The sequence below is a fragment of the Rhizobium sophorae genome (genome assembly GCF_013087515.1).
Lineage (GTDB): Bacteria > Pseudomonadota > Alphaproteobacteria > Rhizobiales > Rhizobiaceae > Rhizobium > Rhizobium sophorae.
In genome coordinates this window covers 1-113572 of sequence record NZ_JABFCN010000046.1, presented here as the reverse complement: position 1 = coordinate 113572, position 113572 = coordinate 1, and the positions used below count along the sequence as shown (strand labels likewise).

Genomic DNA, 113572 nt, shown 5'->3' with positions numbered 1-113572 from the left:
AAGGTCGAAAATCCCGACGGCGGCGACGATACGCGACAATGGGGGCCACCCTTCGTCGAGGGCGCCGACGGCGAAAATCTCTCGGCCGCCTATTACCACGCCGCCAATCGCGGCAAACGCTCCGTCACCGCCGACCTGAAGAGCGCCGAAGGCCAGGATCTCGTCCGCCGCCTCGTCTCCACCGCCGATGTGGTGATCGAGAATTTCAAGCTCGGCGGCCTCGTCAAATACGGGCTCGATTATGACAGCCTGCGCAAGATCAACCCGAAGCTCGTCTATTGCTCGATCACCGGCTTCGGCCAGAACGGCCCTTATGCCAGCCTCGCCGGCTACGATTACATCGTCCAGGGCATGTCCGGCTTCATGTCGATTACCGGTGAGCCGGACGGCCAGCCGATGAAGGCAGGCGTCGCCATCGCCGATATCTTTACCGGCATCTATGCCGTCTCGGCGATCGAAGCCGCTCTGATCCATGCCCTGAAGTCAGGCGAAGGCCAGTTGGTCGACATGGCCCTGCTCGATGTGCAATCGGCCGTGCTCGCCAATCAGAACATGAATTACCTGGTCTCCGGCGCCGCACCGACCCGCCTCGGCAATGCCCATCCCAATATCTCGCCCTATGAGGTCGTGCCGACGGCGGATGGTTACCTCATTCTCGCCGTTGGAAACGACGGCCAGTTCCGCCGCCTCTGCACCATCCTCGGCCTGGAGGCCATCGCCGGCGACGAGCGTTTCGCCACCAACAAGGCCCGCGTCGCAAATCGCGACGAAGTTCGCCGCCTCGTCTCCACCGAAACGCTGAAATGGCAGAAGGCGGATCTGCTGAAGGCCTGTGAAGAGAACGCGGTTCCATCAGGCGCAATCAACACGATCGAGGAAATGTTCGCCCATCCGCAGGTGCAGGCCCGCGGTCTGCGCATCGATCTTGCGGATGCCGCCGGAACGGTAATCCCCGGTGTCAGGACGCCTGTGGTGCTGTCGGAGACGCCGCTGCACTATATCAGGCCGAGCCCGCGTCTCGGCGAACACCAGGCAGAAATTCTGGCGGAACTCGCCGAGCGCGAGAGGAAGGCATCGTCATGAAGAAGGCATTGTCATGAAGAAGACGGGCGGAGAACTGATCGTTGAGGCGCTGAAGGCGAACGGCGTCAAGCGTCTCTCCTGCGTGCCCGGCGAGAGCTTCCTCGCAGTCCTCGACGCGTTGCGCGACAGCGATATCGACGTCCTCGTCTGCCGCCAGGAGGGCGGAGCGGCGATGATGGCGGATTGCTGGGGCCGGCTGACCGGCGAACCCGGCATTTGCATGGTGACCCGTGGCCCCGGCGCCACCAACGCCTCCGCCGGCCTGCATATCGCCAAGCAGGACTCGATCCCGATGATCCTGTTCATCGGCCAGGTGCAGCGCGAAGCACGCGAGCGCGAAGCCTTCCAGGAGGTCGAGTTCCGCCGCGCCTTCACCGAATTCGCCAAGTGGGTGGGCGAGATCGACGATGCCGCCCGTATTCCCGAGTTCGTCACCCGCGCCTTTGCGGTCGCAACCTCCGGCCGGCCCGGTCCTGTCGTGCTGACACTGCCGGAGGACATGCTGCGCGACGAGGTCGAGGCCCCCCGCGCCCGGCACTATGCCAACGTCGAGGCCCATCCCGGCCGCCGTCAGATCGACGATTTTTATCTCCGTCTGCTGAAAGCCGAGCGACCGATTGTGATCCTTGGCGGCACGCGCTGGGATACCGATGCCGTCGCCGATTTTCAGAGCTTCGCCGAGCGTTTCCAGTTGCCCGTCGGCTGCTCCTTCCGCCGGCAGATGCTGTTCGATCATCTCCATCCCTGCTATGCCGGCGATGTCGGTATCGGCATCAATCCGGTGCTGGCAAAGGAGATCAAGGAGAGCGACCTGCTGATCCTCCTCGGCAGCCGCATGTCGGAAATGCCGTCCTCGTCCTATACGCTGATCGACATCCCCTACCCCCAGCAGTCGCTGGTGCATATCTATCCCGACCCTTCCGAGCTCGGCCGCATCTACCGTCCGGATCTTGCCATCTGCGCAGCACCTGCCGATTTCGTGGCCGCCCTCGCCGATCTGGAAGCGCCGGCCGAACCGCATTGGACCGAGCGCACCGTCCGCCTGCACCAGGCCTATCTCGCCTGGTCGACGCCACCATCGACAGGTCCGGGCGCCGTCCATATGGGGCCGATCATGGGGTGGCTGGAGGCCAATACCGGGCAGGACGCGATCTTTACCAATGGCGCCGGCAACTACGCCACCTGGGTGCACCGCTTCCATCGTTTCCGCCGCTTCAACACCCAAGCCGCCCCCACCTCAGGCTCAATGGGTTACGGCCTGCCGGCGGCGGTGGCTGCCAAGCGGCTCTTTCCCGAGCGCGAAGTCATCTGCTTTGCCGGTGACGGCTGTTTCCTGATGCACGGCCAGGAATTCGCCACTGCCATTCGCTACGGCCTGCCGATCATCGCAGTCGTCGTCAACAACGGCATCTACGGCACGATCCGCATGCATCAGGAGCGCGAGTATCCCGGCCGTGTCAGCAGCACCGATCTGACCAATCCCGACTTCGCAGCCCTTGCCCGCGCCTATGGCGGCCACGGCGAGACGGTGGAAACGACAGCGGATTTCGCCCTCGCCTTCGAGCGAGCACGCGCCAGCGGCAAACCCGCAATCATCGAAGTCAAACTCGATCCCGAAGCGATCACGCCGACACGCACGCTCTCGGAAATCGCGCAAACAAAAAGCCGGTGAGAAAACTCACCGGCCCTGAAGGATAGGGACGCCGCGACTTCAGTCGAGTGCAGCCGTGACGATGAATTCGACCTTGTATTTCGGCGCAGCGAGCTTGGCTTCGCTGGTGGCGCGCGCCGGCGGATTGGCCGGATCGATCCAGCCTTCCCAGACGGCGTTCATCTCGGCGAAATCGGCGATGTCGGACAGGTAGATGATCGTCTGCAGGATCTTCGACTTGCTGCTGCCTGATGCAGCCAGCAGACGGTCGACTTCGGCAAGCGATGACTTGCACTGATCGGTGACGCTTTCGCCTTCGCCGACTTGGCCTGCGAGATAGACCGTGTTGCCGTGAATGACGGCGCCGCTCATGCGCGAGCCGACGTCGATACGCTTGATGCTCATTATAGTCTCCTGAGTGAATGAAAGGTGACGGCGCTGAGGTTCAACGCCGGAAAATCGCCCGGAACGGCCTCAATTACGGATATGGTGGGTCTTCTGGTAAATCGCCGTCGAGCGTGCGCCGGAACGGCAATAGCCGAGCATCGGCCGCGGGAATTCATCGAGCGCGTCGACCATGCCCTGCACGGCTTCCTCGGTCACCCCCATCGGTCCAACCGGCACATGGGCGATCTCGAGACCGAGCTCCTTGGCGCGCGCCTCGATAACGGAGAACGACGTCTGGTCGGGACTTTCATGGTCGGGGCGGTGGCAGACGATCGATTTGAACCCCAGCGCCTTGATCTCGTCGAGCTCCTCCAGCGTGATCTGGCCTGAAACCGAATATTCATCGTCGATCTGGCGAATATCCATCGTCTTGTCTCCTCAAAAATCGTGGGCTGAAGGTCTACGACGGAGGTCTGCCAGCGTCAACAACACTTCGTTCACAGGAAGGTAAAGGTCAGCGCAGAGCTGCGGCTTTCGCCGGGCACCAGCATATTGAACTCACCGGCAGCCTCAAGCTCGTCGCGCGATATCCAGCGATGCGACACCGGCTCGATGCCGATGATATGGGCCGGCGCCTTCTGGTTCCGCCAGACCTGCAGATGGGGCAGCGTGTCGGCACGGAAGCGCACACGCAGCGTCCTGCCGCCGATTGCGGCGATCGGTCCGAGGCGGACCTCCGCGAAACCCTCCTCCGTCGCCGACGCCGCGACGCAGAAGATGCCGCCCAGCTCCTCGCCAAACGCCCAGGGGAAACCGCCATTTTCCAGCATCCGGCCTTCGAGCCGCGTGCCGTCGTCCAGCCATTTGCCGCCGATGTTCATGTGGTACATCAGGAAGGTCGGCACCGTCCGATCGCTGGTATTGACCACCCGATCCTCGAGCCGCACCTCGCCGGTCGCACCATCGATCCGCCACAGCCGCTCGATGCGCTGCGGCAGTCCCTCGACGGTGGTGATGTCGATATCGGCCCGGCATTCCGCATTGCCGTTCTCGAACTTCGTCCACAGCACCTTTGCCGCATGGCCGGAGGCCGATCCGTGCAGCGGATAGACCTTACCGTCGTTCCGGCCGGCGATCGGCTGGCGGTGGCGGATATGGTCCGGCCCGCAGGTGAACAGGAAGCCCTCGAGCGAGTGATCGATTCGCGGGTCGCCGTCATCGGGAATGGCGCGTTTCGGAGCGATGTCGACGCCTTCGACGATGCATCCGCCGATATCCAGCACCGATGTTTCGTCCAGCATCAGGCGCGGCCCGCTTGCGGCGGCAAATTCGATCATCACAGTCTCCTCGGGGAATGGTCGGCCCCTTAGAGCGCCGTGTGTCCTTTCGGACGCACAAAGAACGCTCTAACACCTTGAATCAACGCATCATGCTTTCCGAAAATCGATTCCGCTTTTCGAAAAGCATGATGCGCTAGCGTTAGGTTTCGCGCCGCCATTCGTCAATCGGGGCTGTTCCCATCTTGTGGTTTTGCCGCAACCGCGGATTTTGCGGAACTGACACAAGGACGCAAACGTTTATGAGTAAAAGGAAATCTTAGTGATTTTCATATTTTGTTCAGCACGCTTTCATAAATTCCACACTAGCGTCAAAATTCGCAGGTGTGTGTCTGCCCAATCACTGTTCGAGGTATGAGACGTGAATCGCTTTTTGAAGTCGGCATTTTGCTTGGCGGCCGCTCTGACTGCCCTTGCGGCTACACCGCCGGAGGCAGGCGCGCAGCAGTTCCGCGACCGCCGCCAGAGCGATATCGTGCTTGTGACACCGAGCGGCGAAATCCTCGACTATGTTCCAGCCGGCTATATCTATGCCCGCGACCGTAGCGGCAATCGCGTGTTGATCGACGACTATGGCAACGTCGTCGCCACCGAGATGCGCGCCCGCGGCTACTATCCGCCGCGGCCCGGCCCGCGCGAAGTCTATAACGACCAGTACGGCAACGACCCCTATTATTCCGACAACAATCCCGACGGCGATACGCGTTATTCCGAGCGTGGCGCCGTCACCGGCGGCATTCCGCGCGATGCCGCGATCGAGCGCCATCCGCTCGGCGACCAGCCCTACCTCGAGGATAACAGCATCGGCAATCCGCAGCCCGGCGACGATTATGCCTCGATCGATCCCGACCAGCAGATCCCGCCCGCCGATCAGCCGAAGGCCGCACCCGATGAACCTGTCATCACGCTGAACAACAAATCGAAGCCGGAGATCGTCGCATTGCAGGTCTTCCTCGACCGCGCCGGCATCTCCCCCGGCGTCATCGACGGCCATATGGGTTCGAACGTCACCAAGGCGATTTTAGCCTACGATCAGATGACCGGTTCGAAGCTCGACCCGAACAACACCGACGCCATTCTGGAAGAGCTGCGCATGACCGGCGGGCTGCCCGTCGTCAGCTATACGATCACGCCGGCCGATGCGGCCGGCCCCTTCGTCGCCGAGATTCCGGAAGACTATTCGCATAAGGCGCTGCTGCCGTCGCTGGCTTACACCTCGACCACCGAAATGCTCGCCGAGCGCTTCCACATGGATGAGGCTTTCCTCAAGGAGATGAACCCCGGCGCCGACTTCACCGTTCCCGGCACCGTCATCAAGGTCGTCAATCCAGGCGAGCCGAAAAGCGGCGCGGTAGCCCGCATCATCGCCGACAAGGGGCGTAAGCAGGTCTTCGCTTATGACGGCGCCGGCAATCTCCTCGCCGCCTATCCGGCGTCGATCGGCTCCACCGATACCCCCTCTCCATCGGGCACGGTCAATGTTGAGCGCGTCGCCCTCAATCCCGGTTACACCTACAATCCGAAGATCAATTTCCAGCAGGGCGCCAATGATAAGATCCTCAACATTCCGCCCGGCCCGAACGGTCCCGTCGGCACCGTCTGGATGGCGCTTTCCAAGCCGACCTACGGCATCCATGGCACGCCCGAGCCCTCAAAGATCGGCCGCACCCAGAGCCACGGCTGCATCCGCTTGACCAACTGGGATGCCACCGAGCTTGCCAAGATGGTCAAGCCAGGAGTGACGGTCGAATTCGTCGACTGAGCCGTGGAGCATATCCCGAAAAGTGTGAGCCGTTTTCGGACGACATCAGACCTTCGTTCCCGGCCGAGTTCGCTGGAATGATGCGGCCTGGACCGTCGCCAATGAACCGGCGCATCTTCGGGACATGGGTCGAAAAAGCTCGCTCCAGCCCTTTAGCCGGGTGACATCGTCAGCCCCCGACAATGTGGGCCGCCCAGCTTCTATGCCATCGCTCAAGCCCAAGCGGTCCGTGTAAAAGAGCCGCCACAAACAGAAACTTGCGATCTCGCTGCCGATGGGTGCCGGAAACTTAAGTCCGCGACACAAAGCTCAAGCCGTCACTTTCTCGAAACAAATGACACCGACTGCGGTCAACGAACATTCGCAGGAGCGCTCCTTCGTTGGTTGCGAGGTGGTCAGGTAGATGCATGATGCTGGGAGCCTCGTTGCCTCGAATCTTCGCATAGATATAGGTCTCAGTCCCGATACTTTCAGCGTAATCGACAACCATTTCAACACTCAATGGATCGTTCGAAGCATCGTGTTGGATCCGGAAATGGTTGGGCCGAATACCTAACACCACTTCTTCGCCTTCGCTGGCGCCGGGCGCGTGAAAGGGAAGGACTATTTCACCAAAACCCGGCACCGCTATCGTCACATCGCCGCGGCTGATGGAAATCAGTTTTCCGTTATAAAAGTTCATCTGCGGCGACCCGATAAAGCCTGCGACGAACTTGTTGGCCGGCGTTTCGAACAGTTCGAGCGGCGTGCCGACCTGCTCAACCCGCCCGCCATTGAGGACCACGATACGATCGGCCATGGTCATCGCCTCGATCTGGTCATGCGTGACGTAGATCATCGTTGCCCCGAGCCGCTCATGCAATCGGCTGATCTCGCCGCGTGTCTGGACGCGAAGGGCCGCGTCGAGATTGGATAGCGGTTCGTCGAAGAGGAATAGCGACGGGTTTCGAACGATGGCACGGCCGATTGCCACGCGTTGCCGCTGGCCACCGGAAAGCTGCTTGGGGCGGCGCTGCAAAAGTGGTTCGATCGCCAGCATCCGCGCGGCTTCGATGACGCGCGCATCGATATTCGCGCGGCTCATCTTGAGGTTCTCCAGGCCGAACGACAGGTTTTTTGCGACAGTCATATGCGGGTAAAGCGCATAGGATTGAAACACCATCGCAATACCGCGGTCGCCCGGGGGCGCGGTCGTGACGTCTTGGTCATCGATGAAGATTTGACCGGCCGTCGTGTCTTCCAGGCCGGCAATCAGCCGGAGCAAGGTTGATTTTCCGCAACCTGATGGACCGACGAGAACCACGAATTCGCCCTCGTTCACATCGAGATCAATGCCGTGAAGTATCGAATGATGGCCGAAGCTCTTCGTGACGCGATCCAACTTAAGCCCAGCCATACTCCGTCCTTCACATTCATCGTCGCTTTTGGGGCTTCAGCCCTATCGACGTTACCCTCGACATGAAATGCAGTTTGCAGGCCTATAATTAGTTCGTCAAGATGACGAACGTAAAATTATCTGTTACTGCTCCGCAGGTTCCTCCCCATATGACAGGACTCCTCCCATGAACTTTCAATCCGGCAGGCTCGAGCCTGCCTCCAGACGGACGCTGGCCAAGGCATTCTCGTCGGGTGCCAACGGTCGCCGCCTTGATCCGCTTCCCGCTCCACCAGAAGAAAACCGACCAAAAGCGGTTCTATATATGCTTCTCGCGGTCACGCTTTTTGCTTTCCTCGATTCCGCTGCAAAGCTATCGGGACACGAGGTACCGACGTTGGAAGTCGTCTGGCTCCGCTTCGCCGTGCATTTCGTTGTGGTGGCAGTTATCCTCAATCCATGGCAGGCCCCGCATGCCTGGCGGACGCGGTCGCCGAAGCTCCAGTTGCTGCGCGCCGGTATCCAGATCTTCTGCACCGGGCTTAATTTTCTGGCGCTTGGCTATCTGCAAATTGCGCAGACACTCTCTATCCAGTTCATGACGCCGATATTCGTGACAATCCTGTCGATTTTCTTTCTGTCCGAACAGGTCGGCCGCTATCGGTGGTTCGCGATCTTAGCAGGTTTTGCCGGCGTGTTGGTCGTGACCCGCCCGGGAATGGACGGGTTTCACTGGGCCTTCGGCGTCTCGCTGATCTCGGTCATGGTCGGCGCCAGCTACAACATCCTGACCCGGCGTCTCGCGACCACCGAATCTTCAGGCAGCATGCTGCTGATCATGGCCGCATTTCCGGCGATCATCCTGCTGCCCGTCATGCCATTCGTCTGGAAATGGCCGGAAAATAGCTACGCCTGGAGTGTTCTTCTTGCCACGGGATGCTTCGGCGCCGTCAGCCATTTCTTCATGATCCAGGCACATCGCTTCGCACCCGCCTCATTCCTGGCGCCGCTGCAATATGCCCAGTTCCTGGCCGTCGTCCTGCTGGGTTTTCTGGTCTTCGGAGACATACCGACAACCTACACCTTCCTTGGCGCAAGCATCGTTATCGCCTCAGGCCTCTTCATCTGGTACCGAGAGCGCCGTCTGTCGATATCCACCGCAGAGTAACGATCAGAGCGGCGGCGGCGGAAGCCGCCGCTGTTCAGGCAGGATTTGCGGCGAGAACAGCAGATTGTGGACGTGCGTCAGCCCGATCGCGAGAGCTCCCACCAACGTTGCCCGATTGCCGAGCACGCTCGCCTTGACGTCGATCATGCGTCGGCTGGCCTTTTCAATACCAAGGCCTATACGATCGACGATCATCGGATGGCGCCCGATGCTGCCGCCGAGCACAACAGTCTTGGGGTCGACGACGGCATAGACGGCGACGACGAGCAGGGCCGCGATATCGGCGACTTTGCCAATTACGTCGGTCGCGATGGGATCGCCCGTCTCTGCCAGGCTCATGATATCGCGGACGGAGGTTCCTTCCACGCCGCCAGCTCGAGCGTAAAGTTCGGTAATGCCCTGCGCACCAATCGCACATTCGAGTGCGCCGCGTTCAAGACTGTCGTCAGCATATGGATCGGCTCCGAACGGCATATAGGAGATTTCCCCCGCCGCCCCGCTCGCTCCCCGCATCAGTTTTCCATCCTGAAGGACACCCAAGCCGATGCCGGTCCCAAGAGATACGAAAGCGACCGAGTCTATCGCCGCAGCGCAGCCCTGCCAGGATTCTCCGATGACGGCGGCATTGACGTCGTTTTCCAGCACGACCGTGCAGCCAAGGCGATCGCTCAACACCCGACCAAGGTCGATCCCACCGATATCCGCAAGATTGGGTGCCATCGACAGAGCGCCTGTAGCCGGATCGACTACGCCGGGAGTTGCCACTGCGGCGACGAGGACGTTTTGGGAAGTAATGCCGGTGTCCGTCAGCATCCGCGACAATATCGCCTCAACCTGGTCGATCAGATAATAGCCACCTCGCCTGTCCGACGGATATTCCCTTTCGGCGACGATATTGCCGACGATATTGACGAGTGCGATGCGGGTCGTCGTTGGCCCCATGTCGATGCCGACGGCGTAGCCCGCATTTCCATTCACCTCATAGGTGATTGCCGTGCGGCCGACGCGTCCGCTGGTGACACCCTTTTCGCGAACCCATCCGCTTTCTTCGAGCGTACGGATCACTTCGGACATCGTCTGCTTCGAAAGCCCGGTGAGTTTGGAAAGTTCCGCGCGAGAGGTCGGCCCGGATTGCAGGAGAACATCCATGACGGCGCGAACGGAGATCTGACGAAGCACAGGAGGCGCGTTTTCGGTTATGGCCATGTTCGAACTATCCGCCGGTCGGTCTTTTGTTGCAAACTGATGTCCCTGCTTTTTCCATGATTACCGGTGGATTTCAAACTGGTTGTTGACAGCTCACGGACGCAGCAATATTAAATTCGTCAACCTGCCGAACAAATATAGCAGAGGACTGCTTTTGTCAAATATTTCAGCCATTGCGTCGAGTTTGCGCAAAGAGCCTAACAGCCGTTGCGCCACGCCATCAGTTGCGCGTTCCGATGTGGTCATCGGCGTCGATCTCGGTGGCACCAAGTTGCTTGCCGGCGTCGCAGATCGGAATGCAAATGTTCTGGCCAGGACCTCGGAGCCGACAGAGCACGGAGCTGACGCGCCAGTTCTCAAGCAGATACCGCGGATGATTCTGTCTCTTCTCGATCAGTGCGGTGACTGCGTCCGACTGAACAAGGTTGTCGTTGGCATTCCAAGCGCCGTCTCACCTGCCACAGGAATTGCTTCCCTCTCCCCCCATCTTGCGATTCCCGCAGACCGCCCGCTTGCTGATGTGCTGTCGGAGAGCCTGCCATGTCCGGTTGTTGTCGAAAACGACGTCAATCTCGCCGCATTCGCCGAGGCCACGCTCGGCAAAGGCCGTGACTTGGGGTCGCTTGCATTCGTTGCGTTTGGAACGGGTGTCGGCATGGGCCTTGTTGTTGGCGGAAACCTTTTTCGTGGCCAGCACGGCCGGGCCGGCGAACTCGGCTTGCTGCCGTTGGGCTTCAACCCGCACGAGACGGCGTCGAAGGCGCGCGCCGGCCTCTTCGAGGATCAGGTCGACTCACCCGCGATCCGCAGTCTCTATGGCGATGGAACGGTGACGGTCAGTGAGATTTTCGCCCGATCTCTGGCAGGCGATGAAGAAGCCAGGGCCGTGATCGAGACTGCGGCGAAATCGGCCTCGGTCGGTATTGCGTCAGTCCAGGCACTGTTCGATCCCGCGCTCACCGTGCTCGGTGGCGGCATTGGCTCGCGACCGGAGTTCGTCAAGGCCGTCAGGCAGCATATGAACGCCTTGCTCCCATTCGAGGCCCGAATCGAAGCAACGAGCCTCGGTCCGGATGCCGGCATGCTCGGAGCGATCATGCTCGGGCTGACCGATATCGCCGGTTTTGGAGAAGATGGACAACAGGAGGCCGCCCTATGACGACATCACCGACGAAGCAGACCGCACTCACACCCCTTCCAGACGGTCAGGTCCGTTCTGAGCAAGCAGTGCTGCTTCCCTTCATGGCGCCGCGTCTGCAAGGCGACTGCCGGCCGGAGGGCAAGCTCGAACTTTCGCTCTGGGGCGCCGGCAAGCTTGCCACCCTCTCCTTCTCAGGCTGGACCGGGCCGTTTATCTATGCGCCCAACCGCGTTGAAACGGCAAACGGCGGCGGACTTCATGTGGCCCAGTCCGTGCCGGCACTCTTTCTCAAGGGCGCGAAGCTTCGATCGATCACGCCATCACGTCGCTGTGCCTGGTGGGGCGGCATGATGCCGCGCCAGCCGATCGAGCGCAGCGGCGAGCGCAGAACCGTGCGCACTGCATGGGGTATCGTCGTTGCCGAGCAGCGAACGGACGGCGTTCTTGTTGTCGCTGGCGCCACACAGGAAGAAGCGGAAAAAGCCCTGGCGATCGATCCGGCGGCAGTGATCGATGAGGCGCGCGTCTATGTGGAGCGGTGCGACGCCATGCCGGAGGCGCAACCGCTGATGCGCAGCATGATTTCTCAGGGCATTCACGCAGCACTTTCCAGCATACGCCGCGACGAGCACGGCGCCTTTGCCGGTCTGGCTGCCGGCCAGGCCTACAGCGCGCCGGCACGCACCTATTATCGCGACGGCTATTGGACACTGCAGGCCCTGCTCGACCGTGAGCCGGCGGCCGTGCGTGGCCAGATCGATCTGCTCGCCCGCAGCATCCAGCCGGACGGCGAGGCGCCGAGCGGCGTCATTCTGACCGGGCCCGCCCAGGCCGAAGAATGGGAGAAGGTCCGCCGGTCACATCCGAAGATCAAGCTTGAACACTTGCGCCCCGGCGACTGGTGGAGCGATCACTTCGACAGCCCGCTTTTCTTCATCCTGACGATCGGCGACTATATCAGAGCGACGGGCGACAATGCGCCGGTCTCACTCTACTGGGACAAGATCGTCACGATCTTCGAACGCTATTGCCGGTTCGATGTGGCTGGTAACGGGCTACCAGTGAAGCCGCGACATGATCGCGACTGGGCAGACAACGTCTACCGCCACGGCTATGTAGCCTATGATCTCGGCCTTTGGATCGGGGCGCTGGACGTCATCACCGAATACGGCATCGATGCTGCGGTTGCCGAAAAGGCTGCCGCTGTCGCGGTCAAGGCGCGCGCATCGCTCGATGAAGCGCTCCTTCAGCCGAATGGTATTTACGCTGATTACGGCACGAAGGACGATTTTGTCGAGGATCACCTGACGCTCGACAGCCTGACGCTTCTGCGTTTCCGTGCCGTGTCGCCGGAACGCGCGAAGATCGTGCTGGCCAAGGTGCAGGAGACACTGGAGAGCCGGAACAATCAAACCCAGCCTTACGGCGACTGGGGTGTCCTGTGTGCCTATCCACCCTTCAAGCGCACCAAGGATACACGCGAGAAGTCTTCTTTCGCCTATCGCTACCACAACGGCTCTGATTGGCCCTATCTCACTGGCCTTTATGCCGAGCAGCGCCTCGCCTATGGCCTGGACTGCTTCGACTATCCCCTGCTTCGCTGGTGGCAGACCTGCCTGGAAGAAGGCTGGATGGGAGCGGTCGAATATTTCTCGCCACCCTGGGGGCGTGGATCGCTGCTCCAGGGATGGAGCAGCATGCCGGCGGCCGCAGCCTTGGCTTACAGAGACAGGGTCTTGGCGGCAAACCGCTGACGCTTCCTCAACTGACCGCCCTCGGGTCTCTTTTTCACGGATATCGTCTCGCAAAACGCAAACAAAAGCCGCCAGGAAGGAACTTGGCGGCTTTTTTATTGAGACAATACGGGGAGCTTATTCCTTAGCAGCCCCTGCCATCAATCCGCTCATCAACATACGCTGTAGAGCCGTAAACATCACCAACACCGGCAGAACAGACAGAACGGACATCGACAACAGTCGCGGCCAGTTGATGCCGTACTTGCCGACGCTATTGGCCAGCGCCAGCTGTACGGTCCATTTATCCTGGTCGGTGATGATCAGGAACGGCCAAAGATAGTCATTCCAGCGCCAGACAAGATTGAACGCCAGGAGCGTGCCGATGGCAGGCAGCGCCAATGGTACGATGATCCGCAGAAGAATCCGCCATTCCGGCGTCCCGTCAATGCGGGCCGCTTCAAGCAGGCTATCGGGAATATTCGTAATGTACTGGCGCATCAGGAAAACCCCGGTTGGCGTTGCCGCCGGCGCAATGATCAGCCCGGCGAGCGTATCGAGCAGCCCGAGGTCGCGAAGGACGAGAAACACCGGGATCATAACGATTTGCAGCGGCACCATCAGCGACGACATGATCAGCAGGAAGACCAGCGTGTCGCCCTTGAACTTGAACTTCGCCAGGGCATAACCGGCCATGACGCTGATCGTGACCGAAAGCATGGCCGAAAGAACCGAGACGATAGCGGAATTCTGGAAGAACAGAAGGAACTTAGCCCGCGATACCGTGTCGATGAAGTTCTGCAACGTCGGCCGTTCCGGCACGAATGTCGGAGGCCATTGGAAAATCTCCTGCTGCGACTTCAGCGAAGACAGAAACAGCCAGACCGGCGGCATCAGGAAGACGAAGAGGGTCAGGGCGACGAAAGCGAGCCGCCACGGAGTATAGACGCGCGTCATTTTTCGCCTCTCGATACGCGGAGCTGGAAGACGGTAAGAAGCAGCAGGATAACAAAGAGGACCATGGACTGCGCAGCCGCAACGCCAGCTTGCATCGGCTTTTGAAAGGCCGTGTCATAGATCGTCTGGATCAGGTAGACCGTGGCTTTCCCCGGCCCACCACCCGTCAACGACACCACGAGTTCGTAAACTTTGAAGGCCTCGATGGATGAAAGCACCAGCACGACGGCCATCGTGGGCTTCAGCAAAGGTAAGGTAATGTGCGTAAACTGCCGCCACTTTGTCGTGCGGTCGATCGACGCTGCTTCGTAGTAGTCGGGGGAGATCGCCGTCAAGCCTGCAATGAAGATCATCATATTGAAACCGGCCTGCGCCCAGATCCACGCAATCACGACGGCGATCTGGGCCATCGTATCCTGTTCGAGCCAGGCGACCGGTGCGATGTGCATCAGCGACAGCAGGTAGTTGACTAGGCCGTTGTTCAACCCGAACAGCCAGCGCCAGGCAACGCCGATAATCAGGAGGCTGATCATCGAGGGGAAGAAAACGATCGTGCGGACAAACGCGAAGAATTTCGTCTGCGGTGAAAGCAGCAAGGCGAGCGCCAGCGAAACCGCAATGTTAAGCGGAACCGCCACGACGACGAAGACGACAGTCTTGACCAACGAGGTGCGAAAATCCGCATCTTGGATCAAGCCGGTGAAATTCTGGAATCCGACATATTGAGGCCACGTGTTCGGCATCTGGTCAAGCACGACCACGCCGCGACGGAAGAACGCCATCAGCAGCCCCTGTGCCAGAGGATAGAGCGTGAAGGCCACCAGCAGCGCGACGGTCGGAACCATAAGCAAGTATGGCCATGCAGCCAGTCCAAGGGAGCGACCTAACCCTCGCGATGCCGGGCGTTTGCCCGGCATCGTTTGCTCATTTACGATCAGCGTGCTCGTCACTTGCTGGCCTCGACTGCATCGTCTGCCGCTTTCTTGATCTGGGCAATCGCTTCCGCCGACGATATCTGTCCGGCGACGGTCTGCGTGACCGCTGTTTTGACCGTACCCCAGACGGACTGCATCTGCGGCCATGCCTGGTCTGTTGCAGCATAGGCGGGGCTGACGTTCAGCTCATTCTGCATGCTTTTGACGGCGTCCGTTGCTGCCGGATTGCCGTATTCGATCGCCGGCGTCTTCAGGTTCGCCGGAATCATGCCGAAGGTCTTGGCATACTGCGCCTGGATTTCCGGAGAGGTGACCCATTTGATGAAGGCGACGGCTTCAGGCAGGTGCTGGCTGGTGTTGAAGGCAACGAGATAGTCGCCGCCATAGATCGACGAGGCAACGGTGCCGCGCGGCGTCGGCCCGGCCTGCCAGGCAAAACCGGCATTCTTTGCAAGGCCGGCAATCTGCCAGCTGCCCGACATGTAGGCCACCGCCTGGCCGGCCGCGAACAATTCCTTCGGATTGTCCGAGCTTGCGCCGGTCCAAAGACCGGGTGGCATCGAGGATTTCGAGAGATCGACGAATTTGTCGAGTGTCTTGGTCCAGGCGGCCTCGTCCATAACGACCTTCACCGGCTCCTGCTCGGAGAAGATGTGGTTGCCGTACTGATATTCGTGAACGATCCAGCGGCTGGCCGAAACGTCCCAGACAAGCGGATAACGGGTGCCGGATTTCTCGGCCACTTCCTTGATCTTGGGCAGGAACTCCTCCCAAGTCCAGCCGGTCGCCGGATCTGGGATCGCGACGCCTGCCTTCTTGAAAGCATCAACGTTGAGGAAGATGCCGGTCGACGTCACCTGAAGCGGCGCGGCAATGACCTTGTCGCCCAGCTTCGCGCCGTCGGCCCAACCCTTGACGAAGTCCTTGATCCAGTCAGGCCCGATCTCCTTGTTCAGATCGGCAAGGAAGGGACGGATGACCGGCTCCATCGAGGAGGTAAGTGAAAGGTCCGGCATCATGCCGGAAGCGGCAAACTGCTGGAATTTCTGGATCATGCCGTCATAGGGCGTAATCTGCAGGTCGAAAGTCGTCTCGGGATGCGATTGCGTATACTGCTCGAGCAGTGCGCGCACATTGGCTTCCTGCTCGTCGCCATCGACATACCAGACCATTTTCAGCTCGGAAGCCATCGCGCTCGTGAGCATAAAGCCGGTCGCAGCGGCTGCCATTACAATTGTCTTGAGCGGTTTCATGGGTTCCCCTTCTTGGCTCATATCGTTCGGCTGACATTTGTTCGTAAGCATGACGAATTAAATACGAGTTTTCGGCGCTGTCAATACATCGAATCCGGCGATCGTGAAGCTCTTGAGGGAAATCGCCGTGGCAACCCGAGCGGTCGCCTAGAAAATGACGCGTTTGTCGTCCTCCGCACCGAGAGGAATCAGCAGCAAATCATGCTTCGAAGCGACGAGGCTCCTGGCGGTAGATTCGTCGCTGTCTGAGGTCAGACCGCGTCTGGCTGGCGGCGATAATTACGGAAAGGCCGCCGGATAGCTCCGGCGGCCTCGTCATTTCATGCTCCTGCAAAATTTAAAGTGTTACCGAGTCTTGTGCGTATCTGAAAAGACGCGGCGCTGTAGCATCGTCAGGCGGCCGAGCGGACCATCGGGTTCGTCACACGGGCGGATGCGGCCAGCCTCACCGGCAGTTTGCGCATCATTTCCTCGGCAAAACAGGTGGCGTTTTCACGGGCCTTGTCGAGGTTGCTGACACGCGTGGGATCAATCGTGTGCAGCGTGCCGCCACAATCGAAGATGTCGCGGAAGGCGGAGCGTTCGATGATAGCCGTATCGAGTACCGGCACATGCCGCTCGCTGAGCAGCGACTTGACGACTTGCAGAGCCCGCGTCGTCACCATCGAGTTGACTCGGGTGAGCACCACCGAATGGCCGATCTTGATGCCGGCCTTCTCATCCAGATACTGCAACAGTTCGAGCACCTGCGCGCCACCGCGCGCATCCATCGCACAGCCCTGGATCGGGATCAGCACATGGTCGGAAAGGCCGACGGCGGTGGCAAGCAGCGGATTGCGCGCACCCGGCAGGTCGACGATGAAATAGTCGGTATTGTGCTTGTTCTCGCTGATATGCTGCGGCAGCGAGGCGGTTGTCACGAAATCGATCACCGAAAGATTGGCCACATGACCAGAGATCTCGTGCCAGCGCGAAATCCAGTGCTGCGGATCGGCGTCGAGAATGGTGACGCGATAGCCTTTGCGGGCAAGCTCGGTCGCGAGCAGCAGAACAGCGGTTGTTTTGCCGGCGCCGCCCTTGGTATTTGCGAATGTGATGACAGGCATTTTCGGTCCTCGGAAGGCTATGGTGCGAGCCGGAATCGCTCTTTTACGCACCATCGGAGCATCGTGCGGTTAATCCATCCTTTCTAATCATGGTTAACAAATTCGAAACACGGGCGGCGAAATTGCAGCCGGTATTTTTCACATCCCTAAAACTTGGGATGCCGCGGCAACGAAAAAAGCCCGGAAAACCGAGGTTTTCCAGGCCGGTCTGTAGGTCCGCTCTTATGTTGTCAGAAGCAATCCCTGAAAAGAGCCTTGGTATTTTCGAGTGTCATTGCAACCGGGTTACCGCCGGCGCTCGGATCTTCGATCGCCATGGCCGACAATTCGTCGATGCGGTCGGCGGCGATTCCCATCGCCGACAGCGTCTCCGGCACGCCGAGTTCGGAGCGAAGCTTCAGCACATAATCGTAGAACCCGTCGAAACCGCCCGAAATGCCGAGATAGGCCGCGGCACGGCCGATCTTCTCCTCGATCGCCTTACGATTAAAGCGCAGCACCGCCGGCATCACCACCGCGTTGGTCATGCCGTGATGGGTGTTGTAGACGGCGCCGATTGGGTGCGACAGCGCGTGAATGGCGCCGAGCCCCTTCTGGAAGGCGACCGCGCCCATGGCGGCGGCGGCCATCATGTTGGCGCGGGCTTCCAAATCCGTGCCTTCCCTATAGGCGCGCGGCAGGAATTCCTTGACGAGCCGCATGCCTTCCAGCGCGATGCCGGCTGACATCGGGTGATAGAAGGGCGAGGAATAGGCCTCCAGGCAATGGGCGAAAGCATCCATGCCGGTGCCGGCCGTGATGATCTTCGGCATGCCGACCGTCAGTTCAGGATCTGAAATGACGACACCAGGCAGGAACTTCGGATGGAAGATGATCTTCTTCACATGCGTTTCGGAATTGGTGATGACGCTGGCGCGCCCAACTTCCGAACCGGTGCCTGCCGTTGTCGGTACAGCGACGATCGGGGCGATGCCCTCGAGGCTCGCACGCATCCACCAGTCGCCGATATCTTCGAAGTCCCAGACCGGCCGCGTCTGGCCGGCCATGAAGGCGACGCACTTGCCGAGATCGAGGCCGGAACCGCCGCCGAAGGCGACAACGCCGTCATGGCCGCCGTCCTTGAAAGCCCTGACGCCGGCGTCGAGGTTCTTTTCGTTCGGGTTCGGATCGACATCGGCAAAGATCGCCCGGCCGAGACCGGCATCTTCGAGAATATCGAGCGCAGTCTTGGTGATCGCCATCGAGGCAAGGCCACGGTCGGTGACGAGCAGCGGCTTCTTGATGCCGAGGCTCTTGCAGGCGCCGGCCAGTTCCGTGATGCGGCCCCGGCCAAGCTTGACCGATGTCGGATAGCTCCAGTTTGCGGTGATGTTGCTGCTGCTCATGCTGTGACTTTCTTCAGATGGAAGGATTTCGGACGCGTCAGATTGTGGAAGCCGATGATCGACAGCGAGCCGCCGCGGCCAGTCTCCTTGACGCCGGTCCAGCAAAGCGCCGGGTCGAGATAATCAGCGCGGTTCATGAAAACGGTGCCGGTTTCGATCTCGCGGCCGAGCCGCCCTGCCCGCTCGACATCTTTGGTCCAGAGCGAGGCCGTCAGCCCGTACTGGCTGTCGTTCATCAAAGCGAGTGCCTCCTCGTCGCTCTTCACTTTCATGATGCCGACCGCCGGACCGAAAGTCTCTTCGCGCATGAAGGCCATGGAGTGGTCGACATCGACGAGGACCTGCGGTGCAAGATAGGCGCCGCCGTCATCCTGGGGGAAAAGCTTGGGATCGACAAGCGCTTTGGCGCCCTTGGAAACCGCATCGGCGATCTGCTCGCGCACCACCTTGGCGAAGCGCTTATGTGCCATCGGCCCGAGCGACGTCTCGGGATCGAGCGGATTGCCGAGCTTGTAGTTCGACACCCAGGCAACCGACTTCTCGACAAAGGCGTCATAGAGCGATTCATGTACATAGATGCGCTCGATACCGCAGCAGCACTGGCCGGAATTGTAGGTCGCGCCGTCCATCAGGGTGTCGACGGCCGCCTCAAGATCGGCGTCCTCCATGACATAACCCGGATCCTTGCCGCCGAGTTCGAGGCCAAGGCCGGTGAAGGTGCCGGCAGCCGCCCGTTCCATCGACCGCCCGCCTTCGACCGATCCGGTGAAGTTGACGAAATTGAAGCTGCCGGCGGCAATCAGCGCCGAAGTCGTTTCATGATCGAGGAAGACGTTCTGGAACACATCCTCGGGAACGCCGGCCTCGATGAAGGCTTGCACCAGCCGCTCACCGACCAGCAGTGTCTGCGAGGCATGTTTCAGCACCACGGTATTGCCGGCCATCAGCGCCGGCGCAATCGTATTGATCGCCGTCATATACGGATAGTTCCACGGCGCGACGACGAAGAGGACGCCATGCGCCTCGCGCTCGATGCGGCGCTCGAAACGTTCGCTCTCCTCGACGACGAGAGGCGCCAGCGCATCCGCCGCTATCGAAGCGACATAGTTGGAGCGCTCGTTGAAGCCCTTGTATTCGCCGCCATACTTGACCGGCCGGCCCATCTGCCAGGCAAGCTCCGGCACGACGAGATCGGACATCTCGTTCAGCCGCGCAGCACCCTTCAGCACCAACTGCACACGCTCTTCGAGCGGCCGTTTCGCCCAGGCTTTCTGCGCCTTGCGGGCGCGCGCCACCACATCCCTGGCGGCGTCGAGCGAAAGCGTCGGGCGCTCGGCATAGACCGACCCGTCAACCGGTGAAATGCATTGGATCATTGCCATGATCTGTTCCTATCCTCGCATTCTTCAAAATTTGAGTGAGGCCGTAGCCCCTCATCCGCCTGCCGGCACCTTCTCCGCGCCTGCGGCGCGAAGGGGATATGCCGCACCGCCTTCCTTAACCTCGAACGCTGCTTTGGGCACGTCCCCTCTCCCCGCGCGCGGGGAGAGGGTTAGGGTGAGGGGCAACCCGCAAAATGCCTCTTAAGCTCTTTCGAAACCGCGCGCTACTTCCCAGTCGGTGATGCGACGGTCGTATTCTTCCTGCTCCCATTCGGCAGCGCGGGTGTAGTGGTCGATCACATCGTCGCCGAAGGCTTTGCGCAGCATTGCCGATTCCGTCATTTCAGTCGTCGCCGCGCGCAGCGTGCGCGGGATTTCGCGAACGCCCTTGCCGCCGTAGGCGTCGCCGACGAAGGGGGCTTCGAGTTCGAGCTTGTTTTCGATCCCGTCAATGCCGGCGGCGAGCAGCGCGGCGAAGGCGAGATACGGATTGAGATCGGAGCCGCCGACGCGGCACTCGATACGAATTCCCTTGGTCTCCTCGCCGCAGAGCCGATAGCCGGCGGTGCGGTTGTCCTTGCTCCAAATCGCCTTGGTCGGCGCAAAGGTGCCAGCCATGAAGCGTTTGTAGGAATTGATGTAAGGCGCCAGGAAATAGGTGATCTCGCTCGCATGGGCGAGAAGCCCGGCGACGTAATTGTGCATCAGCGGCGACATGCCGTATTTGCCCGTATGGTCGAAAAACAGCGGCTTTTCCTCCAGGCTCCAAAGCGACTGATGGATATGCGAGGAACTGCCGGCGGCATTGTAATTCCACTTGGCGAGGAATGTGATGGCCTTGCCCTTCGACCAGGCGATCTCCTTGCAGCCGTTTTTGATGATCGCGTGCCGGTCGGCCATGGCGAGCGCATCAGCGTAGCGCACGTTGATCTCCTCCTGGCCGGCGGACGCCTCGCCCTTCGAGTTCTCGACCGGAATGCCGGCGCCCTGCAGCCCGGTGCGGATCGCCCGCATCACCTCTTCCTCCTTGGTGGTCTGGAAGATGTGGTAGTCCTCGTTGTAGGCGCTGGCGAGCTTGAGATTGCGGTAGCCGGAAGCCTGCGCCGCCTCGTAGCTCTGGTCGAACAGAAAGAATTCGAGCTCGGAGGCCATATAGGCCTTCATGCCCATATCCTCGAGCCGCTTCACCTGCTTCTTCAGGATCGCACGCGGCGAGTGGGCGACCTCCTCATGCGTGTGATGATCGAGCACGTCGCAGAGCACCAGCGCGGTGCCTTCGAGCCAGGGAATACGACGCAGCGTCGCCAGATCCGGCTTCATCGTGTAGTCGCCGTAGCCCTTCTCCCAGCTCGTCGCCTTGTAGCCGGAGACAGTCTCCATCTCCATATCGGTGGCGATCAGATAGTTGCAGCTATGCGTTTCCTTCCAAGCGCTCTCGACGAAATATTCCGCCTGGAAACGCTTGCCCATCAGCCGGCCTTGCATATCCACCTGGCAGGCCAGAACCGTGTCGATGCGCCCTTCGGCAACATCCTTCCTGAGATCGTCGATTGTGTAGCTGCTCATGATTGATCCGCCTGAAATAGGGATTGATAAAATCGGGGCAACGAAATCGCATACGCCCGGCCTGGTATCACGGCCCGATGCCTTTTCGTTGAACCGGTGATGGGGCCGCAGGATGCGGCCCCGCCATTTGAGAGGGAAGCCTCGATGTTCAGCCTTCGCCGCTTTCGCCGACGGCCGCTTCAGCCGCCGCAATTTCGGCCTGGCGTTTCGCCACGTCGGCGCCGATCGGCGGCCCCTTGAAGCGGCGGCTCTCGAAGCCGAACCAGACGATACCGGTGACCACGAGGAAACCGACGGTGATATAGAGCGCCCATTCGTTCGGCGGCTGGATGCCGAGAATGAAGATTAGGATCATCGCGATGATCGAGAGCACCGCAAAGAGCTTGAAGACGGCTTCGCCGAGATTCCATGGGCCCATCTTGTCCCACTTCGATGTGCCCCAGGCGAAGAGGCCGAGCGTGATCGGGATCGCGAATGAGAAAAACAGGAAGATTACGGTGCACGAGACGACGATCGTGTAGACCGGCGTGTCGCCGATCGTAACCAGCGAGGAACCCCAGACGAATAGCACGGACAGGATCGAGCCGGTCCAGATCGCGGCCACAGGCGTGCGATACTGCGGGCTGACCTTCGACAGCGCCTTGGACGCCGGCAGGCCGCCGTCACGCGAGAAGGCGAAGATCATGCGGGAGACCGAAGTGACGGTCGCAAGGCCGCACAGCCACTGGCTGACGAGGATCGCAAGGTAGAGGATGTCCTTCACGGCCGCATTGACCTGCGAGTCCATCGCCCAGAAGAACACGTTCCAGCCCTGCTTTGCAGCATCGTCCATGTTTGGCAGCATGAGCACGAAGGAGCACAGCATGATGTAGCCGAAGAGTGCCGACCAGAGCACGGAGGAAACCATGCCGCGCGGAACGGAGTGGGCCGCCTTGACGGTTTCTTCCGACGTATGGGCCGAAGCGTCGTAGCCGGTGATGGTATAGATCGGCAGCAGCAGGCCGAGAAGGAAAACCCAGCTGCCCGACGTCGTCGGCCAGACATTACCGCCCGCTTCGCCGGAATAGTTGGCGAAGGTGAAGAGCCGGCCGAATTCATAGGACGGGGCCGACAACAGGCACACCGCCGCAAGCGCGATGGCGGTTGCGAAAATCAGGTAACCCGAGAAGTCCGTCAGCTTTGCGGTCAGCCCGATTCCCATATGGTTCACCAGTGCCTGCGCGCCGGTGATGATGACCAGGAAGACGATCCGCACCGTGATGGTGTCCGTCAGGCCGAGGTAGCCCGTGCCGAACGTGCCCATGAAGAAATAATAGGTGCCCACGTTGATGGCGCCGAGCACGGTGACCAGACCGAGCAGGTTGAACCATGCGGTCAGCCAGCCGGTGAAGCGGTTGCCGAGGATCGAGCCCCAGTGATAGAGGCCGCCGGCAGTCGGGTAGGCGGAGCTGATCTGCGCCATGGCGACGGCAAACACGAGCGAGATGAAGCAGCCGAGTGGCCAGCCGATGCCGATTGCCGCCCCGCCGGCGCCTGAGGTCGCTTGCGCCAGCGAATTGATGCCGCCGGAAAGGATGCAAATAATGGAGAATGAGACGGCGAAATTCGAGAATGAACTCATTCGCCGTTCGAGTTCCTGGGCATAGCCCATGGAATGCAGGATGTGCACATCCTGCTTCTTGTCCAGTTCGGTATAGTCCGACATGACTTCCCCCTGTTCACGACCGGCCGCGGGATTGCGGACCGATTCAGTGCCAATTGTCCGTGGCATTTTCGCCATGCGGACGTCCGCAGATAAACTGCTCCCTCGGGTTCTTCTTTTTATCAGGCGTCCAGGCTTTCCTGGAGCAGCCCTTTTAGATAGTCAGCCATGACCCCTTGGCCGCTATCGTCTGCGATGAGGTCGTTGCGGACCTCGATCATCACATTGCGCAAGCCGTTCGAAAGCCCGTGCAGGATCAGCGTGTGGGTCACGCCGTCCTCGGGTCCGTAGGGCTCGTTGCGTTCCGTCCTGTAAAGCGGCGCCTTGGCAGCGGCCTCCAGCATGCGATCGGCGAGCCGGCTGTCCTCATCGTGCAATATGCCGAGTTCGACGGCGCGTTCGCGGCCATGATAGACCGGCGTGAAGCTGTGCATCGTCACGATGATGCTGTCCTGACCCCTCGCCCGGCGATCGCGGATCAGCCCGCGAATGGCGTCATGGAAAGGTACATAGAGCGCATCGGTGCGCGCAAGCCGTTCTTCAGGGCTCAAATCCTTGTTGCCGGGAATGGCATAAATTTCGCTGGTCTCCGGCATGGCGCCGGGTGAACTGGGCGGCCGGTTGCAGTCGTAGATAAGCCGTGAAAACCGCTGGTAAGCGAGCGTCGCGTCAAGCGCTTCCGATAGGATGCGCGCGACCGCCAGCGCGCCCGGGTCCCAGGCGATGTGGCTGGAGAGCGCTTCGCTGGGCAGGCCGAGATCACCGAAAACGGCTGGGAGCGCATTCGAAGCGTGCTCGCAGATTAGAAGCACCGGGCTCCGGCCGTGAATGCGTTCGATCCCGACGCAGTCGCCGTCCGCTTCGCTGAGGATTTTCGGCCGGGCCAGCACCAAAGGCGCCACTCCTTATCCCTTAACAAATTCTTGATGAAGAAAAGAATTCTTCAGGTTTCGGTCAGTGTCAAGCATGGACTGAAAATTTCTTTTCATGACAGTGGTTGACATGGATTGTGACAGCGTTGTTAACTTTGAGTGGGAAAGTGGCGCCAGACCATCCCGGGGAGCATATTAAGTGACAGTTGCGTCGAAAACGGTTTCGGACGTCATACACTCGCATTTGGGGGTGTTGACTCGTGCCGAGAAGCAGCTGGCAGAAAGCCTGCTGGACAATTATCCGGTCTCCGGCCTCGGCAGCATCACCACGATAGCCGAAAACGCCGGCGTCTCGACGCCGACCGTCGTACGCATGGTGCAGAAGCTCGGCTTCAAGGGTTATCCGGACTTTCAGGCGCATTTGCATCAGGAAGTCGAGGCGACGATCTCGAACCCGATCGCCAAGCACGACCGCTGGGCGCAGAACGCGCCGGGCACCCATATTCTCAACCGTTTCGCCGATGCCATCATGGGCAATCTGCGCCAGACGCTGACCGATCTCGACACCGCGACTTTCGACAGCGTCGCCGCGCTGCTCTCCGACCGCAAACGCGGCCTTTATTTCGTCGGCGGCCGCATCACCGGCGCGCTTGCCGAATATTTCTTCACCCATATGCAGGTGATCCGGCCGGCAACGACACTACTATCGTCGAATTCCAGCAGTTGGCCGCAATATGTCCTCAACATGAATGCCGGCGACATCCTGATCATCTTCGACATCCGCCGCTACGAGCAGGAGATGGTGAGCCTTGCGACTGCCGCCCGCAAGCGCGGCGCCGAAATCATCGTCTTCACCGACCAATGGGGTTCGCCGGCCGCCAAGCTCGCCAGGCATGCCTTCCGCGTCCGGATCGAGGCGCCGTCGGCCTGGGATTCCTCCGTCGTCACCCTTTTCATCGTCGAAGCGCTGATCGAGGCCGTTCAGAATTCGACCTGGGACGAGACGAAAGAGCGCATGAAGACACTGGAAGGCCTGTTCGAGCAGACCAGGCTTTTCCGTAAACCGGGTTAGGAGGACAAGACTAAAACAGAAGAAAAACAATGACGGATTTTTCGCAGAACCAGACGGCGTTGTCGCAAATAAAGCATTTGTTGCAACCCCCGCTATTCACAGCAGAATTAACGTCACCGAACTGTCACACAAGCTTCATGTAATCTCATTAACAGCATCGCCAGACACTGAAAACCCGAAGGAGAACAACAGTGATCTCTAACATTTCTCGACTTCTGTCGCTTTCTACTGCGCTGATCGTGGCCTCGACCGCGATTGCCGCCGCCGAGCCGAGCGCTGAGCTTATCGCCGCCGCCAAAAAAGAAGGAAGCTTGACGACGATCGCTCTTCCGCACAGCTGGTGCGGCTATGGCGACGTCATTGCCGGCTTCAAGGCCAAGTACGGCATCGAGGTCAACGAACTGAACCCGGATGCAAGTTCGGGCGACGAAATCGAAGCCATCAAGGCCAACAAAGGCAACACCGGCCCGCAGGCTCCTGACGTCATCGACGTCGGCCTCTCTTTCGGCCCGTCTGCCAAGAAAGACGGCCTGATCCAGCCTTACAAAGTCTCCACCTGGGATTCCATTCCGGATACCGCCAAGGATGCTGAAGGTTACTGGTACGGCGACTATTACGGCGTTCTCGCGTTCCTGGTGAACAAAGATCTCGTCAAGGAATCGCCGGCCGACTGGGCCGACCTGAAGAAGAGCGACTATGCAAACAGCGTCGCCCTCGCAGGCGATCCGCGCAGCGCCAACCAGGCTGTCCAGGGCGTCTACGCCGCTGGTCTTTCCGCATCCGGCGGCGACGCGGCCAAGGCAGCCGAGGAAGGCCTGAAGTTCTTTGCCGAACTGAACAAGAGCGGCAATTTCGTGCCGGTCGTCGGCAAGGCTGCTCCCTTTGCGCAAGGCTCCACGCCGATCGTGATCGCCTGGGACTACAACGCCCTCTCGTGGGGCGAAGGCCTGAAGGGCAATCCTCCCTTCGAGGTCGTCGTTCCGAAGACCGGCGTCGTAGCCGGCGTCTACGTTCAGGCGATTTCCGCCTTCGCTCCGCACCCGAACGCTGCCAAGCTCTGGATGGAATATCTCTATTCCGACGAAGGTCAGCTCGGCTGGCTGAAGGGCTATTGCCACCCGATCCGCTTCAACGATCTTGCCAAGAACAACAAGATCCCGAAGGAACTGCTCGACAAGCTGCCGCCGGCAGCAGCCTATGAAAAGGCTGTCTTCCCGACGCTGGAAGAGCAGGCCGCTGGCAAGGAAACCATCACCAAGAACTGGGATTCCGTCGTCGGCGCCAACGTTCAGTAAAATTTAATCCTGCCTCCCCGCCCACCAAGGCGGGGAGGTCTTCTCACTCCGACGCCCCAGGATGAGCTTTTCCATGAGCACCGTTTCAACGCCGATGGCGAGCAGTGCCCCCTTGATCAATAAAGACCGCGTGATCGACTGGCTGGGCATCGCACCCTTCATTATTTTCTCTCTGCTATTCCTGATCATCCCCACGCTTTATCTCGTGGTGGGCGCGTTCCTCACGCCCGAGGGCGATTTCACGCTGAAGAATATCGGCGATCTTTTTACGCCATCGATCATGAGCGCTTACTGGATCAGTATCCGCGTCTCGGTCGCCTCCGCCCTCGGCGGAGCGTTGATCGGCTTTTTCCTTGCCTGGGCCGTCGTGCTCGGCGGCCTGCCCGCCTCCGTGCGCTCGACACTGCTGACCTTCTCCGGCGTCGCCTCGAATTTCGCCGGCGTGCCGCTGGCCTTCGCCTTCCTAGCAACGCTCGGTCGCACCGGGCTTGTGACGATCTTCCTGCGCGAATGGTTCGGCTTCAATCTCTACGGCACCGGCTTCAACCTGCTGTCCTTCTTCGGCCTCACCATCACCTATATGTATTTCCAGATACCGCTGATGGTGCTGATCCTGACGCCTGCCCTCGACGGCATGAAGAAGGAATGGCGCGAGGCATCGCAGATTCTCGGCGCCACCAACCGCCAATACTGGACGATGGTTGCGCTGCCGATCCTCTGGCCGAGCCTGCTCGGCACGACGCTGCTGCTCTTCGCCAATGCCTTTGGCGCCATCGCCACAGCCTTTGCGCTGACCGGCAGCTCGCTGAACATCGTGCCGATCCTGCTTTATGCGCAGATCCGCGGCGACGTTCTGCACAATGCCAACCTCGGTTACGCCATCGCGCTCGGCATGATCGTGATAACCGGCGTCTCCAACGTCCTTTACCTCCTGCTGCGCATGCGCGCCGAACGGTGGCAGAAATGAAAGCTCAACGTCTCGGAGCCTGGATCGCCATCATTCTCGGCGCGTCCTACTTTATCATCCCGCTGATCGGCACAATCGAGTTTTCGCTGCGCATGCGCCGCGGCGAATACAGCCTCGACGCCTATCAATCGGTCTTTTCGGACGCTCAGTTCCGCGAGACCTTCGGCTATTCCATGCTGATGGCGCTGCTGACCATCGTCTTCGGCATGCTGCTCGTCGTGCCAACGGCCTATTGGGTGCGGCTGCGGTTGCCGCAGATGCGCCCCGTCGTCGAATTCATCACGCTGCTGCCCCTTGTCATCCCGGCAATCGTCATCGTCTTCGGCTACCTCAGGATGTACAATTCGTCCTCCTACCTGCCGCTGACGGGCTCTACCACCGGGACCAATATCCTGCTGGTCTTCTCCTATATCACCCTGTCCCTGCCCTACATGTACCGCGCCGTCGATACCGCCATGCGCGCCATCGACGTCCGCACCCTGACGGAGGCAGCCGAAAGTCTCGGCGCCAGCTGGACGACCATCATGTTCAAGTGCATTTTCCCCAACGTCATGAGCGGCGTGCTCTCAGGCGCCTTTATCACGCTCGCGATCGTCATGGGTGAATTCACCTTCGCCGCACTGCTCAACCGTCCGGCCTTCGGTCCCTACCTGCAGCTCGTCGGCGCCAACAAGGCCTATGAGCCTTCGGCGCTCGCCGTCATCGCCTTCTCGATCACCTGGCTCAGCATGGGCCTGCTCAACCTCGTTTCCCGCGTCGGCAAAGCCCGCCCGGCAAAGGCTTAAGGTATCTGGTTCATGTCCTTTCTCACACTGACCAACATTCAGAAATCCTTCGGCCCGGTGCAGGTCGTCAAGAACTTCAACATGACGATCGAAAAAGGTGAGTTCATCTCCTTTCTCGGCCCGTCAGGCTGCGGAAAGACGACCGTCCTGCGCATGATCGCCGGCTTCGAAACGCCGACCGGCGGCACGCTGACCATCAATGGCAAGGATCAGAGCTCGCTGAAGCCGAACCAGCGTAATATCGGCATGGTCTTCCAGGCCTACGCGCTGTTCCCCAATATGACGGTGCACGACAATGTCGCCTTCGGCCTCAAGGTCGCCGGCGCGCCGAAGCCGGATATCGACGCCCGCGTCAAGGAAATGCTTGGCCTGATCAAACTCGATCATCTGGCCGATCGCTTCCCCTATCAACTATCGGGCGGCCAGCAGCAGCGTGTCGCCCTTGCCCGCGCGCTTGCCGTCAAGCCGCAGGTGCTGCTGCTCGACGAGCCGCTCTCCGCACTCGACGCCAAGATCCGCGTCTCGCTGCGCGAGGAAATCCGCCAGATCCAGCAGCAGCTCGGCATCACCACGGTCTTCGTCACCCATGATCAGGAAGAGGCCCTGTCGATCTCCGACCGCATTGTCGTCATGAATGCCGGCAAGGCCGACCAGATCGGCTCGCCCTTCGAGATCTACAACACGCCGGCCACGCGCTTCGTCGCCTCCTTCGTCGGCACCCTGAACCTGATTGAAGCCAAGGTCGTCGATCCCGACACCAACCGCATCCAGATCGGTGATCAGGGCATAACGCTGAAGCAGTCGGTCGCCGCTCACAAGGCTGGCGAAACCATCTCGCTGGCGCTGCGTCCGGAAGCGGGCTCGCTCTCCGACAGCGTCAAGAGCGACACGGCACTGACCGGTCAGGTCGTCTCGGCTCACTTCCTGGGGTCGGTCATCCGCACCCGCATGAATGTCGGAGGCAACGTCATCTCCTTCGACATGTTCAACAGCCCGGGCATCACCCCGCCGCAGGCTGGCGAAACCGTCACGCTGCGCTTCATGGCAGCCGACCTCCTCATCATCCGCGACTAATCAGCAAAGCGCGATCTCGCCCGGAAGGCGCCGCCGACGCGGCGCTTTTTTCATTTCAGGCCGGCCGACCTGTCAGCAAACGTGATGCAGCCATCACCGCAAAGCACTTGAACTCTCCGAGATCAGTGCCAGAAGTTGAGCAAACCAAATGAGCCGGCAAGCCCTCCGTCCGGCATTTTACGCGATAGGATATGTCAATGATTACCTGCCACCTGCGTTATGTGATCGATCCGTACAAGCTTGCCGAATTCGAAGAATATGCCCGGCTCTGGATTCCGATCGTCAACAGGATGGGCGGCACCCATCATGGTTATTTCCTGCCGTCCGAAGGCGCCAACAATATTGCCGTTGCCTTGTTTTCCTACCCGAGCCTGGCGGCTTATGAAGACTATCGCACGCGCATGGCAAGCGATCCGGAATGTCAGGCCGCCTTCGAACTCGACAAACGCAATCGCAGCATCATCAGCTATGAACGTAGCTTCATGCGGCCCGTGCTCGGCTGATAGAACTCGTACACACCGACTGGACATGAAAAAGCCCCGCACACCGGCGGGGCTTTTTGTTCTGTCATGCGCTCAGCGGATCGCCTGGTTATCTACATCGAAACGATGCACGTGCGCTTGGTCCGGGGTCGCGTAGACGATCTCGTCCGGCTCATACTGGTGCTCGCCGAAAAGACGTGCGGTCAGCAGGCCGCACTGGTCGGATTCCAGATAGATGATCGTGTCGGCGCCGAGATGCTCGACATGCACGACCTTCGCAGCCCAAGTCCCCTGTTCGCGCGACAACGTCAGGTGTTCGGGACGTACGCCGATCGTCTTGGCGCTGTGGTCGCCGACCTTCTCGGCCGCGATGAAATTCATCTGCGGCGAGCCGATGAAGCCGGCAACGAAGACATTGGCCGGTCGTTTGTAGAGTTCCATCGGCGAACCGATCTGCTCGATCGCGCCGGCATTCAGCACCACGATCTTGTCAGCAAGCGTCATCGCCTCGACCTGGTCGTGGGTGACATAGATCATCGTTGCCTTCAGGCTGCGGTGCAGCCGGGCGATTTCGAGGCGGGTCTGGACGCGCAACGCCGCGTCGAGGTTCGACAGCGGCTCGTCGAACAGGAAGAGCTCCGGTTCGCGCACGATGGCGCGGCCGATGGCGACTCGCTGGCGCTGGCCGCCGGAGAGCTCGGCCGGCCGCCGCGCCAGATAGGGTTCCAGCGAGAGCATGCCGGATGCCTTGCCGACACGCTTTTCGATCTCGTCCTTGGCGGTGCCGGCCTGCTTGAGACCGAGCCCCATATTGTCCTTGACCGTCAGATGCGGATAGAGCGCGTAGGACTGAAACACCATGGCGATGCCGCGCTTGGCTGGCGGCGTCAGCGTCTCATCGCGGCCATTGATGACGACGGCGCCGGACGTAACGTCTTCGAGGCCTGCAATGCTGCGCAGCAGCGTTGATTTCCCGCAGCCCGACGGCCCGACGAAGATGACGAATTCGCCGTCCTTGACCTCGAGGTCGATGCCTTTCAGCACCTCATGCGTGCCATAGGACTTGCGGATGGATTTGAGTTGAAGCGATCCCACGGGTCTTTCCTTATAATCTGACCGGCTGGCCGGTGCGCACGCTCTCGTCGGCGGCAAGGCAGATGCGCAGCGACGCCACCGCATCCGCCATATGGCGGTCGAGGTTGAGATCCTCGCGGATCGCCCTCAGCATGAAGGCCTGTTCCAGGTCGCAGAGCGCCTGATGACCGGGCTCGCCTGCCATAGTCATATCCTGGTCGGGCCGGATGAATTTGCCGTCCGGGCCCGTCTCGGCCGTGTGCAAGCGGATAACCGAGGTCTTGGTGTGCGTGTCGATATCATCGGACTTGGCGTTCGGATCCATGACGATCGACACCGCACCCTTCGGCGACATCACATCTTTCACGAAGAAGGCGGTTTCCGAAATCATCGGCCCCCAGCCCGCCTCGTACCAGCCCACGGAGCCATCCTCGAACAGCACCTGCAGGTGACCGTAATTATACATGTCGGCAGCGATCTCGTCGGACAAGCGCAGCCCCATGCCGCGCACCTCGACGGCTCTTGCGTCGGTGATCTGGCACATGACGTCTACATAATGCACGCCGCAATCAACGATCGGCGAGGTCGTGCGCATCAGCGACTTATGCGTCGCCCAGGTCGGGCCGCTCGACTGCTGGTTGAGGTTCATGCGGAAGACGTAAGGCGGGCCGAGCTTGCGCGCCTCTTCGATCAGCTTCATCCAGGAAGGGTGATGGCGAAGGATATAGCCGATCACCAGCTTGCGCCCCGCCTTCCTGGCCGCCGCGACGACGCGCTCTGCGTCGGCGACGGTGGTTGCCAGCGGCTTTTCCACGAAGACATCGCAGCCGGCCTCGAAGGCGGCGACGGCATAATCGGCATGGCTGTCGGAATAGGTGTTGATCGAGCAGAGGTCCGGCTTCAGCTCGGCGAGCGCCGTCGTGAAGTCGGGATGGATCGTGTAGCCCTGCAGCTCGGCCGCCAGCTCCGGCGTCGAGCGGTTGACGAGACCGACGATCTCGAAGCCGGGATTGTTGTGATAGGCGAGCGCATGGCTACGGCCCATATTGCCGAGGCCGGCAACGAGCACGCGGATCGGTTTTTCGGTCACTTGACGGCTCCTGACGTGATGCCGCGGATCAGCTGCCGCGAGAAGATGACGTAGAGGACGAGGATCGGCAGGATCGCCAGCGACAACGCCGCCAGCACCGCATTCCAGTTGGTGACGAACTGGCCGATGAAGATCTGCGAGCCGAGCGTCACCGTCTTGGTGGCCTCGGAGGGCGCCAGGATCAGCGGGAACCAGAGATCGTTCCAGATCGGGATCATGGTGAACACCGCGACCGTCGCCATGGCCGGGCGCACCAGCGGCAGCACCAGGCGGAAAAAGATCGCATATTCGGAAAGCCCATCGATGCGGCCGGCATTCTTCAGATCGTCCGAAACCGTGCGCATGAATTCCGACAGGATGAAGATCGCCAGCGGTATGCCCTGCGCGGTATAGACGAGGATCAGCGCCGTCAGCGTATTGACCAGGCCGGCCGCCACCATGCCCTGCAGGATCGCCACCGTGCCGAGACGGATCGGGATCATGATGCCGATCGCCATATAGAGCCCGAGCAGCATATTGCCGCGGAAACGGTATTCGGAAAGCGCAAAGGCGGCCATGGCGCCGAAGAGCAGCACCAGCAGGATCGAGACGATCGTGACGATGAAGCTGTTCTGGAAATAGGTGGCGAAATCGCCCTGCCCCAACACCGTCTGATAGCCGACGAGGCTGAAGGTCGATGGTGTCGGGATCATCAGCGGCTCGCGGAAGATCGAGGCGCGATCCTTGAACGAGTTGATGATGGTCAAAAACACTGGAAACAGCGCGACCAGCGTATAGGCGCTCAGCGCCAGGTGCACGAGGCCGGTGCGGATGGGAGATGTGCGTGCCTTGGACATGCGCGCTCCTCAGAATTGATAGCGACGCATGCGCCGCTGGATGACGAAGAGATAAAGCGAGACGCCGGCGAGGATGATGAGGAACATCACTGTGGCGATCGTCGCCCCCATCGAGCGGTCGCCGAGCTGAAGCTGGAAACCGAAGAAAGTGCGGTAGAGCAGCGTGCCGAGAATGTCTGTCGACATGTCAGGTCCGGCAAGCGCGCCCTGCACCGTGTAGATCAGGTCGAAGGCGTTGAAATTGCCGACGAAGGTCAGGATCGAGATAATGCCGATCGCCGGCAGGATAAGCGGCAGCTTGATCTTCCAGAATTGAGCCCAGCCGGTGATGCCGTCGCATTCGGCGGCCTCGATCACTTCCTCGGGGATGCTCAGAAGGGCCGCATAGATCAGCATCATCGGAATGCCGATATATTGCCAGTTGGAGATCAGCGACACCGCGATCAGAGCCGGGCCGGACTGGCCGAGCCAGGGCGCGAACAGGAATTTCAAGCCGATGAGATCGAGCATCCAGGGCGCCACGCCCCAGATCGGCGAAAGGATGAGCTTCCAGATGAAACCGACGATGACGAAAGAGAGCAGCGTCGGCAGGAACATCGCCGTGCGGTAGAAGGCAACGCCGCGCAGCTTCGGCACCGAAAGCAGGGCGGCCAGCGCCACGCCGATCGGGTTCTGCACGCACATGTGGATGGCAAAGAAGATCAGGTTGTTGACGAGCGCGTTCCAGAAATCACGCGCCCAGCGCGGATCGCCGAACAGCACCTTGAAATTCGCAAGACCGACGAAGGCCGGCTGCCCGTCGACCGTATTGTAGAGCGACAACCGAAGCGTTTCGATGAGCGGCAGCACCATGACGGCGGAATAGACGATCAGGGCCGGCAGCATGAAGACGAAAATGTGCCAGCGCACCGGGCGCTTGATCGGGACGATATCGGCCGCGTTGTCGGTTTCGCTCATGGCTTTTGCCTATTCTTGTCGACTGGCTGCAAGGGCAGCACAGGTGGAAAACGTTGCGCCTCACACTAACTCGCTGCCACCTGGGAAGAGAGGGAACACGCCCTGCTGAGATGCCGTATCGGGCTGGGAGGTCGCTGCGAGTCTCCTTCTCCCCGCGAGCAGGGAGAAGGTGGCCGGCAGGCCGAATGAGGGGCTGCAAACGCCGCCCCTGATCACATCACTTGGCCGGCTTGTACCAGCTGTCGAGGCCCTTCTGGAGCTTCTCGGCAGCAACCGCCGGCGTATTCGTGCCGTTAATCACATTGGCCGATTCGACCCAGGTCTCGTTCTCGAGGTTCGGCGTGCCGCGCGACAGGATCTGATAGGTCGAGCGCACGGTCGACTTGTACGGACCGCGCCAGGAAACGAATTCCTGAGCCAGCGGATCGGACATCTTGACCGGGGTAGAGTTCAGGCTGAAGAAGCCCGGCAGCGAGTTGGCGTAGATATCTGCGAACTCCGGCGAAGCGACCCAGCTGAGGAACTTCTTGGCTTCCTCGGCATGAGTGCTCTTCGCGTTCAGGGCGACGCCGATATCCGGATGGTCGGAGATGTAGCCCGTATCGCCTGTCTTCGGAACCGGCGGCGGGAAGGCGCCCATCTTGAACTGGGCCTGGCTGTTGAAGAGCGCGATTTCCCACGAACCGGCCGGATAGATGGCTGCGCGGCCGAGCGTGAACAGGTTCTGGCTGTCCGAATAGGTCTGGGCTTCAAAACCGTCGCCGAGATAGGGCTTCCACTTGGCAAGCTCTTCATATGGCTTGACCCACTCGGGATCGGTCAGCTTCTGCTTGCCGGCGATCAGGGCTTCGCGGCCCTCTTCACCCTTCCAGTAATTCGGGCCGATGTTCTGGTAGCCCATGGTAGCGGCTTCCCAGAGGTCCTTCGTGCCCATGGCGAGCGGGATGTAGGTGCCGTCGGCCTTGATCTTGTCGAGCGCTGCGTAGAACTCGTCCTGCGTCTTCGGCACCGAGATGCCGAGCTTGTCGAAGGCGTCCTTGTTGTAGATGAAGCCGTGGATGACCGAAGCCATCGGCACGCAGAAGGTCGACTTGCCGTCATCGGTCGTCCAGGCGGCCTTGGCGACGGGCGAAAAGTTCTCCATGCCCGGCAGGCCGGTGAGATCGACGAGCTGCTTCTTGTTGAAAAGTTCGAGCGAGGCATCGAACGGCCGGCAGGTGATGATGTCACCTGCGGAGCCGGCATCAAGCTTGGCGTTCAGCGAGGCGTTGTATTCGGTCGGCGCGGTCGGCGAGAAGACGATCTTGATGCCCGGGTTCTTCGCTTCGAATGCCGGGATGATCTTTTCCTGCCAGATCTGCAGGTCGTCGTTACGCCAGCTTTCGACCGTCAGCGTGACGTCGGCGGCATGGACGAGGCCCGCTGACGTCAGCAGACTGGAGGCAAGCAGCAAGCTTTTCAGAGCAGTGTTTTTCATTTCCCTCTCCTGTTTTAAAGCGCCGCGAGGCGCTGTTTGATCTGAAACAAGCAATTGGCGTGTCTGAGAAAACACCCAACGCCCCTTGGAGGACCGCCAGCAATGCCGATCCCGAAAGCTCGACGGACACGAAGGCGGATCGCCTGCGGCCGGACTGCGCGCCTTCCGGCGACTAAACCGAGGGCGGCGAAATGATGGGAAAGCTGATGGATGTCTGAATCTTCGCCACCAGCTTGACGGGCCGGCGGGTCGTCATCTCGATCATCTTCGTAGCGGTTCCGGCTTGGCTCAACTGCCGGTTTTCGTGGGCTTCGAAGTGCTGTTCCCTTTTGCCGAATTAATGCCAAAAAAATACCAATTGTCCAGCCGAAATTAACTTTTCAGCCTGATAAAACTTACTAAAAAATTTAATCGAGCAAAATCAATATGATAAAAAGATTGATTTTCCGCGTCGTTCCCACTTGGTAAATGGTATTTTTTTGGTATTGTAGGAAAAAACATAGGGAACGGCATATTCGGAGGCCCGATGACGGAGCTTGCAATCGGCATAGACGGCGGCGGAACGAACTGCCGGGCCGCAGTCGCGGACAGGAGCGGCAACATCATCGGCCGCGGCAAAGCCGGCCCTGCCAACATCCTGTCGGATCTGGAAAACTCCCTTCTCAATATCGTCGAATCCGCCCGGCAGGCGTTAGGCGATGCCGGGCTTGCCGCTGAAACCCTTTCCTCCGTCGCAGCCGTCGTCGGCGTCGCCGGCGCCAATGTCGGCGATTACGGCAGGCGAATCGAAAAGGCCTTGCCCTTTGCCGAAGGCCGCGTCGTCACCGATGCGCTGATCGCCCTGCAAGGCGCGCTCGGCGATACCGATGGCATCGTCGGCGCCTTCGGCACCGGCTCGGTCTATAATGCCCGCAAGGATGGCCGGCTGAACGGCATCGGCGGCTGGGGTTTCGTTGTCGGCGACCAGGCAAGCGGTGCCCGCCTCGGCCGCGATCTCCTGGAACAATCACTGCTTGCCCATGACGGGGTGCGCCCGGCATCACCAATCACCGACGCGATCATGACCGACTACGGCAACGATCCCGAGCGCATCGTCGAATTCGCCCATTCCGCAAAACCGAAGGATTTTGCCCGTTACGCTCCCACCGTCTTCGAATATGCGGCTAAGGGTGATGCCGTCGCAGCCGGCATCGTCACGGATGCGGCAACGGCGATCGGCGAAAGTCTCGAAGCGCTGCTCTGGCCCGAATGCCCATCGATCTGCTTGCTCGGCGGCCTTTCCGAAGCCTACGAGCCCTGGCTTTCCGAACGCTACAGGTCCATGCTTGCCAGGCCGAAAGGCGATGCGCTGCAGGGCGCGGTGGAACTTGCAGTCAAGCTCTTGAACGACAGGCAGAGAGGTGCGGCATGACCGACGACCTCGCCACCCTCCTTTCCCTGGAGCGCCTGCAGGCAGCCGGCACAGGGCCGCTCTACGTCAAGCTGCGCCGCACGCTCGAAGGAGCCGTGCGCGCCGGCACGCTTGGTCACGGCGATGCGTTGCCCCCCGAACGCGACATCGCCGAATTCGCCGCCGTCAGTCGAGTCACCGTGCGCAAGGCGATCGACGAACTCGTCGCCGATGGCCTGTTGGTGCGCCGTCACGGTTCAGGCACCTTCGTCGCCAAGCCGGTCTCCAAGGTTGAGCAGCGCCTGTCGCAGCTCACTTCCTTCACCGAAGACATGGCGCGCCGCGGCATGTCCTCCCGCTCCGAATGGCTGCACAAGGGCATCCACACGCCCTCTCCCGACGAGATGATGATTCTTGGGCTCGGCACCGACGTTAAGGTTTCCCGCCTTTCCCGCCTGCGCATTGCCGACGACCAGCCGCTGGCGATCGAAAATGCCAGCGTTTCCGGCGAATTCCTACCCGACCCCTCAGCCGTGACCAATTCACTCTATGCCGAACTCGAACGCCTCCAGGTCCGCCCGGTACGCGCGGTGCAGCGCATCTCCGCGACCAATATGAAGGAAGCCGACGCCCAGCTTCTCGGCGTCTCCGTCGGTGCAGCCGGCCTGTCGATCGAGCGCATCTCCTATCTCGGTTCCGGCCGCGCCGTGGAATTCACCCGCTCGCTCTATCGCGGCGACGCCTATGATTTCGTCGCGGAACTGACGATCGCGGTGACTTGAATCGCAAAGCCGACATCATCGGCTCAAAAGACGCAATCTTCTTGATTTTCAAAAGCATGAAGCCGGAAAGTGAATCACTTTCCGGCTTCATCATTTCTTGATTCACTTTATCAGCGGCCGACGCCAAACGGCTGGTTACGCCGCATCCTCGATCTCGGTTTCGGTCTTGCGCGGCACGTAGTTCAGCACCGGCCCGAGCCAGCGCTCCACCTCAGCCACGGCCATCTGCTTGCGCGCCGCATAATCCTCAACTTGATCGCGCTCCACCTTGGCGACGCCGAAATAATAGGAGTCGGGATGGCCGATATAGAGGCCGGAGACCGAGGAGCCCGGCCACATCGCATAGCTCTCCGTCAGCTTCACGCCGGCCGCTTTTTCAGCGTCGAGCAGCTTGAACAGCGTTGCCTTTTCAGTGTGGTCAGGCTGGGCAGGATAACCGGGCGCCGGGCGGATGCCGGTATAGGCCTCGGTGATGAGATCCTCCTTGCTGAGCGTCTCGTCCTTGGCATAGCCCCAGTATTCGCGTCGTACCTGCTCGTGCATACGCTCGGCAAAAGCTTCGGCGAAGCGGTCGGCCAGCGCCTTGACGAGGATCGAGGAATAATCGTCGTTCGCCCGTTCGAAACGTTCGGCGATGGCGATTTCCTCGATACCGGCCGTCACCACGAAGCCGCCGACATAATCCTGAACACCGCTTGAAACGGGCGCCACGAAATCAGAAAGCGCCACGTTCGGCCGCCCGTCCCGCTTGGAAAGCTGCTGGCGCAACGTGTAAAAGGTCGCCAGTTCCTGCTTGCGGCTCTCGTCCGTGAACAGCCGGATGTCGTCGCCGACAGCGCCTGCGGGCCAGAAGCCGATGACCGCGCGCGGGCGAAACCACTTCTCGTCGATGATCTTCTTCAGCATCGCCTGCGCATCGGCCCAGAGCGCACGCGCCGCCTCGCCCTGCTTCTCGTCTTCGAGAATGGCCGGGTAGCGGCCGCGCAACTCCCAGGTCTGGAAGAACGGCGTCCAGTCGATGTATTTGGCAAGCTCGGCCAGATCGTAATCCTCGAACACCCGCGTACCGAAGAATTGCGGCTTCGTCGGCTGGTAGCCCGACCAGTCGATCTTGTGCGCATTCTCGCGAGCCCGCGGCAGCGGCAGGCGCACCTTCTCGGCCTCGCTGCGCGCATGGGCGGCCGCCACCTTGGCATATTCGGCTCTTATATCGTCGACATAACCCTGGCGTGTCTCCGGCGACAGCAGTGCCGAGACGACACCGACGGCGCGGCTCGCATCGGTAACGTAGACCGTCTGCCCCTTGTTGTAGCCCGGATGGATCTTCACGGCCGTATGCACGCGGCTGGTCGTCGCTCCGCCGATCAACAGCGGGATCTCGAAGCCCTGGCGTTCCATCTCGGCGGCAACATGCACCATCTCGTCGAGCGACGGCGTGATCAGGCCGGAAAGGCCGATGACGTCGACCTTCTCGGCAATGGCCGTTTCGAGGATCTTCGTCGCCGGCACCATGACGCCGAGGTCGACGATCTCGTAATTGTTGCAGGCAAGCACGACGCCGACGATGTTCTTGCCGATATCGTGCACGTCGCCCTTGACGGTCGCCATCAGGATCTTGCCGGCCGACCGGCGTTCATCGCCGCCGTTGAGGCGCTTTTCCTCTTCCATGTAGGGCAGCAGTACGGCCACCGCCTGTTTCATAACGCGCGCCGACTTCACCACCTGCGGCAGGAACATCTTGCCCGAGCCGAAGAGATCGCCGACGACGTTCATGCCGGCCATCAGCGGTCCTTCGATGACATGCAGCGGCCGGGCTGCCTGCAGGCGCGCCTCTTCGGTATCGGCCTCGATATATTCGGTGATGCCGTTGACCAGCGCATGCTCGAGACGCTTCTCGACGCTCCATTCGCGCCAGGAAAGATCCTGGACCCGGCCTTCGCGTGCCGCGCCGCCACGGAATTTCTCTGCCACTTCGAGCAGCCGCTCGGTGCCGTCAGGTCGGCGGTTCAGCACCACGTCCTCGCAGGCCTCGCGCAGCTCGGGATCGATGTTGTCGTAGACGGCAAGCTGGCCGGCATTGACGATGCCCATGTCCATGCCCGCCTGAATGGCGTGGTAGAGGAACACGGCATGCATCGCCTCGCGCACCGGCTCGTTACCGCGGAACGAGAAGGACAGGTTCGAGACGCCGCCCGAAATATGCACCAGCGGCATGCGCTCACGGATCGTCCGCGTCGCCTCGATGAAGTCGACGCCGTAATTATTGTGCTCTTCGATGCCGGTCGCGACCGCGAAGATGTTCGGGTCGAAGATGATGTCCTCGGGCGGGTAGCCGATCTTCTCGGTCAGCAGCTTGTAGGCGCGCGTGCAGATATCCACCTTGCGCTCGTAGCTGTCCGCCTGCCCCGTCTCATCGAAGGCCATGACGACGACGGCAGCGCCGTAATTGTGCAGTAGCCGCGCCTGGGCGAGGAAATTCTCTTCGCCTTCCTTCAGCGAGATTGAGTTGACGATCGGCTTGCCCTGCACGCGCTTCAGGCCTGATTCGATGATCGAGAATTTCGACGAGTCGATCATGACAGGCACACGCGCGATGTCGGGTTCGGCGGCGATCAAGTTGAGGAACTCGACCATCGCCTTTTCGGAATCGATCAGGCCTTCGTCCATGTTGATGTCGATCACCTGCGCGCCGTTTTCGACCTGATCGCGGGCGACATCGAGCGCTGCGGTGAAATCGCCGTTCGTGATCAGTTTGCGGAAGCGGGCCGAGCCGGTGACGTTGGTGCGCTCGCCGACATTGACGAAGGGAATGTCCTTGGTCAGCTCGAAAGGTTCGAGGCCCGACAGCGACATGAAGGGGCGATGCTCGGGAATGGCACGCGGCTTGTACTTCGCAACGGTCTCGGCGATCGCCTTGATATGCTCGGGCGTCGAGCCGCAGCAGCCGCCGACGATGTTGACGAGGCCCTCGCGGGCGAAGCCGTCGATCTGCGCCGCCATCAGCTCCGGCGTTTCGTCGTACTGGCCGAACTCGTTCGGCAGGCCCGCATTCGGATAGGCGCAGATGAAGGTGTCGGCAACACCCGAAAGCTCCTGCAGGTGCGGGCGCATCGCATTGGCGCCGAGCGCGCAGTTGAGCCCGATCGTGAAGGGATTGGCATGGCGCACGGAATTCCAGAAGGCCGACGGCGTCTGGCCGGACAGCGTGCGGCCGGAAAGGTCGGTGATCGTGCCCGAGATCATCACAGGCAGGCGCACGCCCTTGGCTTCGAAGCGCTCCTCGCAGGCGAAGATCGCTGCCTTGGCGTTCAGCGTGTCGAAGATGGTCTCGATCAGGATGATGTCGGCGCCGCCGTCGATAAGTCCGTCGATCTGCTCGCCATAGGCCGAACGCAGATCGTCGAAGGTCACGGCGCGGAAGCCGGGATTGTTGACGTCGGGGGAGATCGACGCGGTGCGGTTGGTCGGCCCGATGGCGCCGGCGACGAAGCGGCGGCGGCCATCCTCACGCTCGGCGCGCTGTGCTGCCCGGCGCACGATCTCGGCACCTTCCTTGTTAAGGTCGTAGACCGCACCTTCCATCTCGTAGTCGGCCTGCGCGATGCGGGTCGAGGAGAAGGTGTTGGTCTCGAGAATGTCGGCGCCGGCCTTGGCGTATCTGTAATGGATCTCTTCGATCGCGTCCGGCTGGGTCAGAATCAGAAGGTCGTTATTGCCCTTCTGGTGACAGGCGCAGCCGATGAAGCGCGTTCCGCGGAACTGGTCTTCATCATAGCCAAGCCCCTGGATCTGCGTGCCCATGGCGCCGTCAAGAACAAGGATGCGTTCGCTCGCGGCTTGTCTCAAAGCTGCGAAAACTTCACTGCCGTCACGCTTGCCCGTTTCCGGACCAAAGAGATTGTCAAACACGGGAAGGCTCCTTGACGTCATAAGACCAGATAGTCCAAATCACATAAAGATATCTTTATGTCAATATATGCCTATCGATTTCGTGCTTTGCAAATGTCGCCGGATGACAGACTCGCACGACGCCTATATAGGCGTTTACAACGCTTTGTGCACGAAATCGGAGGAGCATTATGGCACCCGCAACCGGCAACGCCGTGCTTGGAAACTGGACGACCCGCGCCTATCATCGCGGCTGGCTGCTTAACCAGGCGAACGGTCTCTTCGATTTTTTCCAGCACAACTCGGTCAATCCCAAGGGCGGCTTCTACGATCTCGACGACGAAGGCAGGCCTCTCGACGCCGAGGGCCAGGTTCGCGGCATCCATATCGCGGCGCGCGCCGTGCATTGCTTCTCGATCGGCGCCCTGCTCGGCCGCCCCGGCGCTGCCGATGTCGTCGACCACGGCATGGATTATATCTGGAACCATCATCGCGACCGGAAAAATGGCGGCTATTTCTGGTCGCTCAACAATGATGGTCCCGTTGATTCCAACAAGCAGGGCTATGGCCATGCTTTCGTGCTGCTCGCCGCCTCATCCGCAAAAACGATCGGTCATCCGCTTGCCGACGGCATGTTGGCCGATATCACCGAGATCCTCAACACGAAGTTCTGGGAGGCGAAACACGGCGCGATCGTGGAGGAATTCACGGCCGACTGGCAGCCGCTCGATGGCGGCACCTATCGCGGCCAGAACTCCAATATGCACCTGACCGAAGCGCTGATGGCGGCCTTCGAGGCCACCGGCGAGAGGGAATATCTAACCAAGGCCGAGAGCATCGCCGACCTCGTCATCCGCCGCGCGGCCGGTTCGGTCGACTGGCGCGTCGCCGAGCATTTCGACGCCGAATGGAAGCTCGACAAGACCTACTATCATCCGAACGAAATGTTCCGCCCGGCCGGTACGACGCCCGGCCATTGGCTGGAATGGGCCCGCCTGATCCTGCAGCTCTGGGCGCTCGGCGGCAAACGGATCGAATGGATGCCGGATGCGGCCAGGGCCCTCTTTGCGCAATCCATGGCGCTCGGCTGGGACAACGACAAGGGCGGCTTCTTCTACACGCTCGATTGGGACGACAAGCCCGCCAAGCGCAACAAACTCTGGTGGCCAGCCTGCGAAGGTGCGGCTGCTGCACATTTCCTCAACGAGCACCTGCCGAGCGATTTCCATGAGGAAAGCTACCGCAAGATCTGGAACGTGATCGAGCGCGCCTTCATCGACCACAAGAACGGCGGTTGGCACGAGGAGCTGACGGAAGATCTCGTTCCCTCGCACTCGCTGTTCCCCGGCAAGGGCGATATCTACCACGCCCTACAGGCCTGCCTCATCCCGCTCTTCCCGGCCACGGGCAGCCTGACGAAGGGTATCGCCGAGGCCGGCGGCAAGCTCTAAGATTGAGGAGTCCAGCGCCGCGCTCGCTCAGAGCGGCGGGGCGAGCCGCAGCGTATCCAGATCCTTCGCCAGCATCAGCGCCAGCGCCTCGACGGCGAGATTATGGTCGTCACGCTGCGGCAGGCCGGAGACGGTGACCGCACCGATGCAGCCGATACCCTTGACGTTGATTGGGAAACTGCCGCCATGCGGCGCATAGTCGGCGCCGGAAAGCCCGTTATCCTCGACCGTCTTGCCGTCTTTCTGTAGCTTCAGCCCGGAGGCATAGCTGCTGCGGAAATAACGCAGCACCATGTTGCGCTTGCGGCGGACCCAGTTGACGTTGTCGGGCGTCACACCCGGGAGTGCCGCATAGAAGACGGGCATCGAATGCAGGGTCACGTCGATCGCGATGCCGAGGCCGCGCTCGGTGGCGAGTTCCTGCAGGAGCTTGCCGAGCTGCCATGCCGTCGTCAGGTCGAAAGCGTCGAAGCTCAGAGCTTTCTCCTGCTCCGCGATCCGGCTGAGATCGTTCTCAATTGTCATGATAGGCGGCCTCTCCTGCAATGATCCGCTGCAGACCATTCTCATCAGAAGAGAAAAAGTAAAGTAAAACTTGGGCCTACCCCTGATGTCAGAGCTTCGGCGTCAGCATCTCGAAGCGGTCGCGGATGGTGGCGCAGGTATCGCCGCCAAGCCTCGCAATGGCATCGACCGCAGCCGGATCGACATGCAGCCGTTCTGGATCGACCACCCCGTCGCGGTAATGCGCATAGACGATCTCGCCCATGACGATCTGCCGCGAGCGGCCGAGCTCCAGCGTCACGTGCCGCCTGCATTCGAAGGCGGCCGGCGCCTCGGCAATGAAGGGCGAGGCGACCTTCTCGCCCGGCATCGCCGTCAACCCCGCTTCCTTCAACTCGTCGACGCCGCGCGGATATCTGGCGCCGCAGACATGCATGGCCTCGGCGATGGCAAAGGAGACGATGTTGACCGTGAAGACCTCGGTCATACGGATATTGTGGCCGGTGTCCTTGAACGACATGTCGGCATTATTCTCAACCCCGATTGCCAGGATCGGCGGATCTGCCGAAAGGCAGTTGAAGAAGCTGAAGGGCGCCGCATTGATCCGACTGTTTTCGTCGATCGTCGTCACCAGAGCGATCGGTCGCGGGATGATCGTGCCGATCATCAGCTTGTAGCGTTCGCGCTCGGTGAGCTGCTTGAAATCGAAAGAGACGGACATCGGTTCAGCCGACCTTCAGGACCGGCGAGAAACCGCTCATCGCCCCGGTGAAGGGTTTCGGCAGCGGCGAAGCATAGGACCCGCGCTTGCTGGTGGAAAGCCCGAGCGACACCAGCGCTTCGGCCTGCTTGACGGCGGCCGCGACGCCATCGACGACAGGCACACCGTAGATCTGCTGCAGCTCGCGCGCCAGATCGGTCATGCCGGCACAGCCGAGCACGATCGCCTCGGCGCCGTCTTCCAAAAGCGCCCGCTCGATCTCGGCCCTGAGCTTGCCGACCGCGCCCGAGGCCGCATCTTCGAGCTCCAGCACGGGGATATCGGAGGCGCGCACCTTGGCGCGGTCGCCCATGCCGTAGCGTCGCACCAGATTGTCGATCAGCACCAGCGAGCGCTCCAGCGTCGTCACCACGGTGAAGCGCTGAGCCAGGAAACCCGCCGTCACCACGGCGGATTCGCAAAGCCCGAGGATCGGGACATCGGCGAAGGTTCGCGCCGCTTCGAGACCGGTATCGTCGAAACAGGCGATAACGGCCGCGTCGTAGCCCACCCCCTGCCGCTCCTTAAGCTCGGCGAGCAGGCCGGGGATCGCTAAGGCCCCGTCGTAGTGCCCCTCGATGGAAACCGGCCCCATGCGCGAGGTGGCCGCGATGATCTCCGTGCCGGATGCCGCCACCGCTCGCGCGGCGGTGGCGGCCTTCTCGGTCATGGAGGCCGTGGTGTTCGGATTGACGATGAGGATGCGCATGTCAGTCTATCTTTGCCTGCCGCCGGCTGAGCATCGTCATGATGCCGAGCGCGATGAGAATGATGGTGAAGGAAAATAGCGTCGTCACCGTGCCGAGCGCGTAGAGCACCGGCGTCGTGACGTTGGTGGTCATGCCGTAGATTTCGAGCGGCAGCGTGTTGTAGGTGCCTGATGTCATCAGCGTGCGGGCGAATTCGTCATAGGAGAGCGTGAAGCCGAACAGGCCGACGCCGACGAGGCTCGGCGCGATCATCGGCAGCACGACATGGCGGAACGTCTGCCAGGAGCTGGCGCCGAGGTCGCGCGCCGCCTCTTCATAGGCAGGCGAGAAACGGTTGAAGACCGCAAACATGATCAGCACGCCGAAGGGCAGCGTCCAAGTGAGATGGGCGCCGAAGGCCGACGAATACCAGGCGGGCTTCAGTCCTCCCTCCTGGAAGACGACGCCGATGCCGAGCGATATGATGATCGACGGCACGACGAGGCTTGCGACCGTGGCATAGAACAGCGCGGTCGAACCCCGGAAACGGCGCCGGAAGGCAAGGCCGGCGAGCAGCGAGACGACGACGGTCACCACCATCACCATTAGCCCGAGGGTGAAGGAGCGCCGGAACGAGGCGCCGAAATCGCCGACCGCCTGCTTCTCGAACAGGTTGAAGAACCAGTGCGTGGAAACGCCGTTCATCGGGAAAGTCAGGCCGCCATCCGGCCCCTGGAAGGAGAGGATCAGGATCGCCGATAGCGGCCCGTAGAGGAACAGCACGAAGATGACGAAGAAGAGCGCCAGCAGGTAGAATTCCAGGCCGCGTTTTTCGTGGCTCATCTCAAAGCTCCTTGCGGATATCGACGACGCGCAGGATGGCCGCGACCATCAGCAGCACGACGGCGAGCAGCACCACGGCATTGGCGGCAGCGGCCGGATATTGCAGCAACGACATCTGGTTCTTCATCATCAGCGCCACCGAAGCACTCTGACCGCCGGACATCACCTGCACCGTCGAAAAATCAGCCATGACGAGCGTGACGACGAAGATCGTGCCGATCGCCATGCCGGGTTTGGCGAGCGGAACAACGACATTCCACAGCACCTGCCAGCCAGACGCGCCGGCATCGCGCGCCGCCTCGAACAGCGACCGGTCGATGCGCATCAGCGTATTGAAGATCGGCGTCACCATGAACAGCGTATAGAGATGCACCATGGCGAGCACGACGGCGAAATCGGAATAGAGCAGCCATTCGATCGGCTGCGGGATGATGCCCATCTTGATCAGCGTCGAATTGACGAGGCCGTTGCGCCCGAGCACCGGGATCCACGAAATCATGCGGATGATGTTCGACGTCATGAAGGGCACGGTGCAGACAAGGAAAAGGATCATCTGCGTCGACGTCTTGCGGATGTGGAAGGCCAGGAAATAGGCGACCCAGAAACCGATGACGAGCGTCAGCGCCCAGACGATCGCGGTGAATTTCAGCGTGTTGAGATAGATCTTCCACGTTACCCACGAACCGAGTGTGTCGGCGTAGTTCATCGTCAGGAAGTCGGGATAGAGACCGGCAAAGTCGTAGTCCCAGAAGCTGACGACCGCGATCATGGCGATCGGCAGCAGGAAGAACAAGCCGAGGATGACGAACAGCGGCGTCGCCTGGAGATAGGATATCGCCGATGGGGAAAGCTTCAGTCCGCGCCCGCCGCGCGCGCCCTGGCCATCCTCCTCCGTTTCCGCTGCGATGGTCGCCATATCCGGTTCTCCATTTGCTCATTGTCCCAGGCAGGACAAGCGGTGCATGCCGCCCCCTCATCCGCCTGCCGGCACCTTTGCCTGGGGCGAGCCACTGGTCTCGACTCGTCCTTTCGGCCCCCCGCTGGGGAGAAGAGATTCGCGGCAGCGCCTAGGCCACCGCGAACCTTGATTTTGTCTCACGACGCGGCCACGGACTCCCTCTTCTCCCCAGCGGGGAGAAGGTGGCCCGAAGGGTCGGATGAGGGGGCGGAGCGAAGCGACGTCTTGAGCATCGCGAAAGACAGTGGCTCTCCGCCCTCTCGATGTGGATCAGGCCGCGATAAACTCGTTCCAGCGGCGGACCATGTAGCGGTCCTCGTCCATGACGGAGTTCCAGCAGGCGACGGCACCCATGCGGGCTTCGAAGGAGCCACCGTCGCGGACAGCGCCGGCCTTTTCCATCACCTTGCCTTCGGGAGACAGGATGTCGCCGGCAGCCGGCTTGCCCTCGATCCAGTAGCCCCATTCGTCGGCCGACATGAATTGCTTGGCAGTGTCCATGCAGGCGGAATAATAACCCTGGCGGTTGAGGTAGCCGCCAACCCAGCCCGACGTGTACCAGTTGATGTATTCATAGGCGGCATCGAGCTGCGCGCCTTTGAGGTGCGAGGCAAGGCCGAGACCGCCGCCCCAGGCGCGGTAGCCTTCCTTGAGCGGCTGATACTTGCAGGCGATGCCCTTGGAGCGGACGGCGGCGACGGCCGGCGACCACATGGACTGGATGACGACTTCACCCGACGCCATCAGGTTGACCGACTCGTCGAAGCTCTTCCAGAAGGCGCGGAACTGGCCGTCGCTCTTGGCCTTGATGAGGAATTCGATCGTCTTGTCGATCTCTTCCTTCGTCATGTTGCCCTTGTCGGCATATTTGATGTTGCCCATAGCCTCCATGATCATCGCCGCATCCATGATGCCGATCGACGGGATATTGAGGATCGAGGTCTTGCCCTTGAACTTCGGATCCATGATGTCGGCCCAGCTCGAAATATCGCGGCCGACGAGATCGGGGCGGATGCCGAGCGTATCGGCATTGTAGATGGTCGGAACCATCGTCATCCATTGCGTCGGTTCCTTGGCAAAGGTCTTGGCGCCCGGAGCCTCGACGAAGCCGACCGTGTGCGGCGCCGTGCCCTGGGCGATGACGCTTTCCGGCTTCAGCTTGCCGTTGATGAACAGCGGCACGATCTTGTCGTAATATTTCAGCTTCTTGACGTCCATCGGCTGCATGACGCCGGTCGGGAACACCTTCTTGGCGATCCAATATTCGATGTCAGCAATGTCGTAGCTGTCAGGCTGGGTGACGGCGCGCTGGGCGGCGGCGTCGGAATCGGTCGCCGTCATCTCCAGCGTGATGCCGAGATCGGCCTTGCACTTCTCGGCGATCGCATTGATGTTCGAAACGCCGGTGCCGAACTGGCGAAGCGTGATGTTCGTCTGCGCCCAGATTGTGGGAAAGCCGGTGATGGCACCGGAGCCGGCGATGGCGCCGACGGCGGCAGCACCCGTCTTCAGGAGCGTGCGGCGGGAAAGACCCTTCTCCGCCTTGGTCGATGTCGCTTCAGTGGTCATGTCAGTTCCCCTTTTCTTGGATATGGAAGGTTCAGTGTTCTTGATGGATGGCTCATGCGGAAGAGCGGCCGAGAAGCACGGCGTCCTCGAGCGCCCAGCTGAGCGAAACGGCATCGCCGACGGCGACCGGCCGGGCGAAATAGTCGCCGTCGTCGGCAATGACGGTGAAGTCATCGCTGCCGGCGCCGATAACGGTGATCTTCACGGAAGAGCCGCGATATTCGATGTTGGAGACAATGCCGTCGAAGCCGAGCGTCCATTCGGTCGCCACCTGCAGGCGCACGCGATCGGTGCGGATGCCGATATCGACGGGCTCGCCGACTTCCCTGCCCGTCCCACGCACGGAAAAGCTCTGACCTTCCGGGACGGTCATGACGAGCACGCCGTTCTCGCTCGAGGTCACCCGGCCGGACAGCACATTGTGGTCGCCCATGAACCGCGCGACGAAGGCCGTCGCCGGACGCTCGAAGACCTCGCGCGGGGCTGCCGCCTGCTCGATCCGGCCGTCATTCATGATGACGATGACGTCGGCGAGCGCCATTGCCTCTTCCTGGCTATGGGTGACGTGCACGAAAGTGATGCCGAGCGACTTCTGGAGTTTCTTGAGTTCGGCGCGCATGCGGATCTTCAGGAACGGATCGAGCGCCGACAGCGGCTCGTCGAGCAACAGCGCTTCCGGATCGGTGATCAGCGCGCGCGCCAGCGCCACGCGTTGCTGCTGCCCGCCGGAAAGCTGGGCCGGGCGCCTGACGGCATAGGCCTCCATCTGCATCAGCTTGAGCATCTCGAGCGCCTTCGCCCGCCGCTCCTGCTTGTCGACGCCTTTCATCTTCAGGCTGAAGGCGACGTTGTCGATCAGGTCGAGATGCGGGAAGAGCGCGTAGGACTGGAACATCATCGCCGTGCCGCGCCTGGCAGGCGGAAAATCGGTGACGACGACATTGCCGAGCCGGATATCGCCCGACGAAATGCTCTCGTGGCCGGCGATCATACGCAGCGTCGAAGTCTTGCCGCAGCCCGACGGGCCGAGGAAGCAGCAATAGGAGCCGGCGGGGATCTTCAGGCTGATCGCATGGACCGCCGTCGTCGCGCCATACACCTTCGAAACGGATACTATATCGATCTCTGCCGCTTTCGACATCATGCCTTCCCCTGTTTGGAAAAGACGATGCATCTGCCGTGCCAGACTCCGTTTCCTGCAGCAAGCCATTGTGAAATAACGATTTTATCAAGACTGCAGCTAAGAAAGCAAATTATAGGCACAGCGCTATATGCACATGATTTAGGCTATCGTGCGCAATTTGTGCAAAACATCGTATACAATCTGGCCGCCATTTCGGGCACAAATTCTGTTTAACTTTGGCGCGAAGCCGGATATGGTTTGCCGACCATCAGGAAATAAATTTCATGAAATCCGCCGCCAAGGCTCAGCAGGCCGAAGACTCCACAGATACCGGCGCGCAACAGATCCGCGATGCCATTCGCGAAGCGATCGTCGAGCGCAGGCTCTCGCCCGGCACCAAGCTTTCGGAAAGCGATGTCGGCAATCTCTTCAACGTCAGCCGCACGCTTGCCCGCGCCGCCCTGCAGGCGCTCTCCTATGAAGGCCTCGTCAGCGTCGAGAAAAACCGCGGCGCCTTCGTCGCCTATCCCTCGCCGGAAGAGGCTCGCCAGATCTTTTCCGCCCGCCGCTTGGTCGAACCGGGCATATTGCGCGAGGCAGCGGCGCGGATCACGCCTGACGATATTACTCATCTGCGACAGCTTCTGCTGGAAGAAGGCCGCTTGATGAGCGAGCGTGGCCAGACCGCACGCCGCGCTGAAATCAAGGCATCGGGCGATTTTCATCTGACGCTGGCAGTCATATCGGGAAATTCGATCATGCAGCGCTTCATGGAGGAGCTCGTCGCCCGCTCGTCGCTGGTGATTGCGCTTTACGGGCAGTCGACCGCATCGAGCTGCGGCCATTCCGAACATGGTGATATTGTCTCGGCGATCGAAGCCGACGAACTCGACCGCGCCTGCCAGCTGATGCTGCATCACATCGCCCATATCGAGGCCGATCTTGACCTGCGCGAACGCAAGAGCCTGGGCCTCAAGGAAGCCTTCGAACTCTGAACATGCAAAGGATGCGGGCGCGGATGCTCCACCGCCCGCCGCTTCAAACGGACTCTCGAAACACTACCAAGGCGTCTTCTTCGGCAACATCTCAAAAGCCGCGAAGATATCCTCGGCGCTCATCGGCTCGCTCGACCGCAGCTTCACGATTCCGTCGCGTCCGATCAGGATCAACCCGAACTCGCCGGATGGCGGTCCCTGCAGCCGATCGCGAATATCGTCGGCATCGAGTTCCCAGTCATCGTCGAACAGCGCAAATGCGCCGCCGCCGGCAATGCTGAACACCTCGATGTCTTCCTCGATTAAGCGCATATGCGCCTTGCGCAGCCATTCATCCTGGATGAGCGCGCGGTCATCTTGCGCATCGGCAAAGATGATCAGCACCCGTTTCCTGTCGCGAAACTGCTCGAGCGATTGCGGAAGATCAGGCTCACGCCTGGGTGTACCCATGATTTCATGAACAATAGATTTTAGCATGGTGCTCATTCCTCGCCCGTCACCACAGCATAACTCTCAAATCGGGATCGATTTATAGATTATGCAGCAATTCAAACTGCTACAGCGCCCTTTGCGACTCTCGAAAAGGGCGCTGTAGTTGCGGGCTGTGCCTGCCGAATTAAACGGCTGGGAATAAGCGAGGTTCCGCCAAGAAGCGGAAAAGGATCGCAGCCATGGCCGCGATCCTCACTTTGTCAGTCGCGGCCCTGGTCTTCTGACGCATGGGCCGAAACGGCAACGAGATCCGCAGCCCCGGTGAGGAGAAGGCGCTTGCGCACTAGGACGCGCATGACACGCGCCGCCGTCGAGAAAGTCATCTGGTCGAGCGGGCCTTCGCCCTCCCACGGCTTGGTCAGCCGTTCGGTGACGGCGCCGACGATGTTCATCGGCACGATGTCGGTGCATTCGCGCATGGCTTCGAAAACGAAGCTGATGGGGATGACCCGGCCTTCGTGGGTCACGATCGGTTCGGTCAATTCGCTGTCCCATTCCTCGAAAGCATAGAGCGCTTCACGAAACAGCTGCTGGAGGTTGAACGGCGCGTGGCCGTCATGAAGTGGCGGCAGTGCATTCATCATGTCTGTCTCCTCTTGATGGGTTGAAGCCAAAGTCCTCCGGTATCGGTCGCGCCAACGCGGGGAACGGAACGATTTGCTGCCCCTGCGAACCGAATAACACTATTGATTCTATAGAGTAACACGCCGGGGTAAAGCCCATTTATCCGCCGCCGCGGAAGCGAATTCCATAACACGCTGATATTCTTGCGTGTTTAGACGAAATTTTCTCCGCGCACACCAGCCTTAAAAATCTATGCCACCCGCCCGAGATCGCTCCGGAATGACACGGCGAGGCGAAAAAACCCTGAAAATTCACGGAACTTTTGTCTCTGTAATTTGTTTTGTCCTCACATTCGCAAAACACACTGGGGTTATCACCAATGACGCAAATCCGTGAACCGGAGCGCCGAAGCAAAATCCTGCGCGGCCGCCCCTATAGCCTTGACGAATTCGCCTCCAAATATGGCCTGCGCGGCGAGCAGGCAGAAAGCCTGTTTACCCGTTTCGGGCCCTCCTCGATCGAACTCGACCTGCTGATGGCAGCCAAGCGCCGGCCGCCGGTTCTGCAGGACAGAATTGCCGAATAACAATTTTGATCAATGGAATGGATCGATGAGCGACAGACGCCACGAATGGATCAGCAAAAGAGCTTACGCGATTTGGGAGGAACAGGGTCGGCCAAATGGGCGCGACGACGAGCACTGGCGCCAGGCAGTTGCCGAACGCGACGCGCTGGAGCGCACGCAGGCCTCCTCCGATGGCCGCGAGGTGCTGGTGAAGTTTCGCCCGAAGCCGCAGCGGCCCGAAGCGCCACGCGCCAGTTGGTTCAACCGAACAGCAAACGTCGGCTGAATCCTTTCTCACATCGACCAGGCCGCTTGCGGATCGAGCGGCTCAGTCGAGCCTGAGCCGGAAGCGCGCCTGAAAATCTCCCTGCCACCACATGGGGAAATTGGTTCCCCACTTGTTGTTGTGCAGATTGAAGCGGATACCGGCGGTAAAATCCGGCAGAGTTCTGCAAAACGTCATAAAATCTGAGCTTTGCGGCGCAACCAGCGGCGCATCGAAGGTTTCGATCGTCAGCGGACCATCGGCAAGATCACCGCGTGCTGATGTCACCGCCTGCAATTGTGCCCCGCCGCTCGTCGCAATATTCCCCGATCGGTGCCAGAGGCCCATTTTGTGGAAATTCCAGTCCCCCGCACCATCAGGCGTGAAGGAAAGAAAGCTTGCCTCCGGCATGCGGTTGGCGGGCTTGTCGTGCAATGTCAGGCTGAGGTTGAGGCGATCGCCCTCGGCGGTGAAATGCAGCATCACATGCGGCGGCGCGCCATATTTCTGCACGGCCTCGGCCGGCATCGACAGAAGGATGCCCGCCGCTTGCGTTGCTTCCAACGCCGGCAGAAAGACCTTCGAAAGTGCGGCCCCCGACCAGGCGAGCCCCGGCTTGTCATGGTCGAGCACCGCCCATTCCTGGCGATGGGTCAGGTAGGTCTGCATGTGGCGGTTGACGTCGCCGGCATCGTAGCTCTCATATCGATAGGCGATCAGCGAGCCGTCGCAGCCGGAGATCGTCCGACCGGAGGGAGAGGTGATTTCGGCCACATCGCCGCTCGCGCCGTCGAGCACGATCGACCAGCCACCGGTCTGCAGGCGGAGCTCCCGCCCACCGCCCTTGATGACGGCAGGCGTGGCAAATTCGGCAAGTACGCTCTGGGCTGCGCTCCGGTCCGTCTCGTCGAGCTCCGAGACCGCCTGGTCGAGATAGGCGCGCTGCTCATCCCATGAGGCTTCGGTATAGGCGAAGCGATAATCGGATCGGCGTGCGGCCTCGAAATCGGCCCGCGACCACGCCTTGTCGTCGCGCAAATAGGATTTGATATCGACGCCGCAGGTATGTTCGGCCACCATCGCCAGTCCGCGCCCGAAGGCGAGACGTCGCGCGTCGAGCCCATCCGCCGCGAAGCGGTCGTAGAGCCGCTGCAGCGCAAGAAACCGCGCCGTCTTCACCGGATCGCTGCCGCTGCCATGGATCCAGCTGTCGCCGAGTTCCAGCTCGACAACAGGGAAACGCTCACGCTCCCCCCAGAGAATGGCGCCGTAATCCTCGAGCGTCGCCGCGCGAATGACCGCATCCGGCTCACGGGCGCGTAGTTCCCGATAGGCCTCGGCCGTCTGTGGCACGCTCTGCGGCCCCATATTGTCGTTGGTATGGGCAAAGCTCAGCCCGTCCTCGAAACCGTCTGGAAAACAGGTCTCGCCATAGGAGCGCTGGTACATGACGACCACTTCCTCGCCGCCGGACGCCCGCCAGCGGAAGATCTCGGGCACGTCGGGCGGCGGTGAGGCCGTATTGACGCCGAGATGCAGGAAGCGGATGCCTGCCTCGGATAGCAGCGGCACCATGCCGAGCGTATGGCCGGGTACATCGGTCATCTTCGCCGCGATCGTCGTCTTGCCGAAGCGGCGGTCGAGCTCCTGCGAATAGGAAAGCCCGGCCCGGAAGAGATCCGGCGACATCAGCTCCGTATGGGTGGTGAACGGCAGGCCGTGCCAGCGGATCAGCCCGCGCTCGATCGCCTGTTCCAGCGCTCCCACCTCGGCTGCAGAGCGCGAATTCAGATGATCCCAGATCAGCCAGGCGCCCGTCGTCCAGATGAATTTCGGCTCGTCGGGATTTTCGGCATGAAAATGCTTGGCCGTTTCGATCGCCTGCGGAATGAAGCGCTCGTGATATTGCCGGCGGACTTTCTCGGCATGATCGGTAAAGCCGATATCGAGATGGGTCTTGAAGACCAGATGCACGCGCTTTTCAGTCATTCCATTCACATATCGGTGATGACAGTCGAAACATTCTGCAGCCAGTGGCGGCACAGGTGAGGAGTGTAACCGTTTCCACAAACACCATTGCTATTGCCACAAATTCTTCGTCAACCCGTTTTGGCACAAATCGATGAAATAGTGCGAGTTTATTAACCATATATCCGAAAACGCTGTCGTCCGACGCTTTCATCGTAGAATCGAATCGCGACAAGAATGAAGACGTGTTCATCGACAATTATATAGAAAAGGCGGCGGGACTTCCTTGCTGCCGCGCCCGGGTGGTGCGCTGTTTAGCCAAGGAGAAAAGCCCGAGCCTTTCGGGAAAGCCGATTATCAGAAGGCGTTGGTTTCCTGGCAGAGCGCCCGGTGAACCTCAGTCCAGAACAGCGCCAGCGGCGTGTCGCCGTTGCGTTCGGCAACGAGGGCGCGGATCAGCGCTTCGGAGCCGGCCATGTCCTGCCAGCTGGATTTCAGGCCCTTGGCGGCCTGTTGGCATTCGGCAATCTCGAATGGTCTCTTGCTGTCCATATGAGGCCTCCTCATGGAAGGCGCTAGCAGATGGGGCCAAGATTGTCATTCCCCGCATATGTGGGGATGCCTTGTATTTGTGACGGTGCTCGCGGTAGGATTGAGGGGATTGGGGCAGTGGAAATGATTGAAAATACCTACAGCGAAAAGTTCGAGTCCGCTTTCGAACAGATCAAGGCTGCGGCCAATGTGGATGGCGCCATCCGCATTCTCCAGGCGGAATATGGCCTCGATTTCGTCACCTACCATCTCGCCCAGACGATCGCCAGCAAGATCGATTCGCCCTTCGTGCGCACCACCTATCCGGATGCCTGGGTCTCCCGTTACCTCCTGAACAGCTATGTGAAGGTCGATCCGATCGTCAAACAGGGTTTTGAACGCCAGCTGCCCTTCGACTGGAGCGAGGTCGAGCCGACTCCAGAAGCCTATGCCATGCTGGTCGATGCCCAGAAGCACGGTATCGGTGGCAACGGCTACTCCATTCCCGTCGCCGACAAGGCGCAGCGCCGTGCGCTCTTGTCGCTGAATGCCCGCATAGCGGCCGAGGAATGGGCCGAACTCGTCCGCCGCTGCCGCAACGAATGGATCGAGATCGCTCATCTTATCCACCGCAAGGCCGTCTACGAGCTGCATGGCGAGAACGATCCCGTGCCGTCATTGTCGCCGCGCGAGATTGAGTGTCTGCACTGGACGGCGCTGGGCAAAGATTACAAGGATATTTCGGTCATCCTCGGCATATCAGAGCACACCACGCGCGATTATCTGAAGACCGCCCGTTTCAAGCTCGGCTGCGCGACCATCTCGGCCGCCGCCTCGCGGGCCGTGCAATTGCGCATCATCAATCCCTAGCGAATCGCGATCTTTCAGATTCGGTCCTCGCGCTTTAGCTCTTTGTTTTACGCATGTCGTTGTCGCAAAACCGCGGCACACTTTTGCGCGACATGTTCTGCCCCCCTCATCTGAGGGGGCCCATCTGAGGGAATTTCCGATCCGGCCCGCATGAACCATTCTGCTTTCCACGAACTTGAAAACGCTGGAGGGCAAAATGTTCGTTATCATTCAGGCACATGAGTATCAGAAATACGCTGCCGTACTCGACCAGATGTTTCGCCTGCGCAAGAAGGTCTTCGCCGATACGCTCGGATGGGACGTTCCCGTCATCGGCCCTTACGAACGTGACAGCTACGATTCGCTCGCCCCCGCCTATCTCGTCTGGTGCAACGACAGCCGCACCCGTCTTTATGGCGGCATGCGCCTGATGCCGACGACGGGCCCGACCCTTCTCTACGATGTCTTCCGCGAGACGTTTCCCGATGCCGCTGATCTTATCGCCCCCGGCATCTGGGAAGGCACGCGCATGTGCATCGACGAGGAGGCGATCGCCAAGGATTTCCCCGATATCGACGCCGGCCGCGCCTTCTCCATGATGCTGCTTGCGCTTTGCGAATGTGCGCTCGATCACGGCATCCATACGATGATTTCCAATTACGAGCCCTACCTCAAGCGCGTCTACAAGCGCGCCGGCGCCGAAGTGGAAGAACTCGGCCGAGCAGACGGCTACGGCAAATATCCCGTCTGCTGCGGCGCCTTCGAAGTGTCGGACCGGGTGCTGCGCAAGATGCGCGCCGCCCTCGGCCTCACCCTACCCCTTTATGTCAGGCACGTGCCGGCCCGCTCGGTCGTGACCCAATTCCTGGAGATGGCAGCATGAACCGCCTCGCTGAAACCGCCACGCAGACCGCAATACAGAAGGATATCGGCGCGCTGGAGCGCCATGTTCTCGCATCCCGCGACATCGCCACGCAGATAGGGGATCCCTTCCTCTCCTATCTCCTTTCGATGGCGCTGTTTACGATCTACGAGAAGAAGGCCCATCACGAGAACGAGGCGCTGAAGAGCAGCTTCAGCTGAGGGTGTGGTTCCCCTCCGCCCCGCCTGAAGACGAGCATGTCTCCCGGCGCCTCGCGCGCAGCCGCAAAAACAGTCCCCGTTTTGCGGCTGCGCGCCCCTGTCCGGTCATCCGGGTATTGCCGTTACGTCATCAGAGAATCGATTGTCGAAATCAGCGTATCGTGCATGTAGGGCTTCGGCAGGAAGGCGGTATTGGCGGGCAGCGCCATCGGATCGAGCCGCACCATGCCGGAGGTGATGATGATGCCGATATTCGGCCGCATCGCCCTCACCCGATTGGCAAGCTGGAGACCGTCCATCGACCCGGCCATATTGACGTCGGTGAACAGGATATCGACATCCTGCCTGCCCTTCAGCACCACCAGAGCCTCGTCGGCATTCGCCGCCTCCAGCGCCACATGACCGACCTCCTCCAGCACATCGAGAATATTGAACCGGATCAGCGGCTCGTCCTCCACGATGAGCACCACGGCACTGTTCGAAGCCACCATCTGCGATCGCCCTCTTCATGCGGAATGTGACTTGGATAAGTGTAGCCCGCGGGAGAAGGTTCCAGTGGCTGCCCACGAAATATGCATCGTCCACAGATGCTTGCGCTGCCCGCTTGTGGCTCCTCAGGATTTGCGTTAGAGCGGAACCCGTGCTGCGGGAACCATTGCCCCGGCACCCAGCGCCGGACACGGCGCCAGGGCCTGTAGCTCAATGGTTAGAGCCGGCGGCTCATAACCGCTTGGTTGGGGGTTCGAGTCCCTCCGGGCCCACCACTCCGCCCTTGTTTCAATCGCCTCGTGGCTCTGCCGCGGTCCTTGTAATTGTGGCGCAGCATTATCTATGCTCTTGCGGAAGTTGAGGGAGGGGGAATGAAGTCTTGGTATGATCGCTATGGAGTATGGATCGCGCTCACGGTTTTTGCGTCGATTAGTTTCATATCGCGTCGGCTTCAATCCGACTTACCTTTCCATTCAAAAGCTGTGTTCTCCGAACGACAAAGGCGACTGTCTCAGGCAATGGGTGTCCGCCTCTAGCGGTTGGTTCGGCGGTGCCATTACTCTCGCAACTCTCATTGTGCTTTCGCGACAGGTAAACGACGTCCGAACTCATCACAGAGAAACGATTGCGCAGGCGAAACTTCCTGTCTACTTGAGGGCAAAGCGGGTGGTAGATGCCACGGCGATCGCTCGGATTACATTGGAATTGATTGCCGACGCTGTCACCACGGCGGAACAGAATGGTCCGACGACCAACGGCCTTTTTCGGATGAGAGCCGGCATAAAATCTCTCAAAAATGACGTTTCTCGGCCTGAATTTGACAGCCTCGAACCGCTGAAATGGGCTGTTGCGTCGTCCAGCGCTTGTGACATTTGCGGATTGGTACAAAGGACCTCTGTCCGTTCCCGCGCGCCATTGGCCAAGTTCTCTCGCTCGCCGCGTCGCCAGTCCTGAAGCATTTCATCATACAGAGGGGCGGGATTGCCGAGATCGAACGCGTCTGGCGATCAAGGCAGCCGCAAGAAGCGAGTTCGGGTGATTGTCCGGTGCGACTGCAACAAGAAGAAGTATGTGCGACGGTTGCCAAATATCGGCCGGTGAAGATTTCCTAAGAATGATCAGAAGCATCGGGTTCGTGCAGCGCTTTACGAATTGATGCGCGCGTGATCGACGCGGTAGTCGAGCCACCTGCCTTTCGATCGAAGTTGTGGTACTGATTAATGGATGTCGTTGTTCTCGGGAGGGGTAGCAATTCATGGTCGTGCACAGGGATATGACTAGCGACGAATGGAAGTGGCTTGTGCGCCTTTGCCAACACGAAGCGGATAGCATTCCTAAGGAAATTGAAGCGCGGTTTACCGAACTTGGTCTGCTCGGGCCGAACGGTCTTTCGGACAATGCTAGGAATTTGGTTCAAAATGAACTGCTGGCAGAGCGGCGGAACAGACTGCAAGGGCTTCACTGAGTGATAACCTTGGGCGCCAAGCAGGAGTCCAAGGTGGTGATGTTCATTTGCGGCACGGCCCAAGCAGGAAAACCGACTATCTCGGCGGCGGGCGTTTCCTGATCGTCCGTGCAGCTATTAGCGCGGCCTCATGCCTGATTGGCACGCAATTCTAATAGCTACAAGAGCGTCCATCGCTCGGCCTGAATCCACCCCCACAGGCCGGATTAAGCGGCTGACGCTCATAATAACCGCCATAACCGCCGCCGATCGACGAAGTTTGATCGGGGCTTGTTGATGTGCAGGCCGAGATGATCGAGGCAAGGCTGATCAGCGTTCCGGTCGCGATAAATGCGAGAAATCGGTTCATCTGAGCTTCTCCTTCGGAGGGGATGGTTTTACCCCAAGCGGGCAATCTACCATGCCACGGCGAATACAGACGAGGATTTATAGCGGCCGACCGCCCTCGGCGACCGCTTCTAACGCCAATGTGATCGCTTTTTAGGCCTGCTCCGCCCAAGCCATGCACCGTCACATAACTGTCATGCAAAATTGCCCATTGTTATGGCAGCCTGGGCAAAATATATGCTGCCGGCTAACAAAAAAAAGAATGAGTGAACTGCCATGAGTGCCATACATAAACTTTTCAACCGCAATCTCCTGACCCGCTTCGTCGCTGGTCTCGGTGCGGTTCCCCAGCGTATTCGCGACGCACGCGAAGAGCGCAAGCCCGCTATCCACCCATCCTTCATGGACGATTTCGGCGCCTAGCAGGACAATTGGCGAGTCAACAGACTCGTCTGCCCCTGCGATTACGTTCTCCAATGTCATTTCAGTTGATATCTGACAGGAAGCCGCCAGCGGCTTCTGATCAAGTTGCGGCGGAAAATTCCTTCTGGAACCAGATCCGGTCAACGGGCCGGCCTCCCGCATACCCGCTGACCCTGCCGAATTCGACATATCCGAGCTTCGGGTAAAAATCCGGGGCCTGGGTCGAGAGCGTGTCGACGCAGGCCACAACGGCGGCGCGGCGGCGCCCTTCTTCTTCCGCCGCCGCCATCAGCTTCCTGCCGATGCCGCTCAGGCGCAGCGATTTTTCGACCCACAGATTGCCGATGAAAAGAACCGAAAAGGAAACGGAGGCCGTTATCCCGCCGGCAAGCCTTCCGTTCTCCCGCCAGACGATAGCGAAGGCCTCGCGTCTGATCTGAGCGCTCTCGTTGAAGGCGTTCAGGCCATCGGAAATCGCGGTGGCGATCTCGGACGGGACGGGATCGAGTGTTTCGAACATTGCTTCCTCGTCGTCGATGGTCGCCATATGATAGCGAGCCCTCGGTTCCGGTCCAGCCGTTTCGGCTCTTAAGGGTCGGCGGACGTCCTCCGGTTTCAGCGCCAATGCGTGCGCCCCTTAGATTTTTTTCTCGCTGCGCATGCGCCTGTCTTTTCCGCCGTAATAGCTTCACAATCAACCGACAGAAAGCTCTTCCGGGAAACGACAACCAAGGAATGAAAACATGGCGCCGATCTATACCAGAACTGTCCTGATGACCGCCCTTCTGGCGCTGCCGCTCGCCGCCGCAGCGCCCGCCTTCGCGCAGGAGGCAAAACCGCGCGAGCCGGTGATTTCGGTGACCGGCGATGGCGAATCGTCCGTCGCTCCCGATATGGCAATCGTCAATCTCGCCGTCGTCAAGCAGGCGAAAACTGCCCGCGAAGCGCTCGATGAGAACAACAAGGCAATGAACGACGTTCTTGCCGCGCTGAAGAGCGGCGGCATCGCCGAGCGCGATCTGCAGACATCCGGCTTTTCCATCCAGCCACAATACAATTATCCGCAGCCGGTCGACGGCCAGCAGCAGCAGCCGCAGCTGATCGGCTACCAGACCATCAATTCGGTCACAGTCAGGCTGCGCGATCTTGCCAAGCTCGGCGCGGTGATCGACCAGTCCGTCAGCCTCGGCATCAACCAGGGCGGCGAAATCCAGTTCACCAACGACAAGCCGGACGCCGCGATCGAAGAGGCACGCAAGGCCGCCGTCGCCGATGCCGTCAAGAGGGCGAAGACGCTGAGCGAAGCCGCCGGCGTCAAGCTCGGCCGCATTCTCGAGATCAACGAGAATGTGCCGCGCGCCATGCCGCAGCCGGTCTATCGCGCCACGATGATGAAGGAGGCCTCCGACGCCGCCGTTCCCGTCCAGGGCGGCGAGAACAATTACAATGTCAGCGTCACCGTGACCTTCGCCATCGAACAATAAGCATTATAACGCCGCGCGTCTTTTCGGACGCGCGGCGTTGTAGGAAAGACCTTACAGAAAACCGCCCTTGCCGATCCGGGGAGACTGACAAAGGCGGTTGTGGCCGCCGCATCGGGGAGACGGGGGAGCGTATTCTTCCAACGATTAGCGGCGGCGCAAGGCGGGGCAACCGCGCACATTGCCGAAGCTCATTTCATCGGGGCCGCGACGCGTCCAGCCCTGGACGATCACGCGGCGCGGGGTGACGTCGACAACCCGGGCGCGGCGAAAGCCGTAATCCCGGGCGAGGTTTTCGGCAAGCTGCGGATTGCAGCCGCGCGACGGGCGGCCGTAGCCTGAAGGCGGACGGTCATAACCCGGAGGCGGACGGCGGTAATCCTGCGGCGGACCACGGTCCGGCTCACCAATAATGATATTCAACTGGGCGGCGGCCGGGGCCACCGTACCGGCCAGGGTGCCGGCTGTCAGCATGACGGCAAGACCCGCCTTTGCCAGAAACTGCATCATCGAAAAACCTTTTCGTTTGAAAGTCGGGCCGGTCGAGCCGCCCTCCCATTACTCCGCATGACGCCGAAGCGTCATTTGGGAATCACTCATACAGGTCAGAGAAGAGACGGCTGAAAGTGTCAGCGTCAAGGCAAAAACGGACCGGAAGCGCCGCATCGGCGCCTCCGGCTGTAGTCCTCAGCGCCGGATCAGCGGGCAGCCGCGGACATTCGCGAAGGTGATCCTGTCCCAGCCGCGGCGGTCGCGCCCTGCGACGACGACGACGCGCGGCGACATGCGGGAGATATGGGCTCTCCGCAGGCCGAAATCACGCGCCTTGCGCACAGCGTGCATCGGTGAGCAGCCGCGGATCGGACGATGGTATTGCGCCTCGACGATAAAGCTCGTCTGCGGTCCGGCGGCGGCGGCCGTGGAAACAGTGGCCGGAATAGTGCAGAGGGCGAGCAGAGCGGCAAGCGAAGCCTTGGTCAGGAAATGCGTCATGTTGTGTCTCCGTCGATTGAATTCCAAGCTCTCCCTTCAGGGATTGTCTCGACAGTAGACCCAGCAAACTGAATGGCGTTCGAACCGGGCATTCACTTTGCATTCACAAGAATTAATCCGGTTTCAGGTGCTGAGATGCAGCACGATTTCGCGCCGGTGCGGCCGGTCACGATGTTCGAAAAGATAGAGCCCCTGCCAGGTACCGAGCATCAACCGCCCCCTGGCGACGGGAATGCCGATCGTGACCTGCGTCAGCGCCGCCTTGATATGCGCCGGCATATCGTCCGGCCCCTCGGCCCTGTGCACGATCCAGCCCATCTCGGGATCGGAGGCCGGCGGCACGAAGCGGCGGAAGAAGGCGAGAAGATCGGTGCGCACATCGGGATCGGCATTTTCCTGGATCAGCAGCGAGCAGGATGTGTGGCGCACGAAAACCGTGAGAAGCCCCTCCTCCTGCCCCGACGCGCTGACGAAGGCCTCCGCCTGGTGGGTGAATTCGTAAAGGCCTTGTCCGCGTGTGGACAAGGTGAGGATCGTCTGGGGCAAGGCGCTCTCCTGCTTCGAGATGACATCTGGGTCGCGAGTTGGCGCGCTGCTTGGCGCAAGTCAAGCTTGCCCGGGCGATCAGAGTTTGAGCAGCGTCTCGAAGCCGCCGTAGATCATCCGCTTGCCGTCGAACGGCATCTGCCACTGGTCGCCCTTGAGCCTGGGATCGGCCATCACCTTGGCATTGATATCGTCGCGTTCCTGGCGCGAGCCGTAGACGATCCAGGAAAACACCACCACCTCGTCCTCCTTCGCCTGCACGGCGCGGGGAAAGGAGGTCAACTCGCCATGGGGCACGTCATCGCCGATGCATTCGACATATTCGAGCGCGCCATATTCCTTCCAGATCGAGCCGGCGAAGGTCGAGAATTCCTTGTAGACCTCGATATTCGCTTTCGGCACAGCGACGATGAAACCATCGACATAGGACATCTCGCTCCTCCTTTGCGTAGCTGCGCCTTGTTATGGCGGAGGAGATAGGACGGCGGCCAGGCAGGTCCAGGGACGAAGCGCTCAACTGCCTTTCCATCTCTGGCCTGCGCCGCTGTCGATCGTTCACTCGATTTGTGAGGTTTGACCCAGATCCGGTTTTCCGCTTTACCGGCATTGCAGAACAATCCTTCCAGTAAGCATTGGGCGGGACACCATGATTAGAGCGGTCCTTTTTGATCTTGACGAGACCCTCATCGACAAGACCGCTACCGTCCTCACCTTCCTGCCGCTCCAATATCAGCGGTTTCGTCTTGGCGAGCACGGTGTCGAGGAACAGGACTACATCGCTGAATTCCTGCAGCTGGAGAAGGCCGGCCTGGTAAGAAAGCGCGATCTTTATCCGCGCCTGGTGGAGACATTCGGTCTCCCCGGCGACCTTGCTGCAGCCCTCTTCCATGACTTCGAGACAGTGTATCCCGGCATGGCTGTCCCCATTTCAGGGGCAAGACAGACCATTTCGGCGCTGAAGCAATACGGAGTTCTAGTCGGCGTCGTCAGCAATGGCGAAGGCAATGTTCAGCGACCGAAAATCGCGGCGGCGGGACTGAACGAAGGGCTCGACCTGGTGGTCATTTCAGGAGACATCGCCCTTCGCAAACCGGCACGGGAAATTTTCGAGCTGGCTGCCGGCCGTCTCCACCTGCCCGTCGACAGCTGTCTCTTCGTCGGCGACAATCCCGAGGCCGATATTGTTGGAGCAGAGAACGCCGGTATGCATGCCGTCTATTTCGGCCCGAAAAACGCCTGGCCCGCTTCGCTGCCCTCGCCGCGGTATCAAATAGATTTGCTGCCACAGCTGATAGCCCTTGTCCGCGATCTGAACGCACTCACCGAGGGCTTGATGGCGACGAAGCGCCCGCGCCTAAGGTGAGCCCATGCATTTGGCTGCGGCCTGATAGCCGCACCCGAGGCTTGCCAGGCACCGCCCGGAGAAGGTCGCCCGTTATCCGCTTCGGCCCCCTCAGGGCCCATTCACCAGCTTGAGGATGAGCTGCTGGATATTGCCGCCGTCACCCATTTCGATCTTGTCGAAGTCGCGGCCGCGCTGGCGCTGTCTTTGGGAGATCTCGCCGAGGCGCCGCGTCAGCTCGATCCTGATCTTCTTGCAATCGGGATCGTCGGCAACGGTGAGGCCGATGCTCATCGCCTCGATCTCCTTGACCATCTCCTTGATGGTCTCGCCATGCACCCGCTCATGCGCCTGCACCCCTGATATGAAGCCCTCCCAGCTGCTCTTCACGGCGGCTGGCAGCTCGGCGGATGGTTTCGGCAGCGTATAGGTGATGATGAGCTTCGGACGGTTGGTCACGATAACGCAGGCATTTCCCTGCGGTTCGTATTTCCTGGTCCAGGTCAGCTTGAACGTCGTATGCGCGATAGCCCGGCCGAAGCCACTGGTCTTCGGCCCACGCTCGCCGATCGATGCATAGAGCCCGGCCCCCGAGGTGCCTGATATCGAATAGGGCCGTACCTCTTCGACCGCCTGCCACTCGGCCAGCGCCACAGCCGGCACCGACGCGAAAACCGCCGCAAGCACACAGGATAGAAAATTTGTTGTCACGCGCGGCTCCGCCGAATGATGTTTCGGGCCGAACCTAGCGGGAGCGGTCGTCGCTTTCAACGCGTCATGCATGTGCTAGCCCTTCAGCGTCTTGACCTTGGTGAGATCGGGGAAGAGCCGCATCCACAGGGCGACGACGACGATCGTGCCGAGTCCGCCGACAACGCCGGTGGCGACGGGGCCGAGGACTGCCGCCATCATACCGGATTCGAATTCGCCGAGCTGGTTGGAGGTGCCGATGAACAGCGAGTTGACGGCGCTGACGCGGCCACGCATTTCGTCCGGCGTCAGAAGCTGCACCAGCGAGCTGCGCACGACGACGCTGACCGTATCGGACGCGCCGACCACGAACAGCGCGACCACGGAAAGCGCGATATTGGTCGAAAGCGAGAAGACGATGGTGGCGACGCCGAACACGGCGACGGCGGCAAGCATCTTGCGCCCGACATTGCTACTCAGTGGCCGGCGGGCGAGCGCGATCGACATGGCGAGCGCGCCGACCGCCGGGGCAGCGCGGAGAAAACCGAGCCCCCAGGGACCGGCATGCAGGATATCGCTGGCGAACATCGGCAGCAGCGCAGTCGCGCCGCCGAGCAGCACCGCGAAGAGATCGAGCGAGATCGTCCCGAGCATCACCGGCCGGCTGCGGATGAAGGAGACGCCTGCAAAGACCGAGGCGAGCGTCACCGGCTCACGCTTGGCAGGGCTCCATTGCATCCGGATCGAGATGACGTTGAAGCTTGCGACGGCAAAGAGCAGCGCGGATATGGCAAAGGGCGCGACGGGGTGGAGGCCATAAAGCAGGCCGCCGAGCGAGGGGCCGACGATCAGCGCCGTCTGCATCAGCGAGGTGGAGGTTGCAACCGCCTTCTGCAGCATCGAGGCTGGCACGATGTTCGGCAGCAGCGCCGCCATGGTCGGGCGCTCGAAGGCGACGACGGCGCCGAGCACGGTGACGGCGGCAAGGATGCCGGCCGGTGTCAACCATTGTTGCCAGGTGGCAACCGCCAGCACCAGCGCCGTCACCGCCTCGATCAACTGGCAGACAAGTCCGATGCGCCGCCGATCGAACCGGTCGGCGACATGGCCGACGACGAAGGTCAGCGCCGCCATCGGGAGAAACTGGCACAAGCCGACGAGGCCGAGCGCAAAGGCGCTGTGCGTCTGATCGTAGATCATCCACCCCATGGCGATGCCAATGGACTGGAAGGAAAGCGAGGAAAAGACGCGGGAGGCGGCGAAGTTCAGATAGCCGGGGTGGCGAAGAACGCTCCCCGGGCCTTGGGATATGTCCATTGCGATGTCACCGGCCGGCAGCGCGGGTCCGCCAGCCTTTATAAGAGTTTTCAAGGTCGGAGCGGTGTTCTGCCCGAATGGGCGAATTGTCAATCGCAATGAGCTGGTGTCACCGGATTGTGCGATGCCTCGGTTTTAGCGCGGTTCCCTGGAGATGCTGAGATAGCCGGGATCGAATTCGGCGATTTCCTGCAGGCGTTCCCAGTCGACGATGGTGATCGTCCGGTTCTCCCAGGTGAACACGCCCTCGCGCCTCAGCGCCTGCAGCGTCTTGTTGAGGTGGACGACGGAAACGCCGAGCACGTCGGCCATCTCGATCTGCGTCAACGGAAACTGGAAACTTGCGCCGCGCGTCCGCTTCACCACCTGCAGCCGCACGAAGAGTTCGCAGACGAGATGGGCGATATGGGCGCGCTTAGAGCGCCGGCCCATGGCGACAATCCACTCGCGGTGAATGGCGCCATCCACCAGCGTATCGAGCCAGAGCAGCCGGGTCAGATGCGGCATGCCCTCGGTGATCGCCTTGAGATCGGCGTGATCGGCAAACGCGACATGGCAGGACGACAGCGCGACGATCCCGTGATCCATTTTCTTGATCGGGAAAGCATGCAGATCGACGAAATCGCCGGCGACATGCAGCGCGGTGATCTGGCGGCTGCCATCGGCCATCACCTTATAGCGCGCCGCAAAACCATCGAGCAGCAGCGTGCTGTAGCCAGGCCTGCTTCCTTCGGAGACGAGATCCTCCCCGGCAGCAAAATACCTGTCTTTGACGATGATGGCTCTGAGATGGCTTTCCTCTTCGGCCGACAACACATCGCGGCTTCCAAGGTTGAGCAGCAGGGATTCAATCACGGGCTTGCCCACCGGTATCGCTGGAGCCCGACCGATTTCGATGCGACCTATATTTTTCTATAAGAATCAATGCCTAGCCTCGGGAACAATTGTCTTCATCTGTGATTTTCCCCTGTGACGCGCAGGAAAGAACATGGCTCGCTACTATTTCGATCTACACAACGGGGAAGGACCCACGCGCGATGAGCACGGCACCGAGCTCAGATCTCGTGAAGACATTCCGAAAGAAGTGACCCGCATCCTGCTGGATGTGGCCCGTGACGAATTGCCTGCGGGTGATCGCGCGATCATCGCCGTCACCGTTCGCAACGAGAGTGGCGATCCGGTCACGGTTGCCAGCCTCGTCTTCAGCAATGAATGGCTCGACGTCTTACGATAGCCGCAGCCGTTTAAGGGCTGCCGCCGGTCACACATACGCATCAATCCGACTCGGTCGATTGCGACGCGACGCTAAGACCCGCCTTCATGGCCGGCAATTAAATTTGACATAGTCATTCGATTGCTTTGGCGCGATCGACAAGCAATTCAAAGGCCGGCATGCCTGTGGCTGCTATTTCGCAATTTCCTCGAGAATCAACCGGATTTCCGCAAGCGGTCGCCGGCTTTCATCGAAGAGCTCCACCGACATCATATTCAAAGGCGCGGTCGGCAAGCCTTCGGCGGCCATCTCCGCGAGCACGCGCCGCGCCTCTGCTTTCGCAGCCTCGATAGAGTCGAAATCATATCCCGTCTCGGTCGCCCCGGCACCATCACGATCGAAGAGCTGAAAGTAGAATTTCGGCACGACACATCCCCCGCTAGATGAGCCTAACGGCCCGGAAGCAAACATGTTCCGCCGGAACGGCTGCAATGCGCGTCGTCAGAAGGTGCCGGCTTCCGGAGAGGCCATTTCCTCGATGCCGTCGACGCGATCGGGATAGAAGGCGAGATGCTCTTTTATGTTGCTGACCGCGGCATTCGGCGCCTCGTAGGTCCAGACGGCATTCTTCGAGCGCTCGCCGCCCGCAATGATGCTGTAATAGGACGCATCGCCCTTATAGGGGCAATGGCTGGTGTGGTCGGTGCGCTGAAGCAGCGACATGTCCACATCCCTCCGCGGAATATACTGCACCGGCGGATAGGAGGCCTCGCGCAGCGTCAGTGCGTCGTGGGTGTCGGCGATGGTCTTGCCGCCAAGCGTGACGACGACACGGGAGGGATTGTGCTCGACCGTGATCGGATGGTCCGGCCCCGGAATCTTGATCGACTTGTCTGACATGGTGGTTCGTCTCCAGGAGATATCGGCCCCATGGAGATAGGGCGGCGATGCCGCCGGCCCAAGGCCTCGAATACCACCTTCGTTTAGAATTCGAAACGCGCCGATTCCACGCTCAGCACCGCCATTTTGGGTGCCACCGGCCAATGCCCCGCGAGCACATCCGCAACTGTGGCGACCAGCTTCCCCATATCCTCACCGGCGGAAACATGCAGGGCCTCCGCAACAATCAGCACCGAGCGCGTGGTCTCCCGCACGGCCGAAAGCCCGCTCTGCCGGTTCGTCCAGCGCCGCGCATGCGCGTTTCCCGCACCGTCTGCGAAGATCACCTCGTCCGGCTCCGGATGTTCGATTTCGCCGGCGAAGGTCAGATAGGTCTCGTCACCCCTGGCCCGCCGGACCTCGAGATCGCCAGCGATCTTTTCAGCGTCGAAGACAGCGATCGGAATGGCGAAGGCGAGCGAAATCGCATTGCAGAGATCGATAAGCGGATGCAGACGCGGCAGCGCATGCTCCTGGCGGAATCGGCGCAACAACGCCTCGGAAGCGCAGCGATATTGTGTCGGCTTCAGCCCCATGCGGGAAAAGCCGCGACGCCAGGCCTGAATTTCGGGGAATTCGCCTTCCTGCGCTTGCGCCAGCCGGGCCTCGGCGATCGCGTAGAAGCTTGCGATCACCGCCTCGACATCGACATCCGCATGGATGCCGTCGCCATGGAGCGCGCCGGCGCGAAGCTCCGGAAAGGCCTGCCACATGGCATCGGAATGGCTGAACTGCATGGTCTATCTCTCTCCGGCAAGTTTCGCGCTACGGCTCCCGGCAAAGGCAAGCCCGAGCACGGCCGCAAGCACGCAGGCCATGCCGGCGATCTGGCTGAGCCCGACCGGCTCGCCAAGGATGATGAAGGCAAGCATGACGGCGGAAACTGGAGCCAGCGCGGTGAAGAGAGCGGCCTCCGTGCCGCTCACCCTTTCTGCCCCCGCATACCACAGCAGAAATCCGCCGACGGTCGGCACCACCGCATAATAGCCGACGGCGGCGACAGCGCTTGCCGAAATACCATCTGCGAAAGGCGCTTCGAAAATAGCCGGGATGGCGGCAACAATGAAGCCGATGCCGGCCATCAGCGTCGACAGGGCAAGCGGCGCAACCTCCGTCTTCAGCCGTTTGTTCAGCAGGATGAACAATCCTTCGCAAACGACGGCGCAAAAGATCAATGCATTGCCGGCGAGCGATCCGCCGGCCGCATCCGGTGTGCAGGCGATCGAGAGCACGCCTGCCGTCGCAAGCGCCACGGCCAGAAGCAGGGCACGCTGCGGCCGTTCGCGAAGCAGCAGGATGGAGATTGCGGCCGACACCACCGGCAACGTGCCGATGATGACGCCGGCATCGGCAGCCGAGGTCAGGCTGAGGCCGGAGATCAGCAGCGTCGTATAACCGACGCTGCCGGCACCCGCCTGAATGATGAGGATGAGGCGGTCATGCCGGGAAAACCTCGGCAGCCGCGCGCCGGTCGCCCACATCAGCAGGAGAAGAACAGGAAAGGCGATGGCGAAGCGCAATGCGGTGGCGCTGAAAGGCGGCAGGCTTGATGCGATGAGCTTGCTTGCAATGACGGTGCTCCCCACAGTCAGCATGGCCAGCGCCAGATAGACATAACCTTGAACCTGCCTCGACATTCGGCGTCTCCTGTTGGATGCGCCGAGAAAACAGCAGGAGCCTGTCGGGGTCTTGAACGAAATTGCAGGCGCAAAGCAGCTGCTCAGAGAAAGGCGCCGGCATAAAGCCGCGGCGAAAGACCGTATTTGCGCACGAAGACGCGCGTCATGTGGCTCTGGTCGGCAAAACCGCTGGCAAAGGCCGCCTCCGCAAGCGGCATGCCCTGAGCGATCAGCCGGCGCGCGATATGGATGCGGGCCTGGACGAGATAGGCATGCGGCGTCAATCCGGTCGCCTTGGCAAAGCCGCGCAGCACCTGGAAGCGGCTGAGCCCGCTTTCCCTGGAGAGATCGGCGAGCGAGATGGCGGCAAGTGGATCATCGTCGATCAGGTCTCGCGCCACGCGGATCGACGCCGGCACCGGTGGCCGCTCTTCGGTACCAGAGCACTCCCGCATGACATCGGCGACGAGTTGCAGAAGCAGTTCCTCACAGAACAACCCATCCGCCGCCCTGCCGCCGGTCACCGCGCCAAACAGCGTTTCGAAGCGGGCGGCGATCGCCGCGTTGCGGATGACGGGATGCGGAATTTCCGATCGCCCTACCCCGCTTTCGCTGATCTCTCGTGAAAGACCGCTGACGATTGCGGGATCGAAATAGAGGATGCGCCACGACCGCCCCTCGCCGATCGGCGCGCCGTCATGCACCTCGTTCGGATTGACCGTGATGATGTCGCCGGCCTCGGCCTCCACCATACCGCGGCCGCTGAGCGATGACTGAGCACCGGCGGAAATCAGGCCGATGCCGAATTGCTCATGGGTGTGGCGCGCGAAGCTGTGATGCGTTTCCGCCGCCACGGCTTCGACGCCTGATAGCGCCGAGCGCAACATCCTGAACTGATTTCTCGCCATCATCTGCCCGCAGGTCCGATCGCCGGCCACTCTGCCAGCCGCAGTGCGATGACGCAATCGTAGCCAGACTGGGCTGCCTAGAAGAACTCGTCGAGCAGCTGATAATAATCCAGCCTTACCGGATCCGTGGCCGGCATGCCGTAACGTTCGAGGAAGGGCTGCACCAGCGCCTCGCCGAAATTGTGGGCAATGCTGCGGCAGGCGAGCGCGATATCCTGATAGCGGTCGGCGACGCCGAGCCGGCTGCAGTCGATATAACCCGAAAATCCCTCTTCCGACGCGATGAAATTCGGCAGGCAGGCGTCGCCATGGGTGACGACGAGATCCTCGCGGCCAAGCCTCTTGCGTTCAAGTTCGGCAAACAAGGCCACAGCACTCTTTCCAAGCCGCGTCTCGTCAAAATCGGTCTCGTCGACGATGCCAGCCTGCATCCGCGCTTTTGCCGCAGCGATACGCCTCTCCAGCCGATGATCGAACGGGCAGGATGCGATCGGCAGGCGATGCAGGTCAAGAAGTGCCGCAGCCAGGAGTTCAACCCGCGCAAGCGGCGTCAGCACTGATGCACTGGCGAGATCACTCCCGGGCAACGCGCTGATCAGCAGCCGGTTGCGCACGCCGTCGCTATCCTCTGCAATGATATCGGGACAAGGCAGACCGGAAGCTTTGACCCAGCGAAGCCTGGCCGCTTCATCGGCGAGTTCGCCAAAAGGACCGACCTCTTCGACCTTCAGATAAAGCGTCGGCAATCCGAGAGCTTCCAGCCGAAAAACGCTCGCAGCGGAACGGCCGAGCGCATCGCGTTCGAACCGGTAACCAGCCAGACGGGCATCAAGCACGCCCGTCGACGGTGGTTGATCCTCTTGGAAAATCGACATGATATCTAGGCCGTTGATGCTGGCGCATTATCCCGACAAGGCGGGACAGCGCAAGCGGCGCGACCAGTCAGCACACATTGGCAGACTGAACGATCCTTCTGCGACCTCAATGAACGGTTTCGGCTGGCGCGGCTTCGAGAAGGATTTCGAAAGCCTCTTCCAGAGCAGCCACCAGAATATCTGTCAGCTCGTCGCCCTTGTTCTCCAAGAACACCGCGCTCACGGCTTCGTCCTGACGCTCAAAAAAATGCTCAATCTCGTTCGACATATCATTGTCCCCTTCTTCACCGGAATCATCACGGCCATGAGAAGAGGCTAGGTGCGGTTCCTTGCGCGTGGCTTGTTCCTGATAAGGCCGCAATCCAGGATCGCAAGGACTAGTCACGGATTTCATACTTCGCATACTGACTGCGGGGGATCAATCCGCCAACTTCGTGGGCGAACGACACGACTTTCGTGGCTCCCTCATCCAGCTCGCAGCGGAAGCGAACGTGGTACCAGCCTTTGGCTGTGCCAAAGGCTGCATCCGGGACATCAAGGACGGTACCGCTGCGCAACCCGAAACTAGGCAATGCGGATGGAAAATAACTCGGCGAACCGTGAACGAGTTGGCCCTGAAGCTCGGTAGTGCAAAGCGTGGCCACTCGCTCTTTGCGCGGAAGGCCATCGATCGCAGTCTGCGCAAACAAATTGCCATCCCCCATGCGCGAAAACAGCGTTTTTGCCTTCGGCAGATCGTTGTTTTTCGCGGCTGCTTTCGGCTTTTCAGCGGCCTTCTGCTCCGGCGGTCTGGCCTGATCGATACTCGTCGTGGCTTCGCCAGACACGTCTGTCGGCGGCCCATTGGGCTTTGGAGAAACGTCTGTTGTCGCAACCTCTGGAAGCTTCACATCATCTGGGACGGGCTTTGAAGCAGGCGTCTCAGTTTCAGGTTTTTCCGCAGCAGCCTGTGTCGGCATCTGCTCAGGTTCGGCATCGTGCTGCGGCGGAGTTGTTGCGGGTTTGGTTTCGCCTTGAGAAGAATTTCCCGCGAGCGATTTTTCGGGACCGCTATTCCTGTCACCAAACTCGATGACAGGGTTCAGGGTCGGCATAGGCCTCGGCTTAGCTTGCTCGGGAGTCTTGCTGGCCGGCGGAGGCGGCGGAGGCAGAGGAGGTGGAGGTGGAGGTGGAGGTGGCTCCTTCTTAGCCTCCTCCGGTGGCTTCGGCTCCGGTGGCTTTTCCTTGGGCTCCGGCTTCTTCTCCTCCGGCGGCGGAACGAGCTCAACCTTCACGCTCTCGTCTTCGAGAGGTTTCGGCTCGATCTTCGGCAGCCCGAAAATCAGAAGAGCAACGATAGGAATATGCGCAGCAACGGACGCGACGACGCCCCAGCGGATTTCAGGCCGCTGCTTTCCCGTTTCGTGCTGCGCTTCCGCCGGTTCTACGTCTTCTTCTGTCACAGCAGCGATGTGGCCTTTAAAGCCGGCAGCATCAAGCCACAAAAGAAAAAAACCGCGTGATCGAGCAGCGATGAGGTTATTGGTCGACCGCGCCATCGTCGGCGACCAGATTGTGCTCCTGCCATTCACCTTGCGGAATGGCATCGCCGACGAGGAAGGCGAAGGACGCGACCTTACCGGAGCCGGCATCGAGCTCGCATTTGAACTGGATGTTGTACCACTTCCGTTTGCTGCGGAAGGCGCCGCCCCTGACCTCGACGCTGTTGCCGCTGACCTTCTCCGCCACCATCGCATAGGGGGCAAGCATATCCGGCGCCATGGCCGGGTGCGCCCGGCGGACCTGCTCCAGCGCCTCCAAGTCACAGAGCTGCAGATTGCGCTCGCTGCCGGCAAGCCCACGTAGTGCCTCGCGGGCGCGGCGGCTGCGTGGATCGGCAAGGAGCTTGTCGGAAAACAGCTGCCTTGCCTTGACGAATTCCGCCGGCTTTTGCACCGGCAAAGTAATCGGTGCCACAGAAGGCATTACCGCAGCTGGCGGATTATTGGTAACCGGCGCCGCCGGCTCGGCTTCGGGTTTTGCCGCCTCGGGCTTTGCCTGTTGAGGCGAAGGCGCTCTGACGGGCTCCGGCATTTTCCGCGATTCCACGGACTGAGGAACGATCTCCACCGAGAGACCGTCATCCGGCAATGGCAGCGGCGGCTCGGCCTTCGGTAACAGCAACAGAAGGAGCAGGATCGCAACGATATGCAGTGCGAACGACGCAGCAGCGCCTTGCCGGATCCCGTTATCCCATTTGTCCGCCGCCGGTTCCATCGGTCAGGAAGCGGCTGTCGAACGACCGGTGACGATCATGAAACTGAGGAGCGCTTTCATCATGAGCTTGCCGAAAAGTCGGGCCGGAGCCTGCCGCGGAAATTGAAGCACGCCGCGACACTGCCAGCGCAGCGAGTGCTCCGCAACATCTAAGATCGACGATCTCCGGCTCCGGTTATCCGAGCGAGCCGATGAGATCCCGGTAGGCGGCCTCCGGGAATGCCTTCAGCGTCTCCGTGCGGACATTGCCGCCCATCGCCAGCGAAAGGGTAAAATGCGCCATCACGGCGTCATCGGGCGCCTCGCAGACGGCGACCATGTCATGCCCGCCCATCGTCAGGTAGAATTGGTTGATGGAGCCCCCGACGCTGGTGAGCAATTTCTTCGCGGCATCGAGCCGTTTTGCCGAGTCGCGCACATTGCGGATGCCCTGATCCGTCCAATTGATCAAAAGAATGTAAGTGGTCATGTCGCACCTCCTGACGGAGGATTGGCCCACGCAGGTAACGTCGACCCTCGCTCGCGTGTCGCGAGTGATCCCTTCCCCCGTGGCCGGATTATAATCCTGTCACCGCAGAGGGACAAGAAAGGCGCCGGGATCATTGGTATTAATCACGAAAAGCAAAAGCCGGGCGCGAAGCCCGGCTTTTCCAATGAGAGCGGCGGCGGCGAAGCCTTAGCTGTCGAGAAAGCTTCTTAGCTTCCTGGAGCGGCTCGGATGCTTCAGCTTGCGCAACGCTTTCGCCTCGATCTGTCGGATACGTTCGCGGGTGACCGAGAACTGCTGGCCGACTTCTTCGAGCGTGTGGTCGGTGTTCATGCCGATGCCGAAGCGCATGCGCAGAACACGTTCCTCGCGCGGCGTCAGCGAGGCGAGAACGCGTGTCGTCGTCTCGCGCAGGTTCGCCTGGATGGCGGCGTCGATCGGCAGCAGCGCGTTCTTGTCCTCGATGAAATCGCCGAGATGCGAATCCTCTTCGTCGCCCACCGGGGTTTCGAGCGAAATCGGCTCCTTGGCGATCTTCAGGACCTTGCGGACCTTTTCGAGCGGCATGGCAAGCTTTTCAGCCAGTTCTTCCGGCGTCGGCTCGCGGCCGATCTCGTGCAGCATCTGGCGCGATGTCCGGACGATCTTGTTGATCGTCTCGATCATGTGCACCGGAATGCGGATCGTGCGGGCCTGGTCGGCGATCGAGCGGGTGATCGCCTGACGGATCCACCACGTCGCATAGGTCGAGAACTTGTAGCCGCGGCGATATTCGAACTTGTCGACCGCTTTCATCAGGCCGATATTGCCTTCCTGAATGAGGTCGAGGAACTGCAGGCCGCGGTTCGTGTACTTCTTGGCGATGGAGATGACGAGGCGAAGGTTTGCTTCGACCATTTCCTTCTTGGCGATGCGCGCTTCGCGCTCACCCTTCTGCACCATATGGACGATGCGGCGGAATTCCGAGATTGAGATACCGGTTTCGGTCGCCAGATTCTGGATTTCCTGGCGAATGTCGCGGATCGTCGTGTTTTCACCCCTGGCGAATTCCTTCCAGCCGCGGGCGGCCAGATTGCCGATCGACTTCATCCAGTTCGGATCGAGTTCAGCACCCTGATACTGCTCCAGGAAGCTATCGCGCTTGACGCCGTAGGATTCGGCCAGACGCAGCAGACGGCCCTCGTTGGAAACGAGGCGCTTGTTGATGTCGTAGAGCTGCTCGACGAGGGCGTCGATGCGGTTCTGGTTCAAGGACAGAGATTTGACGGCCTTGATGAGCTCATCTTTGAGTTCCTTGTAGCGGCGCTCCTGGGCAGTGGACAGCGTGCCGGAAGCCGACAGTCGCTGCTCGACCTGCTGGTCCTGCAGCTTGCGCAGCTTCTTGTAGGTCTCGGCGATCGTGTCGAGCGTCTCCATTACCTGCGGGCGAAGCTCGGCTTCCATCGCCGCCAGCGAAAGGTTGGATTCGTCCTCGTCCTCTTCCTCCTCCTCGGGAGGCAGGCCTTCGCCGCCGACATCGGTGATGTCGTCGTCGCCGGAGCGGGCGCGACGGGTCTTTTCCTTCTCTTCGGCGAGCTTGCGATCAGCCTCGATCTTCTCGGGGCTCTGGAACTGCGGCGCAGCCTTGGCTTCAGGACCGGAATAGGTCGTTTCGAGATCGATGATCTCGCGCAGCAGCGTCGTGCCTTCGTTGAGTTCGTCGCGCCAGATGATCAGCGCCTGGAAGGTCAGCGGGCTCTCGCAGAGACCCGCGATCATCGTCTCGCGGCCGGCCTCGATACGCTTGGCGATCGCGATTTCGCCCTCGCGGGAAAGAAGCTCCACCGAGCCCATCTCGCGCAGGTACATGCGAACCGGATCGTCGGTACGGTCGGTCGGTTCTTTTTTCTTGGCAGTCGCAAGCGCCGTGCCGCTCGAAGGCGCGAGTTCGCCGCCTTCGCTCTCCTCGTCGCCGCCGGCGTCGTCGTCATCGCTGCCGCCGGAAGCACCGGCTTCCTCGGCTTCCTCGTCTTCGATGACGTTGATGCCCATGTCGGACAGCATCGACATCGTGTCTTCGATCTGCTCGGACGTCACTTCTTCGGACGGCAGGACCGCGTTAAGCTCGTCCATTGTCACATAGCCGCGCTTCTTGGCGGCCTTGATCATCTTCTTGACCGCGTCGTCGGAAAGATCGAGAAGAGGGCCGTCGCTTGCGCCGTCGCGTTCGACTTCCGCGTCTTCGTTCTCTTTGACCTTGGTTGCCATTTATATCGTCGCCTTCCTGACGCTATCCAATCTCGCTACGGTGAACGGCTTGTCTCAGGGCCTGACGCGCCGCACGCGCCGCCCTCGAATCACCTTTGCCCACCTAACGGGATGACATTTAAAGCCTGATTAACCACGATTACCGGCACCGGACAGCAAAGCTTTCTTGCTTTTGGATTTCCGGTCATGGTTGCGCGATCCGCCTTGACCCAGTTCACCATTCAACAAGTCGAACGGTGATTCCCACATTTTTTGTTCTCGTCAAGCTTTTCCAGAGAAAAAGCCCACAAAAATACGGAAAAAGCCTTATCCACAGGCTTTGAACCGCGGCAGCGATTGCGAACCCTTATTTAAGATGCGGCGAACAAAAGACAAGGGCAGCAAGAATTTTGCCCGCCGCACCAGTTGCTTCCACCATTTTTGCAGTTGTGCCGAGAATATATTCGCCATTGCCTGACGGATATCGGCTAACGCGCCGCGCCGTCATACGCCTTCACCGTAAGCGCGCCGATATCGACCGCGGGAATACAGCGCAGATTGATCGAAGCCATGGCTGCGCCGTTCGGACCCACAGCCTCGCCGAACGGCGCGATGCCGCAATTGGCGCAGAAGTGATGCCGAATGACATGCTGGTGGAAAGTATAGGTCGAGACATTGTCCTCCGGCGTTGTCAGCACCAGTTTCTCGCGCGGCACGAAGGCGAGAAGTCCGCCACGCCTTCGGCAAAGCGAACAATTGCAGTCGAGCGCCTCGGTGAATTCGCCTTCGACCTCGAAAGCCACATTGCCGCAATGGCAGCTTCCTTCATAGAGCATGTCGTCTCCTCACATCCAATCCATCACAACCTTGCCGGAATTGCCCGACCGCATCGCCTCGAAGCCGTCGCGGAAATCGTCGATGCCGATCCGGTGGGTGATGATGGGCGCGAGATCGAGGCCGCCCTGGACGAAAGCGATCATCTTGTACCAGGTCTCGAACATCTCGCGGCCGTAGATGCCCTTGAGATTGAGCATCTTGAAGATCACCTTGTTCCAGTCGATCTCGAAGCCCGCCGGCGCGATGCCGAGAATGGCGATCTTGCCGCCATTGTTCATCTTGTCGATCATGTCGCGGAAGGCAGGTGCGGCCCCCGACATTTCCAGCCCGACGTCGAATCCTTCCGTCATGCCGATCGCCTTCATCACGTCGGCGAGGTTTTCCTTCGATGCGTCGACGACGTGGTCGATGCCGAGCTTGCGCGCCAGCTCCAGCCGGTGGGGATTGATATCGGTGATGACGACCTTGCGGGCGCCGGATCGCTTGGCGACGAGCGCACCCATGATGCCGATCGGCCCGGCGCCAGTGACGAGCACGTCCTCGCCGACGAGATCGAAGGAAAGCGCGGTGTGCACGGCATTGCCGAACGGATCGAAGATCGCGGCGATCTCGTCGGAAATATCATCCGGGATCGGCACGACATTGCTTTCGGGAATGCAGACGAACTCGCCGAAGGAGCCTGGGCGGTTGACGCCGACACCGAGCGTGTTGCGGCAGAGATGCCCCCTGCCCGCCCGGCAGTTACGGCACTTGCCGCAGACGATATGCCCCTCACCGGAGACCCGCTCGCCGACATGATAGCGGGTGACCGCCGAACCGATCTCGGCGATCTCGCCGGAGAATTCATGGCCGACCACCATCGGCACCGGAATGGTCTTCTGTGCCCACTGGTCCCAGTTCCAGATATGGACGTCGGTGCCGCAGATCGCCGATTTTTTCACCCGGATCAGCACATCGTTTGGCCCGACCTCGGGCACTGGCACATTCTCCATCCAGAGCCCGACCTCGGGTTTTGCTTTGACCAGTGCCTTCATCATGTTCGACATAATTATTCCCACTTTGGTTGGCACCTGACTTTGCTATTCCCTCTTCTCCCTAGCGGGGAGAAGGTGCCCGTAGGGCGGATGAGGGGCTGCACGGGACGCCATCAAATCCCGCATGTTCCTCGCTCGCCGCTCGAAACCTCGCTTCGCTCGCCCCCTCATCCGACCCTTCGGGCCACCTTCTCCCCGCTGGGGAGAAGAGGAAGCTAGACGCACCGGCTTCGTCAACCTCGACGCTGTGTTTGGCACGTCCACTCTCCCCGTTTTTCACGGGGAGAGTGTTAGGATGAGGAGCAAACCCCATTCTCAAATCACACCCAGTTCCCGCCCTGCCTCGGCAAAGGCCGCGATCGCCCTTTCCACATCCGCCCGCGAATGCGCCGCCGACATCTGCGTGCGGATGCGGGCCTGCCCTTTCGGCACGACGGGGAAGGAGAAGCCGATGACATAGATACCCTTCTTCAGCATCAGGCTGGCCATATCCTGGGCGAGCTTGGCGTCACCCAGCATGACAGGAATGATCGGATGGCCTTCGCCGGCAAGCGTGAAGCCGAGCTTGGTCATTTCGCTGCGGAACAGATCAGCATTGTCGGAAAGGCGCTTGCGCAGGGCATCGCCGTTTTCGATGAGGTCGAACACCTTGAGCGAGGCGGCGGCGATGACGGGCGCCAGCGTGTTCGAGAACAGATAGGGCCGCGAACGCTGCCGCAGCCACTCCACAACCTCGGCCTTCGCCGAAGTATAACCGCCCGAGGCGCCGCCGAGCGCCTTGCCGAGCGTGCCGGTGATGATATCGATCCGGCCCTCGACACCGCAATATTCCGGCGACCCACGACCGTTCTTACCGACGAAGCCGACCGCATGGCTGTCGTCGACCATGACCATCGCGCCGTATTTCTCGGCGAGATCGCAGACGCCGCCCAAGTTGGCGATGATGCCGTCCATCGAGAAGACGCCGTCGGTGGCGATCAGCTTGAAGCGGCTGCCTTCGGCCTTCTTCAGCTCTTCTTCGAGCGCTGCCATGTCATTGTTTGCGTAGCGGAAGCGCTTGGCCTTCGAAAGCCTGACGCCGTCGATGATCGAGGCGTGGTTCAGCGCATCCGAGATGATGGCGTCCTCTTCGGACAGCAGCGTTTCGAAGAGGCCGCCATTGGCGTCGAAGCAGGAGGAATAGAGGATCGTGTCCTCCATGCCGAGGAAGGAGGAGATGCGCGCCTCAAGCTGCTTGTGCTCCTCCTGCGTGCCGCAGATGAAGCGCACCGAGGCCATGCCGTAGCCGTATCGGTCGAGCGCCTGCTTGCCGGCCTCGGCCACCTCCTCGTTGTCGGCAAGGCCGAGATAATTGTTGGCGCAGAAATTCAGCACGCGCTCGCCGGAGACAACGGCAATTTCGCCAGCCTGCTTCGAGGTGATGACGCGTTCGGACTTGTAGAGGCCGGCATCCTTAAGAGAGGCAAGCTCAGATTGCAGGTGGGAGAGAAATGCTTTTGTCATTGTAAACGCCCTTGTCCCCAAAACGTCCTCCGATGGGCGCTGCAATTAGCACAAAGCAAGTGCGGATGTCGCCAATCCGGTACGAAATATTTTCACAGGAAAGGTCCCGCAGCGAGAGAAATTGAAATGAATATTCAAAAGTGATATCTGTATATGCAGAAGGAATATCACCATGGCGCTTTATATTCGAGACCCTGAAGTAGACGAGCTTGCGAGTGAGCTGCAGCGCCTGACTAAGGCTGCGACAAAAACCGACGCTGTGCGAACGGCCCTCCATCATGAGCTTACGCGCGCGCGGCAAAGCCAGCCGCTGCATGAACGCCTTGCACGCGCAAAATCGCTGGCGGATGCGCTGGGAGCAAATGACCCGTCATTCGACATGAAGAAATTCAGCGACGAAATGTGGGGTAGCTGATGTTTATCGACGCATCGGCGATCGTCGCCATTCTTGCGCGAGAGCCCGGTCATGAGGAGCTTGAGAAGACTTTGGCGGCATCGGACGATCCCACTATGCACATCTCGCCCCTCGTCCGCTTCGAAGCCATCCTGGCGCTGGCACGGCAGAAGACGCCGACAGGCAGAAAGACGACACCCGAACTTCTAAAGGCATCAGCCGAAGCGGTTGATGCATTCGCCGAAGATCTGATTCTCGAAGAGATTTCGATCTCGCATGAAATCGCCGAAGATGCGCTGTCTGCGAGCATGCACTATGGAAAAGTCATTGGTCATCCGGCAGATCTGAATTTCGGCGATTGCTTTGCCTATGCTTGCGCCACAGCGCTGAAAACGCGCCTTCTCTACAAGGGCAACGATTTCCTCCACACAGACCTTGCCTAACCAACTGCTCCGGGATCGGGTCCATCGCCAATCTCCGCGAACTACTGGTCGTGCGAGAGGATGATCTCCAGGAAGGCATCGCCGTAGCGTTCGAGCTTCGCCTGCCCGACGCCTGATATGGCGAGCAATTCCTTGCGGCTGCGCGGCTTCTCGGTGGCAAAGGCGATCAGCGTCGTATCGGGAAAGACGACATAGGGCGGCACGCCGAGCGATTTCGCGATCGCCATGCGCTCGGCCCTGAGCGCTTCGAAGAGAGTGCCGTCGGCGCCTGATAGTGCCGATTTGCGCTCGCTGCGTTCCGCCTTCTTCGTGCGCCGTTCCGAGGCCGGCCGGTCCTTGCGGAAGAATACCGGCCGCTCATGCTTGAAGACGGAGCGCGCCTCCGGCTCGAGCTTCAGCGCCCCGAAGGCTTCGTGGTCGACGCGGATCAGCCCCATGGCAAGCAACTGGCGGAAGACCGACTGCCAGACGCGCGCCGGAATATCCTTGCCGGCGCCGAAGACCGGCATGTCGGTGTGGCCGAAACGTTCGGTCTTTTCGTTGACGTTGCCGAGGAGCACGTCGACGACATGGCCAGCGCCGAAACGCTCGCCGGTGCGATAGATGGCGGCCAGCGCTTTGATCGCCGCCTCGGTGCCCTCCCAGGTCTCCACCGGTTTCAGGCAGGTGTCGCAATTGCCGCATTGGCCGGCATGCGCCTCGCCGAAATGGGCGAGGATCGCCTGGCGGCGGCAGGAGGCGGTCTCGCAAATCGCCAGCAATGCGTTGAGCTTGGCGCGCTCGACCCGCTTGATTTCGGCGGCGGCACTGCCCTCGTCGATCATCCGGCCGCGCTGGATCACGTCGGCCATACCATAGGCCATCCAGACCTCGGACGGCAGACCGTCGCGCCCGGCGCGCCCCGTCTCCTGATAATAGGCTTCCACAGAACCCGGCAGGTCGAGATGGGCGACATAACGCACGTTCGGCTTGTCGATGCCCATGCCGAAGGCGACGGTGGCGACCAGGCAAAGGTTCTCTTCTTTCAGGAAGGCATCCTGATTGGCGTCACGAACCGCCCTGTCCATGCCGGCATGATAGGCAAGCGCGCGAATGCCCTGCCCGTTCAGCCATTCGGCCGTATCCTCGACCTTGGCGCGCGACAGGCAATAGACGATGCCGCTGTCACCCTTGTGACCGGACAGGAACCGCAACAGCTGCTGGCGCGGCTGATCACGCTCGACGATCTCGTAGGCAATGTTCGGTCGGTCGAAACTGGTGGTGAAGATCCGGGCGGCATCGAGCCCCAGCCGCTCGATGATGTCGTCGCGCGTATGCGGATCGGCCGTCGCCGTCAGCGCCACTCTGGGCACACCGGGATATTGCTCGCCGAGCCGGCCGAGCGCACGATATTCCGGCCGGAAATCATGGCCCCATTGCGAGACGCAATGGGCCTCGTCGATGGCAAACAGCGCGATCTTCTCGTTGGCGATCAGATCGCGGAAACCATCGGTCAAAATGCGCTCGGGCGTCACGTAGAGAAGGTCGAGTTGGCCTGCCGAAAGCGCGCGGCGAACCTCGACGAACTCCTCGCGCGACAGCGACGAATTGAGCGCGGCCGCCCGGATGCCGAGCTGCTTCATCGCCTCCACCTGATCGCGCATCAGCGCAATCAGCGGCGAAACGACGATGCCGACGCCGTTGCGGCAGAGCGCGGGAATCTGGAAGCACAGCGATTTACCCGCACCTGTGGGAAAGAGCACGACCGCATCGCCGCCGGAAACCACGTGTTCGACGACCTGCTGCTGCTTGCCGCGGAAGGAGGAATAGCCATAGACCTGCTTGAGAATATCGAGCGGCGAGCGGTCGGAAGAAAACAGCGCGCCGGAAGCGGAAAAACCCGGTTCATCCTGTTCAGTCAGCGACATCAGTGGTTCGCCGCCCCTTTGACGCGGCCGGAAAGCACGCCGAAGCCATCGATGATGGCTTCCTGGTTCTCAAGGCGCACCCCTTCGAAATGCACTTCCTGCTGCGCTCGCATCAGTTGAACGATCGCCTCGCCGTCGCCGGCTTCGGTTGCCAGCGCGATCTCGCGCTCGAGCTCGATCTTCTGCCGGCGCAGCGCCTTCGCCCGCTTGTGGGAGGCCAGTGCCTGGCGGTATCCCTCACGCGCATCCTCCATCGCCGCCTGCTCGGTCGCGATCCACAGCCGGGCATTGCGCACCTGCTGGTCGAGGCTTTTGATAAGCGGGCCAAAGCCCTCGAATTCCAACCTTTCGGTCAGATATTCGCGCGTCAGATGCGGGCCGGCAACGGCAGCGGCTGCCCCCAGCATCGCCGACCAGAGCCGTTGCAGCTCGCGGCTGTCATATTCGATCGCGGCGATCTCGTCATAATCGTCGATCATCAGCGAGGGGTGATTGACGACGGTCAGCGCCAGCACGCTTTCGCGCAGCGCCGTATTGTTCTGGTGGCCGCGCACGGGACCCGATCGGGCGAGCCTTTCGGAAATGACGCTCGGGCTTTTCGGCCCTGCCTTGCCCGCATTGTCGCGGCCCGTCCGGTAATTGCCGTTGCCGTTGAAGCCGCCGCGGCGATCGCCATTGTTGCGGTTCTGGAACTGCGGCTGGAAGAAGGCGTTCAGCCGATCGCGAATATCCTGCTGGTAGTGGCGGCGGACGTTCTCGTCGGCGATGACGGCGACCAGTTGCTTCAGCCGCGCCTCGAGCTCGGCGCGCGCCTCGGGCGTGTCGAACTTGCCGGTGTTGACCTCCCGGCTCCACAGCATCTCGGAGAGCGGCTTTGCCTGGCTCATCACCTTGTCGAAAGGAGCGCGCCCGTCATCGCGCACGAGATCGTCGGGATCCTTGCCATCGGGCAGAAGCGCGAAGCGAACGGAACGGCCGGGCTTCAGATGCGGCAATGCCAGTTCGGCGGCGCGATTGGCGGCGCGGATGCCGGCGCCGTCGCCGTCGAAGCAGAGCACCGGTTGCGGCACCATCTTCCAGAGCAGCTCGAGCTGGTTTTCAGTGAGCGCCGTGCCGAGCGGCGCGACGGCATTCTCGATGCCCGCCTGATAGAGCGCGATCACGTCCATATAGCCTTCGACGGCGATGATGGTGCCGGTCGCATTCTCGTCCTGAGGATCGCCGCGACCCGGTCCCTGGATGGCGCGCCGCGCACGGGCGAAATTGTAAAGGACATTGCCCTTGTGGAAGAGCTCCGTCTCGTTGGAGTTCAGATATTTGGCCGGCGCGTCAGCCGACATGGCGCGGCCGCCGAAAGCGATCACCTTTTCACGCGACGAAAGGATCGGGAACATGATGCGGTCGCGGAAACGATCGTAGGAAACCGGCACGTTTTCATGGACGACCAGACCGCAGGCCTCGATCTGCTCCTTGGAGACACCCTTTCCGGCGAGGAATTCCTTGAGCGCATTGCGGCTGTCGGGCGCATAGCCGAGACGGAAGGTCTCGATGGTACGCCCCGTCAATCCGCGGTCGCGCAGATAAGCGCGCGCCCTCGCCCCATTCGCCGTCTGCAGCTGGTCCTGGAAAAATTGTGTCGCCATTTCCATGACGTCGATCAGCGAGCCGCGCTCCTTCTCGCGTTTCTCCATCACAGGATCGGCAAGCGGCATCGGCACGCCGGCCATGTCGGCGATCTGCTGTACCGCCTCGGGGAAACTCAGGCCTTCAAGTTCTGTCAGGAAGCGGAAATGGTCTCCGGTGACGCCGCAGCCGAAGCAGTGGTAGCGGCCCTTTCGGTCCTCGCAGTGGAAGCTCGGCGATTTCTCGCCGTGGAACGGGCAGCAGGCCCAGTAATCGCCGCGCGACACGTTGGTCTTGCGCTTGTCCCAGCTGACGCGGCGCGCGATCACGTTCGAAATCGGAACGCGGTCGCGGATCTCATCGAGAAAGGTGTTGGAAAAGCGCATTTATACCTCTTGGTACTCTCCATATAAGCTGCTTTGGCGCTCCATGCCACGAAACTTGTCATGAAAACCCGCTATTCACAGGCAAGTGCATCCGTTGCCTGCGACGTCGGTTTTCCAATCAACAACACGTTATCGCCCCTGCGACAGGGGTGCGACATTATTGTCCCCGCTGACCGGCGACTCCATCGCCGCGAGTGCTCAACGAAGAGCCGCAGTTTTTCGAAAAATTTGAGTAAGTCATTTAAAAACAGTAAGTTATTCATTCCTATATTTGAGCATCCCCGTCTTCAAGCCAACAACTCAGCCTCCGCTTTAATGCCCATCAAACCGCCGTTTTCGCCAATCATTATTTTTTTGTAATTTGAATATGCAGCCAGCCCGCAATAAGTTCGATCTCAACAAAGCGATCCCCGAGCGAAGCACCATCCCTACCCCCGGCGCCGCTTCGCAAGGGTGCCTTTGCAAATACCCTCCGGCTTGGGCTTCGGCCCTGCGTGCCGGTGGAAGCAAAGAGCAAGAAGGCAGGAGCGCCCCCAGCTCCTGCCTTCTTAAATTTTGGCTCTCCTTGCGACAACTCTCCCTTTGAAATTAACCGCTTATCGATAAAACCGTTGACAGGCGGCGCTTGCATGAAAGATGTATGCGCCGAACTCCCTGGACCTCTCCAAATGGCTTTTACCGCGGATAATCTTGCAGCCGACGATCGCTTTCTCGCTGCGATCTTGCATTGCGCCGATCAGATGCTCGCCATCTATCGTGAGAGCCCGCGCATCGCCTCGATCTTCGCCGCGCAACAGCGCTGGCTGATGGCCCATGCCGGCTTCGCGCTTCATTACGGTTATTCCGAAGACGGAAAGAGCGGCGGCCTCTATTCCGGCCGCTTCATCGATTTCGCGGTCAGGAACGACATTGCCAGCCGCAATACGGCCGCGGCCTTCATGCAGGAAATGCTGGCCTATCGCTTCCTGCGAGCCGTTCCCGGCCCCGACAAGCGCACACGCTACCTGGAGCCCACCGAAATCGCCGAGCAGCATTTCACCCGATGGCTCGTCACCCATATGATGATCCTCGACAGCCTCGACGGCGGTAAGCGCGCGGATAAGATTGCCGCCGATCCCTCGGCGATGATGGCAGCGATCCAGCCGCTGATCGCCAGGGCGATCATCGGCAGCGAACGGGTGCGCAGTCCGGGCGCCACGTTCAACCTCTTCAACTGGGCGAACACCGGCGGGCTGGTGATGGACTACCTGATCTCGCGCCTTCCCAAATTTCCAAGGACGGCCGACCGCGTCGTGCTCGGCCCTCTGTCGCTTAGGGAAATCCGCGAACAGTTCATGATCTCCAACACCCACCTGAAGCGGCTTCTGACGCAGGCAGCGACCATGGAGAGCATCGGCTGGACGGAACCCTCCCGCAAGGGCGACTTCTGGCTGTCGGCCCACTTCATCCGTGAATATTGGAATTATCAGGCGGCGAAATTCGCCATCATCGATGCCGCCGCCGAAGCGGTGCTCGGGCCTGCGGTCCTTGACGAACCGCAGGCAAGAAAGGTTATCTGAGGCTTATCCGTTCAATAGTTCCTTGACGGTCGCCGACGCCTTGGCGAAATCCATCTGGCCGGCGTAACGCTCCTTCAACGCCGCCATCACCTTGCCCATGTCCTTGGCACCCGCGGCACCTGTCTCGGCGATGATCGCCGAGACGTTGGCGCGCACTTCGCTGTCCGAAAGCTGCTTCGGCATGAAATCCTGGATGACGATGATTTCGGCGCGCTCCTTGGCGGCGAGCTCCGGCCGGGAATTCTCCTCGTAGATCTTTGCCGATTCGTCGCGCTGCTTCACCATCTTGGCGAGGATCTGCAGGATTTCGTCGTCGCTCGCCTGCTCCTTGCCGGTGCCCCGGTTGGCGATATCGCGGTCCTTGACCGCGGCCTGAATCAGCCGGACGGTGGAAAGCCGCTCCGCATTCTTGGCCTTCATCGCCTCTTTCAGCTGGGTGGCGAGTTGATCGCGCAGCATGGTCTTCACTCCTGTTTTGATGCCGCTTCATAAACCACGCTGATGCGGCGGATCAAATAAATTGCGCGGTCGATGCGATAAAGCGCAGGAAAACGGCCACGATCTCGGCTACAAAGATTGACGCTAAGCGATTGCGTGGCTATTTACCGCCACCTGCACCAAAATTCGTGATCAGGCCTGAAGCGCGCGGCATTGCCGTGTCCACACGCCTGCGAAATCAAATGGCGACGAGCGCGACAACGCGCCCACCTGCCGGAAACGGGATGAAGATGACCGCGACAGCACCCTGGACAATCGAAAAGCCGACCGCCCTGCTCGTTCTTGCCGACGGCACGGTTATCGAAGGCAAGGGCATCGGCGCCACCGGCAAGGTGCCGGCCGAAGTCGTCTTCAACACAGCGCTCACCGGCTATGAGGAGATCCTGACGGACCCCTCCTATCTCGGCCAGATCGTCACCTTCACCTTCCCGCATATTGGCAATATCGGCACCAATGATGAAGACATCGAGGATCTGACGCCCGCCGCCCGCCATGGCGCCGTCGGCGTCATCTTCAAGGCCGACATCACTGAACCCTCGAACTACCGCGCCGCCAAGCACCTCGACCAATGGCTGAAGGCGCGCGGCGTCATCGGTCTCTGCGGCATCGACACGCGCGCGCTGACCGCCTGGATCCGTGAGAACGGCGCTCCGAACGCGGTCATCGCCCACGATCCGAACGGCGTCTTCGATATCGAGACGCTGAAGGCCGAAGCCAAAGCCTGGAGCGGCCTCGAAGGTCTCGACCTCGCCAAGATCGCCTCCTCGGGCCAGTCCTCGCATTGGACCGAAACGCCGTGGGTGTGGAACGAAGGTTACGGTGAACTCAAGGCGACAGACGCGAAATACCACGTCGTCTGCCTCGATTACGGGGTCAAGCGCAACATCCTGCGCCTGTTTGCCGGCCTCGACTGCAAGGTGACTGTCATGCCGGCCGCAACGAGCGCCGAAGACGTACTCGCCATGCAGCCGGACGGCATCTTCCTGTCGAACGGCCCGGGCGATCCGGCGGCAACCGGCGACTATGCCGTGCCTGTGATCAAGACGCTGATCAAGACCGATATCCCGGTCTTCGGCATCTGCCTCGGCCACCAGATGCTGGGCCTGGCACTCGGCGCGAAGACTGAGAAGATGCATCAGGGCCATCACGGCGCCAACCACCCGGTCAAGGACCATACGACCGGCAAGGTCGAGATCGTCTCGATGAACCACGGCTTCGCAGTCGACTCGAAGTCGCTGCCGGATGGCGTTGAAGAGACTCATATTTCGCTTTTCGACGGCACCAATTGCGGCCTGCGCGTCCTCGGCAAGCAGGTCTTCTCCGTCCAGCACCATCCGGAAGCCTCTCCGGGCCCGCAGGACAGCCACTATCTCTTCCGTCGCTTCATCAACATGGTGCGCGAAAAGAAGGGCGAACCGGCGCTCGCCGAACGCTGATTTCAAGCGATAGCGATTTCCGATGAAGGCCCGCTTACAGCGCCGCGCGTCTTTTCAGACGCGCAAAGGACGCTGTAACACTTTGAATTACTGCATAATTCCTTAAATCGATTCCGATTTGAGGAATTATGCAGCGGCCGGGCCCTTTCTTTATCCGCCTCTTGACCTCAGCTTAAGTTGAGGAATTACAGATCTGCCTGCAAACATCGATGCAGGAGAAAATGGATGAGCGGAGCTTTCTTTCGAGTGGACAAGTTCATCGTGCCGGCAGCGGCGCGAGAGGAATTTCTCGTCAAAGTGATGATGACCCACAAGCTGCTGGAAGTGCAGGACGGGTTCATCGATCACAGGGTGCTGGAGCAGGTCGCCGGTCCAGGCGAATTCAATTTCGTCACGATTGCCGAATGGGAAAATACCGAAGTCGTCGAGCGCGCGCGAGCAGCCGTGGCGGCCGCTCATAAAGCCGCCAATTTCGATCCGCAGGAAATGTTTGCGCGCCTCGGCATTCGTGCCGATATCGCCAGCTATAAACCTGTCGCGGCTTGAGGGTAAAGAACGGCCGGCTCAGGCACCGGCCGTCGCTCCTTCGCGGCGAAGGAGAAGGTAGAAGCGTGCACAGAGCATGACGGCAGCGGCCGCCAGCCCGACAAGGAAACCGAACCAGATGCCGATGCCGCCAAAACCGAGCGGGAAGGCAAAGGCCCAGGCGAGGAAGAAGCCGATCGGCCAATAGGCGATCAACGCCATGATCATCGGCACACGTGCGTCCTTGAGACCGCGCAGCAATCCATTGGCAACCACCTGCAGCCCGTCGACGAGCTGGAAAAACCCGGCAACGACGATCAGCGGCCCGGCATAAGCAAGCACTTCGGACGCTTCGGGCGAATTGACGTCGAGGAACCAGCTACCGAGGAATTGCGGCATGGTGGCAAAGAGCACCGAGCCGACTGCCGAGATGGCGCAGGCGATGACAACAACCATGATCGAAGCGCGCACCAGCCCCTGATAATCGCCCTGCCCGTGCGCGACACCGACGCGCACCGTCGCCGCCTGGCTGAGGCCGAGCGGGATCATGAAGGCGATCGAGGCCCATTGCAGGGCAATGCCATGAGCGGCGAGTTCGATGGTGCCGATATAGCCCATCAGCAGCGAGGCCACCGTGAACAGGCTGACCTCGGCAAGGAGGGTAACGCTGATCGGGAAACCGAGCCGGATGACCTCCAGCAGCGCGTGCCAGTCGGGTTTCCAGAACCGCACGAAGATCTCGTAGCGCCGCGTCTCTTCCCTCCGCTGCACGAAAGCCAGGATGAAGAGGAAGCCGGCTGTCTGCACGACGACCGACACGATCGCCGCGCCCTCGAGCCCCATCGCCGGAAAACCGAAATGGCCGAGCACGAGCATATAGGCGAAGATCGCGTTCATCACCAGCGTGGCGATGGTGACGTTGAGGATGATGCCCGCCTTGCCGATGGCGCTGACGAGCGAACGCATGACATTGAAGAGCAGGCCAGGCAGCACGCCGAACTGGCCGATCATGATATACCCATGGGCGAGCTTGGCCACCTCGGGCTTCTGCTGCGCAAAGAGCAGGATCTGTTCCGCATTGAAGAAGGCCGGTTGCATGATGATCCAAAATCCGATCACCACCCAGAGACCCATGCGCAGCGATCGGCGCACCGAGACGACGTCGCCGCGGCCATAGGCGTGCGCCACCATTGGAATGACGGCGATGGCAAAGCCCGAACCGAAGATGAGGATCGTGAACAGGAACTGCGCCGACAGCACCATCGCCGCCAGCTGCTCGGCGCCGAGGCGGCCGACGATCATCACATCGGTGGTGTGGATACCGAGCTGCGCGAGCTGAGCGCCGATCAGCGGAATGCCGAGCGCCAGCGTTGCACGGAAATGTGCACTCCAACGATTATCGTTTATCGGCGCAAGCCTGCGCGCGTCGATCGGCGTGTCCATGACACCAGTCCTGTGATTGAAATAGGCGTCGCCGCAGCTTGCGGCGAAATATCATCCGGGCTTAGATCAAAGCCCGGAGAAGAACCACCCCCAAACAGGCAGATGATGAAAAATTCATCATCGCATCACCATTTCTGATCGATCAGCCCGTCGCTTCCAGCGCCTCGGCCGGCTCCCTCACCCGAACCCTTGTGAGGAATACTACGGCGGCCAGAAGGATGAGCACGGCGGCCGTGAGATACGGCGCGCCGGCAAAAGTGACGGGCGCCTCAGGCCGCGTGAAATAGGAAAACATCTGCGTGAAGATCAGTGGTCCGACAATGGTGGTGATGCTGCTGAGGCTGGTCAGCGCGCCCTGCAGCTCGCCCTGCGCCGACGGCGGCACCATGCCGGCGGCGATGCTGCGCAGCGGCGGGTCGGCCACGTTTTCGATGACGGTCGCAACGATGACGACATAAACCATCCAGCCCTCCCAGGCGAAGGCATAGCCGGTCAGTCCTGCAGCTGAAAAGCAGAGGCCGAGAAGCGCCGTCTTCCATTCGCCGAGCAGAGGCACGATGCGCGGCAGGACCAGCCCCATGACGAGCGCAGCACCAATCCCGTAGATGCCGAGAGACAGGCCGATCTGACCCTCGCTCCAGCCGTAGCGATAGGTCGAGACGAACGACCAGACCGAGGGATAGACGGCATGCGCCAGGAAGAATAGGAACATGACGAGACTGACCCAGCCGATGCCGGGGTAGTGGCGCATCTGGCGCAACGCGCCGAGCGGATTGGCGCGTTTCCACTCGAACCGGCGGCGGTTCTTCGCCTCCAGCGTTTCCGGCAGCAGGAAGCAGGCGGCGATGAAATTGACAAGCGATAGCGCAGCCGCGCCGAGGAACGGTACAGGCGGGCCGAATTCGCCGAGGACCCCGCCGACGACGGGGCCGATGGTGAAGCCGACGCCGAAGGCGATGCCGATCAGCCCGAAATTCTTCGCCCGGTTCTCCTCAGTGCTGATATCGGCGATATAGGCCGAGCAGGTGGCAAAGCTGCCGCCGCTGATGCCGGCAAGCACGCGGCCGACGAACAGCATCCAGAAGCTGGTGGCGATGCCGCAGATGAAATTATCGATCGCGAAGGTCAGCACCGAAAGCAAAAGGATCGGCCGGCGGCCGAAACGGTCGGACAGGTTCCCGAGCAGCGGCGCGAACAGGAATTGCATGCCGGCATAGACGAGCATCAGCCAGCCGCCGTCGATCGCCGCATCGCTGACGCTGCCGCCGGTCAGCTGCTCCAGAAAGGCGGGCAACACCGGCATGATGATGGCGATGCCGATAATGTCGAGGAAGAGGATGACGAAAACCAGGAACAGGCCGCGGCGCACGAATTTCGGGTCAAGCATGAGGCATCTCTACAGCGGTTGTTTTCTGGAAAGACGATCTCGTCGCCGCAGAAGAGACATAGCGCGGAAGGGAAACCGAAACAATCCATGAACATTTCAAAGTTTTTGATAATGCACTGAACGGGAAATTATGAAGAGGCCTCAACCCGTGAGCGCGTTGCCGTTCCAGCTTCAGATAATCAAGAGCCGCCCAGCGGATCGTCGGGCGATGCGTTCCCTTGCAATCGCCGCGATGGCATCCAGATTACAAGAGGGACCGGTCATTGTGCATTACCCCGCACAGCCTGTTTTGAAACTCTCCGATTATCGCCCGAATGCGAAAGCGGTAGAACAGCAGCATGGATGGCGACGCCCGGCGCGAGTGTGCGATCGCGCCGCGGAGCAGAATAAGGAGAAGACAGTTGCAGACCTATCGTTTGGGAAAGACCGGACCCGAAGTCTCGGCCATCGGCCTCGGCTGCATGGGCATGTCGGGCATGTACGGCCCATCCGATCGCGCAGAAAGCATCGCGACGATCCATGCCGCGCTCGATGCCGGCATCAACCTGCTCGACACCGGCGATTTCTACGGCATGGGCCATAACGAAATGCTGATCGGCGAGGCATTGAAGGGCCGCAGGCGCGAGAACGCCGTCCTCAGTGTCAAGTTCGGCGGCCTGCGTGATCCCGTCGGCGGCTGGAATGGTATCGATGCCCGTCCGGTCGCGGTGAAGAACTTCCTCAGCTATACGCTGCAGCGCCTCGGTGTCGATTATATCGACATCTACCGCCCGGCCCGCCTCGATCCGAACGTGCCGATCGAGGACACGGTCGGCGCCATCGCCGACATGGTCAAGGCAGGTTATGTCAGGCATATCGGCCTGTCGGAAGTCGGCGCCGATACGATCCGCCGCGCCGCCGCTGTCGCCCCGATCGTCGACCTGCAGATCGAATATTCGCTGATCTCGCGCGGCATCGAGGAGAAGATCCTGCCCACGACACGCGAACTCGGCATTTCCATCACCGCCTACGGCGTGCTCTCGCGCGGCCTGATCAGCGGCCACTGGCAGAAGGGCCAGGGCGGAACGGCCGGCGATTTCCGGGCCTACAGCCCGCGCTTCCAGGAAGGCAACATCGAGCAGAACCTCGCTCTGGTGGAGAAGCTGCGCGAGATCGCCGTGGCAAAGAGTGTCTCGGTCGCCCAGATCGCCATCGCCTGGGTCGCCGCCAAGGGCAAGGACATCGTCCCGATCATCGGCGCTCGCCGCCGCGACCGGCTGACAGAGGCGCTCGGCTCACGCGCCGTCGACCTGTCACCAGAAGATTTCGAAGCTATCGAAGGGGCCGTGCCGAAAGATGCGGCCGCAGGTGGGCGTTATCCCGAGCATATGCTGCAGCATATGGATAGTGAGAAGTAACCGAGAGATCGAAGGGGCTGCGATGTGCTTTGTGCCATGCGCCCCTTCATCTCTCCTCAAACCGGTCCCGAGAACGTATCGCAGGCCGACAGCTGGCCGCTGTCGAAGCCGCGCTTGAACCATTTGACCCGCTGCTCCGAGGTACCGTGGTTGAAACTTTCCGGGACGACATAACCCTGTGACCGCTTCTGCAGCGAATCGTCACCGATCTGCTGGGCTGCGTTCAGCGCTTCCTCCAGATCGCCTGACTCGAGCAGGCCTTTCTGCTGGGTATATTTGCCCCAGATGCCGGCAAAGCAATCGGCCTGCAGCTCGACGCGCACCGACATCTTGTTGGCGTCGGCCTCGCTCATGCGCTGACGGGCCTGGTTGAACTTCGGCAGGATGCCGAGCAGGTTCTGCACGTGATGGCCGACCTCATGGGCGATGACATAGGCCTCCGCGAAATCGCCCGACGCACCAAACCGGTCGGAAAGCTCCTGGAAGAATTCGGTATCGAGATAGACCTTGTGGTCGCTCGGGCAGTAGAACGGACCTGTTGCAGATGATGCGGAGCCGCAGGCCGATGCCGTCGAGCCCGAGAACAGCACGAGGCGTGGCTCCTCGTAATTTTGGCCCTGCGCCTGGAAGATGCCCTGCCAGGTATCCTCGGTCTCGGCAAGGACGGTGCGCATAAACGCAGTCATCTCGTCGTTGGCGGGCGTGCGTGTTCCGCCGGACTGGCTCTGCTCGTAGCCGGGACCACTCGTCGTGCCGCCGCTGTCGAGCACCTGCAGCAGATCGATGCCCATCATCTTGAAGATGAAATAGATGACGACAAGGAAAATGATCGTGCCGATGCTCAAGCCCCCGCCGGCGCGGCGAACGCCGCCCCCGGAGGGAAAATTGAAGCCACCGCCGCGGCCGAAACCGCCACCGGAGGGACCGCCGCGGCGATCCTCGACATTGTCTGACTGACGTCGGCCTCTCCATTCCATTTTCGCTCTCCCCGGCAAGGCCCGTGCTTGCACTCAATCTATATATCCGTCGACGGCCGGAATTCCAGCGACTTCATTCGCACCGAAAACAAACGCCTGGGCGGCCTCACTTGTTCGTTGAGCTGGTTGTGCTGTCCCTTTATGTCCGGCGCTGTGGGGGCCGTGCCTTGCGACTTTCCCTCCTCTTGGCGCGCCAACTCCTTTTCCACGGTATGGGGGCATGATATTATTCCCGTAAAGGAATGAGCGGACCCGCATCTGTGAACCCTTCACCCACGGCCGCGGCCCCGGATCTCGTCGTCCGTGATAGGATCATGTTTGAGCCGCCGATATCCAGGCGGATCGGACTTGAGGAAGCGCCGGAAGCCATCATCAATCCGGAGCGTAGCGGCGAAATCCGGGGTGCCGGTTGTGCCTGACGAGAAATAGCCTTTCGCGCCGTGTTGGATTCCTGTCGATTCCGCGATTTATGGGGTTCCGTTTGCAAATACATTTGCCTATAAGCCGCTTCTAGCCTGAAAAGACCCTCAATGCGCGACCCGACCCGGTGATCTCCCACCCTGGCCGGCTTTTTGCGCAGCTAGAAATGGATATCGCCCATGCCGAAGCGCCAAGACATCAAATCGATCCTCATCATCGGCGCGGGACCGATCGTCATTGGCCAGGCTTGCGAGTTCGATTATTCCGGCACCCAGGCCTGCAAGGCGCTGAAGGAGGAAGGCTTCCGCGTCATCCTCGTCAACTCCAACCCGGCGACGATCATGACTGATCCGGGCCTTGCCGACGCCACCTATGTCGAGCCAATTACCCCCGAAGTCGTCGCCAAGATCATCGCCAAGGAGCGCCCGGATGCGCTGCTGCCGACCATGGGCGGCCAGACGGCTTTGAATACCGCGCTTTCGCTGAAGCGCATGGGCGTGCTCGACCGCTACAATGTCGAGATGATCGGCGCCAAGCCCGCCGCCATCGACATGGCCGAAGACCGCGCGCTGTTTCGCGAGGCGATGGCCCGTATTGGGCTGGAAACGCCGCGCTCGATGCTGGCGAACGCCACCGACATCAAGGACCTCGACCGCAAGACACACGAGGCCGAGCGCGTCAAGCTGCGTGAAAGCCTCTCGGGATCCGACCTCGACAAGGCGCTGGACGAGCTGGAAAACCAGTGGAACCTCGGCGAGAGCGACCGCAAGCAGCGTTACATGAGCCATGCCATGGCGATTGCCGCCCAGGCGATCGACCATGTCGGCTTGCCCGCGATCATCCGTCCTTCCTTCACGCTTGGCGGCACCGGCGGCGGCATCGCCTACAACCGCTCGGAATTTTTCGAGATCGTCGGCGGCGGCCTCGACGCCTCGCCGACCACCGAAGTGCTGGTCGAAGAATCGGTGCTCGGCTGGAAGGAATATGAAATGGAGGTCGTCCGCGACAAGGCGGACAACTGCATCATTATCTGCTCGATCGAGAACATTGATCCGATGGGCGTCCATACCGGCGATTCGATCACCGTCGCGCCGGCGCTGACGCTGACGGACAAGGAATACCAGATCATGCGCAACGCCTCTATCGCGGTGCTGCGCGAGATCGGGGTGGAGACCGGCGGCTCGAACGTCCAGTTCGCCGTCAATCCCAAGGACGGTCGCCTCGTCGTCATCGAAATGAACCCGCGCGTCTCGCGCTCGTCGGCGCTCGCCTCCAAAGCCACCGGCTTCCCGATCGCCAAGATCGCCGCCAAGCTCGCCATCGGCTATACGCTAGACGAACTGGATAACGACATCACCGGCGGCGCAACGCCTGCCTCCTTCGAACCGTCGATCGACTACGTCGTCACCAAGATCCCACGTTTCGCCTTCGAGAAATTCCCCGGCGCCTCGCCGGTGCTGACGACCGCCATGAAATCGGTCGGGGAAGTCATGGCGATCGGCCGCACTTTCGCCGAATCGCTGCAGAAGGCACTGCGTGGCTTGGAAACCGGCCTGACGGGTCTCGACGAGATCGAGATCCCCGGCTTTGAAGAGGGCGAATCCAGCCAGAACGCCATCCGCGCAGCCATCGGCACACCGACGCCCGATCGCCTGCGCATGGTCGCCCAGGCGCTGCGCCAGGGCATGAGCGAAGCCGAAGTCCACGAGGGCTGCAAGATCGACCCCTGGTTCATCGCCGAACTGAAGGCGATCATCGAGATGGAGGCCCGGATTCGCGAGCACGGCCTGCCTGAAGATGCCGCCAACCTGCGCATGTTGAAGGCCATGGGCTTTTCCGACGCGCGCCTGGCGACGCTAACCGGCAAGCGCCCGAAGGAAGTCGCCGAATTCCGCAACAGCCTGAACGTCCGCCCTGTCTTCAAGCGCATCGATACCTGCGCGGCCGAGTTCGCCTCGCCGACCGCCTATATGTATTCGACCTATGAGACGCCTTTTGTCGGCGCCGCCCGCTCCGAGGCTGAAGTGTCCGCCCGCCGAAAGGTCGTTATCCTCGGCGGCGGCCCGAACCGCATCGGCCAGGGCATCGAGTTCGACTATTGCTGCTGCCATGCCGCCTTCGCGCTCAAGGATGCGGGTTATGAAGCGATCATGATCAACTGCAACCCGGAAACCGTTTCGACCGACTACGATACATCGGACCGCCTCTATTTCGAGCCGCTGACGGCCGAGGACGTGATCGAGATCCTGCGGGCAGAACAGGAAAAGGGTGAAGTCGTTGGCGTCATCGTCCAGTTCGGCGGCCAGACGCCGCTGAAGCTTGCCGAGGCGCTGGAAAAGAACGGCATCCCGATCCTCGGCACCGCGCCTGACATGATCGACCTTGCCGAGGACCGCGACCGCTTCCAGAAGCTGTTGATGAAGCTCGACCTCAACCAGCCGAACAACGGCATCGCCTATTCGGTCGAGCAGGCCCGCATGGTCGCCACAGAAATCGGCTTCCCGCTGGTCGTGCGTCCCTCTTACGTGCTCGGCGGCCGCGCCATGCAGATCCTGCATTCGGAAGGCCAGTTGCAGAGCTACCTGCTCGATACCGTGCCTGAACTGGTGCCTGAGGATATCAAGCAGCGCTATCCCAACGACAAGACCGGCCAGATCAACACCCTGCTCGGCAAGAACCCGCTGCTCTTCGACAGCTATCTCAGCAACGCCATCGAAGTCGATGTCGACTGCCTCTCCGACGGCACTGACGTCTATGTCGCCGGCATCATGGAGCATATCGAGGAAGCCGGCATCCATTCCGGCGATAGCGCCTGCTCGCTGCCGCCGCGCTCGCTTTCGGTCGAACTGCTTGACGAACTGGAGCGCCAGGCCAAGGCCATGGCCAAGGCGCTCAATGTCGGCGGCCTGATGAACGTCCAGTTCGCCATCAAGGACGGCACCGTCTACGTTCTCGAAGTCAATCCGCGCGCCTCGCGCACCGTGCCCTTCGTCGCAAAGACCATCGGCGCGCCAATCGCCAAGATCGCCGCCCGCGTCATGGCTGGCGAGAAGCTCGATGCGACCTTCGCCGCCTATGGGCAAAAGCCCGATCCGCGCAAGCTGAAGCACATCGCCGTCAAGGAAGCCGTCTTCCCCTTCGCCCGGTTCCCCGGCGTCGACACGCTGCTCGGCCCGGAAATGCGCTCGACCGGTGAAGTCATCGGCCTCGATACCGATTTTGCGCTGGCCTTTGCCAAGTCGCAGCTCGGTGCCGGCGTCGAGCTGCCGCGTGACGGGACGGTCTTCGTCTCCGTCCGCGACGCGGACAAGCCGCGCGTGCTGCCGGCGATCCGCATTCTCGTCGAGCAGGGTTTCAAAGTGCTGGCGACCGGCGGCACTGCCCGCTTCCTCGGCGAAAACGGCATCACCGCCACCAAGATCAACAAGGTGCTCGAAGGCCGTCCGCACATCGAGGACGCGATCCGCAACCGCCAGGTCCAGCTCGTCATCAACACCACCGATGGCAACAAGGCGATCTCGGACTCCAAGTCGCTGCGCCGTGCGACGCTGATGCAGAAGGTGCCCTACTACACGACGATGGCAGGCGCAGAGGCCGCCGCCCAGGCAATCAAGGCGCTGAAAGCCGGCAATCTGGAAGTGCGGCCGCTGCAGAGCTATTTCGCCTGAGATGCGGCAACGCCATCGCTCGATGAGCGGTGGCGCACCCCCGTTCGGTCATCGCCTGCTGCATAATTCCTTAAATCGGAATCAATTTATCCAGCCACTGCTATAAGCCGCTGGATATTCAGCATATCTTCGCGAAATCGCGCCAGTTCTTCCGCCTTCAGCCGCTCGTCTGGAATACGCAGCAGATAGGAAGGATGCACCGTCACGAAAAGCGTTCGCCTCTCGTCGATCGCGATCGCTTTCCCCCTGACATCCTGCAGCCGCTGTTTCGTATCGGTGAGCGCGGCGAGCGCCGTTGCCCCCATCGCAACGACCAGCTTCGGCTTGATCAGCGCCATCTCCAGATTGAGCCACCAGCGGCAATGCTTCACCTCGTCCATATTGGGCTTCTGATGGATGCGTCGCTTGCCGCGCGGCTCATATTTGAAGTGCTTGACGGCATTGGTGACGTAGAGCCTTGAGCGATCGATGCCCGCTTCCGTGATCACCTGGTCCAGCAGCCTGCCGGCGGGACCGACGAAGGGGCGCCCGGCAATATCCTCCTGATCGCCCGGCTGTTCGCCGACGAACATCACCTCGGCATCGCGCGGCCCCTCCCCGAATACGGTTTGCGTGGCCTTCGCATACAGCGGACAGCGGGTGCAGCCGTCAGCTTCCGCGCGCAGTGCTTCCAGCGTGCCCGCCGGCGCTTCGGGCTCAGCTGGAATGCTGCGCGCGGCTTGTTGCAGGCGATCGTGAAACGGCAGTGATTGGGTCGCCTCCCGTGCGGCCATGGCCCGCACCTTGCTCTCCGCCGATGCGATCAGCCCAGGGATGAGATCGGCTTCCGGCAGGTTCTTCCAGTATTTTTTCGGCATCTCCGCCTGCATCGCCTTCAGCTTCAACCGCGCCGGATTGAAAATGCTGGCATAGTAGGTGCGCCAAAGTTCATCGGTAGCATCGGTGAGATTGGGTCTTTCGCACGGCGCGTCGCTCATCGTTAGCAGCTCGCCGTCCCAGGCCGCCGACCCCTTGGGCGTGGCGATCAGCCAGTCCATGTCGGTGAAGCGCCGTTGGAAGAAGGGCGCCGTGCGCCTGACGATATGGTGATCCGGCTCGAACCAGGTGAGGAATTTTCGACGGCCCGCCGATACTGCATCGATCTCCTTGAAGCGAACGAAGGCCGTCATCTTGTGCGCGTCGCGTCGAACGTTTTTCGCCATCAGCCTGGCACGGGCGACGTCCTCGTCGGAAGCCACTCCAAGTAATTGCCGGTCCAGTTGCAGCCGCCAGAGCAGACGGTAAAGCAGGGAAAAACGCGCCGGGTCGGAATGACAGAGAACTGTCTCCGCCAGCTCGATGAAGGCGGACGGCACCGTCATCGGCTTGCGTGCCATGATAGGCGCCGGCGGCATGGCGTCGCGTTGAAACGCAAGGTCCGCCTCCTCGCCCTTTTCGCGCCAATCGATCTCTTCCGGCAGGATGCCGGCGACTGCGAAAGCGCGCGCGGCGTCACGCCATTCGGCAAGCTCCCCGCGTCCTGCCAGCACGACCCGGCGCATCACAGCAACGACAATTGTTCGGGTTGCGGTTCGAACATGGCGCGAAGGTCGGGGCGCTCTATCAATCGACGCGGCGACCAGCCTTCCGCCGAGATGAAGGACTGAACCTTCTTGATCGAAATGCCGAGCCGCGCGAGATCATCGAGCCGCAACCGGCGAAAACGCCGGGCCGAAACGATCGCCTTGACTGTCTTGGTGCCGAGACCGGGGACACGCAGCAACCGCTCGCGCTCGGCCCTGTTGATATCGACGGGAAATTCGGCCCGGTTGGCGAGCGCCCAGGCAAGCTTGGGGTCGAGGGTGAGATCGAGCATGCCGCCCGCCTGGTTCGCGGTGATCTCGTCGATGCCGAAACCGTAGAATCGGTAGAGCCAGTCGGCCTGATAGAGCCGGTGCTCGCGCATCAACGGCGGCTTGATCAGCGGCAGGTTTTTCGACGAGTCCGGGATCGGGCTGAAGGCGGAATAATAGACGCGCTTCAGCCCGTAGCTGCTGTAAAGCCGGCCGCTGGTCGCAAGGATCGTCGCATCGTTCGCGCCATCGGCGCCGACGATCATCTGCGTGCTCTGGCCGGCCGGCACGAAACGCTGACGCTTCTTCGTCCGCAGCGTCGGTTCGCCGGCGGCCTCGATCTTCAGCCGCAGATCCCCCATCGATCGGCGAATATTGGCAGGCTTCTTTTCCGGCGCAAAGCGTGTGATGCCGTTATCCGTCGGCAACTCAATATTGAGCGACAGCCTGTCTGCATGAAGCCCCGCCTCCTCAATCAGACGCGGCGAGGCTTCAGGGATAGACTTCAGATGGATATAGCCGCGGAAATTGTGGGTCACACGCAATTCGCGAACGATGCGGACCATCTCTTCCATCGTGTAATCGGACGAACGAATAATGCCGGAGGAAAGAAACAGCCCTTCAATATAGTTGCGGCGGTAGAATTCCAGCGTCAGCCAGATGACCTCCTCCGGTGTAAAGCGCGCCCGTTCGACATTACTCGACGAGCGATTGACGCAATAGGCACAGTCGTAGATGCAGAAATTGGTCAGCAGTATTTTCAAAAGCGAAATGCACCGTCCGTCCGGGGCATAGGCATGACAGATGCCGGATCCTTCGGTCGAACCGAGCCCGCCACTTGCCCGGGAATCGCGCTTCACCGTGCCGCTGGAAGCGCAGGAAGCGTCATATTTCGCGGCAGCGGAAAGGATGGCCAAGCGTTCTGTAAGCGACTTCTTCATTAGTATGTTCACTATATGTTCCCATGTAGAGAGTCAATCAGGACCATGCGATTTCTGCCCATTGTCGAGCCGCATCACCTGATGTTGGGGCGCGCCGCCCTCTTTCATGCGAATTTTCTGGAAATCGGCCTTGGCGATCTGCTATAAGCGTCCGACTAAGATTGTGGCACGGTTCCGAAGCTCCCCTTCGGGACCTGTTTTCTTTTGTGTTCGCCGCTGATTGTGCGGATACGAGGATTGAAGGACAGAAAAATGGTTGAAAAGGTACCGATGACACCGGGCGGTTTCGTCAAGCTGCAGGAAGAGCTGCGCTGGCGTCAGCAGGAGGAGCGCCCTCGAATCATCGAGGCTATCGCCGAAGCCCGTGCCCATGGCGACCTTTCCGAAAACGCCGAATATCACGCCGCCAAGGAAGCTCAGAGCCATAATGAAGGCCGCATCAGCGAGCTGGAAGACCTGACGGCGCGCGCCGAGGTCATCGACCTCACCAAGATGTCGGGCGACAAGATCAAGTTCGGCGCCAAGGTGAAGCTCATCGACGAGGACACCGACGAAGAAAAGACCTACCAGATCGTCGGCGACCAGGAAGCCGACGTCAAGGCCGGCCGCATCTCCATCTCTTCGCCGATCGCCCGTGCTCTGATCGGCAAGGAAGTCGGCGATTCCATCGAGGTCAACGCACCGGGCGGCTCCAAGGCCTACGAAATCCTCCAGGTTTCCTGGGGCTGATCGCCCGCCAGCCGCGAGACCCCTCCCTTGCCGGATATTCGTGACGTCGAGATCATCGCGCCCAATTTCAAGCGCCGGCTCTCCGGCGTCACGTCGACCATCGTCCAGCTCATCCCCTGCCAGATTCGGCTCGGCATAAAGATCGCAACCCTTGGCCCCGGCCTACCGGAAGGCCTGCCGAAACTGAGGTGGCGCCAGCTCCTTGGCCTCTGGCGCCCGCCCGCGTGCCGGCGCCAGCGTGTCTGGCATGCCCGCCGCAACAACGAGATGGCCACCGGCATCCTGCTGCGCCATCTGTTGCGCATGCCGCTGAAGCTTCTCTTCACCTCGGCCGCGCAACGCCGGCACACTGCCTATACGAAATGGCTGATCCGCCGCATGGACGCCGTCATCGCGACCAGCGACCGTTCCGGCTCGTTCCTCGACGTACCGCACACGGTGATCCAGCACGGCGTCGACCTTGCTCTGTTCCATCCGCCGGAAACTGCGGAGGACGGCATCGCCGCCACCGGCCTGCCGGGCCGCCATCTCATCGGCTGCTTCGGCCGCGTGCGCCATCAGAAGGGCACTGATCTTTTCGTCAAGGCGGTGATCGAACTGCTGCCGCAGCACCCCGATTGGACGGCGATCGTCTCCGGCCGGGTGACGGCCGAACACACGGCATTCGCAGACAAACTCAAGGCGGATGTCGCGGCCGCCGGGCTCAGCGACCGTATCCTCTTTCTCGGCGAAGTCCCTGACATCAAGATCTGGTATCGCCGCCTGACGCTTTACGTCGCCCCTTCCCGTAACGAGGGATTTGGCCTGACGCCGCTCGAAGCCATGGCTTCGCGCACCGCGGTGGTGGCATCGGACGCCGGCGCCTATGCCGAGCTCATCGTCACGGGTGAGACGGGCTCGGTCGTCGCCGCCGGCGATGGCGAGGCGCTGACACGGGCAATCGCGCCCTATATCGCAGATCCCGCTCTGGCGATCGCCCATGGCGAGAATGCGCTGCGGCATGTCAGGACGAATTTTGCGCTGGAGAAGGAAGCGAGCGCGATCGACGCCGTTTACGATCGCCTTCTCGGGGACAATCGCGGCTGAAGCAGAACAGAGAAACGGCCCGTTGGATAACGGGCCGTTGCAGGGATTCTAAGGAAAAGGAATAGCTGCTGGTTATTCGGCCGGCTGGAGCCCGGCAGCAGAAATATCCTCTCCGGTCTGGCCGCCCAGTGCCGCGGCAAGCTGCGCCGTATCCAGCTCGTTTTCCCAACGTGCGACGACGATCGTTGCCACCGCATTGCCGACGAGATTGGTGAGCGCCCGGCATTCCGACATGAAGCGGTCGATGCCGAGGATGAGCGCCATGCCGGCAACCGGCACGGAGGGGACAACGGAGAGCGTTGCGGCAAGCGTGATGAAGCCGGCGCCGGTGATGCCTGCGGCACCCTTCGAGCTCAGCATCGCCACTAAGAGCAGCAGGATCTGATCGCCCCAGGAAAGCTGAATGCCGGTTGCCTGGGCAATGAAGAGCGCTGCCAGCGTCATGTAGATGTTGGTGCCGTCGAGATTGAAGGAATAGCCGGTCGGAATGACGAGGCCGACGACCGAGCGCTTGCATCCGGCCTTTTCCATCTTGTTCATCAGCCCCGGAAGGGCTGCCTCCGAAGACGAGGTGCCGAGGACCAGCAGCAGTTCTTCCTTGATGTAGCGCAGCAACGCCACGATCGAGAAGCCGTTGTAACGGGCGACAGCGCCGAGAACGACGAGGACGAAGAGCAGGGAGGTGATGTAGAAGGTGCCGATCAGCATGGCGAGATTGGCGATCGAACCGACGCCGTACTTGCCGATGGTGAAAGCCATGGCGCCGAAGGCGCCGATCGGAGCAGCCTTCATGAGGATGGCGACGAGCTTGAACACGGGCGCCGTCAGGGCATTGAGGAAGTTGACGACCGGTTCGCTCTTTTCGCCGACCATGGCGAGCGCGATGCCGAAGAGCACCGAGAAGAACAGCACCTGCAGAATGTCGCCATCGGCAAAAGCGCCGACAATCGTCGTCGGGATGATGTTTGTCAGGAAACCGACGATGCTCTGCTCATGCGCCTTTGCGGCGTAGCCGGCGACGGCGGCGGGATCCAGCGAGGCAGGATCGATGTTCATACCGGCGCCGGGCTGGACGACATTGGCGACGATCAGGCCGATGACGAGCGCCAATGTCGAGAATGTCAGGAAGTAGAGCATCGCCTTGCCGGCGACGCGGCCGACCTTCTGCAGGTCGCTCATGCCGGCAATGCCGGTCGCAACCGTCAGGAAGATGACGGGGGCAATGATCATCTTGACGAGCTTGATGAAGGCATCGCCAAGCGGCTTCAATTGGGTGCCGAGTTCGGGATAGAAATGGCCGAGCAGGATACCCGCAGCGATGGCCGCGAGAACCTGGACGTAGAGATGGGTATAAAAGGGCTTCTTGCCCTTGCTGCCTGCGACTGCATCGAGTGGTGCTGCGATCATGATGTCCTCCTAGTGGCTCGTCCGGAACGAACTCCGGCCTCCCGAGCCGTTCGCTTCAAGTCCAACAGCTCAGCCGTTGTTGCGAGGTTCTTCGCAATCGCCGTGCCAGTTCTACGTCCACACTCAACAGATTGAATTTATTAATGAAAAATTTACGGGACTTGTGATGACTCATTAAGAAATGCGGAAATCCGCACAAATCCATTTGCGTTTCGTGCAGAAAAATGCACAAATCCGCCATGTCCGTGTCGCAGAAATTGTGGCCTTCCCTGCCCCTGCAACACCGCATCCGCCGGATGTGGTGGGCCTATGCCGTGCTCGCCCTCCTGGCTGTCGTGGCAGGCCTCTGGGCCGGCGGCGAAGTCGGTCGGCACCGGGCAGAGGCTGCTCTCGAGGAACAGGCCCGCATGGATGCGAGGCTGAATGCGGCTTTGCTGCGCACGGTTCTCGAAAAATACCGGGCGCTTCCTTTCGTGCTGTCGCAGGACGCGGCACTCGCCGCGGCGCTGGCAGGAAACGATGCCGGCGCGTTCGAGCGGCTCAGTCAGAAGCTGGAAAATTTGGCGGCGGGCACGAAGGCTGCCGTCATCTATGTCATCGACAAAGACGGTATGGCGGTATCGGCCAGCAACTGGCGAGAACCGACGAGCTTCGTCGGCAATGACTATCGTTTCCGCGAGTATTTTCAGGGGGCGGCGGAACGAGGACAGGCCGAGCACTTCGCGCTCGGCACGGTCAGCAAGAAACCGGGTCTCTATATCTCCCAGCGGATTTCGGACGGCAATGGCCTGCTGGGCGTCGTCGTGGTCAAGGTTGAGTTCGACGACGTCGAGGCAGATTGGAATGCCTCGAACACACCGTCCTATGTCGTTGACGAGCGCGGCATTGTACTCATCACCAGTATTCCGTCATGGCGGTTCATGACGATCGGCCGGATCGCCGAGGACCGGCTGACGGCGATCCGCGAAAGCCTTCAATTCGGCGATGCGCCGCTTCAACCCCTTCCGCTCGACATCGTCCGAAACCTCGGTGACGGGCTCGATGTCGTCGGGATTGTGATGCCCGGGGATGCCGGGAAAACCAGGTTTCTCGACGTCGCAACGTCGGTGCCGGCGACCGGTTGGCATTTGCAGCATCTTGTCGCGCTCGGGCCTTCCGTCGATGCGGGGATTCGTGAAACCCGCATGCTGGCATTGCTGATACTCCTGCCGCTACTGGCCGGAGCAGCGCTCCTGTTGCGCCGCCGCCATGCGATCGCCCTGCGAATCTCCAGCGAACAGCAGGCGCGGGAGGAACTGGAACGGCGGGTAGTCGAGCGGACGCTGGATCTCAGCCAGGCGCGGGACCGGCTGCAGGCTGAAATCGTCGGCCACAAGAGCACCGAGCAGAAATTGCAGGCCGTGCAACAGGATCTGGTGCAGGCTAACCGACTGGCCATTCTGGGTCAGGTGGCTGCCGGCGTTGCCCATGAGATCAACCAGCCGGTGGCGACCATCCGTGCCTATGCCGATAACGCCCGCACCTTCCTTGATCGCGGCCAGACTGCGCCTGCCGGCGAAAATCTCGAAAGCATTGCGGCGCTGACGGAGCGCATAGGTTCGATCACCGAAGAGCTGAAGACCTTTGCCCGCAAAGGCCGCGGCAGTGCCGAACCAACAGGATTGAAGGACGTCATCGAGGGTGCGGTGATGCTGTTGCGCAGCCGATTTGCCGGGCGCATGGATACGCTCGACATCGACCTGCCGCCCGCCGAACTGCAGGTGATGGGAAACCGAATCCGTCTCGAACAGGTGCTCATCAATCTGCTTCAGAACGCCCTGGAGGCGGTGGCGCCGAAGGCCGGAGAGGGTCGCGTCGAGGTCAGAACATCCACCGATGCAGGGATGGTAACGGTAACGGTCGCCGACAACGGTCCCGGCATCCCCCCGGAAATCCGCAAGGGCTTGTTCACGCCGTTCAATACCTCGAAGGAAAGCGGCCTCGGCCTCGGCCTGGTGATCTCCAAGGATATCGTCGGCGACTACGGCGGCCGGATGGAGGTTTTAAGCGACAGCAGCGGAACCCGGTTCATCGTTCAGCTAAGGAAGGCTTGAGATCATGGAAACGCCGACCCCTGTTGCGCTGATCGACGACGACAAGGACCTGCGCCGCGCCACCGCCCAGACGCTCGAACTCGCCGGTTTTTCCGTTTCCGCCTATGACGGCGCGAAAGCCGCGCTGGCGGATCTGCCGGCGGACTTTGCCGGCCCTGTCGTCACCGATATCCGCATGCCGGAGATCGACGGACTGCAGCTGTTCGCCACGCTGCAGGGCATGGATGCCGACCTGCCGGTGATCTTGATGACCGGCCACGGCGATATTCCGATGGCCGTTCAAGCGATCCAGGACGGCGCCTATGATTTCATCGCCAAACCCTTCGCCGCCGATCGGCTCGTTCAAAGCGTGCGTCGCGCAAGCGAGAAGCGGCGGCTTGTTCTGGAAAACCGCATGCTGCGGAAAGCAGCCGAAGATGCGCAGGAGAATTTGCCGCTGATCGGCCAGACGCCTGTCATGGAAAACCTCAGAAACATTCTTCGCCACATCGCCGATACCGATGTGGACGTGCTCGTCGCTGGCGAAACGGGCAGCGGCAAGGAAGTGGTTGCCCAACTCCTGCATCAGTGGAGCCACCGCCGGAAGGGCAATTTCGTAGCGCTGAACTGTGGCGCCCTGCCCGAGACCGTCATCGAAAGCGAGTTGTTCGGCCACGAGGCCGGCGCCTTCACCGGTGCCCAGAAGCGCCGTACGGGCCGCATCGAACATGCAAGCGGCGGCACGCTTTTCCTCGACGAGATCGAAAGCATGCCGGCCGCCACCCAGGTCAAGATGCTGAGGGTGCTGGAGATGCGCGAGATCACGCCGCTCGGCACCAACGAGGTGCGTCCGGTCGATCTTCGCGTCGTCGCGGCTGCCAAGATCGACCTCGGGGATCCCTCGGTGCGCGGGGATTTTCGCGAGGATCTCTATTACAGGCTCAATGTCGTGACGATCTCCATTCCGCCGCTGAGAGAACGCCGCGACGATATTCCGCTGCTGTTTTCCCACTTCACTGCCCGCGCCGCGGAGCGCTTCCGTCGCGATGCCCCGCCGCTTTCACCGGATGTGCGGCAGCATCTCGCCTCGCACTCATGGCCGGGCAATGTCCGCGAACTCTCGCATTATGCCGAACGTGTGGTGCTTGGCGTGGAAGGCGGCGGAACGGCAGCGGTCCCTGTGCAGCCAACGGGCGCCACGCTTCCCGAACGATTGGAACGCTACGAGGCGGAGATCATCCGCGACACACTGGCGGCCAATAACGGCGACGTGCGCCGCACCATCGAGGCGCTCGGCATTCCGAGAAAGACGTTCTACGACAAACTCCAGCGCCACGGCATCAACCGGGGCGGCTATATATCGCGCAAGTAATCCGTGACGACGATTAACCTGCCAAGGTCGTTTTAGACTTCGACCAGTCCCAGCTTCTTCACCTGCCGGATCGTCAGCATGGTGCGCACGGTGTCGACATGTTCGTTCGCCGTCAGCACCTCGATGACGAAATCCTGGAAGCGGGTGAGGTTTTCCGCCACGCAATGCAGCAGGAAATCGCTGTCGCCCGAAACCATCCAGGCCTGGCGCACCAGCGGCCATTCGGCGGTGGCGGCGGCAAAGGCCTTGAGATTGCCTTCCGACTGATGCTTGAGGCCAACCATGCAGAAAGCGACGAGGTCGAAGCCGAGCTTCGGGCTGTTCAGCATCGCGTGGTAGCCCTCGATGATGCCCGCTTCCTCAAGCTTGCGCACCCGGCGCAGGCAAGGCGGCGCCGAGATGCCGACGCGATCGGCAAGCTCCACATTGGTCATGCGGCCATCGGCCTGCAGCTCCCGGAGTATCTTTATGTCGATGACGTCGAGTTCCGCACGACCCACATCATTGCCTTTCTTTAATTCTCCGCGGGGAGCTTCTATATAAAGCCGCGGAATACGCAAGAAAGTTTCACGTCGATGACGGATTCTTGCACATCCGGGCGATTTGCCTTGTTGGTAACGCAAGGCTGCCCTTGAATAAAAGCATTGGACGTTCATAAATGGCGCAGGGACGCGAAACGGCCGCAATCGCTATCTAGCCGCCGCCCTCCTGCCAGTCGAAAGGAAATGACATGCCCGCCCGCCATACGAAGGTGCTCATCATCGGTTCCGGACCCGCAGGCTATACCGCCGCGGTCTATGCCGCGCGCGCCATGCTGAAACCGGTTTTGATCGCCGGTCTCGAACAGGGCGGCCAGTTGATGATCACCACCGATGTCGAGAACTATCCGGGCTTTGCCGATCCGATCCAGGGTCCCTGGCTGATGGAGCAGATGCTGCAGCAGGCAAAACATGTCGGCGCTGAGATCGTCAACGACCTCGTGACCGAAGTCGACATGAACCAGCGCCCCTTCGTCGCCCGCACCGACAGCGGCCAGGTCTGGACCGCCGATACGCTGATCATCGCCACCGGCGCCAAGGCCAAGTGGCTCGGCATTGAGAGCGAGCAGCATTTCCAGGGCTTCGGCGTTTCGGCCTGCGCCACTTGCGACGGATTTTTCTATCGCAATAAGGATGTGATCGTGGTCGGCGGCGGCAACAGCGCAGTCGAGGAAGCGCTTTATCTCTCCAACATCGCCAAGTCGGTTACGGTCGTGCACCGCCGCGACTTCTTCCGAGCCGAGAAGATCCTGCAGGAACGCTTGTTCTCCAAGGATAATGTCAAGGTTCTGTGGAATACCGAAGTGGCCGAGATTACCGGCACGCCGGCCAAGCCACCGATGCCGCAATCCGTAACCGGCGCGCGCCTGCGCGACACCCGCACCGGTACGATCACCTACATAGTGATCGATGGCGTCTTCGTCGCCATCGGCCATGCTCCGGCAACCGAACTCTTCAAGGACAAGTTGAAGCTGAAGGACAATGGTTATCTCTGGACCGCGCCGGATTCGACTGCGACCAGCCTGGACGGCGTCTATGCCGCGGGCGACGTAACGGATGATACGTTCCGACAGGCGATCACTGCCGCCGGCCTGGGGTGCATGGCAGCGCTTGAAGCCGAGCGATATCTGACGGGCCACATGCCCGTCGCCGTGGCCGCGGAGTAAGATCGGCATGAGGGGTGGGGGAATGCCATTGGATTGGGACAAGCTGCGTATTTTTCACGCAGCTGCCGAGGCGGGTTCGTTCACGCATGCGGCGGATAAACTGCATCTGTCCCAATCCGCCATCAGCCGCCAGGTCAGCGCGCTGGAGCAGGATGTCGGCACCAAGCTGTTTCACCGCCATGCGCGTGGCCTGATTCTGACGGAACAGGGCGAACTGCTTTACCGCACCGCCCATGACGTGCTGCTGAAGCTCGAAACCGTGAAGATGCAGCTCACCGAGACGACCGAGACGCCATCCGGCAAGCTGCGCGTCACGACGACGGTCGGCCTCGGCCAGGGCTGGCTGACTGACAAGATCCAGGAATTCCTGCAGCTCTATCCCGATGTGCAGATCCAGCTGATCCTCGACAATGAGGAAGTGGATGTGAACATGCGTCATGCCGACTGCGCGATCCGCCTGCGCCAGCCGCAGCAATCCGACCTCATCCAGCGCAAGCTCTTCACCGTGCACATGCACGTCTATGCGGCCCCGTCCTACATCAACCGTCACGGCGAGCCGCAAAAGGTCGAGGATCTCGACAATCATCGCATCATCACCTTCGGCGAGCCGGCGCCGAGTTACCTGCTCGATGTCAACTGGCTTGAGGTCGCTGGCCGCTCGTCCGACAACAAGCGTATTCCGCATCTGCAGATCAACAGCCAGACCTCGATCAAGCGCGCCGCCCTGCTCGGCATCGGCGTCGCATGCCTGCCGGATTACATCGTCGGCCGCGACCCGGGCCTGATTCAGCTGGCGATCAATGCCGACGTCCCCTCTTTCGACACCTATTTCTGCTATCCCGACGAGATCAAGAACGCCGCCAAGCTAAAAGCCTTCCGCGATTTCATCGTCAGCAAGGCCAGAAACTGGAACTTTTGAGCCTGGTTTTATTGATGAATTGCCGACTATGCAGAACACGCATGACTGGCATGCACAAATGAGGGTTGCCGTTTGCCCATTAAACCACCATATCGCACATAGCTGATGCACACGGTGGCTTTTCCTCCCAGTTCCACCGCATTAGCTGTTCCCCTCTGGAGGTTTTTGACCTTCACACTTATAAGGGCCCTGGTTTTCCAGTGGCCCTCTTTTTTTGCCTTTCTTCCTCAGGGAAATGCCGCAACGCAAAAAATTTGTGCGACGCATAGCAGACATGCACAAAAAAGCATTGAAACCTGCTCAAGGAAGCACCATATCCCCATCAGCTGATGCATCTTGTGGTTTCTCTCCCAGTACCACCGCATTAGCTGTTCCCCTCTGGAGGTTTTTTGACCTTCACAATTATAAGGGCCCTGGTTTTCCGGTGGCCCTCTTTTTTTTGCCCAAAATTTGTTCATTTAATAAAATCCATCGCCTCACGCCTCCGTGATTTGCATATCGAAGTCTGACGATCGATATATCGTCCAGACACGATTTACAGTTCGGCGAAAGACGATGGACAAAGACGAAATCATCAAGGCGCTCGCCCATCCTGCCCGGATGGACATTCTGAACTGGCTGAAAAATCCCGAGAAGCATTTCCCCTCGCAGGAGCATCCTTTCGAAATGGGCGTCTGCGCCAGCCAGTTCGAACGCTGCGGCCTGTCGCAGTCGACGGTCTCGGCCCATCTCGGCACCCTGCATCGCGCCGGCCTCGTCACCACCAAACGCGTCGGCCAGTGGATCTTTTACAAGCGCAACGAAGAAACCATCGCCGCCTTTCTCAAGCAACTGACGCAGGACCTTTAGAATGCCCCTCGCCCTCCTCGTTCTTGCCTTGAGCTCGTTTGCGATAGGCACCACCGAATTCGTCATCATGGGTCTGTTGCCGGAGGTCGCCGCCGATCTCTCGGTCAGCATCCCGCAGGCCGGATGGCTGGTGACCGGTTATGCTCTGGCGGTCGCGATCGGCGCACCTGTGATGGCGGTTTCGACCGCGAAGCTGAAGCGCCGCACCGCCCTGATTGCGCTGATGGCCTTCTTCATCGCCGGCAACCTGCTTTGCGCTCTGGCGAGCGACTACTGGGTGCTGATGATCGCCCGCGTCGTGACAGCACTTTGCCACGGCGCATTCTTCGGCATCGGCTCCGTGGTCGCCGCCGGCCTCGTTGCCGAAGACCGCAAGGCTCGCGCCGTCGCGTTGATGTTTACCGGCCTGACACTTGCCAATGTTCTCGGCGTGCCGATCGGCACTGCGATCGGCCAGGCCTATGGCTGGCGCGCCACCTTCGGCGTCGTCACCGTCATCGGTATCGTCACCATATCAGGCCTGATCGCCATCCTGCCCAGGGACAAGCAGCAAGAAAACGGCAGCATCCTGCGCGAGATCGCAGCACTCAGGAATGGCGGCCTGTGGTTGGCACTCTCCACCACCGTCTTCTTCGCCGCCTCGATGTTCGCCCTCTTCACCTATATCGCGCCGCTGCTGCGCGACGTCACCGGCGTGTCGCCGGAAGGCGTCACCTGGACGCTGTTCCTGATCGGCCTCGGGCTGACCGTCGGCAACCTTGTCGGCGGCAAGCTTGCCGACTGGCGGCTCGGTGCAACGCTTGCCGGCGTCTTCGCCACTATCGCCATCACTTCGATCGCCTTCAGCTATACGAGCCGCTTCTTCATCCCGGCTGAAATCACCCTCTTCCTTTGGGCAATGGCAAGCTTTGCCGCCGTACCGGCGCTTCAGGTCGGCGTCGTCGGCTTCGGCAAGGACGCACCGAACCTCGTCTCGACGATCAACATCGGTGCCTTCAATACCGGCAATGCGCTCGGCGCCTGGGTGGGCGGCCTGGTCATCGACGCCGGCTTCGATCTCACCCGCGTTCCGCTCGCCGCGGCCTTGATGGCCCTGATCGGCCTCGGCGCGACGGCGCTCACCTATCTCTCCGCCAGGGGCCGGGCCGCCCTTGCCCCTGCCGAGTGATCCTCCCGCAAAAGAAAGGACCATCATGGCCAAGCTCTTCGAACCCACGAAAGTCGGCGACATTTCAATCAAGAACCGCATCGTCATGGCGCCGCTCACCCGCAACCGCTCGCCGGGCGCAATCCCCAACGACCTCAACGTCGAATACTACCGCCAGCGCGCCACCGCAGGCTTGATCATTACCGAAGCAACCGCGATCACCCAGCAGGGCCAGGGTTACGCCAACGTGCCTGGTCTCTACAGCAAAGAGGCTCTCGACGGCTGGAAGCGCGTCACCGACGCAGTTCATGCCGCAGGTGGCAAGATCGTCGTCCAGATGTGGCATGTCGGCCGCATCTCGCACACGACGCTGCAGCCGAACGACGGCAAGCCGGTTTCATCGACCAACCGCGTCGCCAAGGCCAAGACCTATCTGGTCAATGCCGACGGCACCGGCAGCTTTGCCGACACCTCCGAGCCGCGCGCACTCGAAACCGCCGAAATCCCCGGCATCATCGAGGATTACCGCAAGGCTGCCCGGGCCGCTATCGACGCCGGCTTCGACGGTGTCGAGATCCACGGCGCCAACGGCTACCTGCTCGACCAGTTCATCCGCGACGGTATCAACGACCGCACCGACCAATATGGCGGCTCGATCGAAAACCGCACCCGTCTGACCTTCGAAGTAGTCGATGCCGTGGTCAAGGAAATCGGCGCGGGCCGCACCGCGATCCGCATCTCGCCGGTGACGCCGTCCGGCGAAAGCTACGATTCCAATCCGCAGGCGACCTTCGCCCATGTCGTCGAAGGATTGGCCAAATACGACCTCGCCTATATCCATGTCATCGAAGGCCAGACCGGCGGCGACCGCGACTACAAGCAGGGCGACAATCCCTCCTTCGATTACAAGGCGCTGTGCCAGACTTATGAAAAGGCCGGCGGCAAGGCCGACTGGATGGTCAACAATGGTTACGATCGCGGTCTGGCGATCGACGCTGTCGAAAGCGGCCGCGCCGATCTCGTCGCCTTCGGCAAGCCCTTCATCGCCAATCCCGATCTCGTCGAGCGCCTGGAACACAACCTGCCACTCAACACGCCCGACCAGTCGACCTTCTATGGTGGCACCGGCAAGGGCTATATCGACTATCCCATTCTCGAAAAGGTCGCCTGACCTTTCACACGCGAATGCGAATCCCGCCGAAAGGCGGGATTTCCATCTTCGACGCGTTTTTGTAGGGTGCCGCCATGTTTGCTCCCTATCTTGATCGCTGGTCGCTGATATCAGACGGCGAGCCTATCATCACCCACTCCAGCCGCCTGCTGCCGGTCCTCTGGCAGGACAGGCCTGCCATGCTGAAAGTGGCAGCCGATATCGACGAACGATACGGCGCGCTTCTGATGCAGTGGTGGGCCGGTGACGGCGCAGCCTATGTCTATGCCCATGAGGGCGACGCCGTGCTGTTGGAGAGGGCGATGGGGAAACGCTCGCTGCTTGCCATGGCGATGAACGGCGGGGACGACGAGGCAAGCCGCATCCTTTGCCGCACCGCCGCGCGGCTGCATGCCCCGCGTGAAAAACCGCTTCCCGATCCCGTGCCCCTCAGCCGCTGGTTCCGTGATCTCGAACCGGCGGCCGACAAACATGGCGGCGCGCTTGCCGACTGCTCGGCGATCGCCAACGTCCTCCTTGCCGATCAGCGTGATGTCACCATCCTCCACGGCGACATCCACCACGACAATATCCTCGATTTCGAGGCGCGCGGCTGGCTGGCAATCGATCCAAAGCGGCTCTACGGCGAGCGCGGCTTCGATTTCGCCAACATCTTCGCCAACGAGGAGTTGCCGACGATTACCGATCCGGCTCGCTTCCGCCGCCAGCTTGCCATCGTCTCGGCGGAGGCCGGGCTCGAGCCGAAGCGGCTGCTGCAATGGATCGCCGCCTATTCCGGCCTTTCCGCCGCATGGTTCCTTGGCGATCCGAACATCGAGCAGGCAGAAAAAGCCCTGACGGTCGCCCGGATCGCGCTGGCCGAACTCGAGAACTAGAGCCTTTCAGGTTTTGACGGAAGCGTATCCGGCATTGGCGAAGTAGTTGCTGCAT

109 protein-coding genes and 1 tRNA gene (1 of these 110 cut by a window edge) are annotated in these 113572 nt (G+C 60.8%); 45 read left to right on the top strand and 65 right to left on the bottom strand.

Annotated features, from left to right (window positions below):
• Both caiB and G9X64_RS24870 read left to right on the top strand, forming a co-directional pair.
• Positions 1-1083, top strand: partial view of a succinate--glutarate CoA-transferase gene (gene caiB / locus G9X64_RS24875; protein ID WP_168309954.1) — the 3' portion only. Its footprint begins 120 nt before the window's first position; 1083 of the gene's 1203 nt are visible here — the last part of the coding sequence; its start codon lies off the left edge, out of view; its stop codon occupies positions 1081-1083.
• A 13-nt stretch (positions 1084-1096) separates the two neighbouring features.
• The gene (locus tag G9X64_RS24870) at positions 1097-2755 is read left to right on the top strand and encodes a thiamine pyrophosphate-binding protein (protein WP_171377565.1); all 1659 of its coding nucleotides are present in this window, start codon (positions 1097-1099) and stop codon (positions 2753-2755) included.
• A gap of 39 nt (positions 2756-2794) precedes the next feature.
• On the opposite strand, the gene G9X64_RS24865 is transcribed toward G9X64_RS24870, so the two are convergent.
• The 3 genes from G9X64_RS24865 to G9X64_RS24855 form a co-directional block, all read right to left on the bottom strand.
• Positions 2795-3139 carry a RidA family protein gene (locus G9X64_RS24865; protein ID WP_003561071.1) on the bottom strand — a complete coding sequence of 115 codons (345 nt, stop codon included), beginning with the start codon at positions 3137-3139 and terminating at the stop codon, positions 2795-2797.
• Between the two features lie 69 nt (positions 3140-3208).
• Entirely contained in the window at positions 3209-3547 is a 339-nt protein-coding gene (locus G9X64_RS24860) for a protein tyrosine phosphatase family protein (protein WP_018074112.1), read from the bottom strand.
• 71 nt (positions 3548-3618) lie between these two features.
• A complete protein-coding gene (locus tag G9X64_RS24855) occupies positions 3619-4458 on the bottom strand; it encodes a DUF4432 family protein (RefSeq protein WP_171377564.1) in 840 nt (279 codons plus the stop codon).
• 361 nt (positions 4459-4819) lie between these two features.
• On the opposite strand from G9X64_RS24855, the gene G9X64_RS24850 reads away from it, so the two are divergent.
• Positions 4820-6220, top strand: coding sequence for a L,D-transpeptidase (locus G9X64_RS24850; RefSeq protein WP_168309951.1), 1401 nt, complete (start codon positions 4820-4822; stop codon positions 6218-6220).
• A 289-nt stretch (positions 6221-6509) separates the two neighbouring features.
• Here G9X64_RS24850 and G9X64_RS24845 read toward each other — a convergent pair whose 3' ends face one another.
• Positions 6510-7616: an ABC transporter ATP-binding protein gene (locus G9X64_RS24845; protein WP_171377563.1), complete on the bottom strand. Its 1107-nt coding sequence runs from the start codon at positions 7614-7616 to the stop codon at positions 6510-6512.
• Between the two features lie 166 nt (positions 7617-7782).
• On the opposite strand from G9X64_RS24845, the gene G9X64_RS24840 reads away from it, so the two are divergent.
• On the top strand, positions 7783-8763 hold the full coding sequence (locus G9X64_RS24840; protein ID WP_281360263.1) for a DMT family transporter: 981 nt from the start codon (positions 7783-7785) through the stop codon (positions 8761-8763).
• A gap of 3 nt (positions 8764-8766) precedes the next feature.
• Here G9X64_RS24840 and G9X64_RS24835 read toward each other — a convergent pair whose 3' ends face one another.
• Complete coding sequence (locus tag G9X64_RS24835) at positions 8767-9969, bottom strand: ROK family transcriptional regulator (RefSeq protein WP_168309948.1); 1203 nt, start codon at positions 9967-9969, stop codon at positions 8767-8769.
• 238 nt (positions 9970-10207) lie between these two features.
• On the opposite strand from G9X64_RS24835, the gene G9X64_RS24830 reads away from it, so the two are divergent.
• Entirely contained in the window at positions 10208-11128 is a 921-nt protein-coding gene (locus G9X64_RS24830; protein ID WP_171377626.1) for an ROK family protein, read from the top strand.
• Positions 11125-12864, top strand: coding sequence for an amylo-alpha-1,6-glucosidase (locus G9X64_RS24825; protein WP_168309947.1), 1740 nt, complete (start codon positions 11125-11127; stop codon positions 12862-12864). Before G9X64_RS24830 ends, G9X64_RS24825 begins: the two co-directional genes overlap by 4 nt.
• Positions 12865-12981: 117 nt before the next feature.
• Here the strand turns inward: G9X64_RS24825 and G9X64_RS24820 are convergent, their stop codons facing one another.
• From G9X64_RS24820 to G9X64_RS24780, 9 genes are all read right to left on the bottom strand, one after another.
• A complete protein-coding gene (locus tag G9X64_RS24820; RefSeq protein WP_168314058.1) occupies positions 12982-13800 on the bottom strand; it encodes a carbohydrate ABC transporter permease in 819 nt (272 codons plus the stop codon).
• Positions 13797-14750 (bottom strand): carbohydrate ABC transporter permease, encoded by a 954-nt coding sequence (locus G9X64_RS24815; protein ID WP_033180987.1) that lies wholly within the window; start codon positions 14748-14750, stop codon positions 13797-13799. Before G9X64_RS24815 ends, G9X64_RS24820 begins: the two co-directional genes overlap by 4 nt.
• Positions 14747-15988 carry an ABC transporter substrate-binding protein gene (locus tag G9X64_RS24810; protein WP_168309945.1) on the bottom strand — a complete coding sequence of 414 codons (1242 nt, stop codon included), beginning with the start codon at positions 15986-15988 and terminating at the stop codon, positions 14747-14749. Before G9X64_RS24810 ends, G9X64_RS24815 begins: the two co-directional genes overlap by 4 nt.
• Positions 15989-16380: 392 nt before the next feature.
• Positions 16381-17094: an AAA family ATPase gene (locus tag G9X64_RS24805; protein WP_168309944.1), complete on the bottom strand. Its 714-nt coding sequence runs from the start codon at positions 17092-17094 to the stop codon at positions 16381-16383.
• A 230-nt stretch (positions 17095-17324) separates the two neighbouring features.
• Complete coding sequence (locus tag G9X64_RS24800) at positions 17325-18479, bottom strand: iron-containing alcohol dehydrogenase (RefSeq protein ID WP_168314060.1); 1155 nt, start codon at positions 18477-18479, stop codon at positions 17325-17327.
• On the bottom strand, positions 18476-19861 hold the full coding sequence (locus G9X64_RS24795; RefSeq protein ID WP_168314061.1) for an aldehyde dehydrogenase family protein: 1386 nt from the start codon (positions 19859-19861) through the stop codon (positions 18476-18478). The genes G9X64_RS24800 and G9X64_RS24795 overlap by 4 nt, the downstream gene beginning before the upstream one ends.
• A gap of 201 nt (positions 19862-20062) precedes the next feature.
• A complete protein-coding gene (locus G9X64_RS24790) occupies positions 20063-21427 on the bottom strand; it encodes a glutamine synthetase family protein (protein WP_168314062.1) in 1365 nt (454 codons plus the stop codon).
• A gap of 148 nt (positions 21428-21575) precedes the next feature.
• Complete coding sequence (locus G9X64_RS24785) at positions 21576-23132, bottom strand: amino acid permease (RefSeq protein ID WP_171377561.1); 1557 nt, start codon at positions 23130-23132, stop codon at positions 21576-21578.
• Between the two features lie 119 nt (positions 23133-23251).
• Entirely contained in the window at positions 23252-24022 is a 771-nt protein-coding gene (locus G9X64_RS24780; protein WP_168310070.1) for an N-formylglutamate amidohydrolase, read from the bottom strand.
• Positions 24023-24200: 178 nt separating this feature from the next.
• Between G9X64_RS24780 and G9X64_RS24775 the strand changes: the two genes are divergently transcribed.
• The 6 genes from G9X64_RS24775 (at position 24201) to G9X64_RS24750 (ending at position 29697) form a co-directional block, all read left to right on the top strand.
• Positions 24201-25073 carry a MurR/RpiR family transcriptional regulator gene (locus tag G9X64_RS24775; protein ID WP_017961343.1) on the top strand — a complete coding sequence of 291 codons (873 nt, stop codon included), beginning with the start codon at positions 24201-24203 and terminating at the stop codon, positions 25071-25073.
• Positions 25074-25264: 191 nt separating this feature from the next.
• Positions 25265-26368, top strand: coding sequence for an ABC transporter substrate-binding protein (locus tag G9X64_RS24770; RefSeq protein ID WP_168309939.1), 1104 nt, complete (start codon positions 25265-25267; stop codon positions 26366-26368).
• A gap of 73 nt (positions 26369-26441) precedes the next feature.
• A complete protein-coding gene (locus tag G9X64_RS24765) occupies positions 26442-27335 on the top strand; it encodes an ABC transporter permease (RefSeq protein ID WP_064652265.1) in 894 nt (297 codons plus the stop codon).
• Complete coding sequence (locus tag G9X64_RS24760) at positions 27332-28120, top strand: ABC transporter permease (protein ID WP_003541491.1); 789 nt, start codon at positions 27332-27334, stop codon at positions 28118-28120. Before G9X64_RS24765 ends, G9X64_RS24760 begins: the two co-directional genes overlap by 4 nt.
• A gap of 12 nt (positions 28121-28132) precedes the next feature.
• Positions 28133-29194, top strand: coding sequence for an ABC transporter ATP-binding protein (locus G9X64_RS24755; RefSeq protein ID WP_168309938.1), 1062 nt, complete (start codon positions 28133-28135; stop codon positions 29192-29194).
• A gap of 197 nt (positions 29195-29391) precedes the next feature.
• Positions 29392-29697: an NIPSNAP family protein gene (locus G9X64_RS24750; protein WP_171377560.1), complete on the top strand. Its 306-nt coding sequence runs from the start codon at positions 29392-29394 to the stop codon at positions 29695-29697.
• 72 nt (positions 29698-29769) lie between these two features.
• Here the strand turns inward: G9X64_RS24750 and G9X64_RS24745 are convergent, their stop codons facing one another.
• From G9X64_RS24745 to G9X64_RS24725, 5 genes are all read right to left on the bottom strand, one after another.
• The gene (locus G9X64_RS24745) at positions 29770-30771 is read right to left on the bottom strand and encodes an ABC transporter ATP-binding protein (RefSeq protein ID WP_171377559.1); all 1002 of its coding nucleotides are present in this window, start codon (positions 30769-30771) and stop codon (positions 29770-29772) included.
• Positions 30772-30781: 10 nt separating this feature from the next.
• A complete protein-coding gene (locus G9X64_RS24740) occupies positions 30782-31840 on the bottom strand; it encodes a Gfo/Idh/MocA family protein (protein ID WP_171377558.1) in 1059 nt (352 codons plus the stop codon).
• Positions 31837-32676, bottom strand: coding sequence for a carbohydrate ABC transporter permease (locus G9X64_RS24735; RefSeq protein WP_138330479.1), 840 nt, complete (start codon positions 32674-32676; stop codon positions 31837-31839). Before G9X64_RS24735 ends, G9X64_RS24740 begins: the two co-directional genes overlap by 4 nt.
• 9 nt (positions 32677-32685) lie before the next feature.
• Entirely contained in the window at positions 32686-33633 is a 948-nt protein-coding gene (locus G9X64_RS24730) for a carbohydrate ABC transporter permease (RefSeq protein ID WP_168309935.1), read from the bottom strand.
• A gap of 217 nt (positions 33634-33850) precedes the next feature.
• The gene (locus G9X64_RS24725) at positions 33851-35110 is read right to left on the bottom strand and encodes an ABC transporter substrate-binding protein (protein ID WP_171377557.1); all 1260 of its coding nucleotides are present in this window, start codon (positions 35108-35110) and stop codon (positions 33851-33853) included.
• A gap of 526 nt (positions 35111-35636) precedes the next feature.
• Between G9X64_RS24725 and G9X64_RS24720 the strand changes: the two genes are divergently transcribed.
• Both G9X64_RS24720 and G9X64_RS24715 read left to right on the top strand, forming a co-directional pair.
• On the top strand, positions 35637-36521 hold the full coding sequence (locus G9X64_RS24720; RefSeq protein ID WP_171377556.1) for a glucosamine kinase nucleotide-binding domain-containing protein: 885 nt from the start codon (positions 35637-35639) through the stop codon (positions 36519-36521).
• A complete protein-coding gene (locus G9X64_RS24715; RefSeq protein WP_168309932.1) occupies positions 36518-37282 on the top strand; it encodes a GntR family transcriptional regulator in 765 nt (254 codons plus the stop codon). The genes G9X64_RS24720 and G9X64_RS24715 overlap by 4 nt, the downstream gene beginning before the upstream one ends.
• A 135-nt stretch (positions 37283-37417) precedes the next feature.
• On the opposite strand, the gene metH is transcribed toward G9X64_RS24715, so the two are convergent.
• Entirely contained in the window at positions 37418-41191 is a 3774-nt protein-coding gene (gene metH, locus G9X64_RS24710) for a methionine synthase (RefSeq protein ID WP_171377555.1), read from the bottom strand.
• A gap of 170 nt (positions 41192-41361) precedes the next feature.
• Here metH and G9X64_RS24705 point away from each other — a divergent pair, with 170 nt between their 5' ends.
• Positions 41362-42621, top strand: coding sequence for an AGE family epimerase/isomerase (locus G9X64_RS24705; RefSeq protein ID WP_171377554.1), 1260 nt, complete (start codon positions 41362-41364; stop codon positions 42619-42621).
• 27 nt (positions 42622-42648) lie between these two features.
• On the opposite strand, the gene G9X64_RS24700 is transcribed toward G9X64_RS24705, so the two are convergent.
• From G9X64_RS24700 to G9X64_RS24670, 7 genes are all read right to left on the bottom strand, one after another.
• Positions 42649-43146 (bottom strand): heme-degrading domain-containing protein, encoded by a 498-nt coding sequence (locus tag G9X64_RS24700; protein WP_168309929.1) that lies wholly within the window; start codon positions 43144-43146, stop codon positions 42649-42651.
• A gap of 88 nt (positions 43147-43234) precedes the next feature.
• A complete protein-coding gene (locus tag G9X64_RS24695; RefSeq protein WP_171377553.1) occupies positions 43235-43846 on the bottom strand; it encodes a flavin reductase family protein in 612 nt (203 codons plus the stop codon).
• 4 nt (positions 43847-43850) lie between these two features.
• Positions 43851-44594 carry an aspartate/glutamate racemase family protein gene (locus G9X64_RS24690; protein ID WP_168309927.1) on the bottom strand — a complete coding sequence of 248 codons (744 nt, stop codon included), beginning with the start codon at positions 44592-44594 and terminating at the stop codon, positions 43851-43853.
• A 1-nt stretch (position 44595) separates the two neighbouring features.
• Positions 44596-45417 carry an ABC transporter permease gene (locus tag G9X64_RS24685; protein ID WP_171377552.1) on the bottom strand — a complete coding sequence of 274 codons (822 nt, stop codon included), beginning with the start codon at positions 45415-45417 and terminating at the stop codon, positions 44596-44598.
• A gap of 1 nt (position 45418) precedes the next feature.
• Positions 45419-46333, bottom strand: a complete 915-nt coding sequence (locus G9X64_RS24680) for an ABC transporter permease (protein ID WP_171377551.1) — start codon at positions 46331-46333, stop codon at positions 45419-45421.
• Positions 46334-46645: 312 nt separating this feature from the next.
• Positions 46646-47944, bottom strand: coding sequence for an ABC transporter substrate-binding protein (locus G9X64_RS24675; RefSeq protein WP_171377550.1), 1299 nt, complete (start codon positions 47942-47944; stop codon positions 46646-46648).
• Between the two features lie 52 nt (positions 47945-47996).
• Positions 47997-49085, bottom strand: a complete 1089-nt coding sequence (locus tag G9X64_RS24670) for an ABC transporter ATP-binding protein (protein ID WP_168310069.1) — start codon at positions 49083-49085, stop codon at positions 47997-47999.
• A gap of 266 nt (positions 49086-49351) precedes the next feature.
• On the opposite strand from G9X64_RS24670, the gene G9X64_RS24665 reads away from it, so the two are divergent.
• Entirely contained in the window at positions 49352-50062 is a 711-nt protein-coding gene (locus G9X64_RS24665) for a GntR family transcriptional regulator (RefSeq protein ID WP_168309924.1), read from the top strand.
• Positions 50063-50125: 63 nt separating this feature from the next.
• Here the strand turns inward: G9X64_RS24665 and G9X64_RS24660 are convergent, their stop codons facing one another.
• Both G9X64_RS24660 and G9X64_RS24655 read right to left on the bottom strand, forming a co-directional pair.
• Positions 50126-50539, bottom strand: a complete 414-nt coding sequence (locus G9X64_RS24660; protein WP_168309923.1) for a DUF4174 domain-containing protein — start codon at positions 50537-50539, stop codon at positions 50126-50128.
• 215 nt (positions 50540-50754) lie between these two features.
• Positions 50755-51138: a BRA0787 family protein gene (locus G9X64_RS24655; RefSeq protein ID WP_171377549.1), complete on the bottom strand. Its 384-nt coding sequence runs from the start codon at positions 51136-51138 to the stop codon at positions 50755-50757.
• Between the two features lie 359 nt (positions 51139-51497).
• Here G9X64_RS24655 and G9X64_RS24650 point away from each other — a divergent pair, with 359 nt between their 5' ends.
• Together G9X64_RS24650 and G9X64_RS24645 are read left to right on the top strand one after the other, a co-directional pair.
• Positions 51498-51704 (top strand): hypothetical protein, encoded by a 207-nt coding sequence (locus tag G9X64_RS24650; RefSeq protein WP_129419795.1) that lies wholly within the window; start codon positions 51498-51500, stop codon positions 51702-51704.
• A gap of 25 nt (positions 51705-51729) precedes the next feature.
• Complete coding sequence (locus G9X64_RS24645; RefSeq protein ID WP_171377548.1) at positions 51730-51969, top strand: DUF2934 domain-containing protein; 240 nt, start codon at positions 51730-51732, stop codon at positions 51967-51969.
• Positions 51970-52011: 42 nt separating this feature from the next.
• Here the strand turns inward: G9X64_RS24645 and G9X64_RS24640 are convergent, their stop codons facing one another.
• Entirely contained in the window at positions 52012-53937 is a 1926-nt protein-coding gene (locus G9X64_RS24640; RefSeq protein WP_171377547.1) for a DUF5054 domain-containing protein, read from the bottom strand.
• A 336-nt stretch (positions 53938-54273) separates the two neighbouring features.
• Complete coding sequence (locus G9X64_RS24635) at positions 54274-54468, bottom strand: hypothetical protein (protein WP_003541553.1); 195 nt, start codon at positions 54466-54468, stop codon at positions 54274-54276.
• Positions 54469-54591: 123 nt separating this feature from the next.
• Here G9X64_RS24635 and G9X64_RS24630 point away from each other — a divergent pair, with 123 nt between their 5' ends.
• The 3 genes from G9X64_RS24630 (at position 54592) to G9X64_RS24620 (ending at position 56379) form a co-directional block, all read left to right on the top strand.
• Complete coding sequence (locus G9X64_RS24630) at positions 54592-55317, top strand: LuxR family transcriptional regulator (RefSeq protein WP_168309920.1); 726 nt, start codon at positions 54592-54594, stop codon at positions 55315-55317.
• A gap of 196 nt (positions 55318-55513) precedes the next feature.
• Positions 55514-56179: an acyl-homoserine-lactone synthase gene (locus G9X64_RS24625; RefSeq protein WP_168309919.1), complete on the top strand. Its 666-nt coding sequence runs from the start codon at positions 55514-55516 to the stop codon at positions 56177-56179.
• Complete coding sequence (locus G9X64_RS24620; RefSeq protein ID WP_003541563.1) at positions 56176-56379, top strand: hypothetical protein; 204 nt, start codon at positions 56176-56178, stop codon at positions 56377-56379. The genes G9X64_RS24625 and G9X64_RS24620 overlap by 4 nt, the downstream gene beginning before the upstream one ends.
• Positions 56380-56501: 122 nt before the next feature.
• Here G9X64_RS24620 and G9X64_RS24615 read toward each other — a convergent pair whose 3' ends face one another.
• Positions 56502-56870: a response regulator gene (locus G9X64_RS24615; protein WP_025395379.1), complete on the bottom strand. Its 369-nt coding sequence runs from the start codon at positions 56868-56870 to the stop codon at positions 56502-56504.
• Between the two features lie 197 nt (positions 56871-57067).
• Here G9X64_RS24615 and G9X64_RS24610 point away from each other — a divergent pair.
• Together G9X64_RS24610 and G9X64_RS37155 are read left to right on the top strand one after the other, a co-directional pair.
• Positions 57068-57143 (top strand) — tRNA-Ile (locus G9X64_RS24610).
• Between the two features lie 980 nt (positions 57144-58123).
• Positions 58124-58333 carry a hypothetical protein gene (locus G9X64_RS37155; RefSeq protein WP_012558428.1) on the top strand — a complete coding sequence of 70 codons (210 nt, stop codon included), beginning with the start codon at positions 58124-58126 and terminating at the stop codon, positions 58331-58333.
• Between the two features lie 151 nt (positions 58334-58484).
• On the opposite strand, the gene G9X64_RS24605 is transcribed toward G9X64_RS37155, so the two are convergent.
• The gene (locus G9X64_RS24605; protein WP_168309902.1) at positions 58485-58682 is read right to left on the bottom strand and encodes a hypothetical protein; all 198 of its coding nucleotides are present in this window, start codon (positions 58680-58682) and stop codon (positions 58485-58487) included.
• Positions 58683-58936: 254 nt separating this feature from the next.
• On the opposite strand from G9X64_RS24605, the gene G9X64_RS24600 reads away from it, so the two are divergent.
• Entirely contained in the window at positions 58937-59083 is a 147-nt protein-coding gene (locus G9X64_RS24600; protein WP_003561157.1) for a hypothetical protein, read from the top strand.
• Between the two features lie 100 nt (positions 59084-59183).
• Here G9X64_RS24600 and G9X64_RS24595 read toward each other — a convergent pair whose 3' ends face one another.
• The gene (locus G9X64_RS24595; RefSeq protein ID WP_171377546.1) at positions 59184-59630 is read right to left on the bottom strand and encodes a GNAT family N-acetyltransferase; all 447 of its coding nucleotides are present in this window, start codon (positions 59628-59630) and stop codon (positions 59184-59186) included.
• A gap of 196 nt (positions 59631-59826) precedes the next feature.
• Between G9X64_RS24595 and G9X64_RS24590 the strand changes: the two genes are divergently transcribed.
• The gene (locus G9X64_RS24590) at positions 59827-60567 is read left to right on the top strand and encodes an SIMPL domain-containing protein (protein ID WP_171377545.1); all 741 of its coding nucleotides are present in this window, start codon (positions 59827-59829) and stop codon (positions 60565-60567) included.
• Between the two features lie 144 nt (positions 60568-60711).
• On the opposite strand, the gene G9X64_RS24585 is transcribed toward G9X64_RS24590, so the two are convergent.
• From G9X64_RS24585 to G9X64_RS24570, 4 genes are all read right to left on the bottom strand, one after another.
• The gene (locus G9X64_RS24585) at positions 60712-61074 is read right to left on the bottom strand and encodes a hypothetical protein (protein WP_168309899.1); all 363 of its coding nucleotides are present in this window, start codon (positions 61072-61074) and stop codon (positions 60712-60714) included.
• A gap of 177 nt (positions 61075-61251) precedes the next feature.
• Positions 61252-61557: a hypothetical protein gene (locus tag G9X64_RS24580; protein ID WP_168314084.1), complete on the bottom strand. Its 306-nt coding sequence runs from the start codon at positions 61555-61557 to the stop codon at positions 61252-61254.
• A 123-nt stretch (positions 61558-61680) separates the two neighbouring features.
• On the bottom strand, positions 61681-62103 hold the full coding sequence (locus G9X64_RS24575; protein WP_171377544.1) for a secondary thiamine-phosphate synthase enzyme YjbQ: 423 nt from the start codon (positions 62101-62103) through the stop codon (positions 61681-61683).
• 78 nt (positions 62104-62181) lie between these two features.
• Positions 62182-62535: a DUF1428 domain-containing protein gene (locus G9X64_RS24570; protein ID WP_171377543.1), complete on the bottom strand. Its 354-nt coding sequence runs from the start codon at positions 62533-62535 to the stop codon at positions 62182-62184.
• Between the two features lie 214 nt (positions 62536-62749).
• Here G9X64_RS24570 and G9X64_RS24565 point away from each other — a divergent pair, with 214 nt between their 5' ends.
• Positions 62750-63466 carry an HAD family hydrolase gene (locus G9X64_RS24565; RefSeq protein ID WP_168309895.1) on the top strand — a complete coding sequence of 239 codons (717 nt, stop codon included), beginning with the start codon at positions 62750-62752 and terminating at the stop codon, positions 63464-63466.
• A gap of 90 nt (positions 63467-63556) precedes the next feature.
• Here the strand turns inward: G9X64_RS24565 and G9X64_RS24560 are convergent, their stop codons facing one another.
• The 3 genes from G9X64_RS24560 to G9X64_RS24550 form a co-directional block, all read right to left on the bottom strand.
• Positions 63557-64228: a DUF922 domain-containing Zn-dependent protease gene (locus tag G9X64_RS24560; protein WP_171377542.1), complete on the bottom strand. Its 672-nt coding sequence runs from the start codon at positions 64226-64228 to the stop codon at positions 63557-63559.
• A gap of 3 nt (positions 64229-64231) precedes the next feature.
• Entirely contained in the window at positions 64232-65452 is a 1221-nt protein-coding gene (locus tag G9X64_RS24555) for an MFS transporter (RefSeq protein WP_171377541.1), read from the bottom strand.
• A 135-nt stretch (positions 65453-65587) separates the two neighbouring features.
• Positions 65588-66307 (bottom strand): Crp/Fnr family transcriptional regulator, encoded by a 720-nt coding sequence (locus G9X64_RS24550; protein ID WP_017961399.1) that lies wholly within the window; start codon positions 66305-66307, stop codon positions 65588-65590.
• 133 nt (positions 66308-66440) lie between these two features.
• On the opposite strand from G9X64_RS24550, the gene G9X64_RS24545 reads away from it, so the two are divergent.
• On the top strand, positions 66441-66686 hold the full coding sequence (locus G9X64_RS24545; protein WP_168255513.1) for a DUF6894 family protein: 246 nt from the start codon (positions 66441-66443) through the stop codon (positions 66684-66686).
• Between the two features lie 171 nt (positions 66687-66857).
• On the opposite strand, the gene G9X64_RS24540 is transcribed toward G9X64_RS24545, so the two are convergent.
• From G9X64_RS24540 to G9X64_RS24475, 14 genes are all read right to left on the bottom strand, one after another.
• Positions 66858-67091 (bottom strand): DUF6894 family protein, encoded by a 234-nt coding sequence (locus G9X64_RS24540; RefSeq protein WP_129419781.1) that lies wholly within the window; start codon positions 67089-67091, stop codon positions 66858-66860.
• Positions 67092-67166: 75 nt separating this feature from the next.
• Positions 67167-67565: a DUF427 domain-containing protein gene (locus G9X64_RS24535; protein WP_171377540.1), complete on the bottom strand. Its 399-nt coding sequence runs from the start codon at positions 67563-67565 to the stop codon at positions 67167-67169.
• Positions 67566-67648: 83 nt separating this feature from the next.
• On the bottom strand, positions 67649-68341 hold the full coding sequence (locus G9X64_RS24530) for a B3/B4 domain-containing protein (protein WP_171377539.1): 693 nt from the start codon (positions 68339-68341) through the stop codon (positions 67649-67651).
• A 3-nt stretch (positions 68342-68344) separates the two neighbouring features.
• Positions 68345-69241: a DMT family transporter gene (locus G9X64_RS24525; protein WP_171377538.1), complete on the bottom strand. Its 897-nt coding sequence runs from the start codon at positions 69239-69241 to the stop codon at positions 68345-68347.
• Between the two features lie 83 nt (positions 69242-69324).
• Positions 69325-70131 carry an AraC family transcriptional regulator gene (locus G9X64_RS24520; protein WP_171377624.1) on the bottom strand — a complete coding sequence of 269 codons (807 nt, stop codon included), beginning with the start codon at positions 70129-70131 and terminating at the stop codon, positions 69325-69327.
• Positions 70132-70208: 77 nt separating this feature from the next.
• Complete coding sequence (locus G9X64_RS24515; RefSeq protein WP_171377537.1) at positions 70209-71006, bottom strand: APH(3') family aminoglycoside O-phosphotransferase; 798 nt, start codon at positions 71004-71006, stop codon at positions 70209-70211.
• Between the two features lie 106 nt (positions 71007-71112).
• Entirely contained in the window at positions 71113-71400 is a 288-nt protein-coding gene (locus tag G9X64_RS24510) for a hypothetical protein (protein ID WP_171377520.1), read from the bottom strand.
• Positions 71384-72490: a DUF930 domain-containing protein gene (locus tag G9X64_RS24505; RefSeq protein ID WP_171377623.1), complete on the bottom strand. Its 1107-nt coding sequence runs from the start codon at positions 72488-72490 to the stop codon at positions 71384-71386. Before G9X64_RS24505 ends, G9X64_RS24510 begins: the two co-directional genes overlap by 17 nt.
• A gap of 34 nt (positions 72491-72524) precedes the next feature.
• Positions 72525-73262: a DUF930 domain-containing protein gene (locus G9X64_RS24500; protein WP_171377536.1), complete on the bottom strand. Its 738-nt coding sequence runs from the start codon at positions 73260-73262 to the stop codon at positions 72525-72527.
• Positions 73263-73437: 175 nt separating this feature from the next.
• Positions 73438-73731 (bottom strand): GYD domain-containing protein, encoded by a 294-nt coding sequence (locus tag G9X64_RS24495; protein ID WP_003541605.1) that lies wholly within the window; start codon positions 73729-73731, stop codon positions 73438-73440.
• 207 nt (positions 73732-73938) lie between these two features.
• Complete coding sequence (gene rpoD, locus G9X64_RS24490) at positions 73939-75996, bottom strand: RNA polymerase sigma factor RpoD (RefSeq protein WP_018074040.1); 2058 nt, start codon at positions 75994-75996, stop codon at positions 73939-73941.
• Positions 75997-76463: 467 nt separating this feature from the next.
• Positions 76464-76811 (bottom strand): GFA family protein, encoded by a 348-nt coding sequence (locus G9X64_RS24485; protein ID WP_168310694.1) that lies wholly within the window; start codon positions 76809-76811, stop codon positions 76464-76466.
• A 9-nt stretch (positions 76812-76820) separates the two neighbouring features.
• The gene (gene tdh, locus G9X64_RS24480) at positions 76821-77858 is read right to left on the bottom strand and encodes an L-threonine 3-dehydrogenase (protein ID WP_011652887.1); all 1038 of its coding nucleotides are present in this window, start codon (positions 77856-77858) and stop codon (positions 76821-76823) included.
• 303 nt (positions 77859-78161) lie between these two features.
• Entirely contained in the window at positions 78162-79349 is a 1188-nt protein-coding gene (locus G9X64_RS24475; protein WP_171377535.1) for a glycine C-acetyltransferase, read from the bottom strand.
• Positions 79350-79521: 172 nt separating this feature from the next.
• On the opposite strand from G9X64_RS24475, the gene G9X64_RS24470 reads away from it, so the two are divergent.
• Both G9X64_RS24470 and G9X64_RS24465 read left to right on the top strand, forming a co-directional pair.
• Positions 79522-79764 carry a type II toxin-antitoxin system VapB family antitoxin gene (locus tag G9X64_RS24470; RefSeq protein WP_171377534.1) on the top strand — a complete coding sequence of 81 codons (243 nt, stop codon included), beginning with the start codon at positions 79522-79524 and terminating at the stop codon, positions 79762-79764.
• Positions 79764-80186 (top strand): type II toxin-antitoxin system VapC family toxin, encoded by a 423-nt coding sequence (locus G9X64_RS24465; protein ID WP_171377533.1) that lies wholly within the window; start codon positions 79764-79766, stop codon positions 80184-80186. Before G9X64_RS24470 ends, G9X64_RS24465 begins: the two co-directional genes overlap by 1 nt.
• Before the next feature lie 41 nt (positions 80187-80227).
• On the opposite strand, the gene recQ is transcribed toward G9X64_RS24465, so the two are convergent.
• Together recQ and dnaG are read right to left on the bottom strand one after the other, a co-directional pair.
• A complete protein-coding gene (recQ, locus tag G9X64_RS24460; protein ID WP_171377532.1) occupies positions 80228-82093 on the bottom strand; it encodes a DNA helicase RecQ in 1866 nt (621 codons plus the stop codon).
• Positions 82093-84102 (bottom strand): DNA primase, encoded by a 2010-nt coding sequence (gene dnaG, locus G9X64_RS24455; RefSeq protein ID WP_171377531.1) that lies wholly within the window; start codon positions 84100-84102, stop codon positions 82093-82095. Before dnaG ends, recQ begins: the two co-directional genes overlap by 1 nt.
• Positions 84103-84162: 60 nt before the next feature.
• Here dnaG and G9X64_RS24450 point away from each other — a divergent pair, with 60 nt between their 5' ends.
• Positions 84163-84462 (top strand): hypothetical protein, encoded by a 300-nt coding sequence (locus G9X64_RS24450; RefSeq protein ID WP_168310689.1) that lies wholly within the window; start codon positions 84163-84165, stop codon positions 84460-84462.
• Positions 84463-84770: 308 nt separating this feature from the next.
• Entirely contained in the window at positions 84771-85661 is an 891-nt protein-coding gene (locus G9X64_RS24445) for a hypothetical protein (RefSeq protein ID WP_171377530.1), read from the top strand.
• Between the two features lie 3 nt (positions 85662-85664).
• Here G9X64_RS24445 and G9X64_RS24440 read toward each other — a convergent pair whose 3' ends face one another.
• Complete coding sequence (locus G9X64_RS24440; protein ID WP_003541620.1) at positions 85665-86120, bottom strand: GatB/YqeY domain-containing protein; 456 nt, start codon at positions 86118-86120, stop codon at positions 85665-85667.
• Positions 86121-86389: 269 nt separating this feature from the next.
• Between G9X64_RS24440 and carA the strand changes: the two genes are divergently transcribed.
• The gene (gene carA, locus G9X64_RS24435; protein WP_171377622.1) at positions 86390-87595 is read left to right on the top strand and encodes a glutamine-hydrolyzing carbamoyl-phosphate synthase small subunit; all 1206 of its coding nucleotides are present in this window, start codon (positions 86390-86392) and stop codon (positions 87593-87595) included.
• Between the two features lie 225 nt (positions 87596-87820).
• Positions 87821-88141 (top strand): antibiotic biosynthesis monooxygenase family protein, encoded by a 321-nt coding sequence (locus tag G9X64_RS24430; RefSeq protein ID WP_130700865.1) that lies wholly within the window; start codon positions 87821-87823, stop codon positions 88139-88141.
• A gap of 18 nt (positions 88142-88159) precedes the next feature.
• On the opposite strand, the gene G9X64_RS24425 is transcribed toward G9X64_RS24430, so the two are convergent.
• Complete coding sequence (locus tag G9X64_RS24425) at positions 88160-89563, bottom strand: MATE family efflux transporter (protein WP_171377529.1); 1404 nt, start codon at positions 89561-89563, stop codon at positions 88160-88162.
• A gap of 142 nt (positions 89564-89705) precedes the next feature.
• Positions 89706-90950 (bottom strand): TCR/Tet family MFS transporter, encoded by a 1245-nt coding sequence (locus G9X64_RS24420; protein ID WP_171377528.1) that lies wholly within the window; start codon positions 90948-90950, stop codon positions 89706-89708.
• 401 nt (positions 90951-91351) lie between these two features.
• Here G9X64_RS24420 and G9X64_RS24415 point away from each other — a divergent pair, with 401 nt between their 5' ends.
• A complete protein-coding gene (locus G9X64_RS24415) occupies positions 91352-92347 on the top strand; it encodes an aldo/keto reductase (protein ID WP_171377527.1) in 996 nt (331 codons plus the stop codon).
• 56 nt (positions 92348-92403) lie between these two features.
• Here the strand turns inward: G9X64_RS24415 and ypfJ are convergent, their stop codons facing one another.
• On the bottom strand, positions 92404-93324 hold the full coding sequence (gene ypfJ, locus G9X64_RS24410; protein WP_171377526.1) for a KPN_02809 family neutral zinc metallopeptidase: 921 nt from the start codon (positions 93322-93324) through the stop codon (positions 92404-92406).
• Positions 93325-93923: 599 nt separating this feature from the next.
• Here ypfJ and carB point away from each other — a divergent pair.
• On the top strand, positions 93924-97412 hold the full coding sequence (carB, locus tag G9X64_RS24405) for a carbamoyl-phosphate synthase large subunit (RefSeq protein ID WP_171377525.1): 3489 nt from the start codon (positions 93924-93926) through the stop codon (positions 97410-97412).
• A gap of 86 nt (positions 97413-97498) precedes the next feature.
• Here the strand turns inward: carB and G9X64_RS24400 are convergent, their stop codons facing one another.
• Together G9X64_RS24400 and G9X64_RS24395 are read right to left on the bottom strand one after the other, a co-directional pair.
• Positions 97499-98953: a UdgX family uracil-DNA binding protein gene (locus G9X64_RS24400; protein ID WP_171377524.1), complete on the bottom strand. Its 1455-nt coding sequence runs from the start codon at positions 98951-98953 to the stop codon at positions 97499-97501.
• A complete protein-coding gene (locus G9X64_RS24395) occupies positions 98953-100185 on the bottom strand; it encodes a putative DNA modification/repair radical SAM protein (RefSeq protein WP_171377523.1) in 1233 nt (410 codons plus the stop codon). Before G9X64_RS24395 ends, G9X64_RS24400 begins: the two co-directional genes overlap by 1 nt.
• A gap of 252 nt (positions 100186-100437) precedes the next feature.
• Between G9X64_RS24395 and greA the strand changes: the two genes are divergently transcribed.
• Both greA and G9X64_RS24385 read left to right on the top strand, forming a co-directional pair.
• The gene (gene greA, locus G9X64_RS24390; protein ID WP_012758398.1) at positions 100438-100914 is read left to right on the top strand and encodes a transcription elongation factor GreA; all 477 of its coding nucleotides are present in this window, start codon (positions 100438-100440) and stop codon (positions 100912-100914) included.
• Positions 100915-100941: 27 nt separating this feature from the next.
• Positions 100942-102000, top strand: coding sequence for a glycosyltransferase family 4 protein (locus G9X64_RS24385; protein ID WP_168310682.1), 1059 nt, complete (start codon positions 100942-100944; stop codon positions 101998-102000).
• 72 nt (positions 102001-102072) lie between these two features.
• Here the strand turns inward: G9X64_RS24385 and G9X64_RS24380 are convergent, their stop codons facing one another.
• Positions 102073-103407: a dicarboxylate/amino acid:cation symporter gene (locus tag G9X64_RS24380; RefSeq protein WP_168310681.1), complete on the bottom strand. Its 1335-nt coding sequence runs from the start codon at positions 103405-103407 to the stop codon at positions 102073-102075.
• Positions 103408-103631: 224 nt separating this feature from the next.
• Between G9X64_RS24380 and G9X64_RS24375 the strand changes: the two genes are divergently transcribed.
• The gene (locus tag G9X64_RS24375) at positions 103632-105500 is read left to right on the top strand and encodes an ATP-binding protein (protein WP_168310680.1); all 1869 of its coding nucleotides are present in this window, start codon (positions 103632-103634) and stop codon (positions 105498-105500) included.
• A 4-nt stretch (positions 105501-105504) separates the two neighbouring features.
• Positions 105505-106851, top strand: coding sequence for a sigma-54-dependent transcriptional regulator (locus G9X64_RS24370; protein ID WP_168310679.1), 1347 nt, complete (start codon positions 105505-105507; stop codon positions 106849-106851).
• 32 nt (positions 106852-106883) lie between these two features.
• Here the strand turns inward: G9X64_RS24370 and G9X64_RS24365 are convergent, their stop codons facing one another.
• Entirely contained in the window at positions 106884-107351 is a 468-nt protein-coding gene (locus tag G9X64_RS24365; protein ID WP_003541645.1) for an Lrp/AsnC family transcriptional regulator, read from the bottom strand.
• Between the two features lie 230 nt (positions 107352-107581).
• On the opposite strand from G9X64_RS24365, the gene trxB reads away from it, so the two are divergent.
• The 6 genes from trxB to G9X64_RS24335 all read left to right on the top strand — a co-directional run bounded on the left by trxB (position 107582) and on the right by G9X64_RS24335 (position 113517).
• Entirely contained in the window at positions 107582-108556 is a 975-nt protein-coding gene (gene trxB / locus G9X64_RS24360; RefSeq protein WP_168310678.1) for a thioredoxin-disulfide reductase, read from the top strand.
• Positions 108557-108578: 22 nt separating this feature from the next.
• Entirely contained in the window at positions 108579-109475 is an 897-nt protein-coding gene (locus G9X64_RS24355) for a LysR family transcriptional regulator VtlR (protein ID WP_018446649.1), read from the top strand.
• A gap of 555 nt (positions 109476-110030) precedes the next feature.
• Complete coding sequence (locus tag G9X64_RS24350; protein ID WP_168310677.1) at positions 110031-110324, top strand: ArsR/SmtB family transcription factor; 294 nt, start codon at positions 110031-110033, stop codon at positions 110322-110324.
• Between the two features lies 1 nt (position 110325).
• Positions 110326-111492, top strand: a complete 1167-nt coding sequence (locus G9X64_RS24345; RefSeq protein WP_168310676.1) for an MFS transporter — start codon at positions 110326-110328, stop codon at positions 111490-111492.
• Between the two features lie 25 nt (positions 111493-111517).
• Positions 111518-112642, top strand: a complete 1125-nt coding sequence (locus tag G9X64_RS24340) for an alkene reductase (protein WP_171377522.1) — start codon at positions 111518-111520, stop codon at positions 112640-112642.
• A 74-nt stretch (positions 112643-112716) separates the two neighbouring features.
• Positions 112717-113517: an aminoglycoside phosphotransferase family protein gene (locus tag G9X64_RS24335; RefSeq protein WP_171377521.1), complete on the top strand. Its 801-nt coding sequence runs from the start codon at positions 112717-112719 to the stop codon at positions 113515-113517.
• Positions 113518-113572 lie beyond the last annotated feature (55 nt).

Coding starts and splice junctions, on each gene's coding strand:
- G9X64_RS24705 (WP_171377554.1), top strand. CDS start 41,362: ATGGCACCCGCAACCGGCAACGCCGTGCTTGGAAACTGGACGACCCGC.
- carB (WP_171377525.1), top strand. CDS start 93,924: ATGCCGAAGCGCCAAGACATCAAATCGATCCTCATCATCGGCGCGGGA.
- G9X64_RS24695 (WP_171377553.1), bottom strand. CDS start 43,846: ATGTCCGTCTCTTTCGATTTCAAGCAGCTCACCGAGCGCGAACGCTAC.
- G9X64_RS24785 (WP_171377561.1), bottom strand. CDS start 23,132: ATGTCGGACTATACCGAACTGGACAAGAAGCAGGATGTGCACATCCTG.
- G9X64_RS24835 (WP_168309948.1), bottom strand. CDS start 9,969: ATGGCCATAACCGAAAACGCGCCTCCTGTGCTTCGTCAGATCTCCGTT.
- G9X64_RS24445 (WP_171377530.1), top strand. CDS start 84,771: ATGGCTTTTACCGCGGATAATCTTGCAGCCGACGATCGCTTTCTCGCT.
- G9X64_RS24380 (WP_168310681.1), bottom strand. CDS start 103,407: ATGATCGCAGCACCACTCGATGCAGTCGCAGGCAGCAAGGGCAAGAAG.
- G9X64_RS24335 (WP_171377521.1), top strand. CDS start 112,717: ATGTTTGCTCCCTATCTTGATCGCTGGTCGCTGATATCAGACGGCGAG.
- G9X64_RS24370 (WP_168310679.1), top strand. CDS start 105,505: ATGGAAACGCCGACCCCTGTTGCGCTGATCGACGACGACAAGGACCTG.
- G9X64_RS24720 (WP_171377556.1), top strand. CDS start 35,637: ATGACGGAGCTTGCAATCGGCATAGACGGCGGCGGAACGAACTGCCGG.
- G9X64_RS24440 (WP_003541620.1), bottom strand. CDS start 86,120: ATGCTGCGCGATCAACTCGCCACCCAGCTGAAAGAGGCGATGAAGGCC.
- G9X64_RS24790 (WP_168314062.1), bottom strand. CDS start 21,427: ATGAGCAGCTACACAATCGACGATCTCAGGAAGGATGTTGCCGAAGGG.
- G9X64_RS24735 (WP_138330479.1), bottom strand. CDS start 32,676: ATGTCCAAGGCACGCACATCTCCCATCCGCACCGGCCTCGTGCACCTG.
- G9X64_RS24585 (WP_168309899.1), bottom strand. CDS start 61,074: ATGATGCAGTTTCTGGCAAAGGCGGGTCTTGCCGTCATGCTGACAGCC.
- G9X64_RS24535 (WP_171377540.1), bottom strand. CDS start 67,565: ATGTCAGACAAGTCGATCAAGATTCCGGGGCCGGACCATCCGATCACG.
- G9X64_RS24565 (WP_168309895.1), top strand. CDS start 62,750: ATGATTAGAGCGGTCCTTTTTGATCTTGACGAGACCCTCATCGACAAG.
- G9X64_RS24825 (WP_168309947.1), top strand. CDS start 11,125: ATGACGACATCACCGACGAAGCAGACCGCACTCACACCCCTTCCAGAC.
- G9X64_RS24400 (WP_171377524.1), bottom strand. CDS start 98,953: ATGCGCCGGGTCGTGCTGGCAGGACGCGGGGAGCTTGCCGAATGGCGT.
- G9X64_RS24600 (WP_003561157.1), top strand. CDS start 58,937: ATGAGTGCCATACATAAACTTTTCAACCGCAATCTCCTGACCCGCTTC.
- G9X64_RS24820 (WP_168314058.1), bottom strand. CDS start 13,800: ATGACGCGCGTCTATACTCCGTGGCGGCTCGCTTTCGTCGCCCTGACC.
- carA (WP_171377622.1), top strand. CDS start 86,390: ATGACCGCGACAGCACCCTGGACAATCGAAAAGCCGACCGCCCTGCTC.
- G9X64_RS24520 (WP_171377624.1), bottom strand. CDS start 70,131: ATGGCGAGAAATCAGTTCAGGATGTTGCGCTCGGCGCTATCAGGCGTC.
- G9X64_RS24485 (WP_168310694.1), bottom strand. CDS start 76,811: ATGCTCTATGAAGGAAGCTGCCATTGCGGCAATGTGGCTTTCGAGGTC.
- G9X64_RS24545 (WP_168255513.1), top strand. CDS start 66,441: ATGGCTCGCTACTATTTCGATCTACACAACGGGGAAGGACCCACGCGC.
- G9X64_RS24655 (WP_171377549.1), bottom strand. CDS start 51,138: ATGATGAATGCACTGCCGCCACTTCATGACGGCCACGCGCCGTTCAAC.
- G9X64_RS24355 (WP_018446649.1), top strand. CDS start 108,579: ATGCCATTGGATTGGGACAAGCTGCGTATTTTTCACGCAGCTGCCGAG.
- G9X64_RS24660 (WP_168309923.1), bottom strand. CDS start 50,539: ATGCTAAAATCTATTGTTCATGAAATCATGGGTACACCCAGGCGTGAG.
- G9X64_RS24395 (WP_171377523.1), bottom strand. CDS start 100,185: ATGAAGAAGTCGCTTACAGAACGCTTGGCCATCCTTTCCGCTGCCGCG.
- G9X64_RS24570 (WP_171377543.1), bottom strand. CDS start 62,535: ATGTCCTATGTCGATGGTTTCATCGTCGCTGTGCCGAAAGCGAATATC.
- ypfJ (WP_171377526.1), bottom strand. CDS start 93,324: ATGGAATGGAGAGGCCGACGTCAGTCAGACAATGTCGAGGATCGCCGC.
- G9X64_RS24375 (WP_168310680.1), top strand. CDS start 103,632: ATGCACAAATCCGCCATGTCCGTGTCGCAGAAATTGTGGCCTTCCCTG.
- G9X64_RS24865 (WP_003561071.1), bottom strand. CDS start 3,139: ATGAGCATCAAGCGTATCGACGTCGGCTCGCGCATGAGCGGCGCCGTC.
- G9X64_RS24350 (WP_168310677.1), top strand. CDS start 110,031: ATGGACAAAGACGAAATCATCAAGGCGCTCGCCCATCCTGCCCGGATG.
- G9X64_RS24340 (WP_171377522.1), top strand. CDS start 111,518: ATGGCCAAGCTCTTCGAACCCACGAAAGTCGGCGACATTTCAATCAAG.
- G9X64_RS24870 (WP_171377565.1), top strand. CDS start 1,097: ATGAAGAAGACGGGCGGAGAACTGATCGTTGAGGCGCTGAAGGCGAAC.
- G9X64_RS24580 (WP_168314084.1), bottom strand. CDS start 61,557: ATGACGCATTTCCTGACCAAGGCTTCGCTTGCCGCTCTGCTCGCCCTC.
- G9X64_RS24465 (WP_171377533.1), top strand. CDS start 79,764: ATGTTTATCGACGCATCGGCGATCGTCGCCATTCTTGCGCGAGAGCCC.
- G9X64_RS24750 (WP_171377560.1), top strand. CDS start 29,392: ATGATTACCTGCCACCTGCGTTATGTGATCGATCCGTACAAGCTTGCC.
- G9X64_RS24615 (WP_025395379.1), bottom strand. CDS start 56,870: ATGGTGGCTTCGAACAGTGCCGTGGTGCTCATCGTGGAGGACGAGCCG.
- G9X64_RS24450 (WP_168310689.1), top strand. CDS start 84,163: ATGAAAACCCGCTATTCACAGGCAAGTGCATCCGTTGCCTGCGACGTC.
- G9X64_RS24760 (WP_003541491.1), top strand. CDS start 27,332: ATGAAAGCTCAACGTCTCGGAGCCTGGATCGCCATCATTCTCGGCGCG.
- G9X64_RS24420 (WP_171377528.1), bottom strand. CDS start 90,950: ATGCTTGACCCGAAATTCGTGCGCCGCGGCCTGTTCCTGGTTTTCGTC.
- G9X64_RS24805 (WP_168309944.1), bottom strand. CDS start 17,094: ATGCCTGTCATCACATTCGCAAATACCAAGGGCGGCGCCGGCAAAACA.
- G9X64_RS24795 (WP_168314061.1), bottom strand. CDS start 19,861: ATGGCAATGATCCAATGCATTTCACCGGTTGACGGGTCGGTCTATGCC.
- G9X64_RS24700 (WP_168309929.1), bottom strand. CDS start 43,146: ATGACAATTGAGAACGATCTCAGCCGGATCGCGGAGCAGGAGAAAGCT.
- tdh (WP_011652887.1), bottom strand. CDS start 77,858: ATGTCGAACATGATGAAGGCACTGGTCAAAGCAAAACCCGAGGTCGGG.
- G9X64_RS24810 (WP_168309945.1), bottom strand. CDS start 15,988: ATGAAACCGCTCAAGACAATTGTAATGGCAGCCGCTGCGACCGGCTTT.
- G9X64_RS24715 (WP_168309932.1), top strand. CDS start 36,518: ATGACCGACGACCTCGCCACCCTCCTTTCCCTGGAGCGCCTGCAGGCA.
- recQ (WP_171377532.1), bottom strand. CDS start 82,093: ATGTCGCTGACTGAACAGGATGAACCGGGTTTTTCCGCTTCCGGCGCG.
- G9X64_RS24470 (WP_171377534.1), top strand. CDS start 79,522: ATGGCGCTTTATATTCGAGACCCTGAAGTAGACGAGCTTGCGAGTGAG.
- G9X64_RS24645 (WP_171377548.1), top strand. CDS start 51,730: ATGAGCGACAGACGCCACGAATGGATCAGCAAAAGAGCTTACGCGATT.
- G9X64_RS24495 (WP_003541605.1), bottom strand. CDS start 73,731: ATGACCACTTACATTCTTTTGATCAATTGGACGGATCAGGGCATCCGC.
- G9X64_RS24430 (WP_130700865.1), top strand. CDS start 87,821: ATGAGCGGAGCTTTCTTTCGAGTGGACAAGTTCATCGTGCCGGCAGCG.
- trxB (WP_168310678.1), top strand. CDS start 107,582: ATGCCCGCCCGCCATACGAAGGTGCTCATCATCGGTTCCGGACCCGCA.
- G9X64_RS24510 (WP_171377520.1), bottom strand. CDS start 71,400: ATGAAATCCGTGACTAGTCCTTGCGATCCTGGATTGCGGCCTTATCAG.
- G9X64_RS24605 (WP_168309902.1), bottom strand. CDS start 58,682: ATGAACCGATTTCTCGCATTTATCGCGACCGGAACGCTGATCAGCCTT.
- G9X64_RS24690 (WP_168309927.1), bottom strand. CDS start 44,594: ATGCGCATCCTCATCGTCAATCCGAACACCACGGCCTCCATGACCGAG.
- G9X64_RS37155 (WP_012558428.1), top strand. CDS start 58,124: ATGGTCGTGCACAGGGATATGACTAGCGACGAATGGAAGTGGCTTGTG.
- G9X64_RS24635 (WP_003541553.1), bottom strand. CDS start 54,468: ATGGACAGCAAGAGACCATTCGAGATTGCCGAATGCCAACAGGCCGCC.
- G9X64_RS24590 (WP_171377545.1), top strand. CDS start 59,827: ATGGCGCCGATCTATACCAGAACTGTCCTGATGACCGCCCTTCTGGCG.
- G9X64_RS24725 (WP_171377557.1), bottom strand. CDS start 35,110: ATGAAAAACACTGCTCTGAAAAGCTTGCTGCTTGCCTCCAGTCTGCTG.
- G9X64_RS24755 (WP_168309938.1), top strand. CDS start 28,133: ATGTCCTTTCTCACACTGACCAACATTCAGAAATCCTTCGGCCCGGTG.
- greA (WP_012758398.1), top strand. CDS start 100,438: ATGGTTGAAAAGGTACCGATGACACCGGGCGGTTTCGTCAAGCTGCAG.
- G9X64_RS24530 (WP_171377539.1), bottom strand. CDS start 68,341: ATGCAGTTCAGCCATTCCGATGCCATGTGGCAGGCCTTTCCGGAGCTT.
- G9X64_RS24620 (WP_003541563.1), top strand. CDS start 56,176: ATGAACCGCCTCGCTGAAACCGCCACGCAGACCGCAATACAGAAGGAT.
- G9X64_RS24800 (WP_168314060.1), bottom strand. CDS start 18,479: ATGAGCAGCAGCAACATCACCGCAAACTGGAGCTATCCGACATCGGTC.
- G9X64_RS24345 (WP_168310676.1), top strand. CDS start 110,326: ATGCCCCTCGCCCTCCTCGTTCTTGCCTTGAGCTCGTTTGCGATAGGC.
- G9X64_RS24515 (WP_171377537.1), bottom strand. CDS start 71,006: ATGTCGATTTTCCAAGAGGATCAACCACCGTCGACGGGCGTGCTTGAT.
- G9X64_RS24840 (WP_281360263.1), top strand. CDS start 7,783: ATGAACTTTCAATCCGGCAGGCTCGAGCCTGCCTCCAGACGGACGCTG.
- dnaG (WP_171377531.1), bottom strand. CDS start 84,102: ATGCGCTTTTCCAACACCTTTCTCGATGAGATCCGCGACCGCGTTCCG.
- G9X64_RS24685 (WP_171377552.1), bottom strand. CDS start 45,417: ATGAGCCACGAAAAACGCGGCCTGGAATTCTACCTGCTGGCGCTCTTC.
- G9X64_RS24670 (WP_168310069.1), bottom strand. CDS start 49,085: ATGTCGAAAGCGGCAGAGATCGATATAGTATCCGTTTCGAAGGTGTAT.
- G9X64_RS24475 (WP_171377535.1), bottom strand. CDS start 79,349: ATGACAAAAGCATTTCTCTCCCACCTGCAATCTGAGCTTGCCTCTCTT.
- G9X64_RS24595 (WP_171377546.1), bottom strand. CDS start 59,630: ATGGCGACCATCGACGACGAGGAAGCAATGTTCGAAACACTCGATCCC.
- G9X64_RS24630 (WP_168309920.1), top strand. CDS start 54,592: ATGATTGAAAATACCTACAGCGAAAAGTTCGAGTCCGCTTTCGAACAG.
- G9X64_RS24640 (WP_171377547.1), bottom strand. CDS start 53,937: ATGACTGAAAAGCGCGTGCATCTGGTCTTCAAGACCCATCTCGATATC.
- G9X64_RS24765 (WP_064652265.1), top strand. CDS start 26,442: ATGAGCACCGTTTCAACGCCGATGGCGAGCAGTGCCCCCTTGATCAAT.
- G9X64_RS24860 (WP_018074112.1), bottom strand. CDS start 3,547: ATGGATATTCGCCAGATCGACGATGAATATTCGGTTTCAGGCCAGATC.
- G9X64_RS24555 (WP_171377541.1), bottom strand. CDS start 65,452: ATGGACATATCCCAAGGCCCGGGGAGCGTTCTTCGCCACCCCGGCTAT.
- G9X64_RS24425 (WP_171377529.1), bottom strand. CDS start 89,563: ATGGACACGCCGATCGACGCGCGCAGGCTTGCGCCGATAAACGATAAT.
- G9X64_RS24730 (WP_168309935.1), bottom strand. CDS start 33,633: ATGAGCGAAACCGACAACGCGGCCGATATCGTCCCGATCAAGCGCCCG.
- G9X64_RS24650 (WP_129419795.1), top strand. CDS start 51,498: ATGACGCAAATCCGTGAACCGGAGCGCCGAAGCAAAATCCTGCGCGGC.
- G9X64_RS24680 (WP_171377551.1), bottom strand. CDS start 46,333: ATGGCGACCATCGCAGCGGAAACGGAGGAGGATGGCCAGGGCGCGCGC.
- G9X64_RS24665 (WP_168309924.1), top strand. CDS start 49,352: ATGAAATCCGCCGCCAAGGCTCAGCAGGCCGAAGACTCCACAGATACC.
- G9X64_RS24675 (WP_171377550.1), bottom strand. CDS start 47,944: ATGACCACTGAAGCGACATCGACCAAGGCGGAGAAGGGTCTTTCCCGC.
- rpoD (WP_018074040.1), bottom strand. CDS start 75,996: ATGGCAACCAAGGTCAAAGAGAACGAAGACGCGGAAGTCGAACGCGAC.
- G9X64_RS24625 (WP_168309919.1), top strand. CDS start 55,514: ATGTTCGTTATCATTCAGGCACATGAGTATCAGAAATACGCTGCCGTA.
- G9X64_RS24845 (WP_171377563.1), bottom strand. CDS start 7,616: ATGGCTGGGCTTAAGTTGGATCGCGTCACGAAGAGCTTCGGCCATCAT.
- G9X64_RS24500 (WP_171377536.1), bottom strand. CDS start 73,262: ATGGAACCGGCGGCGGACAAATGGGATAACGGGATCCGGCAAGGCGCT.
- G9X64_RS24855 (WP_171377564.1), bottom strand. CDS start 4,458: ATGATCGAATTTGCCGCCGCAAGCGGGCCGCGCCTGATGCTGGACGAA.
- G9X64_RS24560 (WP_171377542.1), bottom strand. CDS start 64,228: ATGCATGACGCGTTGAAAGCGACGACCGCTCCCGCTAGGTTCGGCCCG.
- G9X64_RS24525 (WP_171377538.1), bottom strand. CDS start 69,241: ATGTCGAGGCAGGTTCAAGGTTATGTCTATCTGGCGCTGGCCATGCTG.